Origin of the sequence: Marinoscillum furvescens DSM 4134 (assembly GCF_003386095.1) — a bacterium.
GTDB lineage: Bacteria > Bacteroidota > Bacteroidia > Cytophagales > Cyclobacteriaceae > Marinoscillum > Marinoscillum furvescens.
Genome location: NZ_QREG01000023.1, coordinates 1 through 85929 on the forward strand (window position 1 = coordinate 1; position 85929 = coordinate 85929).

At 44.0% G+C, this 85929-nt stretch carries 79 protein-coding genes and 2 tRNA genes; 53 read left to right on the top strand and 28 right to left on the bottom strand.

Annotated elements, in window-relative coordinates; genetic code table 11:
* Nucleotides 1–932 precede the first annotated feature (932 nt).
* The 9 genes from C7460_RS19125 (at nt 933) to C7460_RS19170 (ending at nt 17456) form a co-directional block, all read left to right on the top strand.
* Nucleotides 933–1427 carry a hypothetical protein gene (locus tag C7460_RS19125; RefSeq protein WP_115869744.1) on the top strand — a complete coding sequence of 165 codons (495 nt, stop codon included), beginning with the start codon at nt 933–935 and terminating at the stop codon, nt 1425–1427.
* A gap of 587 nt (nt 1428–2014) precedes the next feature.
* On the top strand, nt 2015–3298 hold the full coding sequence (locus C7460_RS19135) for a T9SS type A sorting domain-containing protein (protein WP_115869746.1): 1284 nt from the start codon (nt 2015–2017) through the stop codon (nt 3296–3298).
* 130 nt (nt 3299–3428) lie between these two features.
* Nucleotides 3429–7532 (top strand): hybrid sensor histidine kinase/response regulator transcription factor, encoded by a 4104-nt coding sequence (locus C7460_RS19140; RefSeq protein ID WP_115869747.1) that lies wholly within the window; start codon nt 3429–3431, stop codon nt 7530–7532.
* A gap of 212 nt (nt 7533–7744) precedes the next feature.
* Entirely contained in the window at nt 7745–10765 is a 3021-nt protein-coding gene (locus C7460_RS19145; RefSeq protein WP_115869821.1) for a SusC/RagA family TonB-linked outer membrane protein, read from the top strand.
* 21 nt (nt 10766–10786) lie between these two features.
* Entirely contained in the window at nt 10787–12328 is a 1542-nt protein-coding gene (locus C7460_RS19150) for a RagB/SusD family nutrient uptake outer membrane protein (protein ID WP_115869748.1), read from the top strand.
* A 77-nt stretch (nt 12329–12405) separates the two neighbouring features.
* Nucleotides 12406–13599, top strand: a complete 1194-nt coding sequence (locus C7460_RS19155; protein ID WP_115869749.1) for a glycoside hydrolase family 88 protein — start codon at nt 12406–12408, stop codon at nt 13597–13599.
* A complete protein-coding gene (locus tag C7460_RS19160) occupies nt 13596–15989 on the top strand; it encodes a glycoside hydrolase family 2 protein (RefSeq protein ID WP_115869750.1) in 2394 nt (797 codons plus the stop codon). The genes C7460_RS19155 and C7460_RS19160 overlap by 4 nt, the downstream gene beginning before the upstream one ends.
* A gap of 155 nt (nt 15990–16144) precedes the next feature.
* Complete coding sequence (locus C7460_RS19165; protein ID WP_115869751.1) at nt 16145–16738, top strand: SatD family protein; 594 nt, start codon at nt 16145–16147, stop codon at nt 16736–16738.
* Between the two features lie 4 nt (nt 16739–16742).
* Nucleotides 16743–17456: a DUF3307 domain-containing protein gene (locus tag C7460_RS19170; RefSeq protein WP_115869752.1), complete on the top strand. Its 714-nt coding sequence runs from the start codon at nt 16743–16745 to the stop codon at nt 17454–17456.
* An 89-nt stretch (nt 17457–17545) separates the two neighbouring features.
* On the opposite strand, the gene C7460_RS19175 is transcribed toward C7460_RS19170, so the two are convergent.
* Nucleotides 17546–18802: an IPT/TIG domain-containing protein gene (locus C7460_RS19175; RefSeq protein ID WP_115869753.1), complete on the bottom strand. Its 1257-nt coding sequence runs from the start codon at nt 18800–18802 to the stop codon at nt 17546–17548.
* Between the two features lie 253 nt (nt 18803–19055).
* Between C7460_RS19175 and C7460_RS19180 the strand changes: the two genes are divergently transcribed.
* The 4 genes from C7460_RS19180 (at nt 19056) to C7460_RS19195 (ending at nt 22848) form a co-directional block, all read left to right on the top strand.
* Complete coding sequence (locus C7460_RS19180; RefSeq protein WP_115869754.1) at nt 19056–20255, top strand: DUF4861 domain-containing protein; 1200 nt, start codon at nt 19056–19058, stop codon at nt 20253–20255.
* A 179-nt stretch (nt 20256–20434) separates the two neighbouring features.
* A complete protein-coding gene (locus tag C7460_RS19185; protein WP_115869755.1) occupies nt 20435–20953 on the top strand; it encodes a thioredoxin family protein in 519 nt (172 codons plus the stop codon).
* A 49-nt stretch (nt 20954–21002) separates the two neighbouring features.
* Nucleotides 21003–21734: a head GIN domain-containing protein gene (locus C7460_RS19190; RefSeq protein ID WP_115869756.1), complete on the top strand. Its 732-nt coding sequence runs from the start codon at nt 21003–21005 to the stop codon at nt 21732–21734.
* Between the two features lie 97 nt (nt 21735–21831).
* Nucleotides 21832–22848: a tetratricopeptide repeat protein gene (locus C7460_RS19195; RefSeq protein WP_115869757.1), complete on the top strand. Its 1017-nt coding sequence runs from the start codon at nt 21832–21834 to the stop codon at nt 22846–22848.
* On the opposite strand, the gene C7460_RS19200 is transcribed toward C7460_RS19195, so the two are convergent.
* Nucleotides 22845–23558 (bottom strand): hypothetical protein, encoded by a 714-nt coding sequence (locus tag C7460_RS19200; RefSeq protein ID WP_115869758.1) that lies wholly within the window; start codon nt 23556–23558, stop codon nt 22845–22847. The two genes, C7460_RS19195 and C7460_RS19200, sit on opposite strands and share 4 nt — an antisense overlap.
* A gap of 120 nt (nt 23559–23678) precedes the next feature.
* Between C7460_RS19200 and C7460_RS19205 the strand changes: the two genes are divergently transcribed.
* The 5 genes from C7460_RS19205 (at nt 23679) to C7460_RS19225 (ending at nt 28253) form a co-directional block, all read left to right on the top strand.
* Nucleotides 23679–24311: an NUDIX hydrolase gene (locus C7460_RS19205; RefSeq protein ID WP_115869759.1), complete on the top strand. Its 633-nt coding sequence runs from the start codon at nt 23679–23681 to the stop codon at nt 24309–24311.
* Nucleotides 24312–24323: 12 nt separating this feature from the next.
* Nucleotides 24324–25568 carry a DUF819 family protein gene (locus C7460_RS19210; RefSeq protein WP_115869760.1) on the top strand — a complete coding sequence of 415 codons (1245 nt, stop codon included), beginning with the start codon at nt 24324–24326 and terminating at the stop codon, nt 25566–25568.
* Between the two features lie 179 nt (nt 25569–25747).
* Nucleotides 25748–26203, top strand: coding sequence for an alpha/beta hydrolase (locus C7460_RS19215; protein ID WP_147303027.1), 456 nt, complete (start codon nt 25748–25750; stop codon nt 26201–26203).
* A gap of 133 nt (nt 26204–26336) precedes the next feature.
* Entirely contained in the window at nt 26337–26999 is a 663-nt protein-coding gene (locus C7460_RS19220) for an ABC transporter ATP-binding protein (protein ID WP_115869762.1), read from the top strand.
* Between the two features lie 18 nt (nt 27000–27017).
* The gene (locus tag C7460_RS19225; protein WP_115869763.1) at nt 27018–28253 is read left to right on the top strand and encodes a carbohydrate porin; all 1236 of its coding nucleotides are present in this window, start codon (nt 27018–27020) and stop codon (nt 28251–28253) included.
* 305 nt (nt 28254–28558) lie between these two features.
* On the opposite strand, the gene C7460_RS19230 is transcribed toward C7460_RS19225, so the two are convergent.
* The 6 genes from C7460_RS19230 to C7460_RS19255 form a co-directional block, all read right to left on the bottom strand.
* Nucleotides 28559–29578: a helix-turn-helix domain-containing protein gene (locus tag C7460_RS19230; RefSeq protein ID WP_115869764.1), complete on the bottom strand. Its 1020-nt coding sequence runs from the start codon at nt 29576–29578 to the stop codon at nt 28559–28561.
* 73 nt (nt 29579–29651) lie between these two features.
* Nucleotides 29652–30446 carry a queuosine precursor transporter gene (locus C7460_RS19235; RefSeq protein WP_245986483.1) on the bottom strand — a complete coding sequence of 265 codons (795 nt, stop codon included), beginning with the start codon at nt 30444–30446 and terminating at the stop codon, nt 29652–29654.
* A gap of 5 nt (nt 30447–30451) precedes the next feature.
* Nucleotides 30452–31369 (bottom strand): ribonuclease Z, encoded by a 918-nt coding sequence (locus tag C7460_RS19240; protein ID WP_115869766.1) that lies wholly within the window; start codon nt 31367–31369, stop codon nt 30452–30454.
* A 9-nt stretch (nt 31370–31378) separates the two neighbouring features.
* On the bottom strand, nt 31379–31759 hold the full coding sequence (locus C7460_RS19245) for an STAS domain-containing protein (protein WP_115869767.1): 381 nt from the start codon (nt 31757–31759) through the stop codon (nt 31379–31381).
* Entirely contained in the window at nt 31756–32700 is a 945-nt protein-coding gene (locus C7460_RS19250) for a phosphoribosylaminoimidazolesuccinocarboxamide synthase (protein ID WP_115869768.1), read from the bottom strand. Before C7460_RS19250 ends, C7460_RS19245 begins: the two co-directional genes overlap by 4 nt.
* Before the next feature lie 60 nt (nt 32701–32760).
* The gene (locus tag C7460_RS19255; protein WP_221409586.1) at nt 32761–34080 is read right to left on the bottom strand and encodes a toxin-antitoxin system YwqK family antitoxin; all 1320 of its coding nucleotides are present in this window, start codon (nt 34078–34080) and stop codon (nt 32761–32763) included.
* A gap of 171 nt (nt 34081–34251) precedes the next feature.
* Here C7460_RS19255 and C7460_RS19260 point away from each other — a divergent pair, with 171 nt between their 5' ends.
* From C7460_RS19260 to C7460_RS19270, 3 genes are all read left to right on the top strand, one after another.
* Nucleotides 34252–35136: an SMP-30/gluconolactonase/LRE family protein gene (locus tag C7460_RS19260; RefSeq protein WP_170148107.1), complete on the top strand. Its 885-nt coding sequence runs from the start codon at nt 34252–34254 to the stop codon at nt 35134–35136.
* Nucleotides 35137–35247: 111 nt separating this feature from the next.
* Nucleotides 35248–36543, top strand: a complete 1296-nt coding sequence (gene fucP / locus C7460_RS19265) for an L-fucose:H+ symporter permease (RefSeq protein WP_115869771.1) — start codon at nt 35248–35250, stop codon at nt 36541–36543.
* A gap of 246 nt (nt 36544–36789) precedes the next feature.
* Nucleotides 36790–37380, top strand: a complete 591-nt coding sequence (locus tag C7460_RS19270) for an HD domain-containing protein (protein ID WP_115869772.1) — start codon at nt 36790–36792, stop codon at nt 37378–37380.
* Here the strand turns inward: C7460_RS19270 and C7460_RS19275 are convergent.
* The 3 genes from C7460_RS19275 to C7460_RS19285 form a co-directional block, all read right to left on the bottom strand.
* On the bottom strand, nt 37377–37832 hold the full coding sequence (locus C7460_RS19275) for an SRPBCC family protein (protein ID WP_115869773.1): 456 nt from the start codon (nt 37830–37832) through the stop codon (nt 37377–37379). The genes C7460_RS19270 and C7460_RS19275 overlap by 4 nt on opposite strands.
* Before the next feature lie 1329 nt (nt 37833–39161).
* Nucleotides 39162–39235 (bottom strand) — tRNA-Asp (locus tag C7460_RS19280).
* A 93-nt stretch (nt 39236–39328) separates the two neighbouring features.
* A tRNA-Asp gene (locus C7460_RS19285) sits at nt 39329–39402 on the bottom strand.
* A gap of 186 nt (nt 39403–39588) precedes the next feature.
* Here C7460_RS19285 and C7460_RS19290 point away from each other — a divergent pair.
* Genes C7460_RS19290 through C7460_RS19300 form a run of 3 tightly spaced genes read left to right on the top strand, consistent with a single transcriptional unit; the run spans nt 39589 to nt 41851 of the window.
* Nucleotides 39589–40533: an acetyl-CoA carboxylase carboxyltransferase subunit alpha gene (locus tag C7460_RS19290; protein ID WP_115869774.1), complete on the top strand. Its 945-nt coding sequence runs from the start codon at nt 39589–39591 to the stop codon at nt 40531–40533.
* A gap of 6 nt (nt 40534–40539) precedes the next feature.
* Nucleotides 40540–41322 carry a patatin-like phospholipase family protein gene (locus tag C7460_RS19295; protein ID WP_115869775.1) on the top strand — a complete coding sequence of 261 codons (783 nt, stop codon included), beginning with the start codon at nt 40540–40542 and terminating at the stop codon, nt 41320–41322.
* A complete protein-coding gene (locus C7460_RS19300) occupies nt 41303–41851 on the top strand; it encodes a lysophospholipid acyltransferase family protein (protein WP_115869776.1) in 549 nt (182 codons plus the stop codon). The genes C7460_RS19295 and C7460_RS19300 overlap by 20 nt, the downstream gene beginning before the upstream one ends.
* Before the next feature lie 51 nt (nt 41852–41902).
* Here C7460_RS19300 and C7460_RS19305 read toward each other — a convergent pair whose 3' ends face one another.
* Both C7460_RS19305 and C7460_RS19310 read right to left on the bottom strand, forming a co-directional pair.
* Complete coding sequence (locus tag C7460_RS19305; protein WP_115869777.1) at nt 41903–42682, bottom strand: zinc ribbon domain-containing protein; 780 nt, start codon at nt 42680–42682, stop codon at nt 41903–41905.
* 6 nt (nt 42683–42688) lie between these two features.
* Nucleotides 42689–43783 carry a Nif3-like dinuclear metal center hexameric protein gene (locus tag C7460_RS19310; RefSeq protein ID WP_115869778.1) on the bottom strand — a complete coding sequence of 365 codons (1095 nt, stop codon included), beginning with the start codon at nt 43781–43783 and terminating at the stop codon, nt 42689–42691.
* A gap of 10 nt (nt 43784–43793) precedes the next feature.
* Between C7460_RS19310 and lpxK the strand changes: the two genes are divergently transcribed.
* Genes lpxK through miaE form a run of 3 tightly spaced genes read left to right on the top strand, consistent with a single transcriptional unit; the run spans nt 43794 to nt 47320 of the window.
* Complete coding sequence (gene lpxK, locus C7460_RS19315) at nt 43794–44834, top strand: tetraacyldisaccharide 4'-kinase (protein ID WP_115869779.1); 1041 nt, start codon at nt 43794–43796, stop codon at nt 44832–44834.
* 15 nt (nt 44835–44849) lie between these two features.
* On the top strand, nt 44850–46715 hold the full coding sequence (locus tag C7460_RS19320; protein WP_115869780.1) for a putative porin: 1866 nt from the start codon (nt 44850–44852) through the stop codon (nt 46713–46715).
* Between the two features lie 5 nt (nt 46716–46720).
* Nucleotides 46721–47320 carry a tRNA-(ms[2]io[6]A)-hydroxylase gene (gene miaE / locus C7460_RS19325; RefSeq protein ID WP_115869781.1) on the top strand — a complete coding sequence of 200 codons (600 nt, stop codon included), beginning with the start codon at nt 46721–46723 and terminating at the stop codon, nt 47318–47320.
* Nucleotides 47321–47429: 109 nt separating this feature from the next.
* Here the strand turns inward: miaE and C7460_RS19330 are convergent, their stop codons facing one another.
* Nucleotides 47430–48686: an asparagine synthetase B gene (locus tag C7460_RS19330; protein ID WP_115869782.1), complete on the bottom strand. Its 1257-nt coding sequence runs from the start codon at nt 48684–48686 to the stop codon at nt 47430–47432.
* Between the two features lie 80 nt (nt 48687–48766).
* Between C7460_RS19330 and C7460_RS19335 the strand changes: the two genes are divergently transcribed.
* The 3 genes from C7460_RS19335 to C7460_RS19345 are packed head-to-tail and all read left to right on the top strand — an operon-like array spanning nt 48767 to nt 51101.
* On the top strand, nt 48767–50002 hold the full coding sequence (locus C7460_RS19335; RefSeq protein WP_115869783.1) for an ABC transporter permease: 1236 nt from the start codon (nt 48767–48769) through the stop codon (nt 50000–50002).
* Complete coding sequence (locus tag C7460_RS19340; RefSeq protein ID WP_147303028.1) at nt 49995–50558, top strand: hypothetical protein; 564 nt, start codon at nt 49995–49997, stop codon at nt 50556–50558. Before C7460_RS19335 ends, C7460_RS19340 begins: the two co-directional genes overlap by 8 nt.
* A gap of 12 nt (nt 50559–50570) precedes the next feature.
* Nucleotides 50571–51101, top strand: coding sequence for an adenine phosphoribosyltransferase (locus tag C7460_RS19345; protein WP_115869785.1), 531 nt, complete (start codon nt 50571–50573; stop codon nt 51099–51101).
* 3 nt (nt 51102–51104) lie between these two features.
* On the opposite strand, the gene C7460_RS19350 is transcribed toward C7460_RS19345, so the two are convergent.
* From C7460_RS19350 to C7460_RS19365, 4 genes are read right to left on the bottom strand one after another with little or no spacing between them, the layout of a single operon-like run.
* Entirely contained in the window at nt 51105–51449 is a 345-nt protein-coding gene (locus tag C7460_RS19350; protein ID WP_147303029.1) for a hypothetical protein, read from the bottom strand.
* Nucleotides 51449–52678, bottom strand: a complete 1230-nt coding sequence (locus C7460_RS19355; protein WP_115869787.1) for a sterol desaturase family protein — start codon at nt 52676–52678, stop codon at nt 51449–51451. The genes C7460_RS19350 and C7460_RS19355 overlap by 1 nt, the downstream gene beginning before the upstream one ends.
* A gap of 35 nt (nt 52679–52713) precedes the next feature.
* Nucleotides 52714–53325: a hypothetical protein gene (locus C7460_RS19360; RefSeq protein WP_115869788.1), complete on the bottom strand. Its 612-nt coding sequence runs from the start codon at nt 53323–53325 to the stop codon at nt 52714–52716.
* A complete protein-coding gene (locus C7460_RS19365) occupies nt 53313–53798 on the bottom strand; it encodes an RNA polymerase sigma factor (RefSeq protein ID WP_115869789.1) in 486 nt (161 codons plus the stop codon). The genes C7460_RS19360 and C7460_RS19365 overlap by 13 nt, the downstream gene beginning before the upstream one ends.
* An 81-nt stretch (nt 53799–53879) precedes the next feature.
* Between C7460_RS19365 and C7460_RS19370 the strand changes: the two genes are divergently transcribed.
* The 6 genes from C7460_RS19370 to C7460_RS19395 all read left to right on the top strand — a co-directional run bounded on the left by C7460_RS19370 (nt 53880) and on the right by C7460_RS19395 (nt 61877).
* A complete protein-coding gene (locus C7460_RS19370) occupies nt 53880–54302 on the top strand; it encodes a hypothetical protein (RefSeq protein WP_115869790.1) in 423 nt (140 codons plus the stop codon).
* A gap of 156 nt (nt 54303–54458) precedes the next feature.
* Nucleotides 54459–56336, top strand: coding sequence for a DNA topoisomerase IV subunit B (locus tag C7460_RS19375; RefSeq protein ID WP_115869791.1), 1878 nt, complete (start codon nt 54459–54461; stop codon nt 56334–56336).
* Nucleotides 56337–56341: 5 nt separating this feature from the next.
* Nucleotides 56342–57562: an alpha/beta hydrolase family protein gene (locus tag C7460_RS19380; protein ID WP_115869792.1), complete on the top strand. Its 1221-nt coding sequence runs from the start codon at nt 56342–56344 to the stop codon at nt 57560–57562.
* 8 nt (nt 57563–57570) lie between these two features.
* Nucleotides 57571–58557, top strand: coding sequence for a DUF1028 domain-containing protein (locus C7460_RS19385; RefSeq protein WP_115869793.1), 987 nt, complete (start codon nt 57571–57573; stop codon nt 58555–58557).
* Between the two features lie 43 nt (nt 58558–58600).
* The gene (locus tag C7460_RS19390; RefSeq protein WP_115869794.1) at nt 58601–61204 is read left to right on the top strand and encodes a DNA gyrase/topoisomerase IV subunit A; all 2604 of its coding nucleotides are present in this window, start codon (nt 58601–58603) and stop codon (nt 61202–61204) included.
* A 25-nt stretch (nt 61205–61229) separates the two neighbouring features.
* Nucleotides 61230–61877 carry a SanA/YdcF family protein gene (locus C7460_RS19395; protein ID WP_245986485.1) on the top strand — a complete coding sequence of 216 codons (648 nt, stop codon included), beginning with the start codon at nt 61230–61232 and terminating at the stop codon, nt 61875–61877.
* Here the strand turns inward: C7460_RS19395 and C7460_RS19400 are convergent.
* Complete coding sequence (locus tag C7460_RS19400) at nt 61867–62181, bottom strand: Hpt domain-containing protein (protein ID WP_115869796.1); 315 nt, start codon at nt 62179–62181, stop codon at nt 61867–61869. The two genes, C7460_RS19395 and C7460_RS19400, sit on opposite strands and share 11 nt — an antisense overlap.
* Before the next feature lie 35 nt (nt 62182–62216).
* Here C7460_RS19400 and C7460_RS19405 point away from each other — a divergent pair, with 35 nt between their 5' ends.
* The 4 genes from C7460_RS19405 to C7460_RS19420 all read left to right on the top strand — a co-directional run bounded on the left by C7460_RS19405 (nt 62217) and on the right by C7460_RS19420 (nt 65579).
* Nucleotides 62217–63185: an endonuclease/exonuclease/phosphatase family protein gene (locus C7460_RS19405; protein ID WP_170148108.1), complete on the top strand. Its 969-nt coding sequence runs from the start codon at nt 62217–62219 to the stop codon at nt 63183–63185.
* A 71-nt stretch (nt 63186–63256) separates the two neighbouring features.
* Nucleotides 63257–63721 (top strand): hypothetical protein, encoded by a 465-nt coding sequence (locus C7460_RS19410; protein ID WP_115869798.1) that lies wholly within the window; start codon nt 63257–63259, stop codon nt 63719–63721.
* Between the two features lie 160 nt (nt 63722–63881).
* A complete protein-coding gene (locus C7460_RS19415; RefSeq protein ID WP_115869799.1) occupies nt 63882–64388 on the top strand; it encodes a rhomboid family intramembrane serine protease in 507 nt (168 codons plus the stop codon).
* Between the two features lie 147 nt (nt 64389–64535).
* Entirely contained in the window at nt 64536–65579 is a 1044-nt protein-coding gene (locus C7460_RS19420) for a PA0069 family radical SAM protein (RefSeq protein ID WP_115869800.1), read from the top strand.
* A gap of 4 nt (nt 65580–65583) precedes the next feature.
* Here the strand turns inward: C7460_RS19420 and C7460_RS19425 are convergent, their stop codons facing one another.
* From C7460_RS19425 to C7460_RS19435, 3 genes are all read right to left on the bottom strand, one after another.
* Nucleotides 65584–65940, bottom strand: a complete 357-nt coding sequence (locus tag C7460_RS19425; RefSeq protein ID WP_115869801.1) for a DoxX family protein — start codon at nt 65938–65940, stop codon at nt 65584–65586.
* A gap of 72 nt (nt 65941–66012) precedes the next feature.
* The gene (locus C7460_RS19430) at nt 66013–66717 is read right to left on the bottom strand and encodes a hypothetical protein (protein ID WP_115869802.1); all 705 of its coding nucleotides are present in this window, start codon (nt 66715–66717) and stop codon (nt 66013–66015) included.
* Complete coding sequence (locus C7460_RS19435; RefSeq protein WP_115869803.1) at nt 66714–67748, bottom strand: AMP-binding protein; 1035 nt, start codon at nt 67746–67748, stop codon at nt 66714–66716. The genes C7460_RS19430 and C7460_RS19435 overlap by 4 nt, the downstream gene beginning before the upstream one ends.
* A gap of 154 nt (nt 67749–67902) precedes the next feature.
* Between C7460_RS19435 and galE the strand changes: the two genes are divergently transcribed.
* A complete protein-coding gene (gene galE / locus C7460_RS19440; protein ID WP_115869804.1) occupies nt 67903–68931 on the top strand; it encodes a UDP-glucose 4-epimerase GalE in 1029 nt (342 codons plus the stop codon).
* 104 nt (nt 68932–69035) lie between these two features.
* Here the strand turns inward: galE and C7460_RS19445 are convergent, their stop codons facing one another.
* The 3 genes from C7460_RS19445 to C7460_RS19455 are packed head-to-tail and all read right to left on the bottom strand — an operon-like array spanning nt 69036 to nt 71385.
* Entirely contained in the window at nt 69036–69554 is a 519-nt protein-coding gene (locus C7460_RS19445; protein ID WP_115869805.1) for a hypothetical protein, read from the bottom strand.
* Nucleotides 69555–69564: 10 nt separating this feature from the next.
* Nucleotides 69565–70395 carry a helix-turn-helix domain-containing protein gene (locus C7460_RS19450; RefSeq protein WP_115869806.1) on the bottom strand — a complete coding sequence of 277 codons (831 nt, stop codon included), beginning with the start codon at nt 70393–70395 and terminating at the stop codon, nt 69565–69567.
* Nucleotides 70396–70416: 21 nt separating this feature from the next.
* Nucleotides 70417–71385: an SDR family NAD(P)-dependent oxidoreductase gene (locus C7460_RS19455; protein ID WP_115869807.1), complete on the bottom strand. Its 969-nt coding sequence runs from the start codon at nt 71383–71385 to the stop codon at nt 70417–70419.
* Nucleotides 71386–71647: 262 nt separating this feature from the next.
* Between C7460_RS19455 and C7460_RS19460 the strand changes: the two genes are divergently transcribed.
* The 3 genes from C7460_RS19460 to C7460_RS19470 are packed head-to-tail and all read left to right on the top strand — an operon-like array spanning nt 71648 to nt 74621.
* Nucleotides 71648–72190: an RNA polymerase sigma-70 factor gene (locus C7460_RS19460; protein WP_170148109.1), complete on the top strand. Its 543-nt coding sequence runs from the start codon at nt 71648–71650 to the stop codon at nt 72188–72190.
* Between the two features lie 4 nt (nt 72191–72194).
* Nucleotides 72195–73598, top strand: coding sequence for a carboxypeptidase-like regulatory domain-containing protein (locus C7460_RS19465; RefSeq protein ID WP_115869809.1), 1404 nt, complete (start codon nt 72195–72197; stop codon nt 73596–73598).
* A 57-nt stretch (nt 73599–73655) separates the two neighbouring features.
* The gene (locus tag C7460_RS19470; RefSeq protein ID WP_115869810.1) at nt 73656–74621 is read left to right on the top strand and encodes a FecR family protein; all 966 of its coding nucleotides are present in this window, start codon (nt 73656–73658) and stop codon (nt 74619–74621) included.
* 3 nt (nt 74622–74624) lie between these two features.
* Here C7460_RS19470 and menD read toward each other — a convergent pair whose 3' ends face one another.
* From menD to C7460_RS19485, 3 genes are read right to left on the bottom strand one after another with little or no spacing between them, the layout of a single operon-like run.
* Entirely contained in the window at nt 74625–76319 is a 1695-nt protein-coding gene (gene menD / locus C7460_RS19475) for a 2-succinyl-5-enolpyruvyl-6-hydroxy-3-cyclohexene-1-carboxylic-acid synthase (RefSeq protein WP_115869811.1), read from the bottom strand.
* Nucleotides 76316–77500: a chorismate-binding protein gene (locus C7460_RS19480; RefSeq protein ID WP_115869812.1), complete on the bottom strand. Its 1185-nt coding sequence runs from the start codon at nt 77498–77500 to the stop codon at nt 76316–76318. The genes menD and C7460_RS19480 overlap by 4 nt, the downstream gene beginning before the upstream one ends.
* Nucleotides 77497–77931 (bottom strand): hotdog fold thioesterase, encoded by a 435-nt coding sequence (locus tag C7460_RS19485; RefSeq protein ID WP_394340438.1) that lies wholly within the window; start codon nt 77929–77931, stop codon nt 77497–77499. The genes C7460_RS19480 and C7460_RS19485 overlap by 4 nt, the downstream gene beginning before the upstream one ends.
* Before the next feature lie 130 nt (nt 77932–78061).
* Between C7460_RS19485 and C7460_RS19490 the strand changes: the two genes are divergently transcribed.
* From C7460_RS19490 to C7460_RS19530, 9 genes are all read left to right on the top strand, one after another.
* Nucleotides 78062–78685: a histidine phosphatase family protein gene (locus C7460_RS19490; RefSeq protein WP_245986487.1), complete on the top strand. Its 624-nt coding sequence runs from the start codon at nt 78062–78064 to the stop codon at nt 78683–78685.
* 52 nt (nt 78686–78737) lie between these two features.
* Nucleotides 78738–81053 (top strand): non-homologous end-joining DNA ligase, encoded by a 2316-nt coding sequence (gene ligD / locus C7460_RS19495; RefSeq protein WP_170148110.1) that lies wholly within the window; start codon nt 78738–78740, stop codon nt 81051–81053.
* A 216-nt stretch (nt 81054–81269) separates the two neighbouring features.
* Nucleotides 81270–82112, top strand: coding sequence for a non-homologous end joining protein Ku (gene ku / locus C7460_RS19500; protein ID WP_115869814.1), 843 nt, complete (start codon nt 81270–81272; stop codon nt 82110–82112).
* Nucleotides 82112–82723 (top strand): tetratricopeptide repeat protein, encoded by a 612-nt coding sequence (locus tag C7460_RS19505; RefSeq protein WP_115869815.1) that lies wholly within the window; start codon nt 82112–82114, stop codon nt 82721–82723. Before ku ends, C7460_RS19505 begins: the two co-directional genes overlap by 1 nt.
* Complete coding sequence (locus tag C7460_RS19510) at nt 82720–83091, top strand: hypothetical protein (protein WP_115869816.1); 372 nt, start codon at nt 82720–82722, stop codon at nt 83089–83091. The genes C7460_RS19505 and C7460_RS19510 overlap by 4 nt, the downstream gene beginning before the upstream one ends.
* A 3-nt stretch (nt 83092–83094) precedes the next feature.
* Complete coding sequence (locus C7460_RS19515; RefSeq protein WP_115869817.1) at nt 83095–83301, top strand: hypothetical protein; 207 nt, start codon at nt 83095–83097, stop codon at nt 83299–83301.
* Between the two features lie 79 nt (nt 83302–83380).
* The gene (locus C7460_RS19520) at nt 83381–84076 is read left to right on the top strand and encodes a TIGR04283 family arsenosugar biosynthesis glycosyltransferase (RefSeq protein ID WP_115869818.1); all 696 of its coding nucleotides are present in this window, start codon (nt 83381–83383) and stop codon (nt 84074–84076) included.
* A 47-nt stretch (nt 84077–84123) separates the two neighbouring features.
* Entirely contained in the window at nt 84124–84855 is a 732-nt protein-coding gene (locus C7460_RS19525; protein ID WP_115869819.1) for an MBL fold metallo-hydrolase, read from the top strand.
* 93 nt (nt 84856–84948) lie between these two features.
* Nucleotides 84949–85713 carry a DUF4382 domain-containing protein gene (locus tag C7460_RS19530; protein ID WP_170148111.1) on the top strand — a complete coding sequence of 255 codons (765 nt, stop codon included), beginning with the start codon at nt 84949–84951 and terminating at the stop codon, nt 85711–85713.
* The last annotated feature ends 216 nt before the right edge of the window (nt 85714–85929 follow it).

Here is an 85929-nt window from a genome sequence, read left to right on the forward strand (position 1 = left end):
GGGAAAACTTCATGCACGGTTTGATGAAGGGGGCGCTGGCAGTTCTATTTCGCTATATTTATAGCAACATGTAGGGCTGTCAGGCTCTACTCTACCCATCTATGCACTCCAGAACGCTGATCATTGGTACTCGACAAACTCAAACAACGAATCTTAACGGGATCGCCTACTGAACAAATGGAGGTGGTGGATGAACTTGTTGCAATGAACAACGAGAATGCAGACGAACTCTTTATCGAACTGCTTGAATCCACTGAAAACACTAATTGTCAGTAATCATGAAGTATACCTTGATACTTGTTTTCTCATGTTTCTTACTTAACAAGGAATGTTTTTCTCAAAAATGTGAAAGGCTAGATAGAGTGTTTGTAGAGTTAAATTCTCTTGATACTACCTTAGTTGTTAATTGTCTTAACAACATCGAAACCAGAATCTTTTTAGCGGATAGTAGTGAAATTTTCATGAGGAAATCTGGGTTGGAACTCATAGAAAATGATGAGTATTACCTCATTCATTTTAAATCTGTTGAACAATTACGAAAAAAAGCAATAGAAATAAGGAAGTGTGAGGTTCAACAATCCAACAATAGTGTTTTTCTAGATCCAAGTATCAACTCAATATTTAAAAATATTTATATGGTAGCCCGATCGAAGGAATGCATATACAGGTTTAGAGTTGTTTGGGTGGACGGCATAGAATAGAGGTATTAAGTCTTCCAATTCAAGCGGAATCTGAATTGTGTCTGATCAAAACACCTTATTAAGATTCATTACGAATGTTATCAGTCCATTTGGCAGCCTATGATGATAAATTAGACAGGGCATTATTTTCTTGGGATACTATATATTCCTTTACGGTGATGTAAATTCTAAAAACAGATACGACGAAAATTTAATAAAGTAGGCTAGACTTAAGAAATAATTATATGAGTCATGGGCAAATCGAATCAAATAAATGCAATTAGGGCGTTTTTCATTGTAATTTTTGTGGTTGTAGGACATGCTACTTATGCCATATATTTTGAAACAGAAGAAAATGCTGACACCCTCTACATATTGTATGAACAAGTTGATTTGAATAACATTAGGAAATCTAGCCGGACTTTGTCTGATAATAATGATTATCCAAAGGACTGGGGTAGGACTTATAATATTTTAATTAAAAATCACCTGCATGTTTGGTTTCATTACTATAATAACCTACCCTCTTGGTCTGATTTGGTTTTTGAATATCAGGTAAAACCAATATCATTTCTTGATGAAGTGAATGTTATAGATCAAAACTGGTTCAGAAATACATCTAAAAACAAAATATATAAGACTTTTTCTGGCAAGGATAAAGTCATTTATCTTGTAGAAAAGGATAAATTAATGAATGGTAAAGCAACCTTGATAAGGGTTTATTTTGATGTCCCTGAGAAAGAATAGTATTTGAATTTAATACTACCAGCTAAATCGTAAAACCAAAGCAGGACTTAATCCTGGCCTGTATACTTCACCTGGGATTACTGTAATCCAGGTAAAGTACAATTAGGATTATCACTTATTGATGTAAACTATTATTAGAAGAATTAAGTAAAAACCTGTCAAGTAATATTAGGACGGGTCCCACGGAAGTCTCCAACCCACGGGCGGAAGCCTCCAACCCACACACGGAAGCCCCCAACCAACACACGGAAGCCTCCAACCCATGCACGGAAGCCTCCAACCCACGGGCGGAAGCCTCCAACCAACGCACGGAAGCCCCCAACCAATGCACGGAAGCCTCCAACCAATGCACGGAAGCCCCCAACCAATGCACGGAAGCCTCCAACCAATACACGGAAGCCTCCAACCAATACACGGAAGCCTCCAACCAACGCATGGAAGCCTCCAACCCAGGCACGGTGGACTAAATCCTTATCAAATACCCTAAAAGCCCTCTTCTGTACGATTGTTACCCCTAATCTGTACGCCTGTTGCCAGTGCCAGCCATAGTTTTAAGTTTAAAATACCTAAAGACGAATATAGCGTGTATGAAAAAATCACTGGTAATGATTCTTATGTTGGTCATTTGGGCACCGATGCTCTTCGCCCAGGAAGTGACAGTAACGGAAATCGTGGCAGATGGACCTGGTAATACCTATGAGCTGCTGGCAGAAAAGCTAGGTGGACAGCCCCTCGAAGTGCCGGACTGTGACCATGAAGACAACCAAAAACACATCGATGAGGTATTTGATGAGGCGCTGGGCAAAAATGTCTTTCGGTTTCACATCCACAAGACCATCGATACGGATCGCTGCAAAACGAAGGAAGACCGCCAGCGCAATGAGATCAAGGCTTACAGTCCGTCACCAGACTATCTCAAAGGAATAAGGCGCGAGCAGGTGACTTATGAATGGTACTTTAAAATTGACGAAGGCTTCCAGTCGAGCGCTGGCTTTACACATTTGTTTCAGCTAAAAGTAGTAGGTGGCGATGACGACAAAAATCCGCTGGTGACCATCACTCCACGCAAAGGTGACCCGGACAAGCTGCAGCTACTCCATGGCCGTGGGGGGAATGCCTACACGGCAGTAGAGGAAGTGCCGATAGGGCTGATAAAAGGAAAATGGACCAAAGCAACCTGTGAGGTGCTCTATGCCGAGGATACGGGCTCCCTGCGGATGGACCTTCACCTACTGGATGGCACATCGGTGCTAAGCTATGAAAATACCTCGCTCGACATGTGGAGGGATCAGGCTTCGTTTGTTCGCCCGAAATGGGGCATCTACCGGAGTTTGTCGGATAGTAGTTCGCTGCGCGACGAAACGGTGCTTTTTGCGGACTTCAAAGTCACCGAGGTGGCGGCATGTCCGGTTTGGTATGAAGACAAAGATGGAGATGGTTTGGGTGATCCCAATCATTATACTTTTGCCTGTACCAGGCCTGAAGGGTATGTCCAAAACAATGTAGATAGCGAATGTGGAGACTGGTATGCAGATGCCGATCAGGATGGCCTGGGCGACCCTGAGGTGAAAATGTATGCCTGCGAGAAGCCGGAAGGGTATGTAGCCAATGCGGATGATACGAATGATTCCAGTAGCGATGTGCTAAAGACCGGCTTACAACAAGGGTTTGTGTATCCTAATCCTGTGTCAGAGGTGCTGCAGCTGGAGCATGCAGGTACAGCTCCATGGACGATATATGCTGTAAGTGGAGAAATAGTAGGGCATGCATCTGCCACATATTTTGAGGTCAGTCATTTGCCTGAAGGTGTCTATTTCGTGATGGATGCTCATGGTTCAAGGTTTCGATTTGTCAGATCTAATCACGATTAGTACTAGTTGACCCAAAAGCTATAGGATGCTTTCATAAAAACCTGTTAATTTTCTCTCTAAGCATATAGACATCTATGATCGTAAGGTTGCGGATAGATATTTATATAGGCTTTGATCAGACCCAACCTAAATGTCACATTTACTAAACAACAAACTACTAGTCCTATCATTTTTTCTGGTCTTTTGTGTAAACAACGTACTCTATGGCCAGTATCAGTTTAGACACCTGGCTACAGCCGATGGGCTCTCGCAGGGCTCAGTGATTAGCATCGCGCAGGACTTAAATGGATTGATGTGGTTTGGTACCCGCGATGGACTCAATCGGTATGATGGCAATCAGTTTACGGTATATAGAAATGACCCTGATGACAGTACCACGCTGAGCAACAATGACATCCTGGAGGTTTTGGTAGATCGGTCTGGAGACCTGTGGATAGGCACCTACAATGGGTTAAATCATTACGACTATGACCAGGACAGGTTTACCCGGTATTTAAAAGATGAAAAAGACCCTAACTCCCTGGTGCACAATAGTGTGTGGGCATTGTGCCAAAGCTCTAATGGAACCCTTTATGTAGGCACAGCAGGAGGGTTGTGCCAGTTAAGAAATGGGCGATTGGAGCGAGTGTATCTTACACAAGACAAAACTGATGTGCACGTATATGAGTTGTATCAGTCAACTAGGGGTGAGCTCTATGTAGGGACATCCAGCGGGCTTTTTAAAACCAATCCTACAGGTGGATTTGTGCCTGTAACTCTTGTGCCGGGTAAGGAAATGCATGTGCAGTCCATCGCACTATCACCTGACTCGATGCTTTGGGTGGGTACGCGCCAGGGGCTTTTTGTGTTGGATAAAAACCTGAACGTTCACCGGAGGTTTCGCAGTATCCCGGGGGCAGATCACTCGCTCAGTCATGACGATGTACGGTCGCTCAGTTTTGACCAAAAAGGAAACCTGTGGGTGGGTACCTATAAAGGGCTCAATCAATACGATGGTGAAAAAGGATTTGTAAGGCTACTCAGTGACCCTGCGGATGATGGTAGTCTATCGAAAAACACGATCAAATCTACCTATGTAGACCGTAAAGGCTCGTTATGGGTGGGTGTTTACTATGGAGGAGTCAACCTACTGGATGAAACGAACAGCAATTTTTTAAACTTTAGTCAGCAGCCGGCGGGCAGAGGTTTGAGTTACCCCGTAGTGAGCAGTATGGTGGAGCTCCCATCCGGGAAAATAGTGATCGGCACGGAAGGAGGTGGCATCAACATGCTCGATATGGAGCGCCAAGAAATACAACACATTACAACCGATAATGCACAACTTTCAGATGACAACATAAAGTCGCTGTTTCTTCAGGGGAATACACTTTGGGTGGGAACGCTCAGTAGGGGGCTGGACGTGTACAATATGCAATCCAATGAATGGGTACAGCACTATGACGTGCAAAGTGGCCTGAGTAACAATAGTGTGTACAGTATCTCACATGAAGAAAACCGTGTATGGCTGGGGACTTTTGGAGGCGGGGTGCAGGTGTTGGGCCTGGCAGACCAAACCTTTAAAACCTACCTACACGATGAACAAGACCCTAAGAGTATTTCGGATGACCATGTCCGTGCCGTACATGTAGCTACTGATGGAGGCCTCTGGGTAGGCACGCAGTATGGTCTCAACTACCTTTCGCCTGAATCCAGAGCAGAAGAAACCACAGCGTTTGTCAGGTTCTTTTACAATCCAGAAAAGCGTACTGGTGAGGATATACTGGTGATCCATGAAAGCTCGGATGGTAGGATTTGGGTAGGAACGTATGAGTCAGGTCTTAGCTTATATGACTCTCAAATTCAGGATTTTAAGGCGATAGACCTCTTTGATGGAGCGGATGGCAGCAGCAAGGTAGTTCACGGGATTTTGGAGGACGATGAGGCCAATCTTTGGATAAGTACCAATCAGGGGATAGTCAAATACAACCCGGATACAGGCGAGAGCTTAACCTTTGATGAATCGGATGGGTTGGTATCCAATGAGTTTAATAACAACGCATGCTTGAAAACGACAAACGGGCGTCTCTTTTTTGGTGGCCCTCAGGGGGTAAGTTCATTTTTTCCACGAAAGATACAGCCCAACACCTATACGCCGCGCACCATACTTACAGATTTCAAGGTTTACAATGAATCAGTTGAAGTAGGGGGGCACATCCTATCGCAGGTGATTTCTGAAACCAGTGAGCTGGTGTTGGATCATGATGAGGCCATCTTTTCTATTGATTTTGCGATTCCAAATTTTATCAATCCAGATAAAAACATCTACGCCTACCGGCTGTCTGGTCTGGAAGAAAACTGGAACATTTCGCATACAAACACTGCCACCTATACCATTCAGCGACCCGGTATGTATACATTCGAAGTGCGTGGTGCTAACAATGATGGTTTGTGGAGCGATGAGGTCACCACCTTGGCAATACGTGTAAAACCGGCTCCATGGCGTACATGGTGGGCTTTTGTAATCTACTTTTTAGTGGTGGTGGTTTCCTTGCTTGCTTTAGGCCGGATCATTGCCTCTCGATCAAAATTGCGTCATCAGCTAGAGTTAGAACACCTGGAGCACGAGCGTCAGCAGTCGTTGCATCAGATGAAATTGCGGTTTTTCACCAATATTTCTCATGAATTTCGTACGCCACTCACCCTCATTTTGGGGCCTCTGGCGCAGATTTTGGCAGACTATCAGGGACCCAACAAAGTCTACAAGCAGCTGCAGGTAATGGAAAAAAATGCTCAACGGCTGCTAAGGCTCATTAATCAACTGCTCGACTTTAGGAAGTTCGAAAACCAGCACGAAAAGCTTCAAGCTGCTGAAGGCAACATTGTGAAATTCGTAGAAGAAATCTTTTTGTCCTTTAAGCAGCATGCAAAGATCCACAACATTACCTACAAGCTGTCAAAAAGTGACGAATCCATCATGGCGTGGTATGATCGGGATAAGCTGGAGCGCGTGTTTTATAATCTGCTGAGCAATGCCTTTAAGTATACGGACGAAGGAGGGCGTATTACTGTAGAAATAGAGCTTCAAACTTCACATGTGCAAATAGTGGTAAAAGACACGGGTGTAGGTATGGCACCCGAGCACCTGGAGCGTATTTTTGATAGGTTTTATGAGATAGAGCACCAGCAGCCAATTTCAAAAATGCAACAAGCAGGTACAGGTATTGGCCTGGCCATTGTCAAAGCTGTGGTGGAAATGCATCAAGGACAGATTCGTGCCGAAAGTGAAAAAGGAACAGGGAGCACATTTTCCGTATCGCTACCTCTTGGTAGAGCACACCTGTCAGAAGATCAGGTGCTTACAGATTTTCGCAATAGTGAAGATGCACTTGTATACCAAAAAATAAATGAGGATGAGCTAGAGCTGCTCCGCGAAGATAAAGCCCAGGACTTAATACATGTCAATCAGGATACGAGCCTGCCTTTGATTCTGGTAGTGGAAGACAATGCATCGGTCAGGCAGTTAATTGTGGAAGTGTTTGCTGGCGAATACCGTATAGAGCAAGCCGCCGATGGTATGGAAGGCTTCAAAAAGGCCATTAATCTCGTGCCTGATCTTATTATCAGTGATGTGATGATGCCCAAGATGGACGGGATAGAGTTTTGCTTTCAAGTAAAATCCAATTTGAAAACCAGTCATATACCGTTTGTGCTGTTGACTGCTCGTACCTCACTGATTTTTAAGTTTGAAGGGCTGGAGTCTGGCGCAGACGAATACATCAACAAGCCATTTCATGTAAAGGAGGTACAACTTAAAGTACGCAATTTACTCAGAGCCTTTGATCGTATCCGCAAAAAATTTGCGGAAGATACTGTGGTGAAACCAGCGGACATTACAGTGTCTTCCATGGATGAGAAGTTGCTGAAAAGAGCCCTGGATATAATAGAAGAGCATATCGGTAATGAATTCTTTAATATTCAGCTATTTAGTTCGGAGTTGGGGGTGAGCCGTACGATGTTGTTTACCAAGATCAAGGCATGGACCAACTTGACCCCAAATGAATTCATACAAAGTATGCGCATGAAGCGAGCTGCACAGCTGCTGGAGCAGAATAAGCTGAGTGTTTCTGAGGTGAGCTATCAGGTGGGCTATACCAACCCAAAGTACTTTAGCAAGTGTTTTCAAAAGCATCATGGAGAGACGCCCTCGGCATACGCCGAAAAATTCACCGTTCGGACTGATGAAATTGATCAATAATTACGCTGACTGGCTTATAGAGTAGAAATTGAACTTCTGTACCCCTGGTTTCGGACTTTTGTAACCCACAGACTCCTTAAGATTGGACTGAAATATCAACGCGAACTTTTGTGAAATATAAAATCAGTTTTCTTGAGGTAGCACTCAGTGTAGTCATTGTCTTTATGGTGCTGCTGATGATTTACTTATTCTAACCGAAAACAAGTATGAAAATGAACATTTTCCTAACTAGAAACTCCAGGAGCTTGCTCGGGCTACTGGCAATGATGATGAGCTGTTGGGCATGGGCACAGCAGCGGACGGTGACGGGCACAGTCACTACTACCGACGGGGAAGAGTTGCCCGGGGTATCGGTACTGGTGTCAGGTACCACATCTGGTACCATTACGGATATGGACGGCAATTACACACTTAGTGTCGAAGGTGATGATGCCCGTTTGATATTTAGTTTCATAGGTTTTGAGCAGAAAGAAGTGGCTGTGGGCAGCCGCTCTGTAGTAGACGTTACCATGACGGATGACCTGGTTTCTCTGGATGAAGTAGTGGTAGTGGGATATGGAGCCGTAAAGAAAAGCGACCTTACGGGCTCTGTTTCCTCCGTGAAGGCAGAAGAAATCGCAGCCTTTCCGGCATTGTCTGCAGTACAGACCTTGCAAGGTAGAGCTGCCGGTGTGCAGATCCAATCAAACAATGGAGGACAGCCGGGCGCCGACTACAGCATCAAAATTAGAGGTGGAACCTCCATCAATGCAAGTAGTGATCCTATTCGTGTGGTAGATGGGTTTGTAGGAGCAGAAATGCCTCCACCAGAAGACATTGCTTCTATCGAGATCCTAAAAGATGCTTCCGCTACAGCGATCTATGGGTCACGCGGTGCCAATGGGGTTATACTCATTACCACTAAGCGTGGTAAGGCCGGCAAAACCAAAATTAACTTTAACAGCTCCTACACCACTCAGTCGGTACTTAATGAACTGGACCTACTCAATGGTGAGGAGTTTGGAGACTACATGCGACAACTTACGCCAGCCTACGAAGGTGGCGGAGCCAATACCAACTGGCAAGAGGAGATTTACCAGACAGGAATCATAGCCAACAATCAGCTTTCCATCACAGGAGGAAATGAGAATTTGCGCTATTACGTGTCAGGTACCTATTTTGATCAGCAAGGTGTGGTTATTGGGTCTGGCTACAATCGCTATTCGGTCAATAGCAACATGGATATTCAGGCCAACGACTTCCTGAAACTAGGTGTAAGCCTATACGGTCGCAGAAGTACCAGCGAAGGGGTCACCACTCAGGAAAATAGCGGAGGTGCCGGCCAGGCGGGAGTTATTTCATCTGCATTCCGTTTCAATCCAGACCTGGGCATCTACCATCCGGATGGCACATACACTACTTCTACGATAGGTGATGAAATAGATAACCCTTATGCCCTGGCTACGGCCTATGAGCGTGAGCGGGTAACGGACAGGTTCCAAACCAACAACTACGCGGAGGTGGAGATAGCGGATTGGTTAACCTTCAAGAGCACACTTGGCCTGACGTATAACAACTGGCGAAACGGAGAGTATTATCCTTCCTCCCTAATAGCAGGAGCAAGCCAAAATGGGCTGGCAGAAATGGAGACTATGAAGCAAACCTCTGTACTAAGTGAAAACTACTTTACGATCAACAAGACTGTAGGAGATCATTCCCTTACCTGGGTAAATGGTTATTCATACCAGCACAATCAAAGTGAGCGTTTCAATGCTGGCAATCGACAGTTTATCAATGATGCCGCAGGCTATTGGGGGTTAGGCAATGGATCTGATCCGTTGGTGCCCGGCTCTTCTATCACTGAGTCAGTGATTAAGTCCTACTATTCCCGAGCCAACTATTCGTTTTTGAACCGCTATATCCTCACGATGACGGCTCGTTATGACGGAGCTTCCAACTTTGCTGCTAAAAACAAATGGGCATTTTTTCCATCTGCGGCACTGGCCTGGGATATGAAAGGGGAGTCCTTTTTGGATCCCGTAGATTTTATTAGTCAATGGAAATGGCGAGTGAGTTATGGTGTGACCGGAAATCAGGCCATTGGTCCGTATCAGTCACTAGCTGAGCTGGCGTCTATTTACCATAGCAATGGCGATCAGCTACAAAACGCCTTGAAAGTGGATAATTTGGCCAATGATCAGCTCACCTGGGAGTCCACTACGCAGTTTGACATAGGTGCCGACATAGGTATCTATGATGGGAGAGTAAACCTGACTGTAGACTATTACAGAATGGAAACACAAGACTTGCTGGTTCAGCGACAGCTGCCATCATACGTGGGTGTATCTAGCCAGTGGCAAAACATCGGCAGGTTGGAAAACAAGGGTGTCGAACTTTCATTAAATACCCGAAATTTCGTAGGGCCATTTACGTGGGATACCGACTTCAATATTTCATTCAATCGTAATAAAATCCTCGAATTGCCTGATCACGCAGATGAATTTTACAATTCTGCACCCGGACACTTCTTGCTTTCCAATACAGGTATACTGCGTGAAGGCGAGGCTGTGGGATCTTTTTACGGATTTATCTATGACGGTATCTATCAGGCAGGTGATGAGTTTTTGCCAGGCAGTGGATTTGAGCAAGAGGCTGGCGGTGAGCGTTTTCAGGATATCAGTGGGCCTGATGGAGTGCCTGACGGTGAGCTGACCAATGACGACCGTACGATCATCGGCAACCCCAACCCGGATTTTATCTGGTCCATGAACAATACCTTTACTTACAAAGGATTTGACCTCAATGTGTTTTTTCAGGGCTCTCAGGGTAACGAAATGCTCAACTATACCCTGATGGAGCTGGATATCCTTACAGGCCAAAACAATGCAACCAAGGCGGCCTTGGATGCATGGACGCCTACCAACCCGAATACAGATGTGCCAAAAGTGACAGGAACACGGTCTAAACGTGTATCTACGCGCTGGGTATATGATGCGAGCTATATCAGGTTGAAAAATGTGGCCCTGGGCTATACCTTTCCTAAAGCCTTGTTGGCAAAAGCCAAAATCAGCTCACTGCGCATGTACGTGAGTGCACAAAACCTACTCACCTTTACTGAGTACCCTGGTCTGGACCCAGAGGTAGGGTATCGCAACTCTAATAACAGTAGAAATGGAAACCTGATGGTAGGGCTCGACTATGGTAGCTATCCGAATGTGCGTGCTTTCACTTTTGGAATAAATCTGGGACTATAATCACCTCAAAAGAAGAAAATCATGAAAAAGCAATATTCAATATTTACACTTCTGGCATTCCTTTTCATCGCTTCGTTTTCTTGCGAGGATCTGGAAGAAGAACCTGTAGGCTTGCTCAATCCAGAGGCTTTTTATAAAACACCCTCTGATGTACTTGTAGGACTAAACGGAGCCTATTCGGCTATAGCCAGCGAAGAGTTTTATGGACGTAAGCTTTCGCTCTCGCTGCTATTGAGGAGCGATATGGTCACCATAGGTGATCAGGGTACGAGTAGTCGACGAATTGACGTAGATCAGTTTAACATGTCTGCAGACAATGGCATGGTATCTAAGTTTTGGCCAAAGGGCTACGAAGCATTGGCTGCTGTCAACTATGCAGTAGAAGGTGCTGCGAATATCGATGCAGATGAGGAAGTGAGAAAAGCACTCATTGCTGAAGGATATTTCATACGTGCTTTTATCCATTTTCACTTTGTGCGGTTGTTTGGAAATATTCCCTATATAGACTTTCCGTTCAAGGATCCTGAGCTGGCTTACAATCTGAAAGAAACAAACGTAGATGACGTTTATGCAGGTATCATCGCTGATTTGGAGTATGCAAAGGAATGGTTGCCAGACCAGCAAAATACTCGTGCCAGAGCCAGTAAAGGTGCTGCAGCAGCTCTGTTGGCTTCCGTGCAGCTGACTAGAGGCAACTGGCAAGCTGCCTATGACGAAGCTAAGTATGTGATAGACAATGCCGGAGCATTTGGTTATGCCCTGGAGCCGGATTTTCAAGCCTTGTTTGATGCGAGTCTTCCCGAATCATCACCAGAAGTCATATTCGAAATTGACTTTAGAGGCAATGATCAGGATGCCGGAGGTAATTACAGTAGAGACTACATGGCTTCTGTTACAGGCATTCGTGGTGATAGCCGCCACGAAACAGGAGAGGGCTGGAGTGTAGCAGTACCCAGCATGGAGGTGTACAATAGCTGGGATTCACGTGACTATCGCAAAGCAGTGAGTTTCGATACGGTCACGCTGATCAACGACGATACCGTTCATTATTCGAACTGGGATCAGGTGCCTCGTGGAGTGGCACGTCCTCATATCGCCAAATATTTCCGATATCCGGGCAAGTCGGGCATCAATGCCAGAGACTCAGATCAGGATTACCCGGTAATCCGATATGCGGAGGTGTTGCTGATAGCTGCAGAAGCCGCCAATGAGCTAAACGGACCTACAGCAGAGGCTATTGGGTTTGTAAACCAGGTACGTGAGCGTGCTCGACGTGAGCTGGATGGAGACGCTGCTACTAACAATGCTTATCCTGAAGATGTGACTACAGGTCAAACACAAGATTCGTTTAGAGACCTGGTACTAAATGAGCGCAGACTTGAGCTTGCCTTCGAGTTTGGGCGATGGTATGACATAGTCCGCAGGCAGCTGGGTGAAGAGTCATTCGGTCCTGGCACACTCGAGCCAGACAATGCCTTTAAAGCTTCTAGAGACTACCTGTTTCCAAAGTTTGCGGGCGATTTGGACCGCAATGAAAACCTAAAACAGAACGACGGTTATTAATGCAAACAATTGAGGCTGCTTTGGAGCAATACTCCAGAGCAGCCTTCTATAGAATCACAATTCAAATACACTTTTTCATGTCAAAATTACTTGTTGCACTCTCGCTTGTAGTAATAGTCGTTTGCCACCAGGCATGTACTTCCAATCAGGAAACTCAAGCTGCTGAGAACCAAAAGTCTACATCAGCCAATCCGTTAGATTTTGTGATCTCTCGTGTGAAAAGCGTGGATTATCCTGCGCGGGCAGGAGCATTTCCGCGAAGCCTGGAACCAAATGGCGAAGTGCGGAAAGTGCCATCAAAAGATTGGACGAGTGGATTTTACCCTGGAGTCTTGTGGTATGCATTTGAGCTGAGCAAAGATCCCGCTATCAAAAAGCGGGCTGAAGAATGGACCTGGCTGGTAGAACCCGAGAAGACCAATGATCGCACCCACGATATGGGGTTTAAGATCAACTGTAGCTTTGGCAATGCTTATCGGCTGACAAGTAATGAAGATTACAAAGCAGTAATTCTGGAAAGTGCTGCTACGCTGGCTACCCGGTACAACGACACAGTAGGATGCATTAGATCCTGGGATTTCAATCGGGAGACCTGGGATTTTCCCGTAATCATCGACAACATGATGAACCTGGAGCTGCTGTTTTTGGCTACACAGTACGCTGGCGATTCTTCTTATTATGATATCGCTTATCAGCATGCCAAAACAACTTTAGAAAATCACTTTAGAGAGGACAATAGCTCTTATCATGTGGTAGACTATGATCCTGAGACGGGCGAGGTGCGAATGAAAGTAACCCATCAGGGAATAAGTGATGAATCATCGTGGGCGAGGGGCCAGGCATGGGGACTTTACGGGTTTACGATGGCTTACCGTTTTACCAAAGACTCCTCTTTTCTGAAAAAAGCCCAGGCTATTTATCAATATATGTTCAGCCACCCTTCACTACCTGGTGATTTAATTCCATACTGGGATTATGATGCCCCAGATGATAACAAACCACGAGATGTGTCTGCAGCTACAGTTACTGCTTCAGCGCTTTATGAGCTGTCAGACTTTTCAGCAAATAGTAATATGAGGGAACATGCAGATCAGATACTTGCCAACCTCATGAAGAACTACACTGTTCCAGAAAATGCACCTCATCCATTTATCCTTGACCATAGCACTGGCAACATGCCAAAGACTGATGAGGTGGATGTGCCGATAAGCTATGCTGATTATTACTTTATAGAAGCTCTCCTTCGTCAAAAGGAACTAGATCTAAGATGATGATACCCAACAAATACTTGAATGTCCTGGTGCTGCTGATCGTCAGCGCTGGTGTGCTCGCGCAGAGCCGAATGACACTAATGAATGAGAACTGGCAGTATCTGGAAGCAAATATGAGCAACATAGAGCAAGCCAGGAGCATGGACAATTGGGAGCCTATAGACCTTCCACACACCTGGAATGCCTTAGATGTGACCGACCAAACTCCAGGTTATAGACGAACTGCAAGTTGGTATCGAAAATCACTTGATTTAGAGCAGCTTAATGGAAGATACCTTTTGTACTTTGAGGGTGCCAACACCAAGACTCAGCTCTATGTGAATGGGCGTTATGCCGGCGGTCATCTGGGGGGATATGTTGGTTTTGAAATAGAGCTCACAGAATTTTTAAAAAATGGAGCTAATGAACTAATGGTGCGGGTGGACAATGGGTATGATCGTCAGCTCATACCATCTCAGCAATCTGATTTTTTTATCTATGGAGGCATAACGCGGGATGTATGGCTAAAGCAAGTACCCGAAACATATCTGTCAGACATCACCATTACTACGCCACAAGTCAGCGAAAAAGTAGGCCAAACGAACATCGCTGTGGAACTCAAAGGCAATGAAAAGCATCAGCAAGTAGTGGAACTCTCTATAGTAGACCCTACGGGAATCACCGTATTTTCGGATAAAGCTAAATCAGGAACGAGTGGAAAGGCGTTGTTTGAGTTTAAGGTGAAAAGGCCGATGCTTTGGGATATTTCAAACCCAAACCTGTACACTGTAGTAGCGCGTCTCAGCAATGGTGACGAGCTTCAGGATCGCTATGGCTATCGCTGGTTTCATTTCGAACCACACGGACCTTTTTACCTCAATGGTAAGCGGTTGTTGCTGCGAGGTACGCACCGGCATGAGGAATTGGCAGGCGTAGGCGCGGCTCTGTCAAATGCTCAGCACCAAGCCGATATTCAGGCTATAAAGGACATGGGAGCAAATTTCATACGCCTGGGGCATTACCCTCAGGACCCGGAAGTTTACCGCGCATGTGATGAGCTTGGGTTGCTGGTGTGGGATGAGCTGCCCTGGTGCCGTGGGGGAATAGGTGATGAAGTCTGGAAAGCCAATACACAACGACTGCTGGAGGAGATGATAGACCAAAACATCAACCACCCAAGTATTGTATTGTGGTCTCTGGGCAATGAAATTTATTGGTTGCCAGAATTTGAGGGTGGTGGTGATCCAGATGAGATCAACCCCTTTCTACAGCAACTGCACAACCTTTCTCATCAATTAGACCCGTATCGCAAGACGGCTATTAGAAAGTATTATGAAGGAGCGGATATTGTAGATGTCTTTAGTCCATCTATTTGGTCTGGCTGGTACTCAGGCACTTATAAGAATTACGAGCAGGCACTTAACAAGTCTTTAGCTAAGTATGATCACTTCGTACATATGGAATATGGGGGCTCTAGCCATGTGGGCAGGCATACCGAAAATCCCATCACCGGAGATGGACTGATCAACCCAAATGAGTGGGAGGAAGCTGTGAACCAGGTAGAAGTGATGAACATTGCCCAAAATGGAGATTGGAGTGAAAATTACATCGTTGACTTGTTTGATTGGCACTTGCAGATCTCAGAGACTCATCCAGATTTTATGGGTAATGCCCAATGGGCTTTTCGTGATTTTGGGACCCCTTTACGCCCAGAAAATGACATTCCATATGTAAACCAAAAAGGACTGGTGGACCGCTCAGGCAAACCCAAGGACGCATACTATGTATTCAAAAGCTATTGGTCGGATGAGCCATTTGCTTATATAGAATCGCATACGTGGACCGAACGGTCTGGCCCTGATGGTGTAAAACGAGAAATTAATGTGTTTAGTAATGCTGATGAAGTGGAGTTTTTCCTAAACGGAAAGCTTTTAGGTCGTAAACAAAGAGATTTGAGTAGTTATCCGGCTTGTGGCCTCACCTGGGATGTACAGTTTGAGGCTGGCGCTAACGAACTTCGCGCTGTAGCTTACAAGGCCGGTAAGCAGGTGGCCACGGATTCTATGACGGTAAATTATCGCTTTGAGAAAGCAGGTACCCCTGATGCATTAACGCTAAGTTTTGCTAAGCTGGAAAATGGCAATTTACTAGTGACAGCCCATGCCGTAGATCAAAACGGGCTGAGATGCCTGGATTATGAGGAAAAGGTGTATTTCCAATGCCTGGAGGGAGGGAAGCTGGTAGAGCATTTAGGCACTCCTACAGGTAGTTCTGTGATTGCTATGGCCAATGGGATGGCTGCTATTGAGGTAGTACCAGATGCGTCAGCGGCTACATTGGTGATGACCGTACTCAACCAGAGTTTTAAGGGGACGTTTCTGGAAATTCCGCTTCTGGTTAAAACACCATAAAAATCGAATAAAGCATACACCTGGCTCCAACAAGTAGAACAAATAAGTTTTTTGGTGTATGCTTTTTTCTTTATCCTTTCAAATACCGATACAATCATTTATCGTCTATATAGGCGATATTATTAATTATCGATTAAATAACCGATATTTGATGAATGTTCGCAATTCTTACCGGAGACATCATCAACTCTCGTCAGGTCAATTCTTCTCAATGGATAGATGACCTGACAACAACACTCAATCAATACGGTAGCAGTCCACAGCAATGGGAAATATACCGGGGAGACAGTTTTCAACTCGAAGTAGCAGCTGCTAATGGCCTGCTTGCGGCGCTTCATCTCAAGGCTACTATTCGTCAGCACGCTGGTTTGGATGTGCGTGTGGCTATTGGCTTAGGCCAAAAGGACTATGAAGGAGCCCAGGTAACTCAATCAAATGGGCCTGCATTTGTCCGCTCTGGTCAGCTTTTTGACGAACTCAGAAAGCAGACACTGGCCGTACGGAGTGATGATGAAAAGCGAGATGCACACATCAACCAACTACTTGCTCTCGCTACACTTACCATAGATCATTGGGCCCCAGGGGCAGCAGCGGTGGTGAAAGTCGCTATAGAGCATCCAAATGCTAACCAGCAGGAGCTAGCCCGCATCATGGGAAAATCTCAGAGTACTATAAGTGAAGCTCTCAAACGCGCAGGCTTTGAAGAGATCATGAGAATGGAGCAGACTTTCAAAAACTCAATCAGCTAGCCAGATGCTTACCATCACACTAAAATTATTACTAGCGCACATAATAGGGGACTTTGTGCTTCAGCCAGCACAATGGGTTCGAGATAAGGAGCTCAAAAAAATTGCTTCACCATTTTTATACCTACATGTGCTTTTGCACGGGATGCTCGTCTGGCTGATGTTTCAGTTTGATGTGCAGTACTTATGGGTAGCCGTGACTATTTCGGTAAGTCATGGACTGATAGATGCGTGTAAATTATATGCCCAGCGTTGGCACCACAGATGGGTGTTTTTCCTGGATCAACTAGCCCATTTAATAGTAATAGCTTGGGTGGTTCATGACTTGACCCCAAATGTGTGGACCTGGAACCTTAACCTGACAAATGCACATTTTCTACTGATTACAGCGCTGCTGTTGGTCTCGGTAGTATCATCTATAGTTATGCGCGTGCTGATGTCCAGATGGGCCCTGGAAGAAGATACTGCCGAAGAATCTCTTTCCAATGCTGGTAAATACATTGGTGTTTGCGAGCGACTGTTGGTGTTTGCTTTTATTGTTTTAGGTCAGTGGCAGGCCATTGGGTTTCTGATAGCGGCCAAGTCAGTATTCAGGTTTAGTGACCTGTCTCGCGCCAAAGACCGTAAACTTACCGAGTACATACTGATAGGCACCTTGCTGAGTTTTGGCTTGGCTATCATCATTGGCTTGGCCTATTTGCACCTACTCAAACATGTCTAATCAAAAATAGGCTGCCACATGGCCATTCTAAAATGAATCCATGTGACAGCCCGCTTTTAATCAAACCAAAAAAATAAGTGCGCTAATTATTATTTAAAGCTATAGGGACCACCTACAGAGATTAGGGCATTGTCGAAGCTCTGCGAGTAGAAAACACCTCCAGCAGCTTCGGTATGTTGCTCACCAGAAGTACCACCAGTGCCATAGTTTCTACGTACTACTACACCTATGCGCTGCATGTCTGTAAAAGCAAAAGTTCCTAGTGCCGCATCATCATCAAATAGCGTGGCAGGAATCGATAAGTTCATCCATCCATTTTCGTCTGCCTCGAACCCAAGCTCCTTTAATTCGGTGGGAGATGGGGTAAATTCATAATCATCACCATCAAACCGCATGCGCAAGCCAAAGAGTACATCGTCATATTCCGCCGGGAGATCCCCCACATTAATTTGTAGGTTGAAGTAAATAGAGGCATCTGTGGCACCAGAAAAGAATTCGGCATGTGTTCCGGCAGGCTGAGCAGATGAGTTTTGCACAATAGCCGTATAGCTTCCAGACAAGTCTGCAGTACAGTATCCCTCAAAATGAAAGAAGTTCCCATCTATAGCACTGGGCAATGCCTTGGCATTGGCTTTAACAGTTTCGTCATTTGACACCCCAAAGACAGTTGATTCTTCAGCGTCCGGAGAGCCAGTGTATACACCATCTTGTTCACCATCAAAAGTCATCATTAACTCTGAGGTGGTTTTGATAATGTAAAATTCAACAACTTCAGTCGATGTGGTATTGGTGCCACCATCATTTACAATGGTAAGTGAATTGGGACCTACTGCTACACCTTCGGGAATCGTAATTTCTACCGAACTCTCTGAAGTACTTACGATAGTGGCTTCTACTTCACCTACCTTTACAGAGGACACAGTGGTCATTTCCGTTCCATTAACGACTACCTGATCACCAGGTTCGGCAGACACAGGGCTCACACTTGTAACCTCTACAGCGCCTACTATGATCACTGTAAAATCTTCAGCACTCTGACCGAGACCACCTTCGGTTCTTACTGATATTTTGCCAGTAGTGGCTCCTTCGGGTACAGTTGCTACTATTTCTGTAGTGGTGTTCGAAACAATCGCAGCTTCCGAATTACCTATTGTTACTGCAGTGGCTCCGTCCAGGTCTGTCCCGGTTATGGTCACATTGTCACCAGGCTCTCCACTAGCTGGAGAAAAGGAAAGAACTACGGGAATGCGGGGATCATCTCCTCCTTCATCTTCACTACAGCTGAAGTTTGTCATTATCAGCGCAAGCCCAATTAGGACTGTGGTCAGTCTGTTTAAATATTGCATTTCTATAAAAGTTAGATTGAAAATTTCTTTACCTGCAGAGGTAGGAAATAGCCCACTTTCAATCGTTCAGGATAGGGGTACTAATCGTACAATTTGGACCAAAGCACGGTGTATTACTGTGCTGACAATGAAAATAGCACGAAATAAACTGTGCTCTAGTAGTGTAAATTGTAAATTATAAAGGTAAATGAGAGAATAATTTGAAATCTTTCATACCGTGTATAAATTACACAGTAAAGAACTCTACACACATATGAAAAACTCTATAATCATACTTTCATTAGCCGCAAGTGTTTTGGCTTGCGAGCAAAAGAACCAGTTGATACTCGAATCCTCCGAATCAGGTATTGATGCAAAATCGGTAGTCTTATCACGAACTGAAGTACCTGCTGTATCTACTGAGTTTTTTCTCTTAAAAGACACGCAGGGCCAGACTTTACCCTTACAATTTGACGACCTGGATAGTGATGGCAAATGGGATGAAGTGGCTTTTCAGGTTTCGTTTGAAACCAATCAGGTGGCTCTAGAAGTGTTTCCTGCAGAGGAAGCTGACTTGCCTGATTTTCCAATGAGAACGGATGTGTATTTAGGTCATAGCCCAGAGCGCAATGGACAGTTTCAGTCTGTCAGTTACAACGAGCGTCCGGCTGATCACGTAGCGATGAGCACACCTTTTTTATATCAGTATGAAGGGCCAGGATGGGAAAGTGACCTGGTAGCTTTTAGAACTTACTTTGATAGCAGAAATGGTAAAGACATATTTGGTAAGACAAAACCTGCACTTCAGATTACCAAAATAGGTTTAGAAGGAAACTATCACGAACTAGCCGACTGGGGCATGGATGTGCTCAAAGTAGGCAACTCGCTGGGAGCAGGCGCCATAGCTATGCTGAAGAATGACTCCATCTACAAATTGGGAGATACTGACCTGGCTTCTTTTGAAATCGTCACTGAAGGTCCTGTACGCTCAATACTCAAGCTTAAGTACAGTGGTTGGGATGTGGCCGGTGAGACTTATGACTTAGAAGAAACCATCAGTATCTGGGCAGGAAAGCGAAGCTATCAAAGTGCGCTCAAGCTGAAAAATGCATCTAGTGACACCTTGGTTACAGGTATTGTCAACCTCAAAGATCTGAGTGCTCAGGATCTAGAGGTGTCAGGTTTCAAGATTCGATACACACACGGTAAGCAAAGTGAAAACAAAGACGAGTTGGGCATGGCCGTGATGGTGCCCGTGGCTGGTGCTGCAGGTTTTGGTGCTGCTCCAGAACAGGGCGATGGAGTCACCAATACTTACACTGCTATGCTATCTCCTGTAGAGGGTACTTATACTTATCACTTCTATGCCGGATGGGTCCAAGAAAACGCGGCATTCAAGGATGAAGAAAGTTTTAAAGCGTCTTTGACAGCTGCAGCAAAAGAACTAAATGCCGAGGTGTCTATTGTAAAATAATTGATTCTGATTTAGTTGTAAACCACTCCGGGAGACTGGGGTGGTTTTTTTATTTTCATCAATACTTCGGGCTGTAATGAGTGAGAATTGAACTCTTTGTTCAGGAATACGTGTTTAATTTCATAGCTTTGGTAGATCGCATGATTTGTGCTTCTATTTAATTGAACAAGAAATAGGCTATGAAAAAATACTTCTTATTGGCAACTGTATTGGTTTCGATGTGTCAGCTTTCTTTCGCTCAGGAAGTGGAGTGGCTTAGCTTTGAGGAAGCTGTAGAAAAGGCCGAGCAGGAGCCCAAAAAACTACTGATAGATATCTACACAGACTGGTGTGGGTGGTGCAAGCGAATGGATAGAGACACATATGCTAATCCTGAAATTGCTGAATATATCAATGAAAACTTCTACGCTGTAAAATTCAATGCCGAGCAAAAGGAATCAATTGAATTTGACGGGCATACGTTTAAGTTCGTAGCTCAGGGCAGGCGAGGCGTCCATGAGTTGGCTGCAGCTCTTACCAATAACAAATTAAGTTATCCCACCACAGTCTTTATGACAGAAGAGCTGCAGATCATTCAGCCAATACCCGGCTATATGAATGCACAATCGCTTGATCCCATCTTGAAATACATCGGAGGCGATAACTACAAAACTACCAAGTGGGTAGATTTTCAAAAAAACTATCAATCCTCACTTTAATCATGCAACCTTTCGTAGTTTGTAGTGTCATTAACCCAAAAAAGATATTATGAAGAACTACGTATTATTAGGACTGTCACTGTTTATTGGCAGCTTGTGTTTTGGACAAACTACACGTCAGTTATCATCATTTGATGAGCTTACAGTACACGAAGGCATTGAGGTGATATTGACTAAAGGAACCGATGAGTCAGCACGTATAGAAGCAGACGGTATCGCTGTAGATAAGGTGTTGACGGACGTATCTGGAGGCACTCTCAAAGTGCACCTTGAAGGCAATAACAATCGTGGCGCTGACGTACGTGTGTACATCACCTATGTTTCACTGGAAGGCTTGTCAGCCTCTTCTGCCGGCTCTATTAGTGCTGACGAGCGCATTGCTACTGATGATGAGTTTGAAATTTCCTGTAGCAGTGCTGGGAGTATAGAAGCTAAAATTGAAGCTGATGAAATAGAGCTGGATGTAAGCAGTAGCGGAGATGTAACGTTAGAAGTAGTAGCTTCCTTTTTGGAAGCTGAAGTCTCTAGCGCTGGAAGTATAAAAGTAAGTGGAAAGGCAGCTAGTGTTGAAGCTTATGCTAGTAGTTCTGGAGAATTTAACGGATATGACCTGGAGGCAAAAAGTGCAGAAGTAAAAGCGAGCAGTGGCGGGTCTGTAAAAGTGAATGTAAGTGATGAACTGGATGCCAGAGCCAGTAGTGGAGGGAGTGTACGCTTCAAGGGGAATCCATCAACTATTGACAAGGAAACAAGTAGCGGGGGCTCTGTCCGAGAAAGCTAATTTTTAGAAAATATACTGCTCAAAGCTTTTTGAAAGATTCTGCTAGCTATTCCAATAATTTAGCTATTCTTTCAAAAAGCTTTATTTTTTTTGTCCCATGAAGAAAATAGTGAGTGTAATGTTGTTGCTATTCCTCATGGGATGTGCGAGTGATGAAGTGCGGCGAGATCGGTTTTTCCTTCAGGGAAACAATGCCTTGCAAAATGGCGAGTTAAATGACGCTGTAGATTTTTACACTAAAGCCCTTACTATAGACCCTAAATTTGCGCGAGCGTACAACAATCGGGGCGTGGCATATATTGAGGACGATCACCCCTATGAGGCCATTCAGGATTACAATCAAGCGATAGCTCTTGATGAAGACTATTATGATGCTATTTTTAACCGTGCTTTCGCATACGAGCAAATAGGCAAGTACGATGATGCCCTTGCAGACCTCAATCAGGTAAAACAGCAATACCCAGATTCAGCTTATGTGTATTTTTATCAGGGATTATTAGAAACGCACATGCGCTCCTATGATGCTGCCAAAGAGAGCTTTAAAATGGCGATTGGAATGAACCCATCCAATGAGGAAGCTAAAGTAAACCTGGCCACACTTTATTACTTTCAGGATAGCTTGTCGATGGCTATGGATCAGCTTAAGGAAATAGTGAAAAACAATCCCACACAGAGTAGTGCGCTCAATACGCTAAGTCAGGTATATCTGGCTGCAGGGGATTACCAAAATGCTTTGATTACAATCAATCAGGCTTTGAAAATAGAGCCATCAGAGCCTTACTTCCTCAACAATCGCGGACAAGTCTATTTGGAAATGCAATCCTATGATTTGGCTTTAAAAGATATCAACAGAAGTATATTGCTGGACCCTAAGAACTCCTGGGCATACCGTAACAAGGGGCTGTATTTCCTGGCGCAGAAGCAATATGATGATGCCATTCGGCTATTTGAGAAAGCGCTTGCTGGGAATGAGTTTTTGGATGAAATATACGTGCCGTTTGGCCAGGCCATGCTCATGAGTGGTAAACCAGACATGGCCTGCGAACTTTGGCAGCAAGGTGTGAAAAATCATGAAAAATCAGCTCAATCCTTATTAGAACAACACTGCAATTAATCCTCAGTATCCTCCGTGATAAAAATGAGTTTGTATAGTGATGCCACGTGACAAAACAACACTCCTGGCACTACAAATAAGGGCAAGAGAATATAAGGGAAATAGAAAACTGCCAGGTTAGGCACATCGAACTGAACCGGGTTATAAAAATAAGGTGTAGCCATGATCGCACGTACTACGATGTTTATTAAAAGCCCAAGAGCCAGGAGGTTCCATATAATAGCAGCTATTCTGCTTTTACTTTTCATGCCTACCAAAAACAATCCGGCAAACGGAGCAGAAATGCCTGAAAGGATATCATAATTTACTCCTTCGAAAGTCATTACTTCCGATACAACACCGTTGATAAACAACCACCAAAGGACTATTTCCACTGGTACTCTGATGATATGTATATAGGTAAGAGTAGTGATGGGCATCTCTGCTATAAATCGCCTGACACCTGATAAACTCATCAACAAAATAAGGAGAGCAAGCAGTATGGCCAGTCCCACCATCAACCGGGGAGGCCAGGCATGATAGTCCTGAAAAAAACCCTGAATGCTAAGCAGTGACACTACGAAAACCCAAATAGCACATAAAGTGGTAAAAAAAATGGGAACATTGCTTCCTCGGCCACCGGCATGCTGTATAGCAAAATAGATAAATCCAAAAGTAGCCACCACGCATGCCAGGAACGTGAGGCTAACACAAGAAGGTATATTTTCCATTGGTTAGATTAGACTGATTCTCAATATAAAGAATTCTGAAACGAAAATTAAGCCCATTCTGGTGGATGCGTGCACTTTTCTTTGCGAAGTTGCATTTCAGTATAAATTAATAGTTTTACGATGATGGAGGAGCTTATTCCAAAACTCAAAGCAAGGTTGAAGTCAGGATTGCCAGGAGACGTTGCTCATCAAAAGATGACGCCCAGGTTAATCAATGGTAACCGGGTACGGATGAAAAATTCGCAGACCCCACGAAAAGGAGCTGTATTGGTCTTGCTCTATCAAGATGCAGATCGTTGGCATTTTCCACTTATACAGCGTCCGAGCTACGAAGGAGTCCATAGCGGGCAAATGGCACTACCCGGAGGACGGATGGAGCCCGAAGATCAAAACCTGATAGATACCGCCCTGCGGGAGACCCACGAAGAAATAGGGGTGCCTGCAGCGAATGTAGAAGTACTGGGGCAATTATCTGAGTTTATGGTGACAGCCAGCAACCACCTGGTGCTTCCAGTAGTAGGGTATTCGCCTCATAAGCCCTCGTTTACACCTGACCCTAGAGAAGTGGCCGAAGTAATACGAGCTCCTCTGGATCAACTGCTCAATAAAGACCATCTGAAGGAAAAGGAAATAGAAGCTAGTGGTGGTTTTAGGCTGCATTCTCCATACTTCGAACTAAATGATAAGGTGGTGTGGGGAGCTACTGCTATGATGTTGAGCGAATTTGTACATATCTTAGAGGATTTGACATAATAAACAACTTTTATGAACACCCCATTGCTAACCAATGATGCCGTGATATTTGGTATCATCATGCTCATACTTGGTTTTGTATTTACTACCTCTTCCAGCGATCACCCCATTTGGAAGCGCTTTTATTCGGTAGTTCCTGCATTGCTGATGTGCTATTTTTTGCCTTCACTGCTTGGGACCTTCGGCATCATTGACCCACAGGAATCCAACCTGTATTTTGTGGCTAGCAGATACATGCTTCCTGCTAGCTTAGTTTTGCTGACAATAAGCGTAGACCTTAAAGAAATTCTTAAGCTAGGACCAAAGGCACTCATCATGTTTATTACAGCTACGTTGGGGATCGTTTTTGGTGGGCCATTAGCTATTTTACTTTTTTCGGCTATAGCCCCAGATGTGGTAAGTGCACCACCACCCAATGAAGTGTGGAGAGGGATGACGGCCATTGCAGGGTCCTGGATAGGGGGAGGCGCCAACCAGGCAGCCATGAAGGAAGTATTTGAAGTAAATGACGTGTTGTTCTCCAAAATGGTTGCTGTAGACATCATTGTGGGCAACACCTGGCTGGGTATACTCCTGGCAGGTATTGGGTACTCTAAGGTGATCGATCGAAAGCTAAAAGCAGATGCTTCGGCCATAGAGCATTTAAAGGAAAAGATGGAGGCTTTTCAGGCCAGCATTACTAAAACCCCTTCGCTAACTGATTTGATGAAAATATTGGCAGTGGGTTTTATCTGTACAGCTGCGGCTCATTATGGCAGTGATCTAATAGCTCCAGCTATTGCTGCAAATTACCCTTACCTGGAGCAGTACAGCCTCACGTCCGGTTTTTTCTGGATTGTGGTCATTGCCACCACACTGGGCGTAGGGCTTTCGTTTACCAAAGCCAAAAACCTGGAAGGTGCAGGTGCCTCCAAAATTGGAAGTGTTTTTATTTACATTCTTGTAGCAACCATCGGTATGCACATGGATGTTATGGCTGTTTTTGATGACCCTGCCTTATTTGCAGTGGGGGCAGTATGGATGCTCATTCATGTCACGTTACTTATACTGGTTGCCAAACTTATCCGTGCTCCTTATTTCTTTGTAGCAGTGGGCAGTACAGCCAATGTGGGAGGTGCGGCATCAGCACCTGTAGTGGCGGCCGCTTTTCACCCTTCGCTGGCGCCAGTAGGTGTACTCCTGGCCGTGTTGGGATACGTACTGGGTACGTATGGAGCATACCTATGTGGTATACTGATGGGGGTAGCTGCACCATGAGTCGTGAACATCACCTTCAGGTTAGCATAAAGGCTTCATTTTCAACATTAAATGAGCTCACAGACCAAACAAAAAGGATCTGGTTGGTATTCCATGGCTATGGCCAGTTATCCCGGTATTTCGTTCAAAAATTTAAAGGATTAGACCCAGTTGAAAATTTCATCATTGCTCCTCAGGGGTTGTCAAAATTCTACCTTGAAGGATTCTCAGGCAGAGTAGGAGCTACCTGGATGACACGTGAGGATCGTCTCACTGAAATTGTCAATCAACAGGCCTATGTAGATCAGGTACTATCTTCTATTGATATAGACTGGGCTTCTGTTCAGCTAAATTATTTTGGTTTTTCGCAGGGAGTAGCCACGATGGTTCGATACGCCGCATATGCACAAATTCCATTCGCTCAAATGGTTGTATGGGCTGGGACTTTTCCGCCAGAGCCAATGTCAGATGCTTTTGCATTTCTTTCAGGACAGGAGTCCATTTCATATTTTAGTGGAAAGGATGATCCATTTTACAAACCAGAAATGGAGGAACAGCAACGTGAGACTATTTATAAAGCCAGTGGAATAACTCCAAAAGTTGTGTTTTTCGAAGGCAAACATGAAGTGAAATCTGAGCTGGTGAGTCAACTTTAGGGTTGTTCATGACTGAACATTCCATGTGCTAAATCGGACAATAGTAAAGTAGGCTTACGCTGAAGTGGGTCTAAATCAGAGAGTTGCTGTTTTGGTATTTTCTTTGAGTATTAAGCCGGATAAACCTAATCTTATGATCAAACTAACCGAAGTAGATAAGTATATCGAGTCAAAATACCAACGTGTATTTATACTCAAAGGAATAAATCTTGAAATCAATGAGGGCAAGTTTGTGAGCATCATGGGGCCGAGTGGTTCGGGTAAATCTACACTACTCAATATCATCGGCATGCTAGACAAACCCTCACAGGGGGCATATTATTTTTTGGATCAGCCGGTCCATACCTTTCGCGAACGCCAAACAGCCAAAATGCATAAAGAGCAAATTGGGTTTATCTTCCAGGCATATCACCTGATCGATGAGTTGAATGTGTACGAAAACATCGAAACGCCATTGATCTACCGAGGAATCAAACGCAAGGAACGCCAAAGTATGGTGGCTGAGATGTTGGACCGGTTCAATATGGTTGCAAAGCGGGATTTATTCCCGGAGCAGCTTTCTGGTGGCCAACAACAGCTTGTAGGCATAGCGCGCGCTATCGTAGGCAAGCCAAACTTACTATTGGCCGATGAACCTACAGGGAATTTGCATTCATCCCAGGGCGAAGAAGTCATGGAATTGTTGCGTGAATTAAACAAAGAGGGAATGACCGTAGTTCAGGTAACACATAATGAGAAATTTGCTGAGTATGGTTCACGTATCGTTCAGTTGGACGATGGGGCCATTCGGCAATAGTAGCCATCACCAATTTATATGAAAAGAGTGTTGTTGAGTGCCATTACCATTTTGCTACTAGGAGTAGCCGTGGCACAAGAGGAGGAGCGGAAGATTATAAAATTAGGAGCAGTATATTCTTCTTTGCCCTGGTTAAATGCCTCAGGTGGTGAAAAAGAAGGGTTTGTATATATGGACAACCTGGATTTTACAGCTAATTTAAACATCGACCGCATCTTTAAGTGGGAAAACGATTTGATCGTATTTGCTTATCTACTGAGCAACCATGGCGGACAGGCATCAAGCTTGATGGGCGATTTTCAGGTGGCAAGCAACATCGAAGCACCCCGTTCAACTCGCTTGTTCGAGTTATGGGTTCAGGAAAACTTCTTTCACAATGACATCTCGGTGCTCGTAGGGTTGTACGATCTCAATTCTGAGTTTGATGTGCTACGGCCGGGCACGATTTTTATCAACAGCTCTTTTGGTATAGGTGCTGAGTATGCACAGTCAGGTTTAAATGGTCCGTCCATCTTTCCTATATCATCATTGGGCATGCGTATGAGTGCGCAAATGGGAGACAAGGTGGTTGTAAGGCTTGCTGTTCTTGATGGAGTCCCAGGTGATGCCGGTGACCCCACTACCAATCATATTCACCTGTCAAAAAAAGATGGCGCATTGCTGGCCGCAGAAACAAGTATCTATCCGGGTAGTACCGTGGTGATAAACCCAGAACATGTAGAGCGAGGCTATGTGACGAGAAGAAAAAAAGTAGGTCGGGAACATGAAATACCTACCAATGATAAAATCAATCTAGGAGGGTGGTACTATACGGCCAAATTTCCAGAGTTGAATAGCCCATATGTTTCGCATGGCAACTGGGGTGTTTATGCAGGTATGCAAAAGTATTTTCACTTTGGAAGAGAGGGTCGCTACCTGGCGCTCTTTGGTAGGTATGGAGTAGCCAATGCCCTCTACAATCAGCTGCAGTCTGCACTGTCAGGAGGCGTGGTTTTTGCGGATCTGATCAAAGGCAAAACAGACTATCTTGGCTTTGGTTTTTCCACAGGATACAATGGAGATCCTTACATGGAGGGTATGCAGTCACCACAAGAGCCATTACGATCTGAAACCGCTTTAGAATTCACATATAGTGTTTCATTGGCCAACTGGTTTAGCTTACAGCCAGACGTGCAGTATGTGATTAATCCTGGCATGAGGCGCAGCCTGAGCAATAGCCTTGGTGTGGGGCTATTGCTACAGGTTTCTATTTAGTGAATAATAGGGCTGCGCTCTACGGGTTGGTTAGGGGTAAAAAGCAGGCGGTATGTTCTGGATGTTTGAGTCTTTTTGAATTCTCGCAATTAATTCCCAATGTCTCACATTTATCGACTTTGATTAATACTAGATATGGTTGAGAAAAGGGTTTGTAATGATCACTCTACGAATTAACTGCATTTGCTCTGCCGCAAAAAACGAAAGTCTGCACCCTGATTTAAGTTGAGTTGCAATTTTCGCAAATCCTATTTAGACAATTTTGGGCATATTGCTATTCTTGCCTTTATACCGAAGAGTGTGGATCACTTTTCGTAAATACCTACATGGCGCGGAGGTAAGAGTCTCACTTGAAACTGATCAATTTTGTCCTTCATCTTGTTGAAAAATTGCAGGCGAGCTTTCTCAGAAGAGTGACTTAGCAAACTGGATTTTTGTAAGATGTTATCTATGTATGCTTCTATATTTTCACAGAAAGCTTCGTCTGTAGTAGTCAGTACATTCAGCATGTTATAGGTTTTCATCACCATCCGTTTGTTACCGAGAGAAAAGAAAACCGTATTGTCCCCGATTTCTATTTCATTGTGGTAAAGCTCAAATTTTCCGAACTCAATGTGCTTTTTGTCGCTATGACATAGTTTGTGGCCGGCCTCTGCAGATTTGCTAAGCAAGTCGAGCATGTTTTTTAACTCAGACAACAGCGCCTCTAATTGCTCTCTACTTATTATTTGAGTATCAAAATAATACTCGATTTGCCTCAGGGTAATGTTCATGGTTTCGTCACTCCAGATTTCCAGTGAAGGGACATCTCGGTAGGTTTTCCAAATTTGTTCGCTAGTCTCCATTATCTCTGGAGCTACCGCACGCTCATCAAATGGTTGTTGGAGGGTCTTGGGATCTTTGAGGATAGTTCTGAGCCAAAAATATGATTTAAACCTGCTCAGTAATGGAAATTGAAAGTAATGAAAAGGCGGAATGTCTTTGGCCACATACACCATGCGATAGGAGGGTGCAGCCCCCACCAGACTGATGCTTTCGGCTACAGATTTCAGAAAATCACCATAGGTAAATGTTTCGTTTATTGTGCGTTTATGAAATAATACGGTGCTTTTGGAGGTTTGGAAAAACGTATCGAGAGACAGGTTGTAGTGAAGCGCAATTTTCCGTATTTCATTGAAGGTGAGTAAAGTGTCCCCGCGCAGGCGTCTGTAGGCACTGTCTCGGCTAATGTCTAATAACAAGCACAACTCGTCGGCCAGTGTAGAATGCGTATTGGCCTTTACCCATTCCAAAAAACGGACTTGTATTTCTCTATCGGTAGGCATAGCTGGTAAGGTTCGAAAAATGAAAATACAATATTTTGCGCATTCAACAGGCAAAAGCTTGTATCAAATCGATTTACCAAAATCCCTGGCTCGAAGCTGAAGCCTCTTGCTGCATTTCTTCCGATAGTTCTTTGCCCAGAAAACGGTCGATCAGGTAGTGAGCAAGGTAGATGAGTGGAGTTAGCAGTATGGCTACCCCAAATTTATAGATATAGTTTATGGTGCCTACAGATAAAAGTTGGGGCATCGACCATTTGCTGCCTTCAGGAGCGAGTAGGTAAAAGGCTATACCTAAAACCACGAAGCTGTCTATAAACTGTGAAATCAAGGTGGACCCTGTAGCCCGTAACCAAACAAACCTGGCACCAGTAATTTTTCTTAACTTTTGAAAAACGAAAACGTCTAATAATTGGCCAATAAGAAAAGCAACCAGGGAGCCAATAATGATACCCAGGCCTTGCTGGAAGATGGTTTTGAATGCATAGTTTATGTTGAAATTGGCCCCTTCCGGGCCTTCACTATTCACATCTAACCAAAACTGGGCTGGAGGCAATAGTGTGATAGTGTAGATGACCAAAAAGGCAAAACAAATGCAGCCAATGGTCAGAAAGCTAATGGTCTTAACGCCTTTTTTGCCAAAGTACTCATTGATCACATCAGTGGTCACGAACACCACGGGCCAGATGACTACACCTGCTGTGAGGTTAAAATCCAATACAAAATCGCCAAAAAGTGGGATGTTGGCAGGAGCAAGCCCCAGGGTTTGCTCTGCTGAAAAGATTTTTACACCAATTATTTCAGCCAACAATGCATTGGTCAGAAATATGCCTGCCAGGATTAGGAAGAGTTGTTGTTTCTTAGATTTCACCTGGCCTAGTGATTTATTACAAATTTTTTACCTTCTTCAGCCAGGTAGGTTTCTGAAAAAACCGATCGTGCTTCACGAAGTAGCGGAGATAGGTCTTTATAACGTGTAGAAAAATGACCTAGTAATAGTCTTCTGACTTCAGCTTTTTCGGCCAGTTCTGCCGCTTGGCGGGCTGTGGTATGATAAGTACTTGCCGCTCGCTCATGCATGTCGTGCATGAAGGTAGACTCGTGATATACCAGATCCACGCCCTTTATTGTTTCTGCCAATTCAGGTATAAGGCGAGTGTCTGAGCAATAAGCGTAGCTATAGGGAGGTTTTGGGTCGAAAGTGACTTCTTCATTTTTGAAAACGACATTTCCACTTTCATCTACCAAATCTTCACCATTTCTAAGCTTGGCTGCTTCTACAGGCGTTAGCTTTCGCTTGATGGCGTTTTTATTGATTCCGCGCTTCTTAGCTTTTTCTTCAAAGAGAAACCCTGAGCAGGGGATGCGGTGATCAAGAGGTATAGTGGTAATGCGTAATTTGTCATTATCAAAAATCACCTCGGGTACATTGGGGGTCCACTCTTTAAACTTAATGTCATAAGACAGTCTGGTCATAGAGTAGCGCAGCTGCAAGGTGATAATCTCTGCGAGACCTGGTGGTCCGTAGATACAAAGATCTGCCTTACGTCCATACAGATGTAATGTGGAGATTAGCCCCATTAGGCCGTAGTAATGATCTCCGTGTAGGTGCGAAATCAATATTTCATTGATTCGCGACAGTTTGATCTTGTGCTTTTTGATGAGCAGCTGAGTGCCTTCCCCACAGTCGATTAGGAAATACTTGTCCTGCACACGCAGTAGCTGCGAGGTATGGTGACGATTGTGGGCGAAGGCTGCTGAATTGGAACCTAATATTTGAAGCTCTATTGCCAAAATCAGGTGTTATTCCTCGCCGCCTTCTTCTCGAAGACCTTTTTCGATTTCATTGAACATTACAGCTTCTACAGCTTCTTCCTGAGTAGGGAGGATGTCCATCACCTTATCCAGCATAGAAATTTTGATGAGCTTCATTACATGCTCGTTTACACCACACATGATGAATGATCCGCTCTCTTTAAAAAGTCTGTTGCCCACCAGCAATGCGCTCAACCCCGAAGAGTCAGAATATTTTACCACGGACATGTTCACTACTACATTTTCCACACCTTCGGCCTGGAGCGTGACAAATTCTGATTTTACCTCTGGAGCAATCGTGCTATCCAGCTTTTCTTCATCTATAGTAAGAATGGTATATTGGTCTTGTCTGTCTATTGAAAACTTCATAATCTATCTATCGTCTTTTCTACGTTCTTCTTTATACGGTCTAAAATGTTTTCGGTGGTGTCTTTTATAAAAACCATTCCAGTTATTTTCTCAAAAAGTTCAATGTATCGCTCCGAAACAGAATTTACAAACTCTTCCGTCATTTCGGGGATTTGTTGCCCTTCTTTTCCCTGAAAACCATTGCTGATCAGCCATTGCCGAACAAATTCTTTTGAAAGTTGCTTTTGCCCTTCACCGCTTGCCTGACGTTTTTCATAACCTTCGGCATAAAAATATCTCGACGAATCTGGCGTATGCACTTCATCTATAAGCAATATTTCGCCATTATGTTTTCCAAATTCATATTTGGTATCCACCAAAATCAACCCCTGTTCGGCTGCTAGCTGAGTGCCTCGCTCGAAGAGTTTTACGGTGTATTCTTCAAGTTGCACATAGTCTGACTCACTCACCAACCCCTGGGCTAAGATTTCTTCTCGTGAAATGTCCTCATCATGCCCCTCATGAGCTTTGGTAGTAGGTGTTATGATAGGGGAAGGTAGCTTGTCATGCTCTTTGAGCCCATCGGGTAGAGGTACACCGCACAGGCTTCGTTTCCCGTCGCGGTATTCACGCCAGGCGTGACCGGTAAGGTAACCACGGATGACCATTTCCACAGGAAAGGCCTCGCATTTGATACCGATAGTTACATTAGGATCAGGAACTGTCAAAACCCAGTTCGGCACAATGTCTTTCGTTTTTTGCAGCATGGTAGCTGCTATTTGGTTTAGTACCTGACCTTTAAAGGGAATAGGCTCTGGTAAGACTACATCAAAAGCCGATATCCGGTCTGATGCGATCATCAGAAGCTTATCGCCAAATGAATAAACGTCACGTACTTTACCAACATATTTGTCGGTCTGCTTAGGGAATTCGAAATCTGTGTATTTGATGCCTTTGGACATAGGGCGCAAAGATAGTGATCTGAATGGAATAAAATTGACCTCTAAATTACAATACTCTGTTTAACCAGCGGTCAACTTTTCGGAGCTAATTACCCTGCCAGACTCATAGTTTTCTTTGAGGATCATCGTTTCCTTTCGATCGTAGTAGTACCACTCACCTGTGCGTTTGTTTCGCAGGTAGTTGCCTTCATATTCTTTTGCGCCGTTTTTGTGATACTTTACAAAAGGGCCTTGCAGCCGGTCGAGCTTCCAGGTTTCTTTCGTTTTTAGCTTTCCATTGGGGTAGTAGGTGGTAGCCTCACCCTGCTTGCGTCCATAAGCAAATGTAGTGCGCTCTACGATGGTGCCCTTCTGGTAAATTTCAGTCACCCCATGCAATTTCCCGTTCTGCCACGTTTGGACCTTTGATAGCCTGTTTTTATCATCATAAAATTTCCAGGTGCCATGCGGGAGTTCATTGAGGAGTTGTTTGCTGGCTACTATTTTGCCTTTTTCGCTGTATTCGGTGATACGCGCATCCATGCCTTTGTTGGAATACACCCCTTCAACCTTCACTTTACCATTCGCGTGGTACTCCAGGTTTTTGCCCACTCGATACCCGTTTTTATAGCTAAACTTTTTATGTAGGTCTCCATTGTCGAAATAGGCTATATAATCACCTTGCAGTGCGCCTTCTTTGTATTTTCCTTCTGACTTGAGTTGACCATTTTCATGAAAGTATTTCACAAATCCTGAGCGTTTCCCACGCTCATTCAGCACTTCCATTTCCAGATTGCCAGAAGGGTAGTAGGTGCGGTATTCCCCGTCGAGCAGACCTCCTACATACTCGGCTTCCAGCATCACTATTCCTGATTCATAATATTTTTTGGTGGTGCCGTTTGGTTTGCCATCAGCGTATTCCACTTCTTGCTTTAGGTTGCCGTTCGGGTAGTATTCGGTTACCAGTCCATCAGGCTTGCCGTTTACAAACTGTGTGGAGCCACGGAGCTGTCCATTTTCATTGTATACTTTGAGCTCGCCTACAAGCGTATCTTGCTGAAACATGGCCTCCTGCATCACAGTGCCGTCCGGAGCATATACTTTGGTCAGCCCTTCCTTCAGGTTGTTTACATAAGTGGTGACACGCTGCACCGTTCCATTTTCGTAATAATTAGTAAAAGTGCCTTGCTTTTTCCCATCTTCAAAATGCCCTTTTACCAGCACTTCGCCAGAAGGACTAAACTTTTTATAAGGTCCATGCACCCGACTAGAATCATTGTCTAATACCTGATAGGTTTCTTTTACCTGCCCATCCAGGTTTTCATAATACGTGGTTATGGGGGTTTGGCTTTGCGCCAAAATGGACATGAGAATAAATAGTGAACAAAGGCTGACTTTCATATCACAAAAAAAGAGAATGCTGAGCATGTAACGCAAATAGAAAAGATGAATTGTAAAGTTCGGGTATTTAGAAGCAATACAGGTAGTTAACATCGTGTAATCAGAAATGATTTCCTGAAGAACATGGCATATCCTATGGCTAAGACTGCTCTAATTTACACCTTTGTAATTATGGAAGCTAATCAATTGGAAAGTCAGGTTTTTATAACTGCAGAAATGGAACTTGGGGAGGGTCCGCTTTGGCATCCTGTGGAGAGCTGCTGGTACTGGGTGGATATCTATCAGGGCAAACTTCATAAGGCTGATGCTGCTGGAAATCACCTAAGTAGTTTTGCTTTTGATAAAAAATTAGGTTTCGCGCTGCCAGCCAGCGAGGAACAGTTTGTTTGTGGGTTGGAGGATGGATTGGCAGTATTTAGTATGTCCACGGGGAAAACTTCTTATCTGGCCAATATCAATCATGAAGCAAACGGCAACAGATTTAACGATGGCAAAACTGACCCGACGGGTAGGGTATGGGGAGGTACTATGAATGTAGACGAAAGTACGCGCTATGGAAATTTGTACACCTGGGAACATCAAAAACTCAGGTCTCACCTAAGTCAGCTAGGTGTATCTAATGGACTGGGATGGTCACCGGATCATCGAACTTTTTATCACATAGACTCACCAAGGCGCACCATCACTGCTTATGGTTTTGATGCCGTGTCTGGTAGTTTGGAAGAAGCATCCAATGTGATTCATGTACCGGAAAGCATGGGTTTTCCAGACGGGATGGCTGTGGATAATGAAGGCATGCTTTGGGTAGCGCATTGGGATGGGTATGCGGTAAGGTGCTGGGATCCTGAGTCTGGCAAAGTGCTACACGAAATTCAAGTGCCCGCTCCGAGAGTGACGTCTTGTGCTTTTGGTGGAGCCGATGGCAAAACACTCTTAATTACTACAGCGCGAACAGGCTTAAGTAAAGAAGAGCTGATGAAATATCCGCAAAGCGGAAGCTTGTTTGTGGCCCATCTCAATGTAGGTGGAATGCCCTGTACCCTGGCTAAGCACTAAAGCACACGTGTGAACGTCGAAATCTTTTCGTTTTTAATTTTATTTAAAATGCTTCGCGTAGCTTTAAACGGATTTTTAGTCTGTTAATATTTTTTTCCTAAACTAAACTATATGAAGTCAACATCTGATCCTGTGGTAGGACGTAGTGTGCTTTTACCTTTTATTCTGATCACTTCACTATTTGCCCTTTGGGGATTTGCCAATGCAGTTACGGATCCTATGGTTCAGGCATTTAAGAAAGTGCTCGAACTATCCAACTCTCAGGCTGCATGGGTGCAAATGGCTTTTTATGGAGGCTATTTTTGTATGGCATTACCTGCGGCATTGTTTGTAAGAAAGTTTTCTTATAAAACGGGGGTGCTAATAGGTCTGGCGCTATATGCTGGTGGTGCGCTGTTGTTTTATCCGGCAGCTACTTCAGAGCAATTTTGGTTTTTCTGTTTGGGCCTATACATTCTTACGTTTGGTTTGGCTTTTTTAGAAACTACAGCCAATCCCTACATACTGGCAATGGGATCGCCTGAAACTGCCACTCGTAGGTTAAACCTTGCTCAGGCTTTCAATCCGCTGGGATTGATTTTGGGACTATTAGTAGCCCAACAATTCGTGTTGAAGAAGCTACAATCCGATAATATAGAAGACTATGCTTCTCTGGCTGAAGCTAAAAAAGCGCTGATAAGAACCAGTGATTTAATGGTGATCCGTGATCCTTACGTGATGTTGGGCCTTGTGGTGCTGGGCATATTTGTGCTCATCCTGATCAATAAAATGCCTCAGGCTAAAGACAAAAATGGCATGCCTTCTTTAAGCAATACAATCGGAGCGCTTTTAAGCAGAAGGAAGTACAACTTAGGAGTGTTGGCGCAAGTGTTGTATGTAGGCGCTCAGATCATGTGCTGGACATATATCTACCAATACGCTGAGGCCATTGGTATCAGTAGCGATATTGCAGCCAATTATCAGTTTGCTGCATTCTTATTGTTTTTAGTAGGAAGGGCAGTGGGTACTTATATGCTGCGCCTGATCAACTCTGGAAAGCTGCTTTTACTTTTTGCAATAGCTGGAGGCATCTGTACAGTGCTTACCATGGTGCTTTCGGGCGTTTCTGGCTTGTATGCACTGGTGGCTATATCCTTTTTTATGTCAGTAATGTTTCCTACAATCTATGGTATTGCTCTCGAAGGTCTTAGCGAGGAAGAGTCCAAAATCGGTGCTGCAGGGTTGGTAATGGCTATTGTAGGTGGTGCTCTGATGCCCAAGTTTCAAGGGATGTTGATTGATCTGGGAGGAGCAGGAGTAAGTGATATTACAATATTAGGAATGGCGGAAGTCAACTTTTCATTTATTCTACCTTTACTCTGTTTTGTAGGTATCGCATTATACGGATCAATTACACAGCGTAAATAGGTATTGTTCTCCTTAATTTTCTGATAACTAATTAATCTTAAGAGTTGCTTTGTATCGTAGACCTATCTACCTGCAAAGCAACTTTTTTTATCTCCCGGCATTGCGGAGCCTTGTCTGCTGTCCATTTCAGGTCTCAACTGAGCTGCGTGTTGCAAACAATGAAGAGAATTTACACTTAGAACTAAGTTCTATCTTTTACCACTTGATATAGTCAGATTAAAATCCTCTTTTTGCACAAAAAAAAACATGCCCAATACGCGTTTATTACAGCAACTCGAATTCATTCGAGAAATTGATAAACTCAAATACATTTTTCGTAAGTCCAGGCTATTTGGCAGTGACCGTCATGAAAACGATGCGGAGCACAGCTGGCATTTGGCGATGATGGCTGTAGTGCTTGAAGAGCATGCCATCGCTCCCGTTTCGCTTTTGCGAGTGATCAAGATGCTGCTCATTCATGACATAGTTGAAATAGACGCTGGGGATACCTTCTTGTATGACACCACCAAGGATCATAACAATACAGAAGAGGAACTAGTGGCCGCCAATCGCATTTTTGGGATCCTTCCTGAGGATCAGCGAGATGAGTTCATCAAGATCTGGCAGGAGTTCGAGGCAGGGGAGTCGGCAGATGCCCGCTTTGCTAAAGCCCTGGACCGACTAGAACCCGTGATGCAAAATGCCTCCAATGGAGGGGGAACCTGGCAGGAATTTGATGTGCCAAAAGAAAAGGTTCTTAATAAAATTCAAGGTATCAGTAGAGGTTCGGATACTTTATGGGCTTATACGCAACAGCTATTGGATAAGTGTGTAGCTGACGGATTGCTGAAAGCTTAAGAATCCGCTGCGTATCTTGGGTTGCCTTCGGCAAAAGATTTGAAGTCTTCCATAAACTGCAAGCTTTGCTTCTTAAATGCCTTTTTTCCCATGAAAAAGGCCATAAACTTCATTAAACCACTAAATTCAAACTCTGTTTCACTGACCCACCTCGTCTGATTTCCTTGATCGTAAAAATAGTTGCGCTGTATATTGAAAGCACCTTTGGTATCATAGGTGCCATGAAAAGCATCCGGCAAGCTGCGCTCAGTGATCGTTTCAATCATTTCCATCTCACGTTTACCCCATTTGTATTTGAGCCTTGAGGTGGCACCACGAGTTCCGGGCTCGCCATCCAGATGCTCGAACGAGATAAATCCCTTTTGCCAATACTTCATGTTGTCAGGGTTGTCAAACTTTTCGATGACCTTGTCTCTAGGTAAGTCGATAGTGATTTCCAGGTTATATTTCATTTTTAGGTTAATGTGTTTAGAGTAAAGCTAATGGATTTGTAGGTTTTGAAGAAAATGGATACTGAGTAAACAGGTGGCGAAATTTAGGTGTTCAGGTTGAAGCCCCATTTTTAAGAACTCCTTTATTGCGGTATGGACAGGACTCGAATCGCAGCGGCGCACCGTCCGCGACTTCTTGCGTATCAGGCCTGTTGAGTTTTTGAGATGTTTGTTGGAGTTTAAGAATGAAATGCTTGCTACTAGTGGAATAGGGTGGATTAGACACAAAAAAAGGAGGCTCATCTGAAAACTCCTTTATTGCGGTATGGACGGGACTCGAATCGCAGCGGCGCACCGTCCGCGACTTCCTGGGTAACAGGCCTATTGAGTTTTTGAGATGTTTGTTGGAGTTTAAGAATGAAATGCTTGCTACTAGTGGAATAGGGTGGATTAGACACAAAAAAAGGAGCCTCATCTGAGAACTCCTTCCTTGCGGTATGGACGGGACTCGAATCGCAGCGGCGCACCGTCCGCGACTTCCTGCGTATCAGGCCTGTTGAGTTTTTGAGATGTTTGTTGGAGTTTAAGAATGAAATGCTTGCTACTAGTGCAATAGGATGGGTCTGATACAAAAAAAGGAGCCTCATCTGAGAACTCCTTCTTTGCGGTATGGACGGGACTCGAATCGCAGCGGCGCACCGTCCGCGACTTCCTGCGTAAAAGGCCTATTGAGTTGATGAGCTGTTTGTTGGAGTTTAGGAATGAAATGCTTGCTACTAGTGGAATAGGGTGGATTAGACACAAAAAAAGGAGCCTCATCTGAAAACTCCTTTATTGCGGTATGGACAGGACTCGAATCGCAGCGGCGCACCGTCCGCGACTTCCTGCGTATCAGGCCTGTTGAGTTTTTGAGATGTTTGTTGCGGGTTAAGAATCAAATGCTTGCTACTAGTGGAATAGGGTGGATTAGACACAAAAAAAGGAGTCTCATCTGAGAACTCCTTCCTTGCGGTATGGACGGGACTCGAATCGCAGCGGCGCACCGTCCGCGACCTCCTGCGTATCAGGCCTATTGAGTTGATGAGGTGTTTGTTGGAGTTAAAGAATGATTGCTACCAGTGGAATGGGATGGGTCTGATACAAAAAAAGGAGCCTCACCTGAGAATACCTTCCTTGCGGTATGGACGGGACTCGAATCGCAGCGGCGCACCGTCCGCGACTTCCTGCGTGACAGACCTATTGAGTTGATAAGAGGTTTGTTGGAGTTTAATAACGAAATGATATTGCTATTAGTGGAATAGGGTGGAATAGACACAAAAAAAGGAGCCTCATCTGAGAACTCCTTCTTTGCGGTATGGACGGGACTCGAACCCGCGACCTCCTGCGTGACAGGCAGGCATTCTAACCAACTGAACTACCACACCAGTGCAATTATCATTTTGATCAAAGCCTAACACGAAATGAATTGAATCGTGAGTAGGTAAAAAAAGGAGCCTCAATGATGAAAGCTCCTTTTGCGGTATGGACGGGACTCGAACCCGCGACCTCCTGCGTGACAGGCAGGCATTCTAACCAACTGAACTACCACACCTTTGATCTTTTTGGGACGCTTACACTCGTTTGTGTGCGTGTTTCCCTCAATTGCGATGCAAAACTATGTGCTTATTTGATTAAATCCAATAGGCCAATTCAATTATTTTTATCCACATTTTCGATATCGTTAAAACTGTCGAAAAGGGGATTTCTTTCTACATTTGTCCCAGTAAAAAATCAAAGCATGCACTTAGAGTTCGAAAAGCCAATAGTAGAATTAGAAAGCAAGCTGGCAGATATGAAACAGCTAGCCCAGCAGAGTGATGTAGACGTAACAGATGCCATCAAAAAGCTGGAGACAAAGATTACAACCCTTAAGAAAGATACCTTTACCAATCTTACGAGGTGGCAGCGAGTGCAGCTGTCCCGTCATCCTGAGCGCCCGTACACCCTGGACTATATCTATGAGATCTCTGATGATTTTGTAGAGTTACACGGTGATCGTACTGTAAAAGACGATAAAGCCATGGTGGGAGGTTTTGCTACCATAGATGGTGAGTCGGTAATGATCATTGGACAACAAAAGGGGAGAAATACCAAGCAGCGTCAAGAACGTAATTTTGGTATGGCCAACCCTGAAGGGTACCGAAAAGCTTTGCGCCTCATGAAGTTGGCTGAGAAGTTTAACAAACCCATCATTACGCTGGTGGACACTCCGGGTGCTTATCCAGGGTTAGAAGCGGAAGAACGCGGACAGGGAGAAGCCATCGCTCGAAATCTCAAAGAAATGATGATGCTCAAAGTACCAGTGGTGAGTGTGATCATTGGAGAAGGAGCTTCTGGTGGAGCATTGGGGATTGCCATCGCAGACAAAGTTTTAATGATGGAAAATACCTGGTATTCGGTGATATCGCCTGAGTCGTGCTCGTCGATACTGTGGAGAAGCTGGGATTATAAAGAACAGGCTGCTGAAGCACTCAAGCTTACCGCAAAGGATATGCTGGAGCACAAACTGATTGATGGTATTATCAATGAGCCGCTTGGAGGTGCGCATTCAGATATGAAAGCGGCTGCTTCTCAGCTGAAAAGCGATGTGCTAAAACACATCAAAGCCTTGAAGAAACTTTCAGAAGATAAGCGTATACAACAGAGAATAGATAAATTCTCTGATATGGGAGCTTATAAATAATTGACAATGAAAATTGGTTTAGTGCTTTCGGGAGGTGGTGCCAGAGGAATCGCTCATCTTGGTATTATGGAGGCACTTCTAGAATCTGGAGTACGTTTTAGTGTGGTGTCCGGATCGAGCGCCGGAGCTCTTGCAGGAGCCTTATACTGTGCTGGTCACTCACCTAGAGAAATTTGCCAGATTATTGAAAAAACCAATTTTTACAGAGCTTTCAGGCCTTCTTTTAACAGCAGAAGCCTGCTAAACATAGAAAGAGCTTCTGGGGAGTTGAGTAAATACTTCCCGGAAGATTCTTTTGCATCTCTCAAAATCCCTCTTCGGGTAACGACCACAGATATTTCCAAAGGCAAGGTAAAGGTTTACAAGCGAGGACAGCTCATACGCCCAGTGTTAGCTTCTTGTTGTATTCCAGTGGTTTTTGACCCTGTTCGTATCGGAAAACGCACACTTGTAGATGGTGGTATACTGGATAACCTTCCATATAAGCCAATCAAAAAGGAGTGCGATAAAATCATCGCTTTACATTGCAACCCTATAGATAAGGGGTATCGTCCGGGTAACTGGAGAGACCTGATGGAACGCTCCATGATGCTTACGGTGACACAGTATGTGCACAGTAAGAAAAAAAACTATGATTTGTTTTTAGAGCCGCCAGGAGTGAGTAGATATAAGGTGTTTGATTTTAAGAAGGCTCAGGAAATTTTTGATTTTGGATATGAGTATGCCCAAAAAGAGATAGCTTCAGGTGCGTTAGAAAAGATCGGACTCCATGAAAAAAGCGTTCTTTAGTGTATGTTTTAGGCTTACGGGCTGGAGGGTAGTAGGGCAAAGACCTGTGCACTTAAAAAAGTATGTGCTCATAGTAGCCCCACACACTAGCAATTGGGATTTTTTTGTGGGTGTGGCAGCCAGGAGTATTTCAGGGCTGAAGAGTGACTTCCTGGCAAAGGACTCCTTGTTCAAAATTCCACTTGTAGGTTGGTTTTTACGGAAGGTTGGAGGGCATCCTGTAGACCGATCACGTAAAATGAATATGGTGGACCAGGTAGTGGAGCTGTTTCATAAACATGAAGAGTTTGTGATCACTATAACCCCAGAGGGTACCAGATCTTATAACCCGAATTGGAAAACCGGGTTTTATAGAATAGCTGACAAAGCCAGGGTGCCAATAGTACTTGTAGGGTTTGACTATGAAAAGCGAACAGTGGAATACCGAAAGCCTTTTATTCCTACAGGGGATTTGGAAAAGGAACTAGAAGAAATCAAAGCTTACTTTCGTACCGTGAAAGGAAAGCATCCGGAAAAAGGAGTGAGGTAATCGGAGCGGATGCCTTGCAAATAAAAAAGCCCCGATCAACGGGGCTTTTTGTTATTTCTTCTTTGTGGTTCGTTTTGTTCGGCGCTTTGGCTTCACTTCTTCCACAATTTCATCTTCTACGTCTGCGAGAATACGTCCACAGTGCTCGCATACGATGATCTTTTTCTTTTCTCTGATCTCAGCTTGCATTTGTGGAGGCACCACGTTGAAACAGCCACCACAAGCACCTCTTTTTACAGGTACCACAGCAAGTCCGTTTCGCATATTGTTTCTTACTTTGTCGTAAGACTTCAATAAGCGATCTTCTACTTGCTTAGCAGCTTTTTCACGATCTTTTAACAGCTTTTGTTCATCAGCTTCAGACTCCTGAGTGATGGTTTCCAATTCAGCCTTTTTCGAATCAAGATCTTTGCCTCTTTCAGTAAGAATGCCTTCAGTTTCGGCGATCTCCTCCTTCTTTGCATCAATCTTCACAAAAGACTCCTTGATTCTTTTTTCAAGAATCTGAATTTCCAGCTGCTGTAGCTCAATTTCTTTGCTGATCGCATCATATTCGCGGTTATTGCGAACATTCATTTGCTGCTCTTCATATTTTTTGATGAGCTTCTCAGCGTCTTTTATAGCAGTACGGTTGCTTGAGATATTGTCTTCCAAGTCGGCCAATTCCTGCTTTTGCTTCTCAATCCTCGTCTGGTAACCAGCAATCTCATCTTCAAGGTCCATTACCTCATCAGGCAAAGCACCTCTTACTTTGATTAATTCGTCACGTTCTGAATCGATGGATTGTAATTTTACGAGGTTTTCGAGCTTTTTCGCTACAGTATTTTCCATGCAGTATTACAAATAATTGATAGGATTCGTTTGTACGTCCGATAAACGGAGTGCAATATTAGTGAATTTTTCGCTTAATATATCATAAAGCAAATCCTTTGTGAATTGCTCACTTTCGTAGTGTCCAATATCCGCAATGATGGTCTGTCCATCGGCTTCAAAAAACTCGTGGTACTTAAAATCCCCTGTGATAAATACATCTGCACCCTGACGAATAGCGCTACTAAGCAGGAAGCTTCCTGCTCCACCGCAGAGAGCCACTTTTGATACCTTGTTACGGGTAATGGCTGTGTGACGAATGCATTTGGTCTGCATTTTTTCCTTTAACCATGCCAAAAACGCAGCAGTGTCCATAGGATTTTCAAGTACACCGATCATTCCAGACCCAACATCCTGGTGCTTGTTCGAGAGCGACGTGAGGTAGTATGCTACTTCCTCATAAGGATGTGCCTGTCGTAAAGATGCCAGTATTTTGCCCGACAAGTGGTTAGGAAAAATGACCTCCACCCGGTCTTCAGTTACGGTTTCATCTACATGCTGAGCACCGATATGTGGATTGGTGTGTGCTCCAGGTCTAAAAGTACCAGTGCCGGCTACACGAAAACTACAGTGGTCGTAATCGCCTATACTTCCAGCACCAGCAGCATAGAGTGCATCCAACACTTCCTGAGTGTTATCTTTAGGTACAAAGGTGGTTAGCTTAGTCAGTAGGCCTGATTTGGGGCTCAAAGTGCGTACCTGCTTTAGGCCGAGGCGTTCTGCAATCCTACGATTGACGCCCAGGTGATAGTTGTCCAGATTTGTGTGGATAGCATAAATCGCTATGCCATTTTGGATAGCTTTGATAATGCATCGTTCTACCCAGTGATTGCCCGTGAGGCTTTTCAACCCTTTGAAAATAAGCGGGTGATGGGCGATGATTAAGTTGTCACCATTTTGAATAGCTTCTGCGATTACCTCTTCTGTAACGTCCAGGGTAAGGCTTATTCCTTTAACTTCTGAATTTGGATTACCAACTAAAAGCCCACAGTTGTCATAAGACTCCTGATATTCCAGAGGCACAAGTCCTTCCAGGTAATTGGTTATATCTTTGATTTGCATAGATTCAAATATGATGTATTGGTGGCAAATAATTCTATTTCCTTTTGCTTTGCTTTTCGATGTGATCACGAGGCTCCGTAACCGTTTGTATGATCGGGGCATTCGGCAAAGCACAAAATTTGATACAAATGTAGTGTCGATAGGAAATCTATCCATAGGAGGCACGGGTAAAACCCCTATGCTCAACTATCTCATCGATTATTTTCATGCGAAAGACTGGAAAGTGGCAACGCTTAGTCGTGGATATGGGCGCAATACTAGAGGCTTTAGGCTTGCAAGCACTGAGGATAATGCCGATAGTATAGGTGACGAGCCATTTATGTACTACACCCGCTACAAAGGCGTAGTGCCAGTAGCGGTAGGGGAAGAGCGTGACTTAGCGTTGTCCGAATTGTACTTACATGAGCCTGACACTCATGTGGTCCTGCTAGACGATGCGTTTCAACACAGGCGCTTGCTGCCATCTGCTAGCATCATGCTCACTACTTATCAGCATCCTTTTATGACGGACTTTCTTTTGCCAGCGGGTAGGTTGCGAGAAGCCAGAAGTGGTGCTCGACGAGCAGATATCATTATTGTCACCAAATGTCCGGAGAATATTTCTGGGGCTGAACAGGTCAAATACCGTGAGCAAATCCGATCATACAGTGATGCAGAGGTCTTTTTTATGACCACTGTTTATCACCAACCAAAACCCATGTTTGAAAACGACATTCCACTAAAGCGAAATGTAGTGGGGATTTCAGGGTTAGCGCATTCGGGCTCATTTGAAAGGCATCTACAAAAACACTTTGGAGTAAAACTCACTCACCATTACCGCGATCACTATCGCTATAAAAATCAGGACGTCAAAGACATTATTCAAGAGCTCGACGATGACACCAGCCTCGTTACCACAGAAAAGGATATGGTAAAACTTAGACATTTTGATGCACTGCAGCGTTTCTCCTGTTTTTATATCCCTATCGAAATGAAATTTATAAAGGATGAAGCGTTATTTCTTTCTACAATGGAGTCTAAGTTAAAAAACTATGTGGATGACCCGAATTGATTATACTTTTGCCACGTGAAAAGAATCCTGACATGTATTATAGCTGCCATGAGCACGGTAGCATTGTTTGCTCAGATCACAGATGATTCTACCAAGCTGGTGTACAATGCCAATACCACTAGGATCATTCTAGAGTCAGATTTAAAAAACAATATTGAATCCGAAAGACATCCTGACACCACTCTTTACGAGTTGGAAAAATTTACTCCATTGGATCAGGCGGATTTTAAATATCAAGACCTTGGCAATGTAGGAACTGCGATGTTCCCTATTTTCTATCCTGTAGCAGACGAGATCGGACGCACAAGTGGGCTTTCGGCCTACGACTATTATATGGTGTCTCCGGAAAGCTTCAAATACTATAACAGCAAGTCTCCATTTATGGACCTCATGGTGGTGTTTGGTGGAAAAGGAAGGTCAGTTGTGGATTATTCATTTAGTAGAAATGTAAATGAAAACTGGAATTTTGGATTTGACATCTATCGCATCACTTCTGACAAACAAATAGGTAAAAGTGGACAGCAAGACCGAAATGTTGTAGGGACTGTAATAGACTTATACACCTACTATCAGCATCCGGAAAAGCCCTATGAAGCAATGGTACATGTAGCCAACATGGGTTTTAACATTGAAGAAACAGGAGGTATATATGTAGATGATATTTCAAATGCATCCAGTGTAGATTTATTTGAATATCAGGATTCGGATATTCAACTCAGCGAAGCACGATCTTTTGAAGACCGCTTTCATTTCCACCTATACCATCAGTACAACTGGACCAAACAGCTTCAGTTTTATCATCAGCTTGATATCAAAAATCAGGAGTCGGGCTATCAGGATTTTAGAGATGGGGGCGGCACTTACAATACCTATACTGATTATTATGATCAATTTTTGCTGGGGGTAGACAGTACCTACAGACAAATTAAGTGGAGTGAAGTAAGTAATGAAGCAGGAGTAAAAGGAGACCTGGCCAATCTATTTTACCGGCTTTACCTAAAACGTCGGGATTTGAATATGGATGCGATCTATGAAGATCCCACAGACAAATTCAGCGAAATGTTTTTGGGAGGCTACACCCGGTTCAACTGGCGAGACAAGTTTAATGTGGAAGCGCAGGCCGAACTGATGCAGTCGGGTGAGTATAAGCTAATAGGAAACCTCAACTCCGATTTGATTTTTGGCTCCTATAAATCCTTGCGCCTGAAACCTTCAGTGTTCAGTGATAGATACTTTGGCAATCATCAGGACTGGGACAATTCGTTTGCTTCAGCATTTACCAATGAGATTACTGGTGGTATACAGCTAGATCTCAAATGGCTGACCATCAGACCAAAAGGACGACTTTTGTCTCGAGATAAATTTATATACTATGACGAAAATCGCACCGTACGCCAAAGTGATGAGGTGGCCATAATGGCATCAATCGGTGGTGATTTCAACCTCAAGTTGATTACCAATAAAGAATATAATGAATCGATACACCTTGAAAATGAAGCCTATTTCACCAAAGTAAGTGGCAACGGTGCACAGTACATGCCTGTGCCAGAGTGGTTTTATAATGGAAGGCTTTTTTGGAGAGGGTTTTGGTTTAACAACACGATGGGCGTGGAAGTAGGGGTAAACCTCCATGCAAAAAGCCAATACTTTGCTCCTGCATATGCTCCAGAAATCCAGCAGTTTTATCTGCAGGATGAGTTTCGCATCGAAAACTTCTACACCGCTGACATCTTTTGGAGTATGCAGGTCAACAACGTACGGGCATTTGTGAGATGGACCAACTTTAATCAAACCGGATTCACGGGGTATTTTATCACCCCATATTACCCAGGGCAAAGCCGAACTCTGGATTTTGGTGTGCGCTGGCTCTTTTACGACTAGAATACATGGATACGCAAAAAACAGTACTAGGACTTAACCTCCCTACCGATCCTCGCTGGGTGAATATCGCTGAAATGAACATCGAGGATATCCTCGTAGATCATGCCTACTGCGAGCAGAAGGCAGCCTCTTCCTGCATTTCGTTGATCGTGCAGTATCCCGACAAAGAAGAGATCGTGGAAATGCTCACTCCAGTGGTAGCGGAAGAATGGGCCCATTTTGAACGAGTGATTGAGCAGATTAAGAAGCGTGGCTATAAGCTCGGTAAAATGCGCAAAGACGAATATGTAGCCGCACTCAGTCAAATACTGAAAAAGGGTGGTAGCCGCGAGCAACAGCTTGTTGAAAAGCTCCTCATGAATGCGTTGATAGAAGCACGTTCTGCTGAGCGGTTTAAACTCTTGTGGAAAAACATTGGTGATGAAGAATTGTCACGCTTTTACTATGAACTTATGGTGTCGGAGGCGGGTCATTATAATAATTTTATAGACCTGGCCAAGACTTATATGCCAGAGGACTATGTGGTAAATCGCTGGCAGGAATTTCTGAGTGAGGAAGCTAAAATCATGCAGTCTTTGGAAGTAAGAGGTGATCGCATGCACTGAAGTCACTCACTATGACTAGCCTTTAAATCAAATCGATAGCCTAAAGCAAGTAACCCACATCCTTCAGGAAGACTGCCCAGACTAGCAAAACGCATCAACTACACAGTAATCAGGTCTTTTGTTTCTTCTTTTTGGCTGCAGGAAACAGGATGTTGTTAAGAATGAGCCTGTATCCGGGAGAGTTGGGATGGAGGTTTAGGTCAGTGGGTTGCTCATTGACGAAGTGCTGGTAATCCTCAGGATCATGCCCGCCATAAAACGTCCAAAACCCTTTACCCATAACCCCATGTATGTACCGGGCTTCGCCTACCGAGCGGTTTTCGCCCATGATTACCACGTCTGATTTAATCAGTGATTTTCTGAAGGCCGTGGTTTGCCCCATAAAACCTTTAATGATGCGTTCATGATTTTGGGTAAGCATAGTAGGGATGGGGTCCCATTTCGCAGAAAATTCGAACAACGAAAAGAAATCATTTTCTTGGCGCAAACCTCTTTCTCTTGCTTGCATATCGATGTTTGAGTATTCGTACTGATAGGGGTCACGTTCTATCAAAAAGTTTTCAAAAGCCATGGTCTCAGAAAAATCCAATTTGTTTTGGGCATTGGGGTCCGCAGGATCTCCATCGTACATGGATTCTACTATATCCAGACCTTCGGCCGAAAGAGCAATGTCGTAGGTGTCTGTGGCAGAGCACATGGCAAACAAAAATCCTCCACTGGCTACATACGCTTTGATTTTCTTAACCACGGCCAATTTCAGGTGTGAAACTTTCGAAAAACCATGCTTACGTGCAGATTCTTCGTATTCCCGCTGCTGCTGCTGGTACCAGGGAAAGTGCTGATAGGTCTTATAAAACTTACCATACTGTCCTGTGAAATCTTCGTGATGCAAATGCAGCCAGTCATATTTTGGAAGTTCATTGTACATGATTTCATCGTCGAAAATCACGTCATAGGGGATTTCCGCATAGGTAAGCACCAGTGTGACAGCATCATCCCAGGGCTGCTTGCTTTTGGGCGAGTAGACCGCAATTTTCGGATATTTTTCCAATTTCATCACATCCATATTTGATGCAGGGCTTCCAATCTGCTGGATAATGCTATTGGCCTGAGCATCACTGATGACCTTGTAGGAAACGTTTCTGATTACGCACTCATTTTCAATGCGTTGGAGGTGTTTTACCATAAAGCTGCCCCCTTGATAATTGAGCAACCAATCCACAGGCACTTCCTGAGTAAGCATCCAGTAGGTGATTCCATATGCCTTTAGGTGGTTGGTTTGGCTTCCATCCATTGGGATCAAAATATATGCGGCTTTAGCCTGTAGCGCACCCGCCAGCAAGATCAATACTATCCAATTCCTCATCACGCATCAATTTTTCTTGTACTAACGATCTCTCAAAACGACTAGTTCTGATTATCTTTCCATTGCCATAAAGGTAAGTCATGGACATTATAGAAAACGTCAAGGAAGGGATAAATTCCATTAAAGCCAATAAACTCCGAACAATCCTTACAGCTGCGATAATAGCTATAGGTATTACTTCACTTGTAGGTATTCTTACTGCCATAGAGGGTATCCAGTCGTCGATCAACGACAGCTTTTCCAATTTGGGTGCCAATACTTTTGATATAGAAAGCAAAAGAGCCAACCGCGGCTCCAGAGATGGGAAAACCGCCAAAGTCTTTCCTCCACTGACTTATGACAACTTATTGAGGTTTAAGGAAAAATTTACAGCTGGCCAAGTCAGCATCAATGCAGCTGTGACATGGACTGCTGAAGTTACCTATGCTTCACAAAAATCCAACCCAAACATAAGAGTCCAGGGTGGAGACTATGACTACCTGGTAGTAGATGGGTATGATATATCGGAGGGCAGGTCTTTTTCTCAGGCTGAAGTAACTAATGGAGCAATGGTGGTAATCATTGGTTCAGAAGTGAAAAAGTCCTTGTTTGCCAATGATGAAAATCCGATAGGCAAAGAAATTAAGTTTTTGGGTGGCAAGTTTAAAGTCATTGGCATGCTGGGCACACAGGGAGGGTCCGGTGGTGATGACAGTATCGATAGGATGTGCCTGGTGCCTACGCTTACAGCGAGGAAACTGGCTGCGGGCAGACGGCTCAACTATGAAGTTACTGTAGCTGTAAACGACCCTGAAAAAATGGATGCTGCTACAGGACTCGCCACGGGTTTGATGCGAGCCATTCGAAGGGATCCGGTGAAATCTGAAAGTTCGTTTGAAGTAAAAGTAAACCAATCCTTAGCGGAAAGGCTGGGAGAAATTACAGGCTATTTGCGAATTGGTGGTTTTACTATCGGGTTTATTACGTTACTGGGAGCCTCTATAGGTTTGATGAATATAATGCTCGTATCAGTGACCGAGCGCACACGAGAAATAGGAGTGCGAAAAGCACTTGGAGCTACTCCTCTAAAAATCAGGCAGCAGTTTCTTATTGAAGCATTGGTAATCTGCCAGATGGGTGGATTGGGCGGCATTGTCTTGGGTATAGCCATTGGCAATCTCACCTCAGGCTTGATTAGTGATGGAGGGTTTGTGATCCCTTGGGTATGGATCATTTTCGGTGTAGTTGTTGGCATGATTGTAGGATTGATTTCCGGATATCTGCCAGCCTACAAGGCTTCTAAGCTAGACCCTATCGACTCACTTCGTTTTGAATAAATTACTACTTCTTACGGTTACAATGCTCATGTTGTGGACGGCATGTACACCAAAAATATATACAGATCAGAAGTTTTTTACCTGCGCTAAAGAAGAGTTCGAATCTTCCAACTCAGATAAAAGTCAACTCTTCAAGGCAGTACTACACCATGCACTATTGGAAGAAAAAGACTTGCCTGGCTACGAGTCTTTAGCTGATCCGAATCGGGTTTACGTTCTAGACTTGATGTATCAAACGTCCCCAACGAGTGACTCACCAGAAATGACTCGAGTGACTACTTCCGAGCTGCCCTCCAGTGTAGGTGAGGTCGTCTTTTGTGTGAAAAGTAAAAGAGAGCTTCAAGAAATCGCCGATCGGGCAGGAGCTTTCATGTATCTGATTTTAGGAGTAGTAGAGCTCACCGAACAGAATGCAGTAGTAGCTATAGAAAGCCAATGGCAAACCAGCAGGTTAGATCCACTTGCCATTGCCGATGGTGGTGGCTATACTTGCCGATTCATCCAAAAAGATGACCAATGGACTTTTGATAAAAAATTGGACAGTTGGTCTATGTAATCTTAATCGTACATGTCAGACATTACCCAAAAACTAGAGCAAACCATCCGTGACATCCCTGATTTCCCAAAACCGGGAATTGTTTTTAAAGACATTACTCCGGTATTGGCTAACCCGGAGATAAGTAAAGCGGTAAGCGAAGCTTTTCTAAATTATTGGAAAAAGGCGCAGATCGATGTGATTGTGGGCATCGAATCACGGGGGTTTATGTATGGACTTCCGCTTGCTCAGGGTTTAGATGTACCTTTTGTGCCTGTACGAAAAGTGGGTAAGCTACCATATACTACCATCAGGCATAGCTATGATTTGGAGTATGGGTCGGCTGAAGTAGAAATTCATACTGATGCCATTGCTCCCGGGCAACGAGTATTAATACACGATGACCTCTTGGCCACAGGTGGAACAGCTGCTGCGGCCGCTGAGCTCATTCGGAAAATTGGAGGTGAAGTGGTGGGGTATTCCTTTTTGGTGGAGCTGGCTTTTCTAAACGGTAGAGCAAAGCTTGCTGATAAGGAGGTGCATGCTCTTGTTACCTATTCTTAGGTTTTACTGGATAATTCGGATTTCCTTTACCCGGTCTAGTGCATCAAACCTTACTGATAGCCTTTTGGCTATACAGTCATCATCAGCTATCAACGAATAGTAGAAGAATTTCTGATTGCGATTGTACAGTTCATGTTCTGTAGGCTGGCCTAAAAGTGTTTTGATTTCAGCCTGGCCTTCTCCCAGGAGTTTTTCTTGCTGACTCACGAGCAACTCCGCATGAGACAGCCTATTGTCTTTACAGGTAAGTTTTGAATGCTCCCACGAGGCTGCATCAAACCCATCGATCTCAGGAGTGCTATAACAAGCGGAAAGGAATACAAGCATCAGTGGAAAAATACGATTCATCAGTGTGGTATACTCTGTTTGATAGTAGGTGCCGGAGCACGCGAAATTAGGTAGAAGGCAACTAATGAACCAATACTCAGAACAATAGTTGGGATGAAAAAATAGGGAGAAGGGGAAATAGCGTAAACTAATATTCCACATGCTACTAATCGCAGATACTCTAGTGCTTGCCATTTACTCTGTTCCAATAGAACTCCGAACTGAGCCACGGACCAAATAATGAACCCTCCAAACGTAAGCTGCTGAACGATATTCATTTGATCACGGGTAAAAAGAAAAATGGAGGTAATACCGAGAATGGCTATAAATTGAAAAAAGAGATACACCTGCAAATGACGCCAGGTGTTCGCATTAAATTTTTGATAAGTATCAGAATTCGGTTCTTCAACTTGAATGGGGCCTCCAAGTATTTCTGGTCTCCATCCGGGTTTGTAAAACGTCACTTTTAGCTTATTGAAAAAACCTGGTGTTTCGCGAAGCTGACGAGCCATATCTAAATAATGTTGCAGGTTAGCTCTTATTGGGTTCCAGGTGTTGATGGGTTTGGTAATGCCATAAGTGGGGCGTTCTTCCTCTTCTTGAAAGGTCCCAAAAATCCGATCCCAAATGATCAGTGATCCCGCATGGTTTTTATCAATGTATTTGGGGTTTTTGCCATGATGTACCCGGTGGTGTGACGGTGTATTAAATATCCACTCAATCGGTTTAGGCAACTTCCCAATGGTTTCTGTATGAATCCAAAATTGATATACTGTATTGAGTGCCGAGACCAGGAGAAAGTCCAGGGTGTTAAAGCCCAAAATGGCTAGAGGAAGGTAGAACCAAAACGTCCACAAAGCTTGAAAAGACCCTTGGCGTAATGCTACAGAAAAGTTGTAGTCTTCGCTCTGGTGGTGCACTACATGACCACCCCAAAACAAGTTGACTTCATGACTCATTCGGTGCCCCCAATAGTAACAAAAATCAACGCCAAGAATCAGGAGTAGCCAGTACCACCATGAATTGGGTAGGTGAAACACCGCCAAATATTCGAATGCCATCTGATAAACTCCTACCATGGCAACCTTAATAAACGCCCCGGTTATTTGCTGGGTGATCCCACATGAAATATTCGTCATGGCGTCATTTAGCCGGTAGATCTGCCTCTTACGAACGAGCTGAATCATCAGCTCAATGGCTATTAGGGTAAAGTATAGGGGTATACTTAAAATAATGGGGTCAATGTTCATACCCTTAAAAATAGGAAATCCTTTAGCCAATCGAATTATTCTTCGACAAGCTCACTAAGGTTTTCTTCCAATTGTTTTAGGTAAGGACCAAAAGCTTTTTTGTTGAGGTAGCGAGCCAGGAAATAACCAACCACTGTACTAACAAGGATCACCACACCAAAAATAATCCAGGACTTTGTGCTGTTTAATATGGGTTGCTCTCCAGCCATCCACTGAAACCCCAGTAAAAATCCACTTGCAGCGCAGACGGGGTATAGGCATAATGCCACGTGTTCCTCGTACCGCAATACCTTTTCAATACGCTTCTTGTAGTTTTTGACACTTGTACGTACGTTTTGTGTCATGTCGATTCCTGCTTTGAGGATTCGATATTCTTGAAAAAGTAAAATGGATCCACTCACATATGCAGCAAAAAGAATAATGAGGAGATACTGGGACACCACAGGCATAGCTATAGGGATGATAGCTCCAAAGACCAACGCGAACGCTATAGCGAAATAGGCCTTGGAACGTATGCCGCGTAGCAGTTTTTCCATAGGAGCAGAGGAGCGTTTTACTGCATTTCCATGGATTACATCACTTGTTTGCTTCTCAGCGTCAGCATTTGCGATGTTTACTTCTTTCCATAGGTCTTTCAATTCGTCCATGTGCATTCCTTTAGTTTCTTTGATAGCTGCTGTTTTATTCTGTGAAGTTTTACTCCTACATTATTAGGAGTCATTCCCAGTATTTCGGCTATTTCGCCATTGTCAAAGTCTTCCAGGTGCAGCGTAATGATCGTTTTATTGATGTCTGAAAGCTGCCGAATAGCTCGCATCAGCAGTTCGGCTCGATCACTGGATTCTGTGGGAGTGTAGCGTAGATTTTTTTGTGCTTCCAGAGAGGATAGGGGTGGTTTCAGTTTTCTCCGGTAGGTGAGGGCGGTATTGAGAGCCACCCGATAGAGCCATGTACTAAACTTGGAAGCACCCTTAAACTTATCAACTGCACGCCACGCCTGGAGCTGAATTTCCTGTGTAAGATCCTCCCGGTCAATAGGATCATCACAATACAGGTATACAATCTTTTGAATGATGCCCAGATGCTGTTGTATATGGTGGATAAATTCTTGTTCAGTCAAAGGTGAATGTGGTTAGAGTGACCTACTTTTGCTCTCATTAGTAGAGTCTGGTCTTCAAATATTACACCCCGGAGCATAATTATGGTAAAAGTTGTCAACTTTTTGAAATTCCTGTCCATTGTTCTTTTTTTAGGTATTCTCCTCATGGTTTATGCCTATTTGCCTGTTCAGGTTAGTCTGGAAACGGCACCTGGGGGTTACCAGCTCCATAAAGAAACTTTCTTCTATTACACGATCACTGGATTTATAGTCATCAACATCGTGTTGCTGGCATTTCAAAAGCTCAATGAAAAGCGGCTTTCGGGCGATCCCCTCAAAGCATGGATGAGAGGCTTAGGCTTTGTGGTAAACATATACCTTACACTGATAATCGGTTTCATCGGTGTGATCAATAACACCACTCATCTGGACCCGGCAAGTTTTGCATACCTCAATTACCTGGGGCCGTTTCTATTGGTCGCCTGGTTTGTAGGATTATTTTATTTGGTTTTTTCTAAGCGGTAAAACTCACTGAATAGCAGTTTATTAAGGAGGATGATTTCAATCAAAATCCTAAGTTATCAGTGTTTTTAACACGTTTTGAAATCTGAATTTTTGTATAAATTCCGATTTTAGTTTGGTTTAAGACAGTTTCAATCTACTCGAATTGACTTAAAAAGTATGGCGGACGTTCAATACAACGAAGACAGTATTAAATCACTAGACTGGAAGGAGCACATCAGGCTCCGACCGGGTATGTACATTGGTAAGTTAGGTGATGGATCTGCGCATGATGATGGTATCTATGTACTCGTAAAGGAGATAATAGACAACTCCATAGATGAACATATGATGGGACATGGCAAAACCATTCACATCAAAGTGACAGACAGAAGGGTAGAAGTACGTGACTATGGACGTGGAATTCCGCTGGGTAAAGTGGTGGACTGTGTGAGTAAAATCAATACGGGTGGTAAGTATGACTCTGGAGCCTTTCAAAAGTCTGTAGGCTTGAATGGAGTCGGTACCAAAGCTGTAAACGCACTGAGTAATTACTTCAAAGTGCAATCTTATAGAGATGGTGAAACCAAAGCCGCAGAGTTTGAACAGGGAGAGCTTATCAATGATGCTAAGATTGAGAAAACCTCTGAGCGCAATGGTACTGCCACCATTTTTGAGCCGGATGAATCGGTGTTTAAGAATTACCATTTCCGTCCAGAATTTTTAGAAAACCTGCTGTGGAATTACGCTTTCCTAAATGCAGGTCTTACCATCAACTTTAATGGCAAGAAGTACCATTCAGAAAATGGGTTGCTTGATTTGCTTCAGCGAAAAACAGACGAAGAAGCATTAAGGTATCCAATTATCCATTTGAAAGGTAACGATATCGAGGTGGCTCTTACTCATGCCAATCAATATGGCGAGGAGTATTATTCCTTTGTGAATGGCCAGCACACCACCCAGGGAGGAACACACCTGGCGGCACTGCGTGAGTCTATTGTAAAGACACTTCGTGACTTCTATGGCAAAAACTTCGATGCGGCTGATGTGCGAGCATCGATTGTAGGAGCCATCGCAGTAAGAGTACAAGAGCCAGTATTCGAAAGTCAGACAAAAACTAAGTTGGGGTCACAGAATGTAGCTCCGGACGGACCTACCATGCGTACCTTCGTCAATGACTTCATTAAAACTGAGCTAGATAACTTTCTGCACAGAAATAGCGATACAGCCGATGCGCTCTTAAAACGTATTTTACAGTCAGAGAGAGAGCGAAAAGAGATTGCAGGGATTAAAAAACTAGCTAACGAACGTGCCAAAAAAGCAAACCTGCACAATAAAAAATTACGCGACTGCCGTATTCATTACAACGATAAGCGTGGTAAAGAAGAGGTGCTCGACAAAACGATGATTTTCATCACAGAGGGGGACAGTGCTAGTGGATCTATTACCAAGTCACGTGATGTGCAGACTCAGGCTGTTTTTAGTTTAAGAGGCAAGCCGTTCAACTGTTTTGGGCAAACCAAGAAGGTGGTATATGAAAATGAAGAGTTTAACCTACTGCAACACGCTCTGAACATAGAAGATGGATTGGAAGGGCTTCGCTATAGAAAAATAGTGATTGCTACCGACGCAGATGTAGACGGAATGCACATCCGCCTATTGATGCTCACCTATTTTCTGCAGTTCTTTCCTGAGTTGGTTCGTAACAACCATGTTTACATACTGGAGACACCGCTCTTTAGAGTGAGGAACAAAAAAGAAACCATCTATTGTTACAGTGAGCAGGAGCGACGCGATGCTATTGCCAGGTTGGGCGGTAAACCAGAAATCACTCGATTTAAAGGCTTGGGTGAAATCTCGCCAGAAGAGTTTGGCGGCTTTATCGGAGATGATATCCGTTTAGAGCCAGTGATTCTGCAAAAGGACACGAAAATCAAAGATTTGCTCAGGTTCTACATGGGTAAAAACACCCCTGATCGTCAGGAATTTATCATTGACAGGCTGAGAATCGAAAAGGATCTGATAGACGAAGATCTGCAGAAGCAAGTAGTAGCCTGATATTGATGAAAACGACCCAATTATATGTAGCATGTTTTGTCTTGATGGCAGGCTTATGGTCCTGTTCGGATGGAGGAGATGAGACACCCAAGCCGGAAGAGAGTCCGTCTACTTTGGTAGCGGATGAAAGCTTTGGTACCTGGAGAAGTGGTGATCTTCGTGGATTTATAGGTTTTTCTGGTCTTGATATCAGCAGTGAGGCGATGACGCATGACGTCAACCTTTTCAAGGTGAGGTATACTACTATGTACCAAAACCAGGAGATTGAAGCTTCTACATTGGTGATCTTGCCAGCAAATGAGGAAGGTGAAAATGAAGCATTTTCAGTGTTTAGTTTTCAGCATGGTACGATAGCTTCAGATGCTGAGGCACCTACCAATCAAGCCATCAACAGCCAAACCAATATTTTCTTGTCGTCACTTGCCAGTACAGGACAAGTAGTGGTAGTACCAGATCTGATCGGATTTGGGGCTTCGGCCGATTACGTGCACCCTTACTATGTGGAAGAACTCACAGCCACGGCTACCATAGATGCCATCTACGCTGCTCGCGAGTTGGCCACAGCCAATGACTTGGCATTGGATGGAGAGCTATACCTTGGAGGTTATTCGCAGGGAGGCTATTCTACCATGGCCACTCATAAGCATATAGAAGAAAAAGGCGTCAGTTTTTTTGAGTTGAAAGCTTCGTTTCCATCCTCTGGAGGGTATGATGTGAAGGCATTTCAAGAGTACTTCTTTGGGTTAGAGACCTACCATCAGCCGTTCTACATGGCTTTTGTAGCGTACGGTTATGCAGAAGCATATGGTTGGTCAGATGCATTACCAAAGCTTTTCAACGAACCTTACGCTTCTAAAATCCCTCAGTTATTTGACGGGTCACAAAGTGGCGGGCTTATCAATAAGGAATTAAACGATACACTCAGCGTCTTTTTAACAGCCGATATTCTGGCCAATATTGATAATTACCCGGATTTCAAGGATGCACTTGTAGCCAATAGCCTTACCGACTGGACACCCACGATCCCTATGTATATGTATCATGGCGATGCAGACATTACTGTTCCTTTTGAAAACAGTCAATTGACGTATGATCAACTGATCGCTAATGGCGCATCGAAGGAGGTAGTAACCTTTACGGCCTTCGAAGGAGCTACGCATGGCACAGGAGTATCGCCTTACATTGAGGCTTTCATAGAAGTGCTTTTAAAACTCGAAACCCAATAATAACCCCCATGAATAAAATCATTACTGTTTTTTGTCTAAGTCTACTAATGGTGTTCGGTGCCCTGGCACAGTACAACAAAGAGAATCCTCTCACTCATACCTATTCCATTGTGGCGTATGATAAAACCTCAGGAGACATAGGTGTGGCTGTTCAGTCTCATTGGTTTTCTGTAGGCACAGTAGTGACCTGGGCGGAAGCGGGAGTAGGGGCAATTGCCACACAGTCATTTTCCAATCCAGCTTTTGGGCCTCAGGGACTTGCCTTACTAAAAACAGGTCTGAATGCCGAGCAAACGCTCGCTGCACTCATCGCTAGTGATGAAGGAGAAGCCTATCGGCAAGTAGGTGTGATCGATGCTTCCGGACTGGCTGCATCTCATACTGGAAGTAAAAACATTCCAGCTGCTGGCCATCTGGTAGGTGAAGGGTATGCCGTTCAAGCCAATTTAATGGAAAAAGAAACCGTTTGGCCTGCAATGGCTCGTGCATTTGAAGACTCTGAAGGCAAGCCACTCGCTGAGCGACTTATATTAGCGCTGGAAGCTGCTCAACGTGAAGGTGGAGATATCCGGGGAAAGCAATCAGCTGCAGTATTGGTAGTTTCGGGTAAATCCACGGGAAAGCCCTGGATAGACCGTAAGGTGGATTTGCGGGTAGATGACCATGCTGAACCGCTTCTGGAGATTCGCAGATTGTGGAAAGTACACCAGGCCTACGAATTCATGAACCAGGGAGATCATGCGGTAGAGGCCGGTGATTTTGAAAAGGCAGGTAAACTTTATGAGCGAGCAGAGCAGATGTTTCCGGACAACCTGGAAATGCAGTACTGGCACGCCATCAACCTCGCCAATATTGGGGAAATGGAAAAAGCTCTCCCAATGTTTAAAAGCATTTTTAAAAAGGACTCTAAGTGGAAAACACTTACCCCCAGACTGCTGGACAATGGAGTGTTAACCGTGGGTGAAGAGGACTTAAAGAAGATATTGAAACAATAAGACGTTTTATTTTTAGCACTTAAAACTTAAAGCACAAGAGTACATGAGTGAGGAAAACGGAAGAAACGACGAAGAACTACATGGATCAACGGCCGTTTCGGGAATGTACGAAAACTGGTTTTTGGACTATGCTTCTTACGTAATAATGGAGCGGGCGGTGCCTGCTATAGAGGATGGTTTGAAACCTGTACAGCGTAGGATATTGCATGCGCTGAAAGAGATGGATGATGGCCGGTTTAACAAAGTGGCCAATATCATTGGTAGCACGATGCAGTACCACCCTCATGGGGATGCGTCCATTGCGGATGCCATTGTAAACCTTGGTCAAAAAAACCTACTGATCGAAACGCAAGGTAACTGGGGCGATGTGCGCACCGGTGATAGTGCTGCAGCGCCAAGGTATATCGAAGCCCGGCTGTCCAAGTTTGCATTGGAAGTAGTGTACAACCCTCAGACCACCGAATGGCAGCTTTCTTACGATGGCCGAAAAAAGGAGCCCGTTACATTTCCAGTAAAATTTCCGTTGTTGTTGGCTCAGGGAGTGGAAGGAATCGCCGTAGGTTTGTCCACCAAAATTATGCCTCACAACTTTTGTGAGATTTTGCAAGGTGCCATCAATACCCTGAAAGGTAAAAAGGTGACACTGTACCCTGATTTTCAGACCGGTGGCAAAATAGACATCACTGATTATAACGATGGAAAGCGCGGTGGTAAAGTAAGAATTCGAGCTAAAATTGAGGAGCTGGATCCTAAAACGCTTGTAATTAAGGATATACCCTATGGCACCACGACTAGTTCATTGATCGAGTCCATCATCAAGGCCAATGACAAAGGGAAGATCAAGATCAAAAAAGTAATCGACAATACGGCCAAGGACATAGAAGTTCTGGTACAGTTGGCACCCAATACCTCACCGGACATCACCATTGATGCACTGTATGCTTTCACAGACTGTGAGGTATCCATTTCACCAAATGCGTGTGTAATTCACGAGGAAAAACCTCAATTCCTTGGTGCAAGTGATCTCCTAAAACATTCTGTAGACCAGACTGTAGACTTACTAAGACAAGAGCTGGAAATCAAGCGTGGCGAATTGATGGAGAAAATACTCTTTTCGTCACTTGAGAAAATCTTTATCGAAAACCGTATCTACCGGGATATAGAAGAATGTGAAACCTGGGAGGCAGTACTCGAAACCATCGATAAAGGGCTAGATCCCTATAAGCCACAGTTTTACAGAGAAATCACTCAGGAAGATATTATCCGACTTACTGAGATCAGAATCAAGCGAATTTCTAAGTTTGATACTTTCAAGGCAGATGAACTGATGCGTAAGCTCGAGGAAGAGCTAAAAGAAACAGAGTACCATCTGGAGCATCTTACTGACTTTGCTATAGCTTATTACCAAAACCTGTTGGATAAATATGGTAAAGGCCGTGAGCGAAAAACGGAAATCGCGAATTTTGACACTATTTCTGCATCGGTCGTAGCTGCAAATAATGCGAAACTCTATGTAAACCGTACTGATGGCTTTATAGGTTATGGCCTCAAGAAAGACGAATTTGTTTGTGACTGCTCGGACATTGATGATATCATCGTTTTCAGAAAAGATGGTGTTTGTCAGGTCACGCGGATTCAAGACAAGGTATTTGTAGGGAAAAACATCATACATGTAGGCGTCTTTAAAAAAGGCGATGAACGCATGACCTACAATATGTGCTACGTAGATTCCAAATCTGGACGTACCATGATCAAGCGATTTCAAGTATTGTCGGTGACAAGAGATCGTGAATATGACCTTACCAAAGGAGGAAAAGGATCAAAAGTGCTCTACTTTAGCGCCAATCCAAATGGGGAAGCCGAAACCATAACTGTATACCTTACTGCTGCCAGTAAAGCACGAAAGAAAGTCTTTGATTTTGAGTTTGCTGACATTGAGATAAAAGGCCGAGGTGCAGGAGGGAATATTCTTACTAAATATCCAGTGCGTAAAATACAGTTTAAGGCTGCAGGGGTGTCTACACTCGGTGGATTGGATATGTGGTATGACGAAGTAGTAGGACGTCTAAACACAGATGAAAGAGGTAATTACCTAGGCAACTTTAAGCCTGAGGATCAGATCATCGTGTTTTATAAGGACGGTAGCTATGAGCTAACCAGCTTTGAAATCACCAATCGTTATGAGCCTTCGCAGGTCCTTGCACTGCAGAAGTTTGAGCCAGAACAGCCAGTAAATGCGATTCACTATGATGGAGACAATAAAACCTACTATGTGAAACGTTTCATGGTGGAAACGTCTACTCAAAACAAGCGATTTTCCTTTGTGACAGAATCGAAAAGTTCTAAGCTAGTCTTTGCGAGTAATACGGCGGCTACAAGAGCTAAGGTCACTTATAAAGAGGGGCGTAGCAAGAGTACCACAGAGATGGATCTTTCTGAAATCGTGGATGTAAAAGGGTGGAAGGCCATAGGAAATAAATGTCCGGTTCAGAATGTGCAAGAAGCACAATTGATCGTAGAAGAACCCAAGAAGGAGGCCGAAGTAGATATTGAAGGGCTAAAAGACTCTATCAAAAGTGAAGTAGAAGAAGAAGAGAATCAGTTAGGTTTATTTGGTGGAGGGAAAAAAGAAGACAATCCTTCATAACCTGGAAATCTTATAAGATCACAGCATGCGGGTGCTTTGGAAAGTGACCAAATATATGGTTTTGTTTGGAGGGATTTTGGCAGGACTCATCTTGTCAATCAACTTTTGGATTGTTTCATCCACGCAGGACCAGATATACTATCAGACAGAATCAGTGCCTCCCAAAAGGGTGGCACTGCTTTTAGGTACCAGTAAGCGCACTACCAAAGGTGGCACCAATAAGTACTTTGCCGAAAGAATAGCAGCAGCAGCAGACCTTTATCACCGCGGAGTAATCTCTCACATCATCGTAAGTGGTGACAACAATACGGTCTATTACAACGAGCCACGTGATATGCTCAAAGCGCTATCAGAGAAAGGCGTGCCTCAGGAAGACATTACGATGGACTATGCAGGATTTAGAACACTCGACTCTGTGGTTCGCTGCAAGTTAGTGTTTGGACAAAACGAAGTGATGATTATCACTCAGGATTTCCATTGTTACCGAGCATTGTTTATTGCTAATCACTACCAAATGAACGCTGTGGCCTTTTCAGCAGACAATAAAGACCAACTCCCCTGGACACTAGCATTGCGAGAGGTTCTAGCACGAACCAATAGTGTGCTTGACTTATACGTTTTTGATAAAAAACCGAAGTTTCTGGGAGAAGGAGAGGACCTGACTATAGACTGAAAAAAGCCCTCATTTCACTTACCGCTGCTGTGCATTCAGACTCCATTTCCAGGATCATATCCATATTGGCCGTTTCTGGCTCGTTCTGAATTCGAATTGCCGTATCCAATGTCTTCAGGCTAAGCATTTGTAAAGATGGTTTGAGCTGATGGGCCAGTTTTCTGGCTTGGTCCAGATCACCTGCATTCCAGGTTTCTTTCAGTTCACTGAGAATTTTTCCTGAATTCGACTCAAAAGTCAAAATAAACTCCTCAATAAACGCCTTATCCCCGTCACTGATCGAATTGAGATACGATAAATCCATAGGTTAAAATTATATTACTGACATATAGAATGCCAATGAAGCTACTTTTTATTTCTATTGTATTCGTATCAGTACTGCTGATCATTCTGGGAGTGATTTGGGCATCCGGACCAGCTGAACGAATAACTGCTCCGAATCGCTTGCAGGAGTACCCTGCAATTCAGCGACTGGAGTCAAAAGACACTTTTTCCGTGCTTACATACAATGTAGGATATTTCTCTGGCATGACGAACAATTTGCCATTGGAGCGCAGTGAGGCATTTTTTAAAGAAAACCTCGAAAGCGGTTTGAAAACATTATGGACCATAAAGCCTGACATACTGGGACTACAGGAAGTTGATTTTGGCTCCAGCCGATCATTTAATTACAATCAGCAAGACACTATTGCCGTCAGGTTGGGGTATAAATATGCCTACCAGTCGATAAACTGGAATAAGCGCTACGTACCTTTTCCATATTGGCCTCCGAGCCTTCAATTTGGACGACTCTTGTCTGGTCAGTCTATCATTAGTCATTATCAGATAAACCCGATTCATACCATAACCCTTCAACGCCCGGAAAACCAGCATTTTTTTAGGGATAAGTTTTATATCGACCGGCTACTGCAAATCGCTGAAGTAAAGCTGGGAAACCATCTGGTAGTGGTCATGAATGTACATATGGAAGCTTATGACCAGGCTACGCGGGTAGATCAGGCTGCGCAAGTGCTGGAGGTGTATGAAAAGTATGCGAGTTCTTCACCCGTGTTACTAATTGGAGATTTCAACAGTGCTTTTGATAGCGAGGATGCTATGGAGCTAATTATGAAAGGCAGTCACATAGCGTCAGCCCTGCTTCCGGATCAGAGCAACCACACTTACAGTTCATTAAAGCCGGAAGAGCAAATTGACCACATTCTTTACAATTCAAATTTCATTGAAAAAGTCTCAGCAGAAGTAGTGTCAACGGCAGGACAGGTTTCTGATCATTTACCTGTGGTAATGAACTTTAAGTTTGTGAAATAATTGACAAAAAAAATTGAGTGATAAACACCCAATTTTTACTATTTTCGAGCGACTATCTAAAACTATAGATCATGATCGAAGAATTCGAAAACCTACGGGAAGATGAAATAGAGGTGTTGGTAAATGCACCAGTGCATGTGGCTATTCTGATTGCTGGAGCTGATGGCAACATTGATAAATCAGAGCGCAAAGAAGCGATAGAAGTGGCTCGCAGTAAGCAAAGCAGAGCACGTGAACAATTAGTAGATTATTACAAGCTTGTGGGGGAGTCGTTTGAGGAGAAGTTTAATAGTATGATCGATAGCTTGCCAGAAGATGCCGAGGAGCGAAACAAGGCGATTACAGCAGAGCTTCGAAAGCTCAACTTCATTTTACCGAAAGTAGATAAAAACTTTGCAGTAAAGCTGTATGCTTCTTTGAAAGATCTGGCTAAAAAAATAGCAGAAGCATCAGGAGGTATACTGGGATACCTGTCAGTAAGCTACGAAGAAGCCAAGCTGATAGAATTGAAGATGATCAACGATCCTAACGCATAAAGCGAATTAATTATAAAGTAAAAGCTGCCACTGGCAGCTTTTTTTGTTTTCAGGCATTTGTCGGCAAACGATTTGACGTTAGATTCGTTTTTCCTTCATACCAAAAGCAGATTCATTGTATCGCAGTAGTGTCATTCCTCCTTTACGACTGGTGTTTCTCATGTGGCTAGCATACACTTTACAAATGTATTCTGGTGTAGACCTTGGTTTTTTAGGAGTGAACCCAAGAACACTCTCAGGGCTGATAGGAGTGATTACCGCGCCGTTGATTCACGGCTCACTTCAGCACCTCGTTTCCAATACTTTTCCTGTGCTTTTTTTAGGTGCTACCCTGTATTTATTCTATGATCGAATAGCACCACAGGTCTTTTTTCAATGCTACTTACTTACCAACCTGCTGGTTTGGATATTTGGTAGGCCATACTACCACATAGGGGCAAGTGGCCTGGTGTATGCTCTGGCTGGTTTTTTAATTTCTTTCGGGATTTTTCGTAGGCGATTTCGTGCCATTTTTATTTCCCTGGTCATTCTGCTGCTCTATGGAGGGATGATTTATGGTATTCTGCCACAAGATTCTTACATCAGCTGGGAGTCGCATTTATTGGGTTTTATAGTAGGGGTAGGTAGTGCTTTTGGGATGTCTAGAATCAGGAGGGTGGCGAATTAGATAATAGTCACAGATTACTAAAGGTTTAGGGCATTAGCTACACCGTACTCATGCCCGTTTTTGAATAGGAAGTGCTAGCTTGACTAATTCTAAAGTAAATACTAATATAAATAGAGTATAAACTAATATAGTTAGTATTTTAGCTGAATGATAAAGGGAAAAGGAGCACAATACAATCCTTCCAATCCATTTAGCCAGCAAGCTATTGGCCAATACCACGATGAAGGCATAGATGAATATACGCATGAGGAGCGTCCTGCTTTAGAGCTGTTTTATGAGACACCCAAAAATGTAATCAGTACCAACAACAGCCCGGATCTAAAATTACCATATTCTGTAAACCCATATCAAGGATGTGAGCACGGCTGTGTTTATTGCTATGCACGCAATTCGCATACCTATTGGGGATTTAGTGCGGGTTTAGACTTTGAGTCAAAGCTAATTATCAAAAAGAATGTTGCCTCTCAGTTAGCTAGTCAGATTCAAAATCCACGATGGAAAGTTCAGCCTATAATGCTTTCTGGAAACACAGACTGCTACCAGCCCATTGAAAAAAAGCTAGGGCTTACTCGTCAGGTACTGGAGGTCATGTTGAAATATCGCTGCCCGGTGAGTATCATCTCCAAAAATGCTTTGGTCACACGGGATTTGGATATCCTAAAAGAATTAGCAACACTTGACCTGGTGCATGTCTATTTTAGCATTACTACCCTGGAAGAAGACCTGAGATCACAACTAGAGCCGCGCACAGCAACCGCCAAGAAAAAACTCAAAGCAATGGAACTACTAGCCTCCAATCGAGTGCCCGTAGGCGTGATGAATGCACCAATTATCCCCGGTTTAAACCACCATGAAATCCCTGAAGTCATCCGGCAAGCCGCCAATTCCGGTGCGCTAAACGCTGGCTATACGGTAGTACGCCTCAATGGACAGATTGCGCAAATCTTTGAAAACTGGCTGGAGAAAACCTATCCAGATCGGCTGCATAAAGTAATGAATCAGGTAAGCGAACTACACGGAGGTAAGGTAAACGACACAAAATGGGGCAGGAGAATCACAGGCTCAGGGCAAACCGCAGCTATGATCAAACAACTATTTGATGTAGCAAAAAGCAAGTACCTAAAGGGCAAAAAAATGCCTCCTTTATCTGTAGCTCATTTCAGAAAAGGAGGCAATTATTCGTTGTTTTAGCCTATCAGTTGGTCAATTTGGAACTCATGAAAAAGGCTGCACCTGATAAGGCAATGTCTTTCAAGAACATGGTAGTTGCGGATTGGTCACCGTTTAGGAAACCATTGAAATGTATCAATAATGCAAATAATAGCAACATGACTCCTAATAGGGTCATTGCTAGTTTGGCCTTTTTGTTAATGATAAGTGCTACTGCAGCCAAAATATGCCCAAGTCCTGTAAGGTATACCCAGGCTTCTGGGAAGGGAAATACAGCCGGAACCATTCCCGCCATACCCTCTGCATTCATAAAATGAAACATACCAAACATGACAAAGGGCAGTCCGTACAATAACTTGCCAATAAATCCGAGACTTTTCATAATTCTAAGGTTGTTGTTTTAGGTTTTGTTATATAACTCACAACCCGGTATTTTGTCTAAACCGATTAGGAACTAGACTTCTAGTGCTTGCAAAATTCGCTTCTTAATATCCTCTGCTTTAGGACCTGCCTGGTCTTCAAATCGCTGATAGCCGGATTCGCCATCCGGATCTACCCATAGGCCGTCTTTCGTTGGGGATTTTACTGGTTCCTGATCAAAGTCTATGGTATAAATATCCGCCATCAGATCATGAAGAGCTTCCCAGCTGATTTCGGTTTTGTTAATCCGCGCCGCTCTTTTTTCAAACGATCCAGAGACCTCATAGAACGCCCGCTGATTTCCTGCAATAGCCTGAATGAGCATTTTCAACGGCTTTTCTATTCCAGCTTTTTCATAAATGGCCTGGATGAGTTCCTGTAGTTTGTAGTCCCACTCCTCGGCCAGCACCACCATACCATCTCTGGTTTCGCCATTTTCGCTCATTTCTACATGCAGGTAGATGTTAAAATCTTCACTTTCATCTTCCAGCTCTATGTTTTGTAGCGATTCGTGTAACAAAGAGGCCCACTCATTTCCAAGAGTACCTTCCCACTTATAGTCATCGTTTTCACTAAATCCTTCGGCTTCAATCTCTTCCCTGGAAATATCATCTCGATTGAGAAACTCCAACTCATAGGCTATTTGCACTTCGTCATTTACAAACGAAAGATCAAGCGTATATGCAAAAGCATGGGGTGGTGGAAGTTGTAAAGTTTGGTAGGATATTTTTACATTCATAATTTGATCTTTTTTAATGTCTCTAATCGGTTGATTTTTCCTGAAGTGGTATAAGCAAATTGGTCGAGTGCATACACAGCTTTTGGTCTCTGATACTTATCTATATGGCTAAAATCCAGTGTAGGTTTATCACCTTCCACAAGGAGCACCACACGCTCACCAAGACGCTCATCAGGTATTCCAGCCACAAAGAAAGGTTTTTTTAACTGATCACTTATCAATTCTTCCAGACTTTCAGGATGCACTTTTAGCCCACCACTGTTGATCACAAAATCAGCACGGCCTTTCCAAACAAAAGCTGTGTCACCATTGAGTTCTACTATGTCATTGGTTTGGATCCACCGCTGACTGGTCACGGAGCCTTTTAGCGCAAGGCATCCTCGATCGTCGGTACGAAAAGTTACATCCCCAATGCTCTTGTAAACCAGCTCTTGTTCACTCAGATTTCGGAGTGCCACATGGGAAGCGGTCTCTGTCATCCCATAGGTATGGTAAATCTTGCATGGCAGCCTGGCTATAATTTCCCTTTCGCTAGAAGTAAGAGGAGCTCCTCCTATGAGTACTGTGTTAAACTGTTTGAACCTGTGAGGCTCATTTTTCAACAGCTTCATGAGCTGTAGTGGTACCAGAGATACCAGATCAATCTTTTTGTCATTAGGTAATGCCGCCAGGCTACTTCCTGGTTTCAATACGGTGAGGCGCATATTTGAAATCAGCGATCTAATCACGACCATCATACCGCCAATTTTACCGGCATCCAGCATGAGTAGTGCCTGTTCAAATTGCTGTGAGGAATCCAAGAAGGCTAATGAAGATTTTGCGCTGTATGCGAGGACTTCACGAGACAACTTGATGTTTTTGGGCACACCTGTAGAACCAGAAGTTTCAATTGACAAGTAGTCCGCACCTTGCAGCCATTGTTGGATGATGATTGCCACTTGCATTTCATGTTTTTCTAATGAAAGCTCCCGGAGCTGAAGATTTGCCAACTCATTAAAAGTGAATGTATTTTTTGAAAAAGTGACAGTCATTTTTCGAAATTATCTTAGTGTTGGCAAAGATAGTTACCTTTCTATGCAACCTGTCCAAAGAATAACAGTAGACTCATTTGATCAATTTGGGATCCAATGTATGTTTGCACCTCAAACTACCTAAAAAGAACATCTTCAAGAATCTAAGAACATTATGAAAGGAAAAATACTGGTAACTGGCGGTACAGGCTTTATCGGCTCACACACTGCTGTAGAGCTGATCAACGAAGGCTATGAAGTGGTCATTATTGACGATTTGTCTAATTCTACCACGGATGTGCTAGACGGAATCGAGAAAATCACGGGTACTAAGCCATCCTTTCATCAATTCAATATTTGTGATGAGCATCAACTAAAGGCCTTTTTTGAAAAGGAAAAGGATATAGATGCCATCATTCACTTTGCGGCGAGCAAGGCGGTAGGAGAGTCGGTAGAAAAACCAATTCTCTACTACCGAAACAACATAGGATCTCTGGTGAACCTACTGGAAGAAATGAACAATGTAGGGGTGAAGCACATGGTGTTTTCATCATCGTGCACAGTATATGGTCAGCCAGAAAAATTACCTGTTACCGAGCAAACGCCCGTTCAACCTGCTGAGTCTCCTTATGGAAATACAAAGCAAATCTGCGAGGAAATCCTTCAAGACACCACGAAAGCTCATGGCAACCTGAATACCATTGCGTTGCGCTACTTCAATCCAGTAGGGGCTCATGAAACGGCACACATAGGGGAGCTTCCAAATGGCGTGCCGGCAAATCTGGTGCCTTTTATCACACAAACTGCAGCAGGTCTACGCGAACAGATCAGCGTATTTGGCAGTGACTACAACACACCTGATGGTACTGCTATTCGAGATTATATTCATGTGGTAGATCTGGCCAAAGCTCATGTGATAGCCGTTTCGCGTATGGTGGAAGGTAAAAACAAAGCGAACTACGAGTGCTTCAATATAGGGACGGGTACCGGGTATTCAGTATTGGAAACCGTGAAAAAATTTGAAGAGGTCAATGGTGTGAACCTGAACTACAAGATCGTGGACCGCAGACCAGGCGATATAGAGCAAATCTACGCAGACACCACCTATGCCAATGAAGAGCTTGGCTGGAAGGCGGAGCTAGGGCTCGAAGAAATGATGCGATCTGCCTGGAAATGGCAGCTACGGGTGGTAGGTAAGGATTAGCCTATTGCCAGGAAATGAAGCTCTTTGCTACCTAAAAGGATCATATAGATCTTGATTAGGTAGCAAATGAATGATTGTTTATTCTTGCTCCTGGCTATTGATCACTATGGTTTTTGGGGAAATGTCTTATCCAGCGAAATCAATTGCTGGTAATAGTCATTGATTCTGGCGTGAGCAGTTCCATCTATCAGCAATATTACCACGAGCATGGCTATCGTAGTGATCATACTGGCGCGCCAAATAGGAGAGCTTACAAATGCCACCACTAGTGCGCAAATAGCTATAATTATTGGTATTGCTGTGAAGACTATGGTTTGATATTCTTTCAGCGTGTTTTCTGCTCTGGTTATCTCTGATGAGATAAATGCTTCGGTATCCTGATGATAAGCCTTCTCAAATTGGCTGATTCTATTTTTGTTGGTAAAAAAAAGCCCCAGACCGATTGTCAAAAGTAGCGCCCCTGCTACAAGCAATGGGATCACATAAGCTCGAGCTATTTCTGTTTTCCCCAAGTGCCAAAAGCCAAAACTTGCAGCTAAAAACACCAGAGCAAAGAGGATGAAAAAGCGAGTAGAGAAAACTTCCGACCTGGCCCAATCTTGAGCTAATTTTAATATTTCCATGAGGTATTTTTTACAGTTGTGAAAAGTGTTGATTGTTTTGAATGCTACTTGGGCTGTATCCAAACGCTTTTTTAAAAGCAAAAGAAAAATGCGAAAGGTTTTCAAATCCTGCCGAAAGGTACACTGCCGTTGCTTTCTTCTTTTCTGTGGTGAGCTTGTGGTGAGCAAGCTCTAGCCGTTTTTCCATTAGCCATTTACCTGGAGTTTTATTGAAAATTTTCTTGAAATCTGCTTTGAATGAAGTCAGGCTTCTTCCAGTCAAATACGCAAACTTTTCTAAAGGCAGGTTGTACATATAATGCTCTTCCATGTATTTCTTCAGGTCAATTTTACCAGGTTCGCCAAACGTTCCAAGAATTGTGCTCAATCGTTTATCTACATGATCTATGATCGTGAGAGCTTCATTTATCTTGATCGGCACCAAATCTTCTGGAAGCTCATCTTGCATTTCGAAATATGGAAGTAAAGAACTAAAAAAGCTAGTCCAAAGGGGATGAGGGGTGACAGGTCGCTCTTTAGCTATATCCTCAGGCCATGTGGATAACGTGGTACGGCCCTGGTAAAACTCACGCAGCTGTTCTTCTGGCAACGACATGGATACGCACTTAAAAGGTTGCGCTTCACTGGGTGTTTTAACACTTCTTGACAATTGGGCTTTAGGTACCAGTAGCGTGTCACCCTTTACAAAGGTTAAGGTGCGGAACCCGTAGGTAATTGTAAGTTCCCCTGAATAAATATGAGCCAAAATGTGCTGTGGGTAAATATTTTCCCAGGTATGTTTTTGCTCTATGGTGCAGGTCATAAATACCTTGCCTTTGTCTTTTGCTTGCGGTAGCTTCATAACGATTGAATATAATTAATTTCAATGTTTAAGGGAGGTATTGACATTGAATTGCTGGCCCGTAGCTTTTTCAGACAACTCCCACAATCTTTTGGCCACAGCCTTATCTTTGGCGTGAGTCGCTAATTTACATTCGCCAACAGGCCCTGTCCAATAATTTCGTCCTGTGGGGCCATAAAATGCATCCTGGTTCAGGCTGGGTTCTGTTGCACACATGAGCTCAGGGTAAGCTCCTTTTTCTGCTGACTGCACAAATGGTGATAGTTTCATAAGCTGCCAAATAAAACGCGTCAGCAAACTCCCACTGGTTTTTATTAACGAGGTTCTGGAGGCTCCAGGATGGCATGCGTATACCTTTACAGCATTTTTTCCAGACTGTTTCAACCGATCCTGCAACTCATATACGGTCATTATTTGTGCTAGTTTACTTTGGCTATAAGCGTCATTGCCGGTATAGTCTCGGTCCCAGTTTATGTCATCAAACTTGATGGTCTTGAGTCCGAGGTTATACCCCATGCTTCCTACAGTTACTATTCGCCCTTTGGATTTTTCAATAATCGGAAAAAGTAATGCCTGCAAGGTAAAATGACCATAATGGTTAACACCCAGTTGACTTTCATAGCCATCTACAGTGAGCCTACGATTGGGCACTTGAGCAATAGCTCCATTGCAGATGAGTGCATCAATTCGTTGCACTTTTTCCATTACCTGACTAGCCGCCCGTTTTACGGATGCCTGCTCGCCCAAATCCATCGTGATGTTGGCTACATCAATATGTTCACCGAGTTGTTGCTTTAGGCTGCTAATTACATCGTTTGACTTTTGAGGGTTGCGGTTGAGCATCAGCACAGAAGCACCTTTGGACAAAAGTATGCGGGTAGCTTCATATCCAGTACCACTAGTTGTGCCTGTTATTACAAAAGTTTTACCGGTTTGGTCTTTCATACTCTCAGGTGTCCAGCCTTGCTTACCAAATTGATTTTCTTTCATCTTTGTTTTTATCTAGTTTTATCTGAAGCAAAGATCTCAAGCTACCAGGCATCCCGCTTTGTTGAAAAGTCATATTTGCTTTGCTGTAAAGTTTTTCAATTTGACCAATAGGTATGAAGCATTGCCAACAAGAAGCAACCGATAGCTAAAAATGCCCGTTAACTTTGTCGGGCGCGGGATGCGTATACCCCAGATTCAAATAAATCATTTATTTTGGCTCATAAAGCTTCGATCCCGAGATTTACCATCTAACCTATACAGATTGCAAAGTCCAGAAAAAGTACTCGTAGACCGACTCAGAAACAAAGACCCACACGCATTCGCCAAAGTCTTTGAGGACTATTATCAGCGATTGCATAGCTACGCTCAGCGCTTTTTAGATACCAGTGAAGATGCTGAAGAAGCTATTCAGGAAGTGTTCGTGAAATTCTGGGAAAAATGTGAAGACCTGGCTCCGGACTCATCTATCAAGAGCTATTTGTATCGATCTGTACATAATACTTGTCTCAATACACTCAAACATCAAAAGGTAAAGGATAGCTACCGACAGTACGTCATTCATTATTTGGAGCACTCACAAGAAATGCACACCGAACAACTGCCAAATGATGAAGTGTCTAAGCGCATTTATTCGGCTATTGATGACTTGCCAGCACGCTGCTCGGAGATATTTAAGCTAAGTAGATACGAGGGATTAAAGTATCAGGAAATAGCAGATCACCTGGGAATTTCCATTAAAACTGTGGAAGTCCAAATGGGCAAAGCATTGCGTACCTTACGTGAAAACCTCAAAGACTTAAAGTAAAGCTATGCAGAAATGGTGGCTGTGTATTTGCTGGTGCGTACCCCTGCTACTGTCAGCGCAAACCAATCGGACCTCCACACAAGACACCCTGTCAGTTTCTTTTACTGACCTGCCGCTTGAAATCATTCTAGATAGCATAAGCTATAAGTCTGGATACTCCTTTGCATACAATGCGGAAGCGCTGACTGATGGAAGTTTATATTCGTTTACCAGTAATGCAATAAGAGTTGATTCCTTATTGAATGCATTGCTGGTAGGCACTGGACTTACCTATACGCGGTTGGATGATCAGATAGTCATCAAAAAAACTCCACCTGAGAAATCAGAATCACTTCCGGGTAAATTGATTTTAACAGGCTATGTGCGTGAATTTGAAACCAAGAGACCAATAGTTGGTGCTAATATCTACATCAATGGCACCACTATAGGTACTACGACAGACCAACACGGAAATTACCAGATAGGCAACTTACCCAAAGGGTTTCGTACCGTGGTTTTCTCACATGTAGGCTATGAACTGGCATCTTATGATCTGGAGGTGCTAGAGGATCAGCGATATGTGGTCAATGCTCAATTGCGACAGGACATTGTGGAGCTGCAGGGGATAGAAGTAACAAGTAGTCGTTTAGCCAGTGACAAAAAATGGTCACAAAACCTATCCATTTTTGAGAAAGAATTTATCGGTTCATCTGCAAACGCAAAATCATGTCTGCTACTCAATCCGGAGGTTTTAGATTTTTATATGGACCCCAATAAGGATACACTCTTTGCCCGTGCATCTGAACCACTTCTGATTCAAAACCTGGCGCTTGGCTATCAGATAAGCTATGAGCTCATTTACTTTAAAAAGACTTCCAACAGGACCAATTTTTATGGTCACGCCCGGTTTAATAACCTTGAGCCTAAAAGCTCAAAACAACTGCGCACCTGGCGTAAAAACAGAAAGAGGACCTTTAGGGGCAGTATTTTTCATTTTCTCCAAAACCTTGCAGCAGACCGCCATCTGCAGGCAGGTTACCAGCTTTACGCCGCTTCAGAAATTAATGAGCAGTCTCCCGAGCGTATCCCATCCAGGTCTTTACTGTTCAAATCCGCACCTGAAAGTTGGCAGCTTAGTTTTGATCAGTATCTCATAGTAGTCTATGAAAACGAACTAGAAAGCACTCAATATCTAAACGACCAGCTCATGCAAGATCAACGTTCTGGTAAGCGAGTGCATACAGCTTTGAGTAAATTAAGGCCCAATGCTCAAAAATCAGTTTTGGAGCTCAATAGCGAATTTGTAACGATAGATAGCTATGGACAAATAAAAGAGCCTGGTGGTTTGACCATTCTGGGGTATTGGGCCTGGGAACGCGTAGCGGACATGATGCCTGCAGATTACCACCCTAAAACAGATAAACTCTAATCAGGAATAGGGGTTATCACTGGCTTCTTTGTTTATTTGTGGACTAGTAAATGCAAAATGGAAGAGATATTAAGTAAGTATTTTTCTGGCAATGCCTCCGAAGAGGAAATAAAAGAAGTGGAAACCTGGAGAGGTGCCACAGAAGCTAATGCCAAAGCCTTTTTGGACTACAAGATAGTTTGGGTCCAAACAGCTCCACAACGACCTGTTAATCAGGAAATGTTGTCTGACATATTAAGTGAAAACTCCTCCGATAACGAAATTCGAATTCTTCCCCTTTGGAAGCAAAAGAGTTTTCAGCTGGCTGCTTCACTTCTAATAGCACTTGGCGTAATATTTATGATCGTACAGCTTTCTAAGGTAGATCAGCCATTCGGACAGGTAGTTGCAGAAGTCACCTCCTTCGACCTTCCTGATGGCTCTACTGTCACCATTCAGCGGGGCAGTTCGCTTACTTTAGAAGAATTCGGGGAAAACCGGGAAGTAACGTTAATGGGCAAAGGGTTTTTCGAGATTGAAGAAGATGCAAGTGCTCCATTTATTGTGCATACAGAAAAGGCCAATGTCAGAGTATTAGGTACGTCTTTTTTAGTGGAAGAGCTTACCGAAAAAGAAGGTACCTGTGTGATGGTCTCTACTGGAAAAGTAGCCTTACAGCAAAACGCTACGATTTTTGGTCGGCAGAGCATGGAGATCAATCTAAAAAAAGGAGAGATGGGCATGGTGGCCGTAGGCCAACGAGGCATCAGCAAGCAAAAGATATCCGATACGAACTATTTGGCATGGAAAACCAGAAAAATGGTCTTTAGAAGTACTCCACTCCATGAAGTAAGCCGGGTGTTTGAGGAAGTATATGGCATTTCGCTGGCTTTTGACAATTCGGCTCTAAAAGATTGTAAGCTCACCGCTAAGTTTGATAATAAGACTCCTGAAGCTGTGGTAAGTGTCATCAGTGAAACCTTTGCAATGGATTATACCAAAGGCGCTCAGGGTTATGTGCTTTCGGGCTTAGGATGTAGGTAAAGTCTATCGATCATTTATCTCCTGACGAAGGTCAGCATATGCCTTTTCACTTGCACTGCCATCTAAGAATATTTCCAAAAGTTTAGGTGTTTTGTCGTCTTTGTGAAGCGCATTTAGTGCCTTGTCCAAACTCTCATAATCTTTAGCGCTGTGATAATCAAAACCGTATTCCAGCGCTGTAAATTTTGCACTGTGCTGGTGAGCGGTCTCAAAGTGCTGAGGGCGTTCTGGCAGATTCTTGGGTCCAGGTATGAGTCGAAAAATACCTCCACCGCCATTGTTAAAAACAATGATCTTGAGGCCTTCTAGCGAATAAGGATGAAAAAACGCATTGCGATCATAAAAAAAGCTAAGATCCCCAGTAAGCAATAGGGTTGTTTTATCAGCTACTAATGCATTGCCCACCGCCGTACCATTGGTTCCATCAATACCACTGGTTCCCCGGTTGGCATAAACCTCCACACCTTCAGGTAGTTGTTGGATAAAGTTCGCAAAGCGAACGGGCATGCTATTCGCCAGATGAAGGTCAATGTTGGCAGGTAGTGACGCTATTACACGATCAAAAGCCGTAAACTCACAGAAAGTAGCTGTCGCTAAAACCTGCTCCATTCTCCGCTGAAGTTTGTCATTTTCTATCTTCCAGTTTTGGATGAAGTTGCTTCTTACCTGAAGGTTGAATTCAGGGCCTGGAGGTTGATAATTTGCCAGTGCATGGGTGAAGTGCTCCACGTTGGTCCTAATGACATCCGTCAAATGCTGAAAGGTGTCTGGAGCAACACCATCAGGATCTATGTGCCAGTGTGCCTTTGGAGGGTTGGTTCTTAAATAGGTTTTTAAGCTCTTGCTAATCACTGATTTACCGCATGTGATCAGTAGGTCTGGCCGCAGGCTTTCCTGGAGTTTCGGATCCATGCCCGTGAGGAATAAATCTTGATGCCGTATAGCCCCGTCAAATAAAACATTTGAGATCACATCAGCTACAGGCACCAGGTGCTCAGCGAGTCCGGGCAAGTCTCGCTCCAACTCTTGATTTGAGCGCTGCTGGCCTATAACCAGAAGTGGTCGGTCATACTGCTCGTATTTTTCCAAAAGCTCAGACCAATCCGGCGCTTGTGTAAAGGCATGCTGCTTGAAAGTACGAACCTGTTCCGAAAAGTTTATCTGCTGCTCGCCAGGATAAAAAGGTTCCCGAAACGGGATGTTGATGTGGACAGGACCGGCCGGTCCCTGCTGACAGGTGTTAATGGCCTCATTGAGTTTGCGATTGTACTCCCAGGCAGCATCTTGATGACTAGTGTCTACAGGAAGGTTGAAGGATTTTTTAATGAAGTTATCCAATGCTCCCAATTGATCGATGGTCTGACCATCACGCTGTTCTTGCCATTCTGGAGGGCGGTCTGCACTAATGACCACCAGGGGTATTTGCTGATACCTTGCTTCGGCCACTGCGGGAGCATAGTTGAGCAAAGCCGTACCGCTTGTGCAGCAAAGCACTACGGGTTTATTGAGCCGTTGAGCCATGCCCAGCGCAATAAATGCTGCGGACCGCTCATCTACAATATTGTAGATATTGCATGCTTCATTGCGAGCAAATGACAAAGTAAGTGGTGCATTTCGAGAGCCTGGGGACAACACCACGTGGGTAATTCCATGAGCTGTAAACACCCTGGAGGTATCAAAAACAGTTTGTGTGATCATGAATGAAGGGCTTTAAGCAGCGTCTGCATTTTATGTGCTGTTTCGGCTAATTCTTTTTCAGGGCGTGAGTCTTCGGTAATACCCGCACCTGCGTACAAACGCGCCTTGTCGCCGATCAGTTGGAGGCAGCGTAGGTTGACAAACAAGTGAGTGTTGCCGTTAAATCCGACAGGCCCCATAAATCCGGCATACAATGACCGGTCGTACCCTTCGTGCGCCTTGATAAAATCATCTGCTGTTTCTCTGGGAAAGCCGCATACCGCACTGGTCGGGTGTAGTAGATCAAGCATTGTGCTACCTAACAAGGGGCTATTGGTAGCTTCCATATCCACTTTAAATTCTGTTTTTAAATGCGCCAGATTACCAGCTCGCACAGTTTTGGGGCCTATTTCGTCAAACTCCCTTAAGCGGATTTTCTTAAAGCATGCAATGATGTACCTGCTCACCATGGCCTGCTCTTCAATTTCTTTTTGCATCCAGGCAACCTCACTTAGGCTAATGGACTCAGCAAGTGGTTGGGTGCCCGCCAGGGCATCTGTAGAAAAATACCGCTGACCTTCTATACTGAGCAACTTTTCTGGGCTTGCACCCAGCCAGATACCGTGGGTTGTGCTGGTCAAATGGCAAAAGGCCCGAGGATACATTTCAGCTATGCGCTCAAACAACGACAAAGGATCTTCGCCTTGATGATCAAAATCTTCATATCTGGAAAGCACCACCTTTTCCAGCTTGCCCTGGCGAATGCTTTGAACCGCATCTGCTACCATGGTGCTAAAATCGCCGGATGAAATATCTGCTACGGGTTGATGAATAGGATCAGCCTTTTTTGACTCCAGCGCCTGACGAAAGCCTTCCAGTTGGTCAGAAGAAGTGGTCGGAGCAATTCGTAATTCAGCCTCACTATTGTGAATGTGGATGATGATATTTCCCTGTAGCACCTGGGGCGCCACCGGATGACTCGCGTTATAAGGATTAATAAGAAAAGCTTCGTGTAGCTCCTCCAAATTTTGGTCATAGTCCTGGCCACTGCCGCTGAGGTCTACGATTGCAAAGATTTTTGCTTCGTTGGGAAGTCTCCAAACGGCTAGAGGATATGGGGTGTGAATGACCTGGCTAAGTAAAGCCGTAGCGTCTTCTCTTGTGGTGATCTGCTGTAATTGTGCTAATGCTGCTTGACTCATTCCTGTATTTTCTTCTCCAATATCGCCATGGTAATCTTACTGATGCAGATCAGTTTTTCATCTTCATCAGTAATACGGATTTCCCAAAGTTGGGTCGTTCTTCCAATGTGCAAAGGTGTTGCTTTTCCGGTGACGATGCCTTCTTTTTTAGCCCTTATGTGGTTGGCGTTGATTTCCAGACCAACCACAGATTTGTCCATTCCGGCTATCAATGCTGCTGCCACACTTCCCAGTGTTTCGGCAAGTGCCACAGACGCTCCTCCGTGTAGCAGTCCCATGGGTTGGCGGGTGTGCTGATTTACGGGCATGTTTGCACAGATGTAGTCTTCACCTACTTCAGTAAATTGAATGCCGAGATGTGAAACCATTGTCTCGTCACAAAATGCGTTTAACCCCTCCGGAGTGGTGCCTTTTGGTATCATATTGGCCATAAAAGTAACACGGCGTAATCTATTTTGCTGCTTCCGCCTTAAAAATCATATTTCTTTATCGAATCACTTTATCCAACTTCTTTAGAAGCTATAAGTTTACGGTGATTTTTTAGCTCTAAATACGCAACACTTGAAGCAATTTTACATAATCAGACACGGCGAAACAGAATACAACCGCATAGGAATGGTGCAGGGGAGTGGAATAGATGCGCCGCTAAATGAAACCGGAGAACAGCAGGCCGAAGCCTTTTATCAGGCATACAAAGACGTGTCATTCGACAAGATTTATACTTCCAACCTCATTCGTACCGAGCAAACTGTAAAGAAGTTTATTGCTAAAGACATCCCACATGAGGCGCTGCCTGGGCTGCGCGAGATCAGCTGGGGAGTACAGGAAGGGGTAGCCTTTACTCCTGAAACCTCCACGGAATATCAGGAAACAGCCAAAGACTGGAGCAGAGGTAACCTCGAGCGAAGAATTGAAGGGGGTGAAAATCCGATTGAGGTAGCTGCTCGTCAGCAAGAGGCCTTTGAGCATATCCTGGCTCAGCCTAACGAAGATCGAGTATTGATTTGTACTCATGGACGAGCTATGCGCATCATGATGTGCTGGATGCTCAAGCACCCGCTGAGTATGATGGATCAGTTTAAGCATACCAATACTGGGCTGTATGTGGTAAACTGGACCGGTAGTCAGTTTTCCATAGAGGTCCACAATGCTACGGAGCATTTGGAGACTGTGCCAGCCGGCTGACGGAAATTTGCTGGATTCTGTGCATCTTTAGCATGTACCTAAGTACATGACTATGGGGCGCGACAAAATCTATGTAGAAGTAGGTAAACGAAAGCTCCACCTGTCTAATCTAGACAAGGTGCTATTTCCTGACGATCATATTGTAAAGGCGGAGGTGATCGATTATTACCTCTCTTTAGCTCCCACCATCCTGCACCACCTCAAAGGTCGTCCTCTGTCGTTTGTGCGTTTTCCTGACGGTATCCAAGGGGAGCAATTTTTTCAAAAAAACAGACCCGAGTGGACACCAGACTGGATCGAATACATCCGTCTGGGGCGTGAGCGCAAAAAGGAATACATCGTGGCCTATGAAGAGGCTACTTTGGTGTGGCTAGCGAATCTTGCTTGTCTGGAGCTGCATCAGATTCACAGTTTTCACCACTATGCCGAAAAGCCCGATTACCTGGTTTTTGATCTGGATCCTCCAGAAGGTAAAAATGATTTTAATGAAGTAAAAGCACTCGCCTTTGCGCTCAAAGAGGAACTGGAAAACTATGACTATCATGTTTTTGTGAAAACCACAGGTGGCAAAGGCTTGCATTTACTCGTACCCATCGAAATGCAATACACGTTTGATGAAGGATTTGCTGTTGCCAAAAAGTTGGCTGAAAGCTTTATAAAGAAACATAAAAACACGACCCTTCATTTAAACAAAGCTGCAAGAAAAGGACGAGTGCTCATAGACATTTTTCGAAACAAGCCCTCACAGACGATCGTATCGCCCTACAGTTTGCGTGGAAGAGACGGTGCTCCGGCATCTGCGCCACTCACCTGGGATGAGTTGCAAGCTACCACGCACCCTCATGAGTGGAACCTACAATCGGTCAAAATTCAAACCCTTGAGCGTGGAGACCCCTGGGAGGCCATTCGTAGCTGGGCGGTGCCTTTGCATACGGACAAACGTACCCGAGCACCAGGGGTAGATCTGAAAGACAATGCTAAGCGCAAAACGCCAGAGCAGCTGGTAGCTTATGAAGCTCGAAGGGATTTTAGCAAGACGCCAGAGCCCTATGTGCCGGAAGATGATGGACGGAGCAATCGATTTGTGGTTCAACGCCACCATGCCTCTCATTTGCATTATGACCTGCGGTTAGAGCACGAAGGTGTGCTCAGGTCATGGGCCCTGCCGCGTGGGTTGCCACCGCATCCGGGAGTAAAACGCCTGGCCGTGCAAACAGAGGACCACCCGCTGGAGTATCTTTCTTTCGAAGCGGAAATACCCAAAGGTCAGTATGGAGGCGGTATGATGTGGATCTTCGCAGCAGGCAGATACGAGATCACCAAGGAAAAGAAAAACGGATTCTATTTCAGGTTGTCAGGGCCTCAGCTAAATGCTGAATACCGCATGCACCTGATGAAGGGCAAAGAGTGGCTGCTTGAAAGAGTAGATAAACCTCAACATGACTATCTGCAACAGCCAGTAAAGCCCATGCTTGCCAATGTGCTGAAGAAACCTCCTAAAGGTAATTTCCTATATGAGGTAAAATGGGATGGAATACGCGTACTTATCACACTCCACGAAGGGGAATTGACCATCAGAAGTAGAAACTTAAATGATATTACGGCTCAGTTTCCAGAGCTCAACATTCCCGAGGAAGTATTTCGAGTCAATAATGGAGTATTTGATGGGGAGATTGTCTGTCTGGACAAAGATGGGAAGGCTGTTTTTAGCAAGGTCATTAAGCGCTTAATGACCAAAAAGGAGCTAGACATTGCGCATTATGCTAAAAAGCATCCAGTTCACTGCTACCTGTTTGATGTGATCTACCTCGATGGGAGATTGCTGACTGGTGATCCCTGGCTCAGGCGACGGGAATGGCTTGCCGACTCCTTTCGTAAAAACACACCTTATCGTTTGAGTGAGGCGATTGATGATGGTGAGGGCTTGTTTGCTGCCACTCAGGAGATGAGTGTGGAGGGCATCATGGCCAAAGACCTATACGGCAAATATTACCCGGGCAAGCGCTCCGATAGCTGGTTCAAAATCAAAGTGAAGCACGAGATAGACGCCTGGATCATAGGCTATACTCAAGGCAAAGGAGATCGGGCGGACACCTTTGGGGCGTTACATGTAGCCCAAAAAGATAGCGACAGTCAGTGGATATACCGCGGCAAGGTAGGCACTGGCTTTAGTGATCATCTTTTGCAAACCCTTCGTGAAGTAATGGATAGTCAAAAAGCGGGTAAGGTGCCTATTGCCAAGAATATAAGTGACCCTGGTGTATGGCTTACAGAACCTCTACCTGTGGAGCTAAAATATACCGAGCTTACCAAAGATGGCCATTTCCGAGACCCCGTTTTTCAGAAGCTCAGACAGGATTTTATGTGAATCTTAACGCATTGAAATATAGTAGGTTATGATCTCTTGCTTCTTGTGATTATTTAATTAATTACTTACCTTTCCTTAGCAATGCCAAAAGCGTTTACCAGGGAGCTTCAAACTATCTTTTCAGATGGACGTTAGCTTATAGTAACACACTGCTATCTTGCAGTATATGAATGAGATAGCTTAAATGCACTGCAGTTTCACTCAAACTATTTCGTCATGCGAGCAATCTGGAAAGGACACATTCGGTTTTCATTAGTAACAATCCCGATCAGGATATACAACGCCATAGATAATCAGCAGGCTATCCGCTTCAACTTGCTTTCGAAAGAAAACCACAATCCGGTCAAGTACGAAAAGAAAGATAAGGTGACAGGAGAGACCCTGCGTGCTGAAGATATTGTGAAGGGGTATCAGTATGAGCCGGATCAGTTTGTAATCATCACTAGTGAAGATTTTGACAAGGTGAAGCTGCAAAGTACCAAAGTGATCGAAATCGAAGGGTTTGTAGATGCCAGCGAAGTGCACCCTACGTTGTTTGATGCACCCTACTTTGCGGGGCCAGATGGAGATGTGGCCGCCAAAACCTACCGTTTGCTCTCGGAAGCGTTGCTTAAATCTGGGAAGGTAGGCGTGGGCAAGGTGGTCTTGCGAGATCGTGAAAATGTGGTGCTGCTCACGCCACACGAAGGGGGCATATTGCTTTACAAGTTGCGCTATCGTGACGAAGTGCGGAGTATTACACAGGTACCAAAAATGGATACCGATTCAGAGATAGATGCAGATCAACTAAAAATGGCGAGTACGCTGATAGACAGCATGACCAGGTCGTTTGAGGACATGGAGCTCAAGGATCGCTACAATGGAGCCCTTAAAGAAATGATCATGAGCAAGATAGAAGGTAAGGAGGTAGTAAGCGTAACAGAAGAAGAGCCAGAAGTGGTAGACATTATGACAGCCCTGAAGGAGAGTATCGCTCAGGCTAAGGCTGATAAAAAGCCAATGAAAAAGGCAAAGAAAAAGTCCAAGGCATCAGAAAAGAAACAGCAAAAAGCTAGCTGATGGCACGTATTGTTAAACTTCCTGTAAGTCCACCCAAAAAGCTAGGTCCTAAGAAGGCAAAACGTAGACGCAAACCTAATCTGGAAGATTATGGGCAATTGAATTTGTTTGCACAGCCGCCAAAGGAAGGTAAAGTGGTGAGCATGCATCAGCAAGAAAGCTTTTTTGAGCAAGCTCTACAATTAGATGATGAGGGCAAACCGGAGGCTGAGAAGTACTACCTGCTAGCCATCGAAAACAAGCAACGAGAAGTGGATGCCTATTGTAACCTGGGCATTATCAAATCTCAGCAGGAGGACCTTGCGGAGAGTATCAATTACCTCACCAAGGCACTGGAGCTAAATCCCAGGCATTTTGAAGCGCACTATAACCTCGCCAATGTATATTCTGATATGGGCAATTTTCCTCTAGCTAAAACACATTATGAGGTGTCCATCTCCATAGACCCGGACTTTCCTGACAGCTATTACAATCTCGGGCTGGTGCTCATTTCTTTGAAACAGTATGAGCGAGCCATCAAGGCTATCAATACATACATCGAGCACTCTCCAGAATCTGACCACTCGGTAGCGTCAGAACTCCTTAAAACCCTAAAATCCTTTGCATTATGAAAGATTCAAACGAATTACTCGCGGATCATTTTGAGCGCCTCAAAAGTCTGGTCCCTGATCTATACATCCGGGAGCACGACAGGAGTCCGACACCAAACACAGACGCAATGTATGGATTGCTCAAGCGCACGCTGGGCATTGTAGAAGCTATTTATTTAAAAAATGCTAACGGGTTTAATGATGCTCGAATGGAGGAATATGCCAAAGTGATTCAGGAGCTTAAAGAACTTGGTTTTGAATATTCCGGTCATGAAGAACTGATGGATAAAGCCGCTAGTAAACTGCTCATGAAAGCGAAAAAACCCATGAAACGAGCCAAAGGTGGTACAGAATTTGATCAGGGAAAATCTGATCGAAAAGCTATTTAACCTATGAAACACCTTAAATATCTACTCGGAGTAGGAGCGCTTTTTTCAATGCTCATGTTTGCCGGTTGTGATGAAGAAGAAGTGTCTGGCACCTGTGCCGGATGCCCTAGTGATACACCATGGAGTGTTTTTGGCTCAGATCAGTGCTACAAATCACTTGACGATTGCGAAGCAGCAGAAAAAGGGAACTGTACCATTTGTGATGGCTAAAACTAACGTAGGGTAAATCTATTGGGAGAAGTATTTGCGTAATTAGGTTGATTGGCTAATTTTCCCTTAAACCTAACCCATGAAGCTAAGCATCATCATACCCACACTCAACGAGGCAGATAACATAGAGCCGCTGATCAGGTTTTTTGCCACTCACCCTCAGCATGAACACCTCGAAGTGATCGTAGTGGATGGTGGCAGCACAGACCGCACACCCAGTTTGGCACAAGCCGCTGGGGCGATGGTTGTCACCAGTGAGGTAGCCTCCAGGCCTGTTCAGCTCAACCTGGGTGCTCAGTCGGCTACAGCTGATATGCTCTATTTTGTACATGCTGACGTCAGCCTGCCAGAGTCCTTTTATGACGACATCTTTAAGGCTTCGCAAAACTATGAGGTGGGGTGCTACCGTTATTTGTTTGATTCCAGCCATCCGCTACTGAAGATCAACAGTTTCTTTTCGCGCTTCCCAATGATGTGGTGCCGTGGTGGAGATCAGACACTGTTCATCACCCGTTCGCTATTTGATCGTCTTGGAGGTTTCAATGAATACTACTGTGTGATGGAAGATTTTGACCTTATTCGAAGAGCTCGTGCGCTTACTTCCTTTTACATCATACCCAAGAGCATAAAGGTCTCTGCCCGAAAATATGCTCATAATGCATACATGCATGTGCAGCTTACAAACCTCAAGGCCTTTCGCATGTTTCGTAAAGGGGTGCCGCCCGCTGAAATACGTAGTTTTTATAAAAAAGCGCTCCGACTCGTTGACTATTGATCGGCAGGGGAGTTAGCTTTAATCGTGCAACTCAAAAAATCCCAACGATGAAAATGACCGTACTGGGCTGTGGTGATGCCTTTGCATCTGCCGGCCGTTTCAATACCAGTTTCCTGCTAGAAGAAGAGCTACATAAGGTCCTGATCGACTGTGGAGCATCTACATTGATAAGACTGAAGCAATTAAACATTGCTGTGGACTCCATTGATACGATCATTATCACCCACTTCCACGGCGACCACTATGGAGGGCTTCCGTTTTTGATGCTCAGCAATCATCTGGAGTGTAAACGCAAGCACCCATTGACCATCATAGGACCAGAAGGAATTCGAGATCGTCTATATGCCCTTCAGGAAGCCATGTATCCAGGTACACAGCCATTTCTAACAGCTTTGGATCTCAGGTTTCTGGAGTTTCAGGAAAACAATTGGATACAGGCTGCCGGGGTGGATGTCTATGCTCGTAAAGTTACGCATGCACCACCTTCTAACCCTCATGGCGTAAAAGTTAGGATAGGAGAGCAGGTATTTGGTTTTTCGGGAGATACCGAGTGGGACGATGCACTCATAGACCTGGCGGATGAAACCGATGCCTTTGTGATCGAATGCAATAACTTCGATATTGACACCCCGGGGCACCTCAGTTACCAAACTATTCTCAATAAAAAGGATTTTTTCAAGACCCAGAAACTTTTGCTCACGCATATGGGTAATGACGTAATCAATCAAAAACACACTGATATTCAACGGCTTGAGGACGGAGCTGAAGTGACTTTTTGACTCCAGTCAAAAAAATCTTAGAAAAATCTATTCTCATGGTAGGAGATTTTCGGAGGTGTCTGTTTTTATACCAGACAAACGAAAATGAATGTTATGAGAGAGATAAAAAACTTGATCGCTGTAATTACACTAATCGCAACCGCGATAATGTTTCAAAGCTGTACCGAAGATGAAGTAGGAGCTGAGTCTACCGGTCAGGCCCAAATGGAAATGAAAGCCGTCACTACAAACGGCACCACGAGCAGTGGACGTACGCTTACTACTGGTTTTACATTTACCGAAGTGATGGTAGGTGTTACAGAAATTGAATTCGAAACGCTCGAAGAGGAAGAATTAGAAGAGGGAGAAGACGGTGAAGAAGTAGAGGCTGAAGATGAAGAGATCGAATATGAAGGTCGGTTCATAGTTGATTTGCTAGCAGGTACAAGTAATCCTGATTTTGGGTTGGCTGCTTTGTCTACTGGTACTTACCAGGAGATAGAAGTGGAAATGGAGCCAATCCTTGAAGGGAACCAAACTGTACGCATCAAGCTCTTTTTCGAAGATGCCTCTACTTCGGATACCGTATATGTCGAGTTTGAGACTAGTGAAGAATTAGAGTTTGAATTCGAAGATGAATCAGGCTTTACCATTGATGCAGGAGCTGTAAATGCTATTTTGATCCAGTTGGATTTGGACAAACTGTTTGCAGGTGTAGATCTGAGCAGTGCTACGGCAGATGAAGATGGTGTGATTCGTATCACAGATACATCCAACGAACAGCTTACTGATATGCTCGTGGATAAATTAGAAGATGCGATGGAAGCCGAAGAGGAAGATGAAGAAGACGATGAAGAGGACGAATCTGATAACGATTAAGTTTGACGGTGAACACGCTTGTCTAGGCTGGTAAGCGTGAGGCCCGGGAGTTATTCCCGGGCTTTTTTTATGCGTGCGCCCGGCAGGGCGCAAATACTTGGAGGTGAGTTTTTTTTAAAAAAAAAAAAGGGACAAGTCCTCTGTACGCCCGATGAGGGGAAGTACTAGCTGAGCGGCAAGTGTATTGTCTGTGAAGACCTGCATGAAGGAAGCCGA

Bases quoted from the DNA above. Each gene is read 5' to 3' on its own strand.
- C7460_RS19255 (WP_221409586.1), bottom strand. From the start codon at position 34,080: ATGAAAGTCAGCCTTTGTTCACTATTTATTCTCATGTCCATTTTGGCG.
- C7460_RS19385 (WP_115869793.1), top strand. From the start codon at position 57,571: ATGAATAAAATCATTACTGTTTTTTGTCTAAGTCTACTAATGGTGTTC.
- C7460_RS19210 (WP_115869760.1), top strand. From the start codon at position 24,324: ATGAACACCCCATTGCTAACCAATGATGCCGTGATATTTGGTATCATC.
- C7460_RS19150 (WP_115869748.1), top strand. From the start codon at position 10,787: ATGAAAAAGCAATATTCAATATTTACACTTCTGGCATTCCTTTTCATC.
- C7460_RS19185 (WP_115869755.1), top strand. From the start codon at position 20,435: ATGAAAAAATACTTCTTATTGGCAACTGTATTGGTTTCGATGTGTCAG.
- C7460_RS19400 (WP_115869796.1), bottom strand. From the start codon at position 62,181: ATGGATTTATCGTATCTCAATTCGATCAGTGACGGGGATAAGGCGTTT.
- C7460_RS19505 (WP_115869815.1), top strand. From the start codon at position 82,112: ATGGCACGTATTGTTAAACTTCCTGTAAGTCCACCCAAAAAGCTAGGT.
- C7460_RS19125 (WP_115869744.1), top strand. From the start codon at position 933: ATGGGCAAATCGAATCAAATAAATGCAATTAGGGCGTTTTTCATTGTA.
- C7460_RS19355 (WP_115869787.1), bottom strand. From the start codon at position 52,678: ATGAACATTGACCCCATTATTTTAAGTATACCCCTATACTTTACCCTA.
- C7460_RS19225 (WP_115869763.1), top strand. From the start codon at position 27,018: ATGAAAAGAGTGTTGTTGAGTGCCATTACCATTTTGCTACTAGGAGTA.
- C7460_RS19430 (WP_115869802.1), bottom strand. From the start codon at position 66,717: ATGAATGTAAAAATATCCTACCAAACTTTACAACTTCCACCACCCCAT.
- menD (WP_115869811.1), bottom strand. From the start codon at position 76,319: ATGATCACACAAACTGTTTTTGATACCTCCAGGGTGTTTACAGCTCAT.
- C7460_RS19405 (WP_170148108.1), top strand. From the start codon at position 62,217: ATGAAGCTACTTTTTATTTCTATTGTATTCGTATCAGTACTGCTGATC.
- C7460_RS19175 (WP_115869753.1), bottom strand. From the start codon at position 18,802: ATGCAATATTTAAACAGACTGACCACAGTCCTAATTGGGCTTGCGCTG.
- C7460_RS19145 (WP_115869821.1), top strand. From the start codon at position 7,745: ATGAACATTTTCCTAACTAGAAACTCCAGGAGCTTGCTCGGGCTACTG.
- C7460_RS19305 (WP_115869777.1), bottom strand. From the start codon at position 42,682: ATGGAAAATACTGTAGCGAAAAAGCTCGAAAACCTCGTAAAATTACAA.
- C7460_RS19465 (WP_115869809.1), top strand. From the start codon at position 72,195: ATGCAGAAATGGTGGCTGTGTATTTGCTGGTGCGTACCCCTGCTACTG.
- C7460_RS19250 (WP_115869768.1), bottom strand. From the start codon at position 32,700: ATGTCCAAAGGCATCAAATACACAGATTTCGAATTCCCTAAGCAGACC.
- C7460_RS19170 (WP_115869752.1), top strand. From the start codon at position 16,743: ATGCTTACCATCACACTAAAATTATTACTAGCGCACATAATAGGGGAC.
- C7460_RS19290 (WP_115869774.1), top strand. From the start codon at position 39,589: ATGCACTTAGAGTTCGAAAAGCCAATAGTAGAATTAGAAAGCAAGCTG.
- C7460_RS19295 (WP_115869775.1), top strand. From the start codon at position 40,540: ATGAAAATTGGTTTAGTGCTTTCGGGAGGTGGTGCCAGAGGAATCGCT.
- C7460_RS19230 (WP_115869764.1), bottom strand. From the start codon at position 29,578: ATGCCTACCGATAGAGAAATACAAGTCCGTTTTTTGGAATGGGTAAAG.
- C7460_RS19345 (WP_115869785.1), top strand. From the start codon at position 50,571: ATGTCAGACATTACCCAAAAACTAGAGCAAACCATCCGTGACATCCCT.
- C7460_RS19335 (WP_115869783.1), top strand. From the start codon at position 48,767: ATGGACATTATAGAAAACGTCAAGGAAGGGATAAATTCCATTAAAGCC.
- C7460_RS19260 (WP_170148107.1), top strand. From the start codon at position 34,252: ATGGAAGCTAATCAATTGGAAAGTCAGGTTTTTATAACTGCAGAAATG.
- galE (WP_115869804.1), top strand. From the start codon at position 67,903: ATGAAAGGAAAAATACTGGTAACTGGCGGTACAGGCTTTATCGGCTCA.
- C7460_RS19520 (WP_115869818.1), top strand. From the start codon at position 83,381: ATGAAGCTAAGCATCATCATACCCACACTCAACGAGGCAGATAACATA.
- C7460_RS19350 (WP_147303029.1), bottom strand. From the start codon at position 51,449: ATGAATCGTATTTTTCCACTGATGCTTGTATTCCTTTCCGCTTGTTAT.
- C7460_RS19415 (WP_115869799.1), top strand. From the start codon at position 63,882: ATGTGGCTAGCATACACTTTACAAATGTATTCTGGTGTAGACCTTGGT.
- C7460_RS19270 (WP_115869772.1), top strand. From the start codon at position 36,790: ATGCCCAATACGCGTTTATTACAGCAACTCGAATTCATTCGAGAAATT.
- C7460_RS19200 (WP_115869758.1), bottom strand. From the start codon at position 23,558: ATGGAAAATATACCTTCTTGTGTTAGCCTCACGTTCCTGGCATGCGTG.
- C7460_RS19450 (WP_115869806.1), bottom strand. From the start codon at position 70,395: ATGAAGCTACCGCAAGCAAAAGACAAAGGCAAGGTATTTATGACCTGC.
- C7460_RS19195 (WP_115869757.1), top strand. From the start codon at position 21,832: ATGAAGAAAATAGTGAGTGTAATGTTGTTGCTATTCCTCATGGGATGT.
- C7460_RS19245 (WP_115869767.1), bottom strand. From the start codon at position 31,759: ATGAAGTTTTCAATAGACAGACAAGACCAATATACCATTCTTACTATA.
- C7460_RS19510 (WP_115869816.1), top strand. From the start codon at position 82,720: ATGAAAGATTCAAACGAATTACTCGCGGATCATTTTGAGCGCCTCAAA.
- C7460_RS19135 (WP_115869746.1), top strand. From the start codon at position 2,015: ATGAAAAAATCACTGGTAATGATTCTTATGTTGGTCATTTGGGCACCG.
- lpxK (WP_115869779.1), top strand. From the start codon at position 43,794: ATGATGTATTGGTGGCAAATAATTCTATTTCCTTTTGCTTTGCTTTTC.
- fucP (WP_115869771.1), top strand. From the start codon at position 35,248: ATGAAGTCAACATCTGATCCTGTGGTAGGACGTAGTGTGCTTTTACCT.
- C7460_RS19435 (WP_115869803.1), bottom strand. From the start codon at position 67,748: ATGACTGTCACTTTTTCAAAAAATACATTCACTTTTAATGAGTTGGCA.
- C7460_RS19425 (WP_115869801.1), bottom strand. From the start codon at position 65,940: ATGAAAAGTCTCGGATTTATTGGCAAGTTATTGTACGGACTGCCCTTT.
- ku (WP_115869814.1), top strand. From the start codon at position 81,270: ATGCGAGCAATCTGGAAAGGACACATTCGGTTTTCATTAGTAACAATC.
- C7460_RS19525 (WP_115869819.1), top strand. From the start codon at position 84,124: ATGAAAATGACCGTACTGGGCTGTGGTGATGCCTTTGCATCTGCCGGC.
- C7460_RS19455 (WP_115869807.1), bottom strand. From the start codon at position 71,385: ATGAAAGAAAATCAATTTGGTAAGCAAGGCTGGACACCTGAGAGTATG.
- C7460_RS19395 (WP_245986485.1), top strand. From the start codon at position 61,230: ATGCGGGTGCTTTGGAAAGTGACCAAATATATGGTTTTGTTTGGAGGG.
- C7460_RS19155 (WP_115869749.1), top strand. From the start codon at position 12,406: ATGTCAAAATTACTTGTTGCACTCTCGCTTGTAGTAATAGTCGTTTGC.
- C7460_RS19140 (WP_115869747.1), top strand. From the start codon at position 3,429: ATGTCACATTTACTAAACAACAAACTACTAGTCCTATCATTTTTTCTG.
- C7460_RS19445 (WP_115869805.1), bottom strand. From the start codon at position 69,554: ATGGAAATATTAAAATTAGCTCAAGATTGGGCCAGGTCGGAAGTTTTC.
- C7460_RS19370 (WP_115869790.1), top strand. From the start codon at position 53,880: ATGGTAAAAGTTGTCAACTTTTTGAAATTCCTGTCCATTGTTCTTTTT.
- C7460_RS19160 (WP_115869750.1), top strand. From the start codon at position 13,596: ATGATGATACCCAACAAATACTTGAATGTCCTGGTGCTGCTGATCGTC.
- ligD (WP_170148110.1), top strand. From the start codon at position 78,738: ATGGGGCGCGACAAAATCTATGTAGAAGTAGGTAAACGAAAGCTCCAC.
- C7460_RS19360 (WP_115869788.1), bottom strand. From the start codon at position 53,325: ATGGACGAATTGAAAGACCTATGGAAAGAAGTAAACATCGCAAATGCT.
- C7460_RS19470 (WP_115869810.1), top strand. From the start codon at position 73,656: ATGGAAGAGATATTAAGTAAGTATTTTTCTGGCAATGCCTCCGAAGAG.
- C7460_RS19220 (WP_115869762.1), top strand. From the start codon at position 26,337: ATGATCAAACTAACCGAAGTAGATAAGTATATCGAGTCAAAATACCAA.
- C7460_RS19515 (WP_115869817.1), top strand. From the start codon at position 83,095: ATGAAACACCTTAAATATCTACTCGGAGTAGGAGCGCTTTTTTCAATG.
- C7460_RS19275 (WP_115869773.1), bottom strand. From the start codon at position 37,832: ATGAAATATAACCTGGAAATCACTATCGACTTACCTAGAGACAAGGTC.
- C7460_RS19410 (WP_115869798.1), top strand. From the start codon at position 63,257: ATGATCGAAGAATTCGAAAACCTACGGGAAGATGAAATAGAGGTGTTG.
- miaE (WP_115869781.1), top strand. From the start codon at position 46,721: ATGGATACGCAAAAAACAGTACTAGGACTTAACCTCCCTACCGATCCT.
- C7460_RS19165 (WP_115869751.1), top strand. From the start codon at position 16,145: ATGTTCGCAATTCTTACCGGAGACATCATCAACTCTCGTCAGGTCAAT.
- C7460_RS19485 (WP_394340438.1), bottom strand. From the start codon at position 77,931: ATGGCCAATATGATACCAAAAGGCACCACTCCGGAGGGGTTAAACGCA.
- C7460_RS19530 (WP_170148111.1), top strand. From the start codon at position 84,949: ATGAGAGAGATAAAAAACTTGATCGCTGTAATTACACTAATCGCAACC.
- C7460_RS19190 (WP_115869756.1), top strand. From the start codon at position 21,003: ATGAAGAACTACGTATTATTAGGACTGTCACTGTTTATTGGCAGCTTG.
- C7460_RS19480 (WP_115869812.1), bottom strand. From the start codon at position 77,500: ATGAGTCAAGCAGCATTAGCACAATTACAGCAGATCACCACAAGAGAA.
- C7460_RS19205 (WP_115869759.1), top strand. From the start codon at position 23,679: ATGATGGAGGAGCTTATTCCAAAACTCAAAGCAAGGTTGAAGTCAGGA.
- C7460_RS19310 (WP_115869778.1), bottom strand. From the start codon at position 43,783: ATGCAAATCAAAGATATAACCAATTACCTGGAAGGACTTGTGCCTCTG.
- C7460_RS19330 (WP_115869782.1), bottom strand. From the start codon at position 48,686: ATGAGGAATTGGATAGTATTGATCTTGCTGGCGGGTGCGCTACAGGCT.
- C7460_RS19375 (WP_115869791.1), top strand. From the start codon at position 54,459: ATGGCGGACGTTCAATACAACGAAGACAGTATTAAATCACTAGACTGG.
- C7460_RS19380 (WP_115869792.1), top strand. From the start codon at position 56,342: ATGAAAACGACCCAATTATATGTAGCATGTTTTGTCTTGATGGCAGGC.
- C7460_RS19420 (WP_115869800.1), top strand. From the start codon at position 64,536: ATGATAAAGGGAAAAGGAGCACAATACAATCCTTCCAATCCATTTAGC.
- C7460_RS19390 (WP_115869794.1), top strand. From the start codon at position 58,601: ATGAGTGAGGAAAACGGAAGAAACGACGAAGAACTACATGGATCAACG.
- C7460_RS19180 (WP_115869754.1), top strand. From the start codon at position 19,056: ATGAAAAACTCTATAATCATACTTTCATTAGCCGCAAGTGTTTTGGCT.
- C7460_RS19300 (WP_115869776.1), top strand. From the start codon at position 41,303: ATGAAAAAAGCGTTCTTTAGTGTATGTTTTAGGCTTACGGGCTGGAGG.